Consider the following 115,343-nt stretch of genomic DNA (forward strand, 5'->3'; position numbering starts at 1 on the left):
AAAAATACTTGAATCTTACTAACATCACATGAATAGATAATTAAGACTGATATAGTTATTTTAAGTTGAAACGAAGATAATAATAAAGTATAATTCTATATATTAAAGAAATAAAACCTCTAAGGCTAGACATAACTAGGTTTTGGAGGTTTTGTTATTTGCTTAAATAGCAAAAGGCACAAAAAAGGCACAAAAATATAATAAAAAATATAATAAGAAATTTTATTTGGCACAAATAGCTATAAGTTTCTTAGCAACATCAAACATTTCATCGGTAACATGGGAATAAATACGCATAGTTTGCTCTACGTCATGCCCTAATAGCTTCGCAGTAGTTTTAAAGTCTAAACCGTTAGCTATTAAGTTTGTAGCGTATGTGTGGCGTAATTCGTGTGCTGTGATGTTAAAGTTCTTTTTTAAACTTGCATCTAAACCATTATTAAGACTAGCGGTGTTATTGGTACTAATAATTCTTCTATTAATATTTATTGGTGAATTAGATTTAATTAACTCTAATTCATTTAATATGCTTGGAGAAACAGGAACAGTTCTAAAAGAATTAGTAGATTTTAAAGTTCCGAATCCATATTCACCAGTTTCTTTTAATAATTTCCATTGCTTGTTAACTGATATATAACCCTTATCAAAATCTATATCATTCCAGGTTAGTCCGGAAATTTCCCCCATTCTTAAACCAGCTTTAGAAGCAATTAAAATAGAAATATAATAATTTAAGCTATATGATTCTCTAGACTTATAAAATTGTATAAGCTTTTTAAGTTCTTTAGAATTAAGCGCTTTTTTTTCAGAGTTGGATTTATCTTTAGGAATAGTAACCCCTTTTAATAATGGTAATTTTAAATTATAGTTTATTCCAACCCATTTTATAAAAGAATTAAAAACAGTGTGCGAAATCTTTATAGTTGAAATAGATAGTTTATTCTTAACCATTTCATTTACACATTTTTGAACATCGATAAGACTTAAATCTGTAATTTTATTATTGTCTAATGAAGAATAGTTAGCAAGACGTTGTTTATAAGTATTGTATGTAGCAGGTTCTCTATGCAATTGGATATGGGCTAAATATTCACTCTTTAACTCATATACAGTATATAAATCAAAGTCAGTATTAAATGATTGATTTGATTTTAATTCATCAATAATTTTATCAGCAGCTAATTTTGCTAAAGATTTCTTTTTACCACATTGTTTAGTTTTTTGTTTCCATTTACCATCTTTATCTTTAAATCTAACAATAGTTTGTATCCCGCCATTCTTTTCTCTATAGGTAACACTATATTGAATAAGATCACTCCCTTTAAATTATTAATGTTTCTGATTATCTAAATTACTTAATCTTCTACTAAATGAAATAATGTTATTTTCATTTTCTAAAGTTTTTATATTTAGATTATTAATAGAAATTCTTAAGTTCTTCAATTCATCTTCAACTCTTGTAATAGATTCTGTATTTTGTACATATCCATCAAATAAAGCGTGGATACTAGGTTTAATATCATTTTCTATAACCAAGTTAGTTTTTTTTACTTCGACTTTAACATCTTGAATTTCAGTTTCAAGACTATCTAAACGAGTAGTAACTTTTTCAAAACCTCCTTGCATTTCACTATACATTTTAGTCATTAATTCAAATAAATCTTTTTCCATATAAATCAATCCTTTCTTATTTACTATATTTTATCATTAAATATATCATCAAAATTTTTAAAGTATTCTTCAATATTTAATATATCCTCATAAGTAACAACTTTTGAATTATCTCTTACACTATTAATATTATATTTTCTATGGACATCATAATACATTTTTTCAACTTCTTTATTCTCAAATTTCAAAATTATCACCTCTTACTAATCATTAGTTAATACATTTTTAATATACCCAAGTAAGGCTCAAAATAAATTATATAGTTATCAATTTCACAGCTAAGACCATATTTAGATTTATAATAATTCAAAGCTTCTTCTAAAAAAATCTCTGTAATATTTAAAAATTCAGACATTTCAAACCGATCTCTTGATCCGTGTTCAAAAGCTTTTATTATATCCATAATGCCAACAAGTTCTCTATAGCTCCATTGCCTTGCGATAATTTCTTGTTTAACATTATCAATCTTCTTTTGATTAGTAATATTACCATGTGTTTTATGAAAATGACCTAACTCTTCAGCTAGCACACAATATTTTTCGTTTTGATTTATTCTACTATTAATAATTAACATATTATCTATGCATTTACCACATGCCTTATCAGTGCCGAGGTCTACCTCTAAAACAACGGCTCCTTGATTAGTTGCCACAGCTATTAACGTCTCATATTTTGTCATAAGTTCCCCATCCAGTATATATTTATAATTTCTTCAAGGCCTCAATTATTCTTTCATCCATTAAAGTTTTTTCATCATGTGTTAAAGTATCATCGTGTGCTGCAACTGTTATTGGAGCATCAAAAAGATAAGGTGCAGGTTCTTCAGCTATCATTTTAGATGCACATATTTCATCTTGTGTATATTTAATTATTTCAGTTAGTTCAGAAACTCTTTTAATAGCTTCATCTTTTCCAGTGTCATTTAATTGTTTGAATACATTTATAAGCCTTATTTCTTTTATACAAAGAGAAGTATCTATCGAAATTTGTTCCGTTGATTTTTCCATTTGTACATCTAGTCCCATTAACCAAGGTTCATTTACGTTTAAAGCTTTTGCGATTTTATAAATATTTCTTTGTTTAGGCTCATAAGCACCTGAAAGATAAGTACTTATAGAGGATTTTCCGATTCCGGTCTTTTCTACTAAATCTGATTGTTTCATACCCCTTATGCCTAAAGCTTCTTTTATTCTATCAGCTATAGTTTTCAAATTATCACCACCATTTCTTTAATAATATAACATTAATGTTCAGAAAAAACAACGAAATGAAAAAGGAAAGTTCAGAAAGTGAAATAAAGTGATTGACTAAGAAAAAAAATAGTGATACGATAAGTTCAGAAACACAAACAAGGAGGTGATAAAATTGGCTTTTGATTACAGAAGTTTAAGAGGGAAGATTAAAGAATTATATGGAACACAAGATAAATTTGCGAAGGCTCTAGGGATAGGAAGAGTATCGTTAAGTCAACGATTAAACAATATCTTAGAGTTCTCTCAAGAGGAAATACAAAGATCGTGTGAATTGCTAAAGTTCCCTAAAGATGAAATACCAAAATATTTTTTTAATATGAAAGTTCATAAAGACGAACGAAATAACGTTCATTAAAAATATGAAAGGAGATTATAAGTATGGAAGAATCAGAAGCAAGAAAAATTTTAGAAGAGCAATTTAAATTATTAGCTGAAATTAATAAAGGGTGTGAGCCTGAATTAATAAATAAAAATATAGGATCTATGTTTAGTATTTATAGTTTTTTATATCCTAAAAAATTATTTTAAGAATTTTTAAGTAGTTCTTTATAGATGTTGTTATAAAGAGTTGAAGCAATTTCAGAATCATGTTCGGCGTGTTCTAGTGGTGTAGTTCCGCCATAGTCTGAAAAGTCATATTTAAAATTATCTAATAATTTTAAAGTTAACTCTAATGCAATGTCTTCTTTAGTCATGATATCACCCACTTTCATAATGAGGTGATTCAGGCTCACGGTAATATCTTACTATAGAGATATTACAAAGTATACCAAAAAAAGACAAGAAAGGAGATTAGAAGTATGGAAGATAAAAAAGAAACTGCTACTGAAGTACTAGTTCAAGAGCAGTTAGATGTTAAAGAAAAAATATATAAAATTACAAATCTTATTGAAGGACTATCTCTTTATGAATGGGATAAATTGAAAAATTGCATTGATAGAGAATTTAAAAGTCAAGCAAATAAAACAACGTTCAAAAATGGAGATAGATTCAAAGAAATATTAAATTTAGATATTATTCAGTAACAACTTGTATAAATGATGGATGAATACGATAGTTTTTATTTTGATATGAAACATTAACATAATCATATTTAAACATATCTTGAATTTCTTCATCAATATAAGTTGAAGGCTTACGTTGATGTAATAAACCTTCATCCGTAATATCAACCCAAGTAAATTTGCATAAATACGTTTCATAAAAGCACCTCCTTTGATAGTGAATAATGATATTTTACAACAAGGGAATTGCAAAGTATACCAAGAAATGACAAGAAAGGAGTTGAAGAGAAATGAAAACAGTATTAACTCAAGCAGAGCTGTCAGAGCGTTGGGGAGTAACTATTAAAACGATAACAGAATGGAGAGGTTCAGGAGTTATTCAAACAATCAGGGGTATTCCAAAACCAATGTTTTCATTAGAATATATACAAAATATGGAGGGAGTAACAATAGAAAAATTCTCTCCGCTAGAACGTAAAAGAATGGAAATGGAGTTAGAAAAGCTTAAACACCAAAATGAAGAATTGAAAAAAATATTAGGAAATGTATTAAGTGAAAGTTCGAAAATAATTGGATTTTAAGATTTTTCAGACAAGAATAATGTTATAAATTTACAAGCTTAAAAATACTAAGAAAGGAGCGTAAGAAATGGGTACAAAGATTTGTTTATCAGCAGGTGGAATAAATTTAAGAGATGTCACATTATCGCATAAAAGGTATAAGAGTATAAATGTTATTACTGTTATCATGTATGACCATTGTATAACAATAATAGATTTAGATAAAAAAAGGCTTAAATTTGATAAAATACATTCAATTGAAAAAGAAAATTGGTATGAGATAGTAGGAAAGGATGAATAATTATGTCTAAAATTAATTTTGATAAATTAAGTTATAGAGAGATAGAACAAAGATATATAGATAATAATATTCAAGGGCAGTATAGATTTAGAAATGCCGAAGAAGTAAAAGATGTATTTGGCTGGGATTTTAGAAGCATTAGAGGTATGAAGGAATTATCCGAGGCTGATGAAGAATTAGCAGAAAAATTAATATGTAACTATCTAAATGGTTGGGGATTAGGACAAAGGCATGAGCAAAGGCCAATGAGCATAAAAAAAGAATCTAAGTGGTTCAAAGTTACGTTTAAAGATAATGGATATTCTTATTTATACTTTAATGGATCAATAGGATAATGCTTACCCTTATAAGTTACGATGAAAGGAGATTAGCTATGCATAGTCTAAATATTATTACAAAAGAAAATAAATCTGAAATTAAGTTAGATGAATTTATTATAGAGAATGTAATGTCATATGAGGTTGTAAGCTCAGCTAATGGATTAGCAGAGCTTACACTAAAGTTAAAAGTGGGTAGTGTTAAAACTGAGATTTAATTAATTCAGTAATAACATTAGTAGCAATTTCTTTAACTGTAGTTAAAGATGATGAACCTATGTTTTTAGCAATAGATTTAGTTTTATTCCAATTGGAATCGGAACGAATATCAGCAAGGAATTGATGTCCATATGGAGATAAGTCTAATATAGTACAACTACCATTTAAGTACCAAGATACTTTAGTTATAAGACCAGAGAGTTCGCATTGCTTAATATGATAAAGGATTTCAGAATCAGAATATTTAGTTAATAAGTCATAAGAAGATTCTCCAACATCATAGGACATATATGTTGAAAAATCAGTATTATCCTCAACAGTTAACAAAATATCTCTTATACAATCAAGATTTAATTTCATTAAAAAGCACCTTCTTTCATCAAGATTTTACCATAAATAATAGAAGTGGACAAACTAGCTCCTAGAAGGCTAGATATTTTTTAACCTAAGTTGCGAAAAATGCTGTAAAAAATGAATTACTATATTCAAGATTGAATATAGTGGGAGGATTAATGGTAATGAAAGAATTAATGAAAGAATTAAATAGCAGGGTTACATTAAATAATTTATGTAATCCAGAAATTTTAGAACTTAGTAGAAGATTGGATAAGAAAGTGGTTGAAGAACAAATGAAAATAGTTAAAGAAGTAAATAAAATTTGGGGATAATATTAGACATAGTTAACAAGGTTGTGCCAAGAGTTCAAGAAAGAGAAGAACGTGAGGGTGGAAGTTTAAAAGCTATTATAGAAGAAGAATTACGAAAAGAAGTTGGACAAACTATATCAAAAAAGCGATAAGAAAAATCGCTTATTATTTTTACTTTTTTTAGGTATCGAAAGAGCCTTGGGGTACTTGTAATAGGTATTAACAACTCAAGCATTTATAAATAATAAGAATAAAACTATAGGGAATACAGGAGATGGATAGATATGTTATATAGACAGAAGATATGGAAGCAATCAAAGAAGAATACAACACTAAAAGAAATATTAGAAAATCTAGACATAAAAGTATACCCTATAGATTTAAGAGAAAAGAATAAAAGTAGAAAGAACAAAAAGAAAGAAAGTGCTCCTAAGCAAAAAAACTTAAATGATAAAAGAGCTAGAGAATATTTAAGAAGATTAATAAACTGTAATTTTGATAATTCAGATTTAGTATTACATTTGACATATAGACAGGGTGAAGAACCAAAAGACTATGATGATGCTAAAAAAGATATTGCTAATTTAATAGCTAGAATTAATAGATATAGAAAAAAGATAGGATTAGGAAATTTAAAATATATAGCAGTAATAGAAGGTGGAAATGGAACAGGGAAAAAAATTCATCATCATTTAGTGATAGATGGTCAATTAGATAGAGATACTTTAGAAAAGTTTTGGAAAAAAGGTTATGCGAATTCAGATAGATTACAGGGAAATGAAACTGGATTTGGAGATTTAGCAAATTATATAAGTAAAGACCCTAAAGGCAATAAAAGATGGACCCAATCAGTAGGATTAGCTAAGCCAGAAATAAGTGTTAATGATAATAAGTTTTCAGGAAGAAAAATGTATAACATGCTAACTAATCATCCAAGCAGAGAAGAGTTAGAAAAAATGTATCCAGGATATACTCTAACAAATTATAAGATAGTTTTAAATGAAGAAAACTGTGGAGTGTATATGGATATAAGCATGAGGCGGATTATAAAAAATAAACATTGGAAGAAAGAATAAGTAAATCAAAATATCCACAAGTGTAATTTAAATAAACTACAAAGGGGAGTGGTCCGAATGAAAGAAGAATATATAAAACATTTAACAACAATAGATATAAGTGGGTTATGTTTCAGGGTTCTAATGTTATTAGTTATTGGGAACTATACTCAAAGTGCTATAGCGAATCTATTAAATAAAGATAGGCAAGTAATAAATAAAAAAATTAATGAACTAGAGAAGAGTGGATTAATAGAGCTAGTTAAAATACAAGGGACTAATAAGTTTTATAGAGCAATAGTAGATATTAAAAGATTAAAGGTAAATATACCAGGTCAAATAAAAATGATGTAAAGAGGTGTTAGAATGGTTAATTTAAAAGGCATAAGTACAAAGGAATTAATAGGGGCACTTATGATAAGGGAAGATGTTAGAAGTATGGAAATAAATACAGATGAAGTATATAGAATATCAGCAGTTGGAAATGATGGTGGTAAAGATAGATATATGAAAGGCAGAGGAAAAGTAAAGATTTTAGAAATAAAAAATTATTAGAATATGAATAGGGAGGCTAGTAAGTAAATGAATGAAAAAGAATTTATATTAATGACTTCAAGTAAAGATTATGTTGGTGAATATATAAGGTTTTATAGAGAGAGAGCAGACTTAACTCAGAAGAAATTAGCAAAATTAATTAAAAAGACAGCAAATTCTATTTGTGATTATGAAACGAATAAAAGAGTACCAAGCGAAGAAACATTTATAAAGATTTATGAAGCAATAAATAAAATATATTAATACTTTGAAAATTGGAAAAGATGAAGGTCCAGCTGTAATACTAGAAAAAAATATTTAGGAGGAGTTATGGAAGTTAGAAGAAAAAGGAAAGCAATAGCTACAGATGAAGATATTAAGAAAATGATTGAACTTAGAAAAAAAGGAAGAACTTATGAATTTATAGGAAAAAAAGTAGGATTACATTATACAACGGTACAAAAGTATGTAAAAGATGTATCGTTAGAAAATAGGGAAGTTGGTAAACCTAAATATGGGCTAGTGGTAAAGCTATTAGGAGAAGGAAAAACAATTGGAGAAGCTGCAGATATAGCGAATACATCTAAAGATTATATAAGAAAAATAAATAGGACTAAGGATGTAGAGAAGATCAAGAGGGGAAAAGAGGAAATGAAAAAAGAAAAAACTGATAGACAAAAACAAATAGAAGAGATAAATAAAGAAATAAAAAGGCAAAAAGAAAGTAAAGAAGAGGAATGGCAAGAGCACCTAAAAAGGGAAAAAGAATATTACAAAGAGACATATAGTTATGTGGTAGTTAATAAATAATTTGTTGAAATTACGAATGAAATGAGGTGAGTAGAGTTGTTAAAGTTGAATAGTATTCATTTAGGTGATTGCCTAGAAGTTATGAATGAAATAAAAGATAAATCAATGGATATGATTTTATGTGATTTACCATATGGAACAACAAGATGTAAGTGGGATAGCGTAATAGATTTAAACAGTTTATGGGAGCAATACTATAGAATAATAAAGGATAATGGAGCTATAGTATTATTTGCTCAAACTCCATTTGATAAAGTGCTAGGAGCTAGTAACTTAGATATGCTTAAGTATGAATGGATTTGGGAAAAAACTCAAGCAACAGGGCATTTGAATGCTAAGAAAATGCCAATGAAAGCACATGAAAATATACTAGTTTTCTATAAAAAGCTTCCGGTATATAATCCGCAAAAAACTATTGGACATGCACCAGTAAACACATATACAAAATATATTGCAACTCAAAATAATACAGATATATATGGAGCCTTGTCTAAGGAAATATCAGGTGGAGGAAGTACAGATAGATATCCTAGAAGTGTTCAAATATTTAGTTCTGATAAGCAAAAGGAACATTTTCATTCTACACAGAAACCAGTAAGATTATTAGAATTTTTGATAAAAACATACACCAACGAGGGAGCAATAGTTTTAGATAACTGTATTGGTTCAGGATCTACTGCAGTAGCAGCGATAAATACAAATAGAAACTTTATTGGAATAGAAAAAGATTATGAAATATATAGAACTGCAATAGAAAGAGTTAAATTTAAAGATGTAATTTAGTTCTCAATGATAAAAGAGTAGGAACTGATTATATTGAGTATCAAAAAAATATTAAAAGGAGGGGTCAATATGCCTAAACGATTAGATATAGGAATAGTGGTAGGTGACCAATGCAATCAAGAGGAGATATTAAACTTACTTAATACAGTTAGTAATAGTGGATATTTTGTCATAAGGGCAAAACTTGAAAATGAACTAAATTATAGTGATAGCGAAGGATTTACAAAGGTTAATAGGAATAAAGAGCCTGATGAAACAACTACCCAAATAAGGCTTAAAAATAAAAAAACTGGTAAGTATTTCTTTAAAACACTTACTCAAAAGGAATTAGATATAATTACAAATATGTTCGGAAAAATCCAATGGAGTTAATTCACAATTCTTTAAGTGCTACCGTCACCAATGTCGGTAGCAGAATGGTGAAATAGATGGAGGTAATCTAAATGGTTGATAGGTATATAAATAAAGCTTTGAAAGCAGAGCATATTATAAGTATTCCAATAGAGCGTTTTAAGATAGCGGAATTAGAAGAGCTATCTAATAAGGCTAAAAAGAATAATATAGTAATTACGCTAAAAGCAGAGTATAGCAATATATATCAAGGTGTATTAGTTAATTTAATAAAAAGAGATATTATCAATGATGAATTTATTAAGTGGATGTAGTTCACAATACTTAGAATAAGTGAAGAGGAGGAAGAATTAATGAAGTTTATAAATGCAGGATTAGAAAATAGTATTGATAGTGAAAAAATAGTTGCAATAACAAATTCAACAAGTAGTCCTTCAAAAAGAACTATAAAAAATGCAAGCGAAATGAAATTATTAATAGATCTTACGGCTGGGAAGAAAACTGGTGCAATGGTAATTATGGAAAGTGGACATGTTATTTTATCAATTGTTAAACCCGAAACTTTAAAAAAAAGATGTGGTGAATAGGTTGAAATGGAGAAAATGAGCAAAAAACGTAAAAACTAAATAAAAATGGGATATAATCAAGGTAGAAGTACTCCGATTAAACTGTGATCAAGGGAGATTAGGTTTAAGCGAGGGTGCTTTTTATTTTAAAATATATTATTATAAATACATAAATGAATCGGCAATAATAATAAAACTTCATAGAAATGGCAGATTATAAAATTAAGAAATGTTGGGTTCGTCCACCCTGGCGGTTTGGGTTAACTATAAAGAATTTTAAAAAGTAGAGGTGGAAGAGGATATGAAGTTGAATAATAAAAAGGATAAGATAGAAGAATTATATTTAAATGGATTTAATGCAAGTCAAATAACAAATATTTTAAATTCTAAATTAGAAGATAAGAAAATTAAAAGAGAAACTATTCAAAAACATATTCAGAGAAACCTACTTAATAAGAGAATGCAGCATAATATTAAAGTGTTAGAAAAGAAAGAAGCAATTAAAGCTGTTAACTATGAATCTACAAGATGTATGAGTGATAAATCATTTATAAGTAAAAACAAGTCTATATATAGAACTAAGCCGAATGGAGATATAGTAATAGATAAAGAAGTAGCACCAGTAGTTACTTGGGATACTCCAAAAACTTTGTTAAACCAAAAAGACTTAACACTTAAGAAGGTATTAAATAAAATTTAATATATGCCCTTGGAAGGGATTGCAAGGGAAAACACTCATTGATTATGTGCTATTAATCAATGAGTGTTTTTTAGTATAACAAAAGAAATTAATGATAGAGCTAGGCAGGTGAGGTAATTGGCTGAAGAGAATAAAAAGAAAGTTAGGAAGAGGAGAAAAAGAAAGAAAAAAGAAGAAAATAAAATAAAGAAAAAGAAGGTAGCAGCTAATCCTATACCGGAAAAGCAATATTATAGATTTAAAGATAGATTAATAGAACTAAGTAAGGAAAATAAAGAAAGAAACTTGATGATTTTTCAAATAGGAATAGCGACAGGGTATAGAACTGGGGATATTGTAGATTTAACAGTGGCAGAGATATTAGATGCAATAGAAGATAAACAGTTCATAATACAAGAAAAGAAACAGTTTAAGGCTTGGAAAACTTATCAAAGGAAAAAGAAAGATAGTGATCCCGATAGAAAATGCCCAAAACCTATGGATAAATCAATAGAAGATAATTTAATAGATTTATTAGAAGTTTATATAGAAGATAAAAAAAGAAGTGAATATGCATTTCTATCAAATAAGTGTAAGAATAAACATATATCATCTAAATCATACAGTGAAATATTATCTAAAGTTGGATTAAGCTTAAAATTAGAAAATATAAGCGGGCATAGTATGAGAAAGACATATGCTCACAGGCTATATGATGATAATAGAGATTTAGAATTTGTAAGGAAGAATCTAAACCATAGAAGCATAGTAACTACTCAATTTTACTTAGGGTTAGAAAGTGAAGCTAAAAAAGAAGCTGCAAAGATAGCAAGTAGAAAACTTTAAGGTTTAAGGTGGAATAGGCCAAAATGGCACCCATACCGATTAGAAATAGAAATAGAAAATTACTTCTAATATATACACTTAAAAAAGTATATAAGTAATTCTTATAGTAATAGCCTATTAAGAAAAACCGAATCAAAGCATTGAAACTTAAAGGCTAGAGGTAGTTATTAAGAGAAGTAAAGAATTTGATTAAATTAGAGAAATTGAAAAACAATGCAAAAGAGGGGACATACAACTCAAATACCCTTTATATGTGGTTGAGTTATCAAGGATACAAGGATTTTATCAATTTTGAATGTAGTTAATGAAATCTTGCAAAAAAAGACCGTAATCATAAGTTTGGACTATTGACTATGATTTTGATATGTAGTAAAATAAGGATTCAAAGCGTAATCAAAAATCATAGTCAAAAGGAGAACGACAAAATGGGGAAAATATATGGATATTGTAGAGTATCAACTCGAAAACAATTAGATGGGTATGGGTTAGACGTTCAGGAAAAAGAAATAAGTGAAAAATATGAAAGTGCTGAATTATATCCTGAACAATTTACAGGAGCAACAACAGAAAGACCAATATTTGATGAAGTAGTAAAAAAGTTAAAATATGGAGATACATTAGTAGTAACAAAATTAGATAGGTTAGCAAGAAATACTGTAGAGGGAATTGAAATAGTTCAAGAGCTATTCAAAAAAGGTGTATCAGTTCATGTTCTTAATGTTGGGTTATTAGAAAACACTAGCATGGGAAAGTTTTTCTTAACTACATTGTTTGCAGTTGCAGAAATGGAAAGAAACACTATTTTAGAAAGGACACAAGCTGGAAGAGAAATAGCAAGAACAAAAGCTGGATATAAAGAAGGTAGACCTAAAAAATATACTTTAGAGCAAATGGATCATGCGGTAGGATTATTAGAAAAGAATAGTTATACCCAAGTTGAGAAAATGACACAAATATCAAAAGCAACTTTAGTAAGAGAAATTAGAAATAGAAAAGCTAGTGTTTGACATTAGCTTTTTTATTTTGGGAAAAAAGAGGTGAAGTATAAATGGCAAGAAAAAGAAATCCTAATAGAGATAAGGCATTTGAACTATATAAGAGCAAAGAAGGAGATATAACACCAAAGGCTATAGCAGAAAATTTAAAAGAAAGTGCAGCTAATATAAGAACTTGGAAGAGTCAAGATAAATGGAATGAACAGTTAGGAATAAAAAAAAATGAAAGAGGTGCACCAAAGAATAATAAAAATGCAATTGGAAATAGTGGAGGAGCTCCAGGAGGAAATCTTAATGCCTTTAAACATGGAAACAGAATACCTGAGGAGAGATTTGCATCCAAGAAATTCTTATCAAAGTATTTACCAAGGGTAACAGAAAAAATAATGGATGAAATTGTGGAAAGTGGTATGAGCTCATTGGATATACTGTGGACTAATATACAGATTCAGTTTACAGCAATAATTAGAAGTCAAAAGATTATGCATGTTAAAACTCATAATGATATTAGTAAAGAAGTTAAGAAAAAGAAATCATATGTTGATGCAAAAATGGAGAGTGAAGATATAGAATATGAAATACAATTTGCTTGGGATAAACAAGAGAGGTTCTTAGTAGCTCAATCAAAAAGTGTACAAACATTAATGAATATGATTAGAACCTATGAGGAATTACTTCACAAGAATTGGGATAGTGCAACAGAAGCGCAAAAGCTAAGAGTAGATAAGTTAAAAGGTGAAGTAGATAAGTTAACTAAGAAAGATGATACAGGTCCGATAAAAATAGAGTTTATAAAGGCTAGTAATAATAATGAGTAAAGTAGAGGAGTCAATAACATTTGCACTAAATGATCACTTCTATGATTTTATAGACGAGTGGAATCAGAAGTATTATTTTGTAGTTGGAGGATATGGAAGTTCAAAGAGTTATCACGTTGCAGTTAAAGTTATAAAGAAACTATTAGAAGAAAAAAGAACAGCATTAGTTGTAAGAGAAGTATTTGATACTTTAAGAGATTCATGTTACTCATTACTTGAAGAGGTTGCATTAGCACTAGGATTAGATGAAAGTATAATTAAGTTTACTGAATCACCTATGAGAGTAAGGTTTGCTAATGGGTCAAAGATAATATTTAAAGGTATGGATAAACCAGCTAAGTTAAAGTCATTAAACGGAGTATCTATTGTTTGGATAGAAGAATGTAGTGAAGTTAAGTATGCAGGGTTTAAGGAACTTACAGGAAGACTAAGACATCCAAAGTTAAGTAATCATATTATTTTATCAACTAATCCAGTTAGTAAAAGTAATTGGTGTTATAAACATTTCTTTGAAGATAAGAAAAAGAATATTCATATACTAAACGATGAAGAGCTATATAAAAAAAGGAAAATAGTAAAAGGAAAAACATATTATCATCATTCAGTAGTTGATGATAATTATTTTGTACCTGCTGAATATGTTGAAACATTAGATGAATTAAAACAACATGATCCGGATTTGTGGAGGATAGCTAGAAAAGGAAAATTCGGAATAAATGGATTATTAGTATTCCCACAATTTGAAGTAGCAGCTAAAGAAGATGTTATGAAAGCCATTAAAGATATAAAGAATCCATTACTTAGAAATGGTATGGATTTTGGATTTGTAACTTCTTATAATGCAGTAGTTAGATTAGCAGTGGATCATGATGAAAAAATTCTATATATATATTGGGAATATTATAGTAAGAATAAAACAGATCCAGAGATTGCAAAAGATATTGAAGAGTTTAAGGAAAGTAGAGAATTAATAAAAGCAGATTGTGCAGAACCTAAGGCGATTAAATATTATAAGCAAGAAGGGTTCAGAATGAGAAGTTGTAAAAAATTTGCAGGTTCTAGGTCTATGTACACTAAAAAGGTGAAGAGGTTTAAAAAGATAATATGTTCAGATAGTTGTATAAGTACAATGGAGGAACTAAAAGAGTTAACTTTTAAAATAGATCCTAAAACTGGAGACCCAATAGAAGATGAATTTAATATAGATCCTCATACACTAAGTGCTATTTGGTATGCACTAGATGATTATGAAGTATCAGATATAAAAGGTAGTGGACTTAAAACATTTTAGCAATATTTTGAATAGTGTAATGATTATTAGTTTTGACTATGTTATAAGTGTTGAATTTACTAGGTTAAAATATCGTAATCAAAAACTATAATATATGACTATACAGTGAGGTGTTAAGGTGGGAATTAAAGATATATGGAATAAAGTAAGAAAGGGAGTGAAGTCAGGAATGTTAGCGATACAAGATAATAGCTTAAATGATAGGAAGATAACAACATTAATTAAAGAATTCAATAATTCGGATAAGAAAAGGTGGATGTTGGTAGGGGATAAATATTATAAGGTTGATAATGATATTTTCTCAAGAAAAATAACTAAAAGAGTTAAAGGTGCTGAAATAGAAGAAACATACAAGGCTAATAATAAGCTAGCACATTCTAAATATAAAAATATGGTTGATGAAAAAGTAGCATATTTACTTACTAGGGATTATAGTCTTAAATGTGATGATGAAAATTACTTAAATAATATCAAGGAGATATTAGGAAAGAAATTTCAATATAAAATTACAGGGCTAGGTTATGAATGTAGTAATAAAGGAATAGCATGGCTACAAGCTTATATAGATGAAAAAGGGAAATTTAACACAATGATTATACCAAGTGAGCAATGTATTCCAATATGGAAAGACAATAGTCACATGGAATTAGATAGTATGATTAGAGTATATGAAACAGTTGCTTGGGAGTATGATAGAAGAAAGACTATAACAAATGTTGAGGTATGGACAGAGGATGGAGTAAATTATTATAAGCTAGATAATAATTCTTTAATTCCATATATGGAGAAGAATTATGATAACAATGGGCCAATAGCACATTATAAGAAAGGTGATGAATGGTTTGCCTGGGGAAAGGTCCCGTTCGTACAATTCAAAAATAATAGAATAGAGTTACCAGATATTAAGTTTGTTAAATCTTTGCTTGACGCATATGACTTGAGTAGAAGTGAAGCAGCTAATTATGTAGAAGAGGTTAAGAATTTAATTTATATTCTAAAGGGATACGGTGGAGAAGATATAAATGAGTTCATGAAAAATTTAAATGAAAATAGAGCTATACTAATAGATGATATAGAAGATGGTGGAGTAGATACATTAACTCCACAGATGGATATTACTGCATTAAAGGAACATTATGAACAACTTAAGAGAGATTTGGTAGAAGATGGACAAAGCGTAAATAAAGATTTAGATAAGTTTGGATCATCACCTTCAGGAGTTGCACTTAAGTTTATGTATAGTGGATTAGATTTAAAATGTAATTCATTAGAGGTTGAATTTAAAATGAGTATAGAAAGTCTTTTATATTTTATAAATATATATCTGTCAGAAACTAGTAAAGGCAATTATAAAGATATTGATGTGGAAGTAATATTTAATAGAGATATGCAGATTAATGAAACTGAAGTAATCACTAACTGTAATAACAGTAAAGGAACTATAAGTGATAAAACTATTATAGGGAATCATCCGTGGGTTAAAAACATTGAGGACGAGAAAAAAGCATTAGAAGAACAAACTAAGGCTAATCTACCATTCCAGGATAAAATACCACTAGTAGGTGATGGGGCAAATGAAGAGTAGTGAGTATTGGGAACAAAGAATAGCTAATGGAACTTGGAAAACATATAATGACTTAGAGCAAAAGAATAAAGCATTGTTAGAAATGTACCAGGAAGCTAGTCTTAATATATCAGAGGAATTATATAAGGTTGCAGAGAAATTAAAAACATCAACACCTATGTTAAGTGATATGCATAAGTTTGCAAGACTTACTGATTTACAAAGTAATATGGAGAATGTTATTAGAGAACTTGGGGAATCAGTAGAGAAGTTTGGAAAAGATAATATGCAACAAGGGTTTAGAGAAACTTATTCCAGTGTTATGGTTGAACTAGGTAAAACAGAGTTTGCTAAGGTCCCAAAGAAGGTAATGGAAGAAATGATGGATAGACCATGGCTTGGAAGTAGTTTTTCAGAAAGACTATGGAAGAATACACAAGTGTTAGCTACTAATCTTAATGATATTATTACAAATGGTATTACACAAGGAAAGACAATAACAGAAATGGCTATACAGTTAAATAACAGGATGAATAGTGGATTTAATGTATCTCATAGGCTTATAAGAACTGAAACAATGCATTATTTAAATGAGAGTGCATTTAAAGGATATAAAGATGGTGGATGTGAAGAGGTTGAGGTATGGGCTGCACAAGATGAAAGAACTTGTGAAGTGTGTGGAGCAAAGCATGGGAAAGTATATAAAATAAAAGATAGACCTACATTACCATTACATGCAAATTGCAGATGCACCTATTTACCAGTTGTTGACTTATCTGATAAAAAAGGTGATAATAAGATTAAAGATGCTAAGAACTTTGATGAATTAGAAATTAGCTTGAAAAATATATTAGAAATTAAGATAACTAATGATGTTAAGTCATTAGACTTTGAAGCAGTGAAAGAAACTTGTGTGAGTATGCAGGATGTATTTAATGAATTTCCACAAATTAAGGGGTTTGTAAGTGAGTTATATACTTCTAAAAGTGGGATGATGTCTTGCAGTCCTATTAATACTGCATTGGATATGACTAAAATATCATTTAATCCAGCCTATTATAAAGAACAGAATAAAATCAAAAATATATATTTAAAAGATGTAGCTAGTGGATTCCATCCAAAAGGGACAACATATGAAATAAGTGGAGTTCATGAATTAGGTCATGCTGTAGAAGCATATCTAATTAAAGGCAAAGGTTTAGACTTTGATAGTCAAAAAATAGAGTATTGGAATGGATGCACTATAGCTAAAACTATTGTTTCAGATGCTTGTAAAAATGTTAAGAAGTTACCAGAAGGAAAAGGAATTAAGAATGCAGAATTAAAAAATAATATTTCAGGGTATGCTTTATCGGATGCATCAGAATGTATGGCAGAAGCGTTTTCAGATTACTTTGGTAACGGAGATAAAGCTTCAATATTGAGTAAAGAAATTATTAAAATAGTAAAGGTGATGATGGCATGATAGAAAGACCGATATTTTGGGATTATATAACTACAAATGATGATGGTGAATTAGATGGTATAAGAAAAGATGCTCCAGAAGATATGAAAAAGGCTTATGATAAATATTTAAAAGATAAAGAGGAAAAGAAGAAAGAATTAGTTAAGATTTAAGCACTTGCAATTGTAGGTGCTTTTGTCATACCTGCTAAGGCAGCTATGATGTTGAAATATTAATTTGTTTCGTGTTGAGCAACGCGAAATAGTGGATTTTAATAATAAAGTTTAGTTTTAGTAAACCAAAAGCTATGAATTTATTAAAATCCATAGCTTACAAATGGCTTAAACCCTTACTTTTTCAGTTCGTCGTTAAAAGACTCATTTAGCGAATATATTAAATATAAATGCTTTATGTACGCAAAAAAAGGATATATAATCAGTTTGGAGAATTATATAGTTTGAGAGGTGATATAATGAATGAATTAATTGCTTGGTTTTCAAATAGTTCAATAGGTATTTATATTATAGCTGCTATAGTTAGCGTAATATGTTCATTACTAGTTAACAATAAAAAAGAAAAAGAAAATAGATGGGTCGAAAGTATAGTTTACATAGGTATATTAATTTTAGTAACTATGACTATACGAATTTTTTCCAATGTAATAGTAATTGAAGCTCCAAAAATTTCTGAAGCTAGTTCAATATCTAATATAATTGCAGTGTCTGCAATATTTTTCACTGTATTAGTAGTTACAGTAAACTTATTTCAATTTTTGAAAACTAAAGAAGTAGAGAATTTAATGTCTAAAGTAAAAGACAAGTTAAGTAACTTAAATAACAAAATAGGTATAATTGATACTGATACTTTAAATATAAAAGAAGAATTAAAGGAAATATCTGAAATGAAAAAGGATATGAATGATATAAAAAATTGTTCTTTATTTTATATTAATATGCTAAAAGCAGAAGAGGAATATAGGCTAGGGATAGCTAATAATAATTATAATGATTCCTTAATTATAATATATTACCAAAAATGTCTAACTGTATTAGCAGAAAATAAATTTGGAAAAGTTTTGAATATTGAACAAGAAGATATTAGTAGGGTGTATGTTAAACTAGCGGTGGCATATTATAGGTCTAATAATACAATAAACTTTGAAAAATATATGCTTAAGTCTTTAAATTATAAAGACTTAGACAACGATGAGATAGAGAAAAGAATGTTTTTAGTTGATATATATACGTCACAAGGGAAGTTCGAAGAAGCTTTTAAATATATGCAAGATATAGTAAGTAAATACAATCAATATGGAATAAATAAAATTAATGAAAAAATTAATAGTTACAAGATTGCAACTAATCCTAATATTGCAACGTGCAGTTTAGATAGATTATTGAAAGAAATATATTATAAAGAAAAAGTTCAAACATTACTTTCACAATTTGGGAAAGTATATACTATAGAACATGATTACTTTGATTGGAATTTAAGTAATGGTAAAAAAATCAAAGCTTTAGGTTTTAAAAGTATCGAAAATAAAAGTTGAATTTAGTGTGATATTTCTTAATGTTAGGAGGTAAAATGAATATAATATGCAAAGAATGTAATAAAGAATTTGAACCTAAACAAGATATGTTAAAAGAAAAATATCTAGGAGCAATGATAACAGAAACATATTTTGAATGTCCTAACTGTAATAAGAAATATTTAGTATGTATTAATACTCCAAAGGCAAGAAAGCTTATGTTAGATATTAAGAACTATATAACTCTAGGAGAGAATATAAAAGCTGATAAATTAAGAAAAATTCTAAAAATTGAAATGGATAAATCAAATGGGAAAAGCACTTAGGTAACTAGGTGCTTTTTATTATGCCTTTTTAGTGGTTATTACAGGCGTAAAAGAATAAATGCCACAACTACATTACAAGAGCTACACTTGTAAAAAGCGTAAATGGAGGAATGGAAATGGAAGAGTTATTAAAAGCACAGGGTCTTACAGAAGAGCAAATTAAAGCAGTGATGGCAGGAATGGTAACTAATAAGATTTATACTACTAGTTTAGAAAATGCAGATGAAAGGTATAACAAGCTTAAAGGGCAGAAAGAAGATACAGAAGGGCAACTTAATACGGCTAATACAACTATTACTGATTTGAAGAAGAATAACAAGGACAATGAGATATTACAAGCAACTATAAAAACTCGTGAGGGAACGATAGCAACACTTAAAACTGATAGTGATGCTAAGATAAAGAATCTAACTATTAATACAGCAATAGACAAGGTATTAGCTACAAATAAAGCTAAGCATAGTGATTTACTTGCTAGTAAATTTGATAGAGAAAAGCTTATTGTTGCAGAGGATGGAAAGATCACTGGGTTAGATGAACAATTTAAGGGAATTAAAGAAACTTATAAGGATTTATTTGAGGAAACCATAGCAGGCAAAACACCGGCTAATAATGGAGGAGCACAAGTTAATAACACTTATGAAACTTTAATGAACAATTCAGACACTATGACAGCAGAAGAGGTAGCAGCACAATTTATGGCCATGAAAAAATAATGATGAAAGAAGGAATGTAAAATGACAGTAGCAAATTTTAAGAAAACATTATGGGAAGGTGCTTTACTTGCAAACTTCCACTCAGTATCAATTGCAGATGCAATATCAACTAAACCAGCTAAGATTGATGGAAATAAAATAATATTCAATAGAGTTGGATCAGGATCAGTGAAAGATTATATAGGAACAGTTTCATGGGATGAAATTGACACAACTCCAGTGGAAATGACTTTTGATAAAGAGAAGTATTTTGCATTTAGTTTACATGATGTTGATAGAGTTCAATTAGCAGGAGATGTAATGGCAGCAACTACAGAAGAACATTCAGCAGTTTTAGCAGAAACATATGATAGAGATGTATTATTAACATTAGCAACAGGGGTTAAATCAGTGAATGTATTAGGTTCTAAATCAAATAAATTTAAAGTTTCATCAACTAATGTTTATGACTATATTGTCGACCTTGGAACAATTTTAGGGAAGAATAAGACACCTAAGACAGATAGATTTGTAACAGTAGATTCAGCGATACTAGGATTGTTAGCAAAAGATAGAAGATTTACATCGAATCCTAATGTATTAGTAAATGGTATAGTTGAAGGTCAAGTAATAAATGGTATGCAAGTAATATCTACTGAAGAGAAACCAGTAGATCAAATCATCGCACATCATAAGTCGGCTATAGGCGCTGCAAAACAATTAGATGAAATGGAAGCAATGAGACTTCAAAGTTCTTTTGCAGATGGTATTAGAGGATTATGTAAGTATGGTGCTAAAGTATTAAGAGAAGATGCTATTGCAGTATTACATCATACAGTAGTAGCTACAGGAGATATTGCACCAACAAGAGTAGAAGTAACTAATACTGTAACAACTAAACCAGAACCAGTAGTTGTTACACCTTAAATAGTATAGTAAGAAAGGTGCTCACAATGAGCACTTTTTATATTAGGATGTGATTGTGTGAAAAATATTATATTAGAATCAGTAAGATTAAGACCAGGCTTAAATGAAATGGATGAAAAATTATTATTAGATCTAATAGAAGATGCAATTATAGAAGTTCAAGATTATACAAACACTGAAGAGGGTTCAATACCACCAAAGGGATGTATTAGTATAATAAAAGATATAGTTGTTATTAAAGCTAATAAATTAGGGTCAGAAGCTTTATCAAGTGAAAGTTATAGTGGTGTTAGTCAAAGTTTTCTAGATGATCTACCTAAAGATATTTTAAGAAAGTTAAAAAGGTTTAGAAAATTACCGAGGTGATAGTGTGGGTATAAATTCTGAAATGAAAAAAGTTAAATTACAAGTTAAATATATTGAAGAAAGTCCAAGTGGAGCAGAGAGAAATGAGTGGAAAGATGTTAAAGAAATATTAGTTGCTATATATAAAACTAATGATACTTTAAACACTCAAAGTATTAGATATAATGCTAGTAGTCATACAGGGCTTACATTTAGCAAAGATATTAAGGAAGGTATAAATAGGTTAGTTGAAAATAATGTTGTATATGAGGTTACTAGTGCTAATCCTAAGGGGAGATTAAACTCTTTATTACTAAAGGTGGTTGATACAAATGTCTAATAATCAAGACTTTGTAAGAAGTATAGAAAAGGCAACTCTTAAGATTATACAAGATGTAGCAAGAAATATGAATAAGGCTTGTTTAGTTGTTGAGCGAGATGCAAAAATTGGGTGTCCAATAGATCAAGGGCCACTTAGAGCGAGTATTACGCATAATGTTGACATAACAGCTAATCAAATAGTAGGGACTGTATTTAGTAGTTCTGAAATAGCCCCTTATGTGCACCAAGGGACTGGAATATATGCTATTGGTGGTAATGGTAGAAAGACACCATGGAAATATGAAGTAAAGGTTGGTAAGTATAAAGGGTGGCACATAACAGAAGGGCAAAAACCTCAACCTTTTTTAGATAAAGCAAAATTAAAAAACAAAGATAAAATATCCAGGATATTGGCAGGTGTTTAGATGTTAGAAATAGCAATTAAAAATATATTGAAAGAAATAACAGGCTTAAAGGTTACACCTGTATTTGGTATAGGAAAGCCACCATATATAACATACTCAATAACACCTATCAACGGTGGGGTAATTAAAGAAAGCCAAGTTGAAGTTAAAATTATAGATTATGATTTTGACAATGCTTTAGATCTAAGAGAAAAGATATTAAAAAAATTAGATATGAAAAATAAAGAACCTTCAATAGTGGACCACAACATAGTATTAAGAAGTGGTTTAGCTGGTGGAGGTTCTTTGTATAATGATTCAATTCAGATGTGGGAAGTGTCCTGCATCTTTATTACTAAATGGAGGGATAAAGAATGTCATTAAAAGATGAAATACTTTTAGGTGCTGGAGAAGTATATATGTATGAATTTTCAGCGGAGGCTATACCAGAACATGCTGAGGTTGAAAAAGAAGACCATAACGTTGGGCATTGCTCAGGTGGATTCTCTATTGATTATAAGCCAGAAAAATATGAGGTTAAAAATCAATATGGAAATACAGTTAAGAGTTTTATAACAAAAGAAGAAATAACAACTAAGACTGGTATTTTAAGTTGGGATTTAGAAAGGTTAGCTTTATTATCTACAGCGAAAATTAAAGAAGATACTGAAAAGAAAGTTAGAAAACTTACTTTTGGTGGTGGAGGACCTTTAAAAACTGTTCTTATAAGATTTGTACACACTAAAGAAAGTGGTAAAAAAATAAGATTCACAATGATTGGGCAAGGTGGAAATGGATTTGCTTTAGAATTTGCTGATAAGGAAGTTACAGTAGATGCAGAAATAACAGCTATTGAATATATCAAAAACTTTTTAGCAGAGTTTGAAGAGGAATTAGAAGACGAGGTTAAAGCACCAGTAGAAGTCGCTAAAGCAGTAATATAATTAAAAGTACAATAAGTTGAAAGCTTTAAAACTGCAGAAAAGGAAATAAAAGAGAGCGTGATTAGCACTCTCTCTTTAAATTTAAGGAGGAATTCATGATGATAGATTTAGATAAATATTTAAAACAAAGTGTAGATATAAAAATTAATGGTGAAATAGTAGAGGTATTGCAACCAACTGCAAGGTTAACTAAAGAAATATCAAAACTTGAGCAAAAGGTTACAGAAGAAAATTATTTAGATACAAGGGGTAAAACAGCTCATATTATACTGAATAATAATGCATCTAATAGGATATTTACGATGGAAGAAGTAGATGAAATTCCATTCAAACTACAAGATATAATAATTAAAGAAATAACTAGCCTTGTATATAAGGCTGATAATGACCCAAACTAAAAATCCCTATACCGGATGGAGATATAGGGAGAGCAATAGCCAATAAATATATTACATCGGAAAAATGGGAAGAGGCTTATGTATCATGTACAAGTGAAATAAGAAGAATTTCCATTTATACAGGTATGAATTTTAATGATGTTTTAAACCTTCCATATTCTTTATATTTACTATACAGAAAAGAGAGTTGGGTAGATAGTTGGAATAGGACTGAAGAGGGGCGGGAGTTCCTTAAAACTCTATGGAGATTAAATCAAACTAAAGCAGATCTAAAAGCTATTAGAGAACATCAAAATAAGGGGGTGAAATAATTGGGGTTAAGCGGTATTGCATTAGCTCCTTTAATGGTTGATATAAAGGCAGATGTAGCAGGGTTTAAAAACGATATGTCTAAAGCATCAACTGCTGGTGTTGTAGAAGCTAAAAAGATTAGTAAAGAACTTGCTAATGTAACTAAAGTTGGAGAAAATCTATCTAAAGTTGGAGGGAACCTTACAAAGTTTGTATCAGTACCTATCGCTGGGCTAGGATTAGCGGTGGGCAAAATGGCAGTAGATTTTGAAAGTGACTTTGCTAAAGTTTCAACCTTGTTGGATAGTAGTAAAGGGGATTTTAATACTTATAAGAAAGATATATTAAAAGCAAGTAGTGACAGTAAAGTAGCAGTCGGTGAATTTAGTGATGCTGTATACGAATCTATATCAGCGGGTGTGGATCAATCTAGAGCTGTAGGATTTACTACAGAGGCTATGAAACTTGCTAAAGGTGGGTTTACCACAGGTGCTAAAGCAGTAGATGTTATGACTACTGCAATAAATGGATATAAACTTAAAACAGAGGATGCTACAAGAATAGCAGATTTATTAACCACTACTCAAAACTTAGGAAAAACTACAGTAGATGAATTAGCATCTAGTATGGGTTCGGTTATTCCAATTGCTAGTGCTGCTAATTATGGTATAGAAGAACTAAGCGCAGCTTATGCACTTATGACTAAGAATGGTATAGCTACAAGTGAAGCTGGGACTTATGTGAAATCTATGCTAGGAGAATTAACCACAGCTGGTAGTAAATCAGATAAAGTTTTAAGAGACTTATCAGGAAAGGGATTTGCAGATTTAAAGAAAGAAGGTACCTCTACAACAGAGATATTAGCTAAGTTAACAAAACATGCAGAAGAGAATGGGATGTCTTTGAAAGATATGTTTGGTAGTACAGAAGCTGGTAGTGCTGCAATGGTACTTGCTAGTGGGGCAGGGGCTGAATATGATGAGATGCTAAAGGCTATGGGTATAAGTGCAGGTGCAACACAAGCTGCATTTGAGAAGATTGATGCATCACCAGCAGAACAAATGAAGGGTGCTATAAATAAAATGAAAAATGCTGGAATAGAGCTAGGAATAGCGTTGGTACCAGCATTCACTAAAATAGCAGAGGTAATAAGTGGACTTGCAGAAAAGTTTAGTGGATTATCTTCAGAGCAACAAGAAAACATGCTTAAGTGGGGTGCAATAGCACTTGTAGTAGGACCAGTATTGAAAATGGTTGGTGGAGGAATACAAACTTTTGCAAGTTTTAAATCTATTTTAGGTGGAACAACAAAAGCTTTAGGGTTATTTGAAACAGGCACAGCAGTAGCGGGTGCAGCAACAACTACACTTACAACAACTGCAGGTGCAGCAGCAGGAGCAACAGGGATTGGTGGATTGTTAGTGGAACTTGGAGGTATGGCAGTTGTGGCGGCACCTTTTGTTGCGGGGGCAGTGGTAATTGGTGCGGCTGCATATGGAATTCATAAAACAATGTCTGAGGATGTTATTCCAACAGTGGATCTATTTGCAGATAAAGTAGAGTATACAACTGCTATTGTGGGTAATGGTTATTCCTCTATGGCAACAACAACTCAAGTAGAAACAACTAAAATAAGCGAAGCAACTCAAACGGCTGTACAAGCTTATGTAGATATGGATGATAATGTTACTAAAGCTTTATATAGTCAAAAAATTAACCAAGAAGTGGTAACAACCGAAATGGCAACGAGTATGATAGGTCAATTTAATGCTATGGGTGAAACGATAAAGACTTCCCAAGCAACTAAGTTTACTGAAATGAATACGGATTTAACTAACTTTTTTGTGGAAAATAGTAGTTTAACTGAAATAAGAGAAGCACAGGTTTTAGCAAAAACACAAGAAAGTCACAATGCGCAACAAGCAACAGTTGATGCCTCTATGAAAAGAATAACTGAAATATATACTACAGCTAAAAATGAGAATAGGCAGTTAAAAGAAAGTGAGCTAACTGAAATTGGATCATTACAAGAACAAATGAAAAATAATGCAGTAAGCACATTGAGTCAAACCGAACAGGAAGCCGCAGTAATAAAACAAAGAATGAAAGATTATCAAGGTAGATTAAGTGCAGAAATGGCATCAGAGATGATAACAAAAGCAAATGAGGCAAGAGATGGTGAAATCAGTGCAGCTAATGAGAAATATGATGGCATTGTAAAACAAGCTTCAAGATTAAAAGAAGCAGGATATATTACTGACACTGAATATGATGACATGATAACAAAGGCTAAGGAGACTAAGGAAGAACAAATAACTAAAGCTGGTGAAGCTTGTGAGGGTGTTAGAAAAGAGATTGAAAATGCAACCCCAGGTATATCAAGGGAAGTAGACCTTCAAACAGGAGAAATAAAAAATGGGTATGACAGAGCTTGGGATTCTATAAAGGGATTTTTCGACTGGTTATTTACTAGTAATGCAGAAGCCTCTAGTAATGCAGAGAAGGTGGGGACAGAAGCAGGGAATGGATATGATGGATATCATTATAATGGTTTGAATTATGTTCCGTTTGATGGGTATGTAGCAAGATTGCATAAAGGGGAAAGAGTTCTAACTGCTAATGAGAATAAAGAGGTTAACCAAGGAAGTGGTATTGAAAGTAGTGATGTAAATGTAATTAATAATTTTTATGGAAAGGTAGAAAGTCCATATGAGGTTGCTAAAGCTAGCAAAAAAGCTATGAAAGATTTAAGATTTGCATAGGGGGACTATATGATAATAGATATTATAAATAAAAGAACTAATAAGCAAGTTACATTAGAATCCTATGTATATGAAAGTGGAGTTCTAATAACTAGTTTTTCCCAGGGGAATATACCTGCTACATTTAATAAAGTTAAAGGGGTGAATCAATATGGTTCATCTCTTTTATCATCATCACTAGAAGAAAGAAATATTGAGATACAAGCTATTATCCTTGGGAATGATAGAATGGAAGTTCAATCGTTACAAAGAAATATAGATGATGTATTAAATCCATTGGATGAATTGATTATTAAGTGTACAGATAAAAGTATAAATAAAGAGATAACCGGTAATTTAGATGGGACTCCTATTTATTCTGAAGACTACAAAACTAATAATGATTATAGTCTTTCATTTAAGGCTTCATTCGAGTGTTTCAATCCATTTTGGAGAGATCAGAACGAAACGGCTTATAATATTGAAACTTGGGAAGATGGTGTTGAATTTGAATTAGAGCTTAATTCTTTAGGTATAGAGTTTGCTAGAAGAGGGATAAATGAAATAGAAATTATTAATTATGGAAATATAGAAGCACCACTTGAAATTTTCTTTAAAGGGCCAGCATTAAATCCTACTATTATATTAAAGGATAAGTTTATAAAGATTAATAAGATAATTGCGGATAATGAAACTCTTTATATTAGAACAGCTTTTGGAAATAAAGCAGTAGAAGTTATAAGAGAAGATGGTAGATACCAAGCTTATCATTATATAGATGTAGATAGCAGTTTCTTTGATTTAGATGCAGGAAGAAACTTAATAAGCTATTCAACAGAAGGCGATTATCTACCACAAAGTGTCGTGATTAAATATAAATGCCATTATTTTGGATTATAAAAAGGGAGTGCAGTTATGTCAGAGTTTGGAGGCTTTTTTAATAGCGTAAATGGAGATAGGAAATATAAATCAGAGGATTTTGCAAATTATTTTAAAACATTTATAGGAAATGGGATTAATCCATCTAAAGATTCGTTAAGAGTTATAAAGAAGAGTAATAATCAAGTAGGTATTATGGTAGGAAGTGCTTGCATTAATGGTTATTTATATTTAAATTCAACAGAACTTACAAAGTCTATATCTATTAATGTAACAAGGATAGACAGAGTAGTAATTGGATTAGATATAATTAACAGAACTTTAAGTGTATATGTACTTCAAGGAACGGTATCGGCTCCACCGGTTTTAACTAGAAATAATTCTAAGTATGAATTATCGTTAGCTAAGATAAAAATACAAGGTTCAACTGTAAATATTGAAGATGAGAGAGGTCAAAAAGAAATATGTGGATACATGGATTTCTTAGGGAAAGATGATCTGCAAAATATGTGGGATTTATTTAATTCACAGTGGGCAGAGTACAAGGAATTATGGCAGGATTGGTTTGTAAATATGCAAGGGAAAAGTATTAGAGGAATTTATATACAAAATACGAGACCGGCAGGTAGTAAGGTGGGAGATATATGGATAGAAGTACCTTAAAGATATTAAATAGTGATTTTACATTTTTAGGAGATATAGAAGATTATATCTCTTTTTATTTTGTAAGAAACTTCTTTCAAGCAAAGGAATTTCAACTTGTTGCTCCTATAAAGTACACATATCTTCTAAGTGAAGGCAATTATATTTATTTGAGTAAATATAAATCTATGATAATAGAAGAAATAGAAATTAATGAAGAAAAGGGGCAGATAATAGCAAAAGGTAGAGATATAAAAAGCATATTAGAAAGAAGAGTAACAGTTCCACCTATAGGACTTTCTTATGATGAATTTAAAGGCTCAGCAGAAGAGGTTATAAAGCACTATATACAGGTTAATTGTATAACCCCAGTAGATAAGAATAGAAAAATATCGAATTTAGTAATAGCTCCTAATAAAAATAGAGGTAGAAATGTAAAATGGCAAAGTAGATACAAAAACCTAATTTCAGAAATTGAGGGTATATCAAAAAATGCTGGATTAGGTTGGTTTGTATATTTAGATCAGAAGGAAAAGAAATTTATATTTGATGTTGAAGTTGGGATAAATAGAACTGAAAGTCAAGATGTGAATTCTAGAATTATATTTTCAAGTAACTTCGATAATGTGTCTAAAGCTATTCATAAAAGTAGTTCATTACTATATAAAAATATAGGGTATGTAGGCGGACGTGGAGAAGGTGTTGAACGAGAAATAATAGAAGTAAGAAAAAAGGATGCAAGTGAATTAGATAGAAGAGAGATATTTATAGATGCTAGAGATATAGCAGAAAGTGATAAGTTAGAGGATAGAGGGTTAACTAAGCTAAGTGAGTTAGATTATGTTTTCAATACAGAATCTACAGTTTTAAATAATAATTTAGTATATGAAAAGGATTGGAATTTAGGAGATTTAGTGACTATAAAAAATAACTTTGGAGTTAATAATTTAAGAGTAACGGAAGTTCGGGAAATATATGAAAGCAAGTTAACTATAGAAGTTGTTGTAGGAACTATAGAAGGGTCTGTATTAGAACAAATTAACAGCGATGTTTCGGGTTTATCAAACGAGAATAATACAGTGCAAAAGATATGGAAACCTACTATTTCCTCTAATGGAGAGATAAGCTGGGAAATTAATAATTCTTTACAAAATCCAAGTATTCAAAATATAAAAGGACCAAAAGGTGATATAGGAGCAACGGGATCTCAAGGGTTACAAGGATTAAGAGGAGAAATAGGGTTAACAGGAGTTCAAGGTTCAAAAGGGGACACCGGATTAAAAGGAGCAACTGGAGAAAAGGGAGTTCAAGGAAATCAGGGAATAAAAGGTGTCAATGGCGATAAAGGAGATGTAGGAGCACAAGGGATTCAAGGAGCAGTAGGAAGTACACAAAGTTATATTGTTTTTCATCAACATTTTATAGCTATGGCTGGGCAGACATTGTTTGAATGGAATGATGGATATACTTATCCTCTCAATGTTAATGCTATAGCCATCTATCTAAATGGAGTTAGATTGTCAAATAGAATTATAAATCAATTTAGAGGAAATGGAATTCAGTTTAAAACTCCTTTAACCTTAGGCGATAAAGTTTTTATTGAGGCATTTCAGATGGTTGTAGATTTACAAGGACCTAAGGGAGATATTGGCGCAAATGGAATACCAGGATTAGTTGGTCAACAAGGAATCAAGGGCGATAAAGGGGATATTGGTATTGTCGGGGATCGAGGTATTCAAGGAGCTAAAGGAGATAAGGGAGATATAGGATTAACCGGAACACCAGGTTTAAAAGGTGAGAAAGGAGATAAGGGAGCAACTGGACAGCAAGGTTTAAAAGGAGATACTGGTACTCAGGGACTTAAAGGGGATATCGGAGTTATAGGCGTAACTGGACCACAAGGCTTTAAAGGAGACACTGGAGCAAAAGGGGCAAGTGGGGCAAATGGATTACAAGGGCCTAAAGGTGATACTGGAGTTCAAGGAATAGCAGGAAAAGATGGAGCTGCAGGAATAGCAGGAAAAGATGGTACACAGATAATAACCTCAGCGAGTAGACCTATTGGACAATTAGTGGGTAGGATATGGGTTAAATTAATTTAAAAAAGGAGTGATTAGTATGGCAATTAAAAATGCTATATATCAAGTAGATAATGGCGCAGATTTTGATGAAATACATTTTAAGACAAAAGCCGAGCAGGTATTTTGTAAAGATGGAAAAACAGTTGAAGAATCACTTAGAAGAACTAGACAGGTAAAGGTTATACTTGTTAGTCGAAGTACAAATATAAATGGACTTCAAATTGTAGAATTAGGATTTAGGCCTAAATTTATAAGGATATTAGCTCAGTTGGCAGGAACAAATTTAAAAAATTATACTAGCGATGGGAGCTATGATGGTAAGGATAGTTTATGCTTATTTAAATATGGGAGTGATGCAATCGCACCTACATTTTCTAAAAATCAAATAATTTGTTTGCACAGTGGAAACACCTATAATTTTGCAACTATTTCAAGTGTAAGTGAAACAGGTTTCTCTTTAGAGTGGACAGGTACTGGAACATTGCCTGGTGGAGTAGAAATACAAATGAAAGTAGAAGCTTTTTAAAAAAATGGAGGTTAAAAAATGAAGTATTGTGTAGTTAAAAATACAACTACTATAGTAGATGGTTCTGAAAATAGCGAAAAGGTTATGTATGAAAATGCTGAAAATGCAGGATATGATAATAAAAAAGTTGAAATATTAACTCAAGAAGAGTATGAAACGAGACTAATTAAAATAAAAATACCAATTTCTAGTCCGAGTATAGAGGAAAGAATTGTAGCATTAGAAAACTTATTAATGAAGGTTTTATAAAATGTATAATTTAAAAAAATATGTGGATTATGCGAAAAGAAGATGAGGTTATTTGAAAGGTATAGTTAATAAAAAGCAAATAACACAAGAAGAATTTGAAAGTATAATAGGGTCAGAACAAGTAACTGGATTATTATTGACCGATAATATCAGACATGCTACAATAAAAATGTAATTTTTTTTGGAGGGGGTGTTGAATTGAAAGGTAAAATACGTTATTTTGACGGACTTAGAGGATTAGCTGCATTAGTAGTAGTGATTCAGCATTATATATTAGCATTTTATCCAGCAATATTTTCTAGAAGTGATGAATTAAGACATACTGGGTATGCTTTAGAAACAACTTTAGCAAGTACTCCTTTTAATATATTTTTCAATGGAAACTTCGCAGTATGTATATTTTTTGTTTTGAGTGGATACGTTTTAACAAATAAATTTTTTGTCACAAAGGATTCGGAATACATTACGGCTGGAGCGTGTAAGAGGTATATAAGGTTAATGATTCCAGTTTTGGTTATAGTGTCTATTGCTTATGTTTTTATGAAATTATCTATTTTTAATAATATTGAAGTTTCAAAAATAACACTATCATCAAATTGGTTAGCTACAACTTATGACTTTGAACCAAGCCTAATGGGTATGTTAAAACAAGGAACATATGGAGTTTTTGTAGCATCAGATTTTTCATATAATACAAGTTTGTGGACTATGGGATATGAATTTTTAGGATCGTTTTTGGTGTTTAGCTTAGCAAGTATATTTGGTAAATCTAAAAAAAGGTATATTTTTTATACTATAATCGCAATATACTTCGCGAAAACTTATTACCTTGCATTTATATTAGGTATGATGTTAAGTGATTGTTATAATAGCAATTATGAAATTATGAGGAAGTTAAAGGGACGGGCTACTTGTAGTATATGCTTAGTATTAGGATTGTTTTTAGGATCATATCCGTTAGTACCAACAGATAATACAATTTATAAATATATCAGTATAGAAACTTTTAATCCAGGTGTTTTTTATCGTACATTAGGAGCAGTTTTATTAATGATAGCAATTATGAATTCAAAATTATTGATTTCATTTTTTTCTAGTAAGGTATTGAATTATTTAGGAGAGATATCATTCTCAATGTATCTAATTCACCTAATTATAATATGCTCTTTCTCAGGAACTTTATTTACTAGTGCATTACCGTATTTTGGATATAACAAAGCGTTTATTTTAACATTTGTACTATCTATGATATTAATATTTATAATATCATACTATTATTGTAAGTATATAGATGATACAGCGGTAAAAATATCATCATATGTATATAAAAAAATGTTTTCAAATACTTCAAGTGTGAATGTAATAAATGATAAAGAGATAAATAAGGAAATAGCAATTGACTCAAAGTGAGAATTGGATTAAAAGATAAAAATTATTAAATATAAAAGTAGAGAGAGCAGAGAAATCTGTTCTCTTTTTATGTTGAAAAATAATAAAGAAAGAAGGTATTAAAAATGGAAATGGAATTTTTATTAAAATTAAAAGAACAAATAACACTGGAAACTATCTATTATATATTCACAATTCTTGTGGCTACAGACATAATTACTGGAGTAATTAAGGCTTGGAAAAAAGGTGGCTTTAAGAGTAGATCACTACGGGATGGTATGTTTGGAAGTTTAGCAGAATTAATCTTATTAATTCTTTGCATATTAGCATCTAAACTAGTACCAATAACTAGTTTTATAGTATTTGTGGTACTTTTAGTAATGATATTTAAAGAGCTCTCTAGCATAGTAGAAAACTTAGTAGAGTGCGGGGCTAAATTACCAACATGGCTTACAAAGGGGTTAAAGGTATATACAGATAAATTAGATAATTTAGATATTAAAGAATAGTTAATCTAGGAGCAGTAGAAATACTGTTCTTTTATTTTTTTAAAAAATATGAGGAGGAAAATATTATGATAATAGCAAACAGACAAGGGCATACAAAAGCAAGTCCTGGAGCAAGTGATGTGCTAAATGAAATAATAGAAAATGAACCTTTATTAAAAGAAGTTAATAGGTTATTAATAGAAAAAGGACACAAAATAGTTTCTTGCTATCCTGGTGATGGGATAGGGGGGGAAGAATGGAATATAGGAGTAGCTAAGGCTAATAGTAGTGGTGCATATTTATTCTTTAGTATCCATTTCAACTCTACTAGAGGTGCATATGGCTGTGAAATACTAACATCATCTATGGATAGGACTATTTTACCTTATGCAAACAAAATACTTTCTAATTTGCAAAGTTTAGGTTTTACAAATAGGGGTATAAAGATTAGGGATGATTTGGCTGAAACGGTCGGAATTGATTTTCCTACCATGATCATAGAGGTGTGCTTCATCCACGAAAAGGATGCAGAAATTTATAAAAGAGTTGGAATGAATAGAGTTGCAAGAGCAATAGCAAATGGTATAGATAATTCAATTTCATTAACAGAAAATAATACAAAAATAGAGGAGGAAATTAAAGTGGAAAATATAGTAGTATTCGGAAATGACATAGACAAAAGAGGTGCAGAGTATTTAGCAGATAAATTACAATGTGCTACAATTTCAAAAAATACACCTTATGACTTTTCAAGAATAAAAAATGTATATTGCATAGGCGGAAAGCAAGGAGAATTTACAGGATATTGTACTAAATTCATAAGTGGGGCAAGTAGATACGATACTTGCCAAGCTGTATTAAATTTCATTAAAACAATATAATTCAAGGGCTAGAAAGTAGAGAGAAATCTTTATTTTCTAGCCTTTTTTGTTTTATATGGAATTAACTATCGGTTAAGTCTTCTACTTTTTTGAGTTATATAGTAATATAATGGTACAAGGTAAAAAAAGGGAGGGGTAAAAACATGAATTTATTTTTGGCGAGAGTAGTATTTGTAGTATTTGCAATTTTATTAATAGTGAGTTTTATTTCTATATTTAATAAGAAATTTAGAAATAAAAAGATTTATATAGCTTTACCAATACTATTATTAACACTAATAGTAGCTTATAATATTGATACAAGAATTCCGAATAAAGAATTAAAGGTTGAGTATTCTTCAATTGGTGAATTATTTAAAGATAAAGGGGATTCAATGAAGAGTTGGGTACCAGAAGATTGCAAAGGATTAGTTAAATTATATAGTGAGGGACAAGTATTAAATCCATATGATAGCACTAATTTTGTAGGTGATTATGAAAGTTTTAGCGATGAGTGCAAGGATATAGTTAAAGATGTATATGCATCGGAAAAGAAAAAGCAAGATGAAAGAATTGAAAAATACAAAGAAGAGGAACTTAAAAAGACAGAAGAATTTAATGCACAATATCCTAATGTTACATATGTAGATGTGAAGGATGTTAATCAAGCAATAGAGAAGGCTAAGAATTTAGTAACTTCACAAATTAATAATAATATTCAAATAAAAGATAATTTTAAAATAATAGATGCATCATATAACAAGATGACAATAGAGGTTTTTGACACAGAGTTTACAAATGGTGCTGCTGTTGCAGTTCAAAATATTATATTTACTGCATATCAAGATGCAGGGTTATCAAGAGATAGTAGTTCTCCTAAAGAAATAACTGCAATAATAAAATGCGGAGAAGGAATTAGGGAAGCAAGTTGGGAATTGGGTAAAGCACCAGTAAGAAAAGAATAGGTAGGTTGGGAATGCAATTATACTAATATAAATAAGGTACTATTAAATATAGTAAAAAATGCTAATAAGTAAAAAATACTTATTAGCATTTTTAATTTTAGAAAGTTCTAAAGATGAGCATATTGAATAAAAATATAATATAGAAATAAAAAAAGGAAAATGTAATAGTCTACTGTGCAAATGTGTATAGACAAACTATACTAAAAATAGTTTTTAAAGGCACAAAAAAGGCACAAAAAAATATAATATAGAGTTATAATAAGTATTGTGAAAAATACTTGAATCTTACTAACATCACATGAATAGATAATTAAGACTGATATAGTTATTTTAAGTTGAAACGAAGATAATAATAAAGTATAATTACAATAAAATATTTTAAAGAGGTTTAAAGAGGAGATAATTATTATGGATGAAACAAATGTAGAAATAGAAGAAGAAAGAGTTATAAGAACATTCTTAGATGAAGATGGAAATAAGGTGCAATTTGAAGCAATAGCTGAAATATATTTAGAAAAGCAGGGATATCTTTTATTAGCACCAATGAATGATGAAGAATCAGAAGATGTTTTTGTTTTTAGAATGGATGAAATAGATGGAAAAGAAGAACTAAATATTGTAGAAGATGATAAAGAATTTATAGCTGTAAAAAAAGAATATAAAAAATTATTATATTAAGGGGTGTAAAAATATGAAAAGTACAGAAATATTAAGCATATTAGAAAAAAATGGTTTATCAGAAATTGAAGAATTAAAAAATGAAGAGGATCATGTATTAGTAAAGTTCTATTTTGATTTTGATAATGTAGTTTTAAATGCGGCAAAAGCCTATTCAAATGAAGAAAGTGATTATGAATTTGAAAGTAAAGAATGGTTCTCGGAGTATTTTATACCATATCTTTATGATTATGCAAACGATGAAGTATTAGAAATAGTAGAAGAAATAGTAGAAGAAATAGATATTGAAGGGGAACTTATGGCATTCCAAATAGATAATAAAAATTCTAATTTTGTTCAATTTATGGCATTATTTACAGAAAGAGAGAATACGTTAACAATAGAGGAAGCGGTAAAGGATTTCATTTAATATATATAGTTAAGTTTTGAATTAAAAAATATACTTGAAATATTAATAATATATGCTATAATAAAGTCATACTAAATCCTAGGATGTGCGCTAAGCTTGAGATGTTCAACCTACATTAATTATTCGGGATTTGCGATAGCTTTTAAATATGCCGGGCTTCAGAAATTCGCTTTTTAGCGGCAGAAGATGGCAGACGTAAAGTGAGCTTAACCCACCTGCGAGACGCAGGTATGAATATCTAAGCCACCGGCATTTCGGGAATAGCATATGCATTTAGCACCTCATTTTATATGGGGTGTTTTTTTATATTTTTGAATATAAAAAATAACCTAGGATAAAATAAAACCTTGCAAGTTTTAAATTTCATAAGTTATTTTTAATTATAAACAATTTATTAAATATTAAAATATATCTAAGCAATTTTTTTCAACCTTTTTAAGTCTTTGGATATAGTTAGGCAATTAGGGGTTGATTCATTTTTAATATGGTTAATGTAAAGTATTTTTTGACGTGTATAAACTAGCCTGTCTAAGTTTTGTGAAAGATAAAGTATAAGTCTATTTCGTGGAGAAAAAAATTTTAAAAGAAAATTTAAAAGCTTTTTTCTTATTATTATATCTTTTTCAAGAGAACGGTTAATCATTAATATCACCTCTTTAAATATTACAAAATATTATTGTTTGTAACATAATTATATCAAATAGGATAAAAATGTAAAACAAAACCGTTTTACAAATAGCTACAAAAAAATGCAAATAGTTACAAATGGTATCCTGTAAATAAAAAATAAATAAAAAAGTCCTTGTCGATAAAAAACTAACTTACCACAAATGTTAAATAAAATGGAATTTAAGTAACAAAATGTAAAAAATATAAAATGTCGAATTTTTATAAGTTGATATTAAAGTAAATAGAAGGTAAAATATATACATAGATAATAAATAAACAAAAGGAAAAAAAGGAGAAAATGATATGGATTACAAAGATACTAAAATAGATGATATAATAAAGATGATAAATGAGTTATATAAGAAGTCAAAAGAAGAAGGGTTAAGTGAAGAAGAAAAAGTAGAACAAGAAAACCTAAGAAGAGTATATATAGATAATATTAAGTCGAATTTTAAAGTTCAATTAGATGGAGTTAAGCCAAATAATCCGGTTAAACCATCTTTAAAAAAATAAAACTAATAATTAAAGGGTGATGATGAATGTCAGTTACAGTAGAAAAACTAATAAAAGACTTTGATCTAGAAGTTTTGGGATCAGGAGAAAAAGATAGTATGGTATCAGTAAATGATATTAATAGACCCGGGTTACAATTAGCAGGTTTTTACAACTATTTTTCTCCAGAAAGAATACAAGTTATAGGTAAGGCTGAGTGGAGCTTTTTAGATGATATGCAAATAGAACTAAGAAAAAAAAGAATTAATAAATATTTTAGCTTTAATTTAAAGTGTTTAATAATTACAAGAGGGTTAGAACCCCACGAGGAAGTTATGAAAGCAGCTAAAAAAAATAAAATATGGATATTAAGAAGTAAGCTTGTAACAACTAAATTTATGAGCAAACTTACAATATATCTTGCAGATAAGCTTGCACCAGAAACAAGGTTACACGGAGTATTAGTTGATGTTTATGGAATTGGAATTTTAATAACTGGTGAAAGTGGTATAGGTAAAAGTGAAACGGCTTTAGAACTTATAAAAAGAGGCCATAGACTTATAACGGATGATGCAGTAGATATTAGAGAAATTGATGGGGACTTAATAGGAACATCACCTAAGATAACTATAGGGATGTTAGAGGTTAGAGGAATAGGTATTATAGATGTATCATCGTTGTATGGGTTAAGTTCAATATTGCAATCAAAGGGTGTTACACTAATAATGCATTTTGAGCACTGGAAAGATGATGGAGATTATGATAGATTAGGGCTTGATAAAGAATATCAAGAAATACTAGGTGTTAAAGTTAGAAGATTAAGAATTCCAGTAAGACCAGGTAGGAATATAGCTGTGATAATAGAAGCGGCCGCAGTAAATTACAGATATTCATTAATGTCTGAAGTTACTCCTGTAGATATTATAGAAAGTAGAATGGGAAAACCTGATGAGGAATAAACTAACAAAATGACTAAATAATATTTAAATGTAGGAGGGTTAAATATGAGTGATAAAGATAAGAATGCTTGGTTAAAGTATGATAAGAGTGGAATAGAAGAAATATTTGATTTCTGTAATGGTTATAAAGAGTATACATCAGTATGTAAAACAGAAAGGGAATCAGTATTAACTGCTATAGATATGATTGAAGCTATGGGATATAGGGATTTAGATGAAATAATAGAAAATAGTGAAACTTTAAAACCAGGAGATAAAGTGTACTCAAATAATAAAGATAAAACATTAGTAGCATTTTTAATCGGGAAAAATCCTATTAAAGATGGTATGAGAATAATAGGATCACATGTAGATTCACCAAGATTGGATTTAAAGCAAAATCCATTATATGAAGATGGAGAACTAGCTTTAATGGAAACTCACTATTATGGTGGAATTAAAAAATATCAATGGGTTGCAACTCCTTTATCATTACACGGAGTTGTTATTAAGAAAGATGGAACTAAAATTGATGTTGTAATTGGTGAAGATGATAATGATCCTGTAATTGGAGTTTCAGACCTTTTAGTCCATTTAGCTGGAGAGCAACTACAAAAGAAAGCAAATGAAGTTATTGCAGGGGAAGATTTAAACATATTAGTTGGAAACATACCTGCTGTAGGTGAAGAAAAGGATGCTGTTAAAAAGAACATATTAAATCTTTTAAAAGAAAAGTATGATTTTGAAGAAGCAGATTTTATGTCAGCAGAAATAGAAGTAGTGCCAGCTGGTAAATCAAGAGATTATGGATTAGATAAGAGCATGATTATGGCTTATGGTCAAGATGATAGAGTTTGTGCTTACACATCTATAATGGCATTACTAGAATTAGACCAAGTAGAATATACTTCAGCAGTTTTACTAGTGGATAAAGAAGAAGTAGGAAGCCAAGGGGCAACTGGAATGCATTCAAGATTCTTTGAAAATATAGTAGCTGAACTTATGGATAGAGCAGGGGAATACTCTGAGCTTAATTTAAGACGTGGACTATCAAATTCAAAAATGTTATCAGCGGATGTATCAGTAGCTTATGATCCTAATTATCCAAATGTTTCAGAAAAAAGAAATACAGCATACTTTGGGAGAGGACTGGTATTTAGTAAATATACTGGGTCAAGAGGTAAAAGTGGTTGTAATGATGCCAATCCGGAATTTATGGCATGGCTTAGAGATGTAATGGATAGTGAGAATGTATCTTATCAAACTGCAGAACTTGGAAAAGTAGATCAAGGTGGTGGCGGTACTATAGCTTATATTTTAGCTCAGTACAATATGGAAGTTATAGATTGTGGAGTAGCACTTCATAATATGCATGCACCATGGGAAGTTGCAAGTAAAGTTGATATTTATGAAACAATGAAAGGCTACAGAGCCTTCTTAAAAGCAGAATAAAGTTTTAATAAAGGACATTTAAATGAATAGTAAGTCAGTAGGGTATTATATTTATTTAAATGTAGCTAATACAAAAAGACCCTTCTTTTTCACAGGATTTACATTGTATGAATATAATGTAGTATAAATGAAAAAAGGAGGGTCTTTTTATGAAGAGTTTTGACTGGTCAAGATTTAAAAATTATGGTCTGTGGGTTTCGATTATAGCCTTAATACCACTTTTATTAAATGCATGTGGAGTAGAGGTAGTAGCAGAGCAGTACCAATTAATAACAAACACTATTTTATCAACATTAGTAGCACTTGGGGTTGTAAGTAATCCAACAACATCTACAAAATGGTTTAATGATGATAAAAAAGAAGCGCAATTACCTGAAGAAAATAAATAGTTAAAATATTAGCCTGTAGCGCATTGCTACAGGCTTTAGATATTTTTAAAATACCTTCAGTATTTCTGATTTGTTATTTTGAAAATACTCTTGTATTATTTTTTTTGAATATGACTTAATTATTTAATACTAGTAACCCAATTAAGTAGTTCATCAATGGGAATAATAGGATTAATATATATTTCACCTATTACAGAATGTTTTGGATCATTTAAAACACCATGGCAATCAGAACCACAAGAAGTAAAAAGTTTCTTTGTTTTTACTATTTCTAAAAGATTATTTGTTTGTTCTTCAGTATTTTGGGCATAAAGTGCTTCAATACCATCAAAATCAAATTTTAACATTTCTTCAAGCGGAGTCTTCTTAATATATATAGGATGAGCTAAAAATGCAAAAGCATTAAATCTTTTAAGAATTTCAATTCCTTCTTCAGTCGACATTTTTGTGGAAGCTACATAAGCCCTGCAATCATTTCCTATAATATTATTAAATATGTAAGTTGTATCATAAGGGTAGCCAGCATAAATTATAGCTTTAGCTATGTGAGGTCTAGTAATTGTATCTGTACCTCCAGCTAGAACCTTGTTAATATCTAGAGTTATTTTAAAATATTTTTCTAGTTTTTCAACAATTTTATAGGCACGTTCAATTCTATGTTGCTTAATTTTATCAAGAATTTCTAATAACTCTGGGTTTTTATAATCATCACCTTTAAAAAAACCAAGAATATGAATAGATTCTCCATTGTGCTCAGTAGATAATTCGATTCCAGGAATTAATGTTATGCCAAGTTTTTTTGCCTCTTCGGAAGCTTCGAAAATCCCAGATACAGTATCGTGATCTGTTAGAGCGAGATATTTGACTCCATTTTCAAATCCTTGCTTAACTACATCCTTTGGTGAAAACTTCCCGTCAGAGCTTGTTGAATGGGTATGTAAGTCGTATATACTCATAATTAATAACACTCCTTTAAACTTATAGTTTTTTAAGACTAAAAGCTATGATATAATTTAAACATTATATTTATTTTAACATAAAAGATAAAATGTTTAAAATACTAATGGAGCTAAAAATATAGAAAGTTACTGAGGCTAGGGGGGATACTATGTTATTAATGATAGATAATTATGATTCATTTGTATTTAACTTGGTAAGATACATTGAGGAATTAGGCGAGGAAGTTTTGATATATAGAAATGATAAAATAACAATTGAGGAAATAGAAAAACTTGAAATAGATGGAATAATTATTTCGCCAGGACCAAAATCGCCAAATGAAGCTGGATTAAGTTTAGAAATAATAAATAGATTTAAAGGAAAGATACCAATATTAGGAATTTGTCTTGGACATCAGTGTATAGGACAATATTTCAAAGGGGAAATAGTAAGGGGGATAGAGCCTGTACATGGAAAGATAAGTTATGTAAGTCATAATAATAAGGGGATATTTGAAAATGTTAAAAATCCACTTAGAGTTACAAGATACCATTCTTTAATAGTTAAGAATGAAGATATTCCAAAAGAAATTGAAATTACTTGTAAAACAGAAAATGGTGTAATTATGGGGATTAAACATAAAGAGTATGAGATTTATGGGGTTCAGTTTCATCCTGAAGCAGAGATGACAGAAGAGGGCCATAAAATTTTAAATAATTTTATTCAAATAACTAAGAAAGATTCAAAAAAATAACTAGTCTGATTCTTTCAGTGACCTAAAAACTTTAAGAAAGGAAAACTGTAATATGAATTTCACTATAAAAGAAATAAATACAAGGTTAAATCCACTAGAGGTTTATAATATATTTAAAGAAGAAAAAGATACTATATTTTTAGATAGTTCAAAAGAAGATAAAAGGTTATCAAAATATTCATTTATAGGGGTAAACCCATTTTTGAAATTTTATTCTATGGGAAATAAAAGTTATATAAATAATGAAGCGGTTAATGGAGATCCTTTTAAAGTTTTAGAAGAACTTATAAAAAAATATAAGATTGAAATAGAAAGTGAATTACCCTTAGTGTCAGGTTGCATGGGGTATATAGGTTATGATACTGGCAGAATTCTAGAAAATTTACCGAATATATCAGGGGAAGATTTTCAAATTCCAGATATGAAATTTGTTTTTTATAATAACATTATTATATTTGATATTATTAATAATAAAGTTTTTATAACTGATTTAGGAATAGAAAATATTAGAATTAAAGAAATAGAAGGTAGAATTTTGGATGGAATTAATCTTATAGAAGAAGAAGTGAAAATTAGCAATAATAAATTCTACTCAAACTTCACAAAGGAAGAATATAAAAAGGCAGTTAAAGACTTAAAAGATTATATAGTTAATGGTGATGTTTATATTGCAAATATGACACAAAGATTTTATTGTAATAATAATGAGGATTCTTTTGAAATTTATAAAAAACTAAGAACTATAAATAAAGCACCTTTTTCAGCATTTATGAATTTTGAAGATTTTCAAATTATAAGTTCTTCTCCAGAAAGATTTATACAAGTAAAGGAAGGCTATGTAAGTACAAGACCAATAAAGGGAACAAGACCTAGAGGGCATAATGAAGAAACTGATAATAAGAATAAAGAAGAACTTTTAAATAGTGAAAAAGATAAAGCAGAACTTTTAATGATTGTAGATTTAGAAAGAAATGATTTAAGCAAAGTTTGCAATCCACATTCTGTAAAAGTTACTGAAATCTTTGCTCTAGAAGAATATGCAACAGTATTTCATCTAGTTTCAACAATAGAAGGAATATTAAAGAGAGATGTATCAACAGTTAAGTGCATTAAAGAATGTTTCCCAGGAGGCTCAATAACTGGTACACCTAAAATAAGAGCTATGGAAATAATAGAAGATCTTGAAATGCTTAAAAGAAATATTTATACAGGCTCAATTGGATATTTTGATTTTAGAGGAAATGCAGATTTTAATATAGTTATTAGAACAATAGTTAAAAAGGATAATAGGGCATACTTTGGAGTTGGAGGAGGAATAACCTATGATTCCATTGAAGAAGATGAGTATAATGAAACACTAGACAAGGCTAAAGCATTAATGAGGGTGTTATAATGAGAAATATATATTTCAATGAAGAAAATATAACTTTAGATGAAGGATTACTTTTTGGAAGAGGTGCCTTTGAGACTATTTTAGTTAAAGAAGAACCTATACTTTTTTCGCAGCATATTAAAAGACTTAATAATGCTATTGAAGTTTTGAAAATTGGAGAGAAAATAGAAGAAAAGGAATTGTTAAATAAAATAAAAGAGTATGAAATAAAAGATAAAGCAGTTAAAATTTTAGTAACACAAAGAAATATAATAATATTAGAAAGAGAAATTAATTATAAATGTGAGGATTATAAAAAAGGGTTTAAACTAAAATTGTCTAAAGTAATAAGAAATTCTACTTCATCACTAACTTATATTAAATCAATTAATTATATAGAAAATTTAATGGAAAACCAAAAAGCAAAAGAAGAAGGGTATAATGAAGTTATATTCTTAAACGAAAAAGGATTTGTAACAGAAGGTAGCACATCTAATATATTTATTATTAAAAAAGGAATTATATATACGCCTAAAGTAGAATGTGGACTTTTAAATGGAATTTTAAGAAGTTTTATTATAAATAATTTTATTGTAATAGAAAAAGAAATAACGCTAAAAGAATTGCTTGAAAGTGATGAAATATTTATTACTAATAGTTTAGTTGGAATAATGAAGGTAACTTCAATTAAAGAGAATAGTTACATAGAAAATAATATAACTAAAAAAATTATATCAAAATATAAAGAGTATATAGGGTAGATTTAATAAAATAACTAATCAAATTACGGGATGTTTTATTGAAAATTACTAGAAGAAAACGGAGGATGTAAAAATGGTAGATAAAGAAAAGATTAGACAAGGGGCAAAGTTAATATTAGAAGCAATAGGTGAAGATGTAAACAGAGAAGGGTTACTTGAAACACCAGATAGAATGGCAAGAATGTATGAAGAAATATTTTCAGGAATTGGACAAACGGCAGAAGAGGTTTTATCAAAAACTTTTGAAGTCGAAAATAATGATTTAGTTATAGAAAAAGATATAACGTTTTTCTCTATGTGTGAGCATCATTTAGTGCCTTTTTACGGGAAAGCACATATAGCATATATTCCAAATGGTAGAGTTGCAGGGCTTTCGAAGCTAGCTAGATGTGTTGAAATTTACGGGAAGAAGCCACAACTTCAAGAAAGATTAACAACTGAAATTGCAGATGCTGTTATGAAGTATTTAGATGCAGAAGGTGTTATGGTTATTATTGAAGCAGAGCATATGTGTATGACAATGAGAGGTGTTAAAAAGCCAGGAACAAAAACTGTAACAACTACATATAAAGGTGTGTTTAAAGAAAATGCAGATCTAAGACGTGAAGTAATTTCTTTAATTAAATAGGTGACACTTTGGAAAGAGTAAATAAAATTTTGTATAATAAGAAATATAAAGACCTTTTAAATAAACTTAATGAAATTGAAAAAGAAAGAGTTTTTTGCAAACATAATATGGAACATTTCTTAGATGTAGCAAGAATAGCTTATATAAAAGTTTTAGAGGAAGGTTTAAATTATAATAAAGAAGTGATATATGCTATAGCTTTATTACATGATATGGGAAGAGTTCTTCAATATGAAAATGGAACTCCTCATGAGATGGGATCTATAACTATAGCAAAAGATATTTTAGACGAAATAGATTTTTCTTTGGAAGAAAAGGAATTGATAATAGAATCTATTAAAGACCACAGGGGAGAAGGGTCTTCGCAACTTTCGAAAATAATATCTAAAAGTGATAAACTTTCAAGAAAATGTTTTATATGTGATTCACAAAAAGATTGTTATTGGGATAAAAGCAAAAAAAACATGGAGATTATAATTTAGGGAGATGAGTAGTTATTTATTTGGAGATAATTAAAAAAGAGTAGCATATTAATTAGTTATTTTAAAGAATTAAGTGACTAGTAAAATAGAGTCTTAGGAGGAAATATGAAAATAGGAAATAAGGAATTTAAAATAGGGGAAAGAACTTTTGTAATGGGAATTTTAAATGTAACTCCAGATTCATTTTCTGATGGAGGGGAATTTAATGAAATAGAATTAGCTGTAAATAGAGCTAAAAAAATGGTAGAAGAAGGCGTTGATATTATTGATATTGGTGGTGAATCTACAAGGCCAAATGCAGCATTTGTATCAGAAGAAGAGGAAATAAGACGAGTTGTTCCAATAATTAAAGCTATAAAAGAAGCTATGGATATAACTATTTCAATAGATACATATAAAAGCAAAACAGCAGAGGCTGCGATAAAAGCTGGAGCAGATATAATAAATGATGTATGGGGATTTAAAAAAGATAATAATATGGCGTGCATTGCAAATAAATACAAAGTTCCTTGTATATTAATGCATAACAGAATTAATAAGCCTTATAAAGATTTAATGAAAGATGTTATTTCAGACTTAGAAGAAAGTATAAAAATAGCCTTAGATGCAGGGGTGAAAAGAGAAAACATAATGTTAGATCCAGGTATAGGTTTCGTAAAAACCCATGAAGAAAACCTAATTGTTATGAATAATCTAGAAACTATTGTGAAAATGGGGTATCCTGTGCTACTAGGTACTTCAAGAAAATCTATGATTGGGCTCGCTTTAAATTTACCAGCAAATGAAAGGGTTGAAGGAACAGTTGCTACAACTGTAATGGGGATAATTAAGGGTTGTGATTTTATAAGAGTGCATGATGTTTTAGAAAATAAAAGAGCTTGTATAATGACAGATACAATATTAAGAGCAAAGTAGGGAGAAAGAGTTATGGATAAATTATATTTAGAAAATATAGAGATTTTTGCTTATCATGGAGTATTTCAAGAAGAAAAAACATTAGGGCAAAAATTTATAATAAGTTTAGAATTAACATTAGATATGAGAGAAGCTGCCATCACTGGAGATCTAACTAAATCAGTTCATTATGGAGAGCTTTGTCATAAAATAGAAGAAGAATTTAAAAAAGAAAGCTATGATTTAATAGAAACAGCAGTAGAAAAAATAGCTGAATATATACTTTTCAATTATGATATGGTTAAATGCGCTAAAGTGATGTTAAAGAAGCCTTGGGCACCAATAGGAAGACATTTAGATTATGCAGCAGTAGAAATTGAAAGAGCTTGGCATAAATGTTATATTTCAATAGGAAGCAACATTGGTGATAAAAATAGAAATATAGAAGAATCCATTAACAGAATTAGAAATATAAAAGAAATAAGAGTTTCAAAAGTTTCAACATTAATAGAAACAGCACCCTGGGGAATTGAAGATCAAGATGAATTTGTAAATGGAGCTATAGAGATATCAACAACACTATCACCTAAGGAACTTATGAGAACACTACTTAAAATAGAAGCGGAAATGAAAAGAGAAAGACTTTTAAGATGGGGACCTAGAATAATAGATTTAGATGTGGTTCTTTATGATGATTTAATTTCTAGTGATGAAGAAATAATATTACCTCATCCAAGAATGGAAGAAAGAATTTTTGTGCTTGAACCATTAAATGAAATAGCACCATACATGTTGCACCCAATAAAAAATAAAAGAGTATTTGAACTTTTAAGTGAACTTAAAGGTTAATAGTTATAAGGCAGAGGAACTTAGAAAAAATATAAATTGATAAAAATAAAAATAAATAGAGAGAAGTTGGTTACGTTAGGTGACTCAATTTTCAATAGCAATTTAATGCTAGAGGATAACTGAGGTACATAATTAGATCAAAGTCTCTCTATTTTTATTTGGATTTTTAACCCTCATAGCCTTGTGATATTTTAGTTATAAATTCGCAAAATTTATAAATGTTATAATAATCAGGAACATCTTCCATAGAAATTGTATCCTCTGGGAAGGTTCCATCCCATGGATATACAGATAGCTCTTTTTCATTATAGGCATTTATAACATATTTAGAATCTTTAAATTCAATTATTAATTTATATCGAGGCTCTAACTTAGAATCTATTTCAATATTGAAATTTGGGTCTTTCAAATTTTCTATAAATTCAAGAACAATACTATGCTCACGGGTGTTTACATTAAAATATTTATATACATTCATATCAAATATTTTTAATGTATAGGGTTCATCTTTAGATAATTTACTATAAATTTCCCCAGTATAAAAATGAGTATTTGGTTTGGTTTTTAGTGATATGTACTCAGGGTTTTGAGTTACTGTGCATCCAGGTATAATACAAATAATCATTAAAATTAAAATCAATTTTAAGTATCTCATAATAATCCTCCAATTATAAAAAAGTTCTTTATTAATTTATTCTAAGTAATATTTTTTTAGAACAAATTAAGAAATTAAGAATAAAATGTAATTATCAAGTGAATCTTAGTTTGCGGTGGAGTTTACTAAAGAATAATATATCCCTCTAGCTAAATATTAGAAGGATTTATAACTTGGAGTATAAATAATTTTTCTTGGAGGGGAACTTTTGAAGTTTGGAGTTGACGTAAACAACGAATACATGTGCAAAAGAGTGTTAGAAAAAATAAAAGACAGTGGTAATATAATTGTAGATTTAACAGTGGAAAAGTGGCAAAACAAAGGTCAGGAAGTATTTAAAAAAGTATTACTTGCAAATATCACTAATATTGGCTTTTATATTGGAATAGAATATAATAAAAATCATGAAGAATGTAAAATATTTTATAGCGATAATGAATACTCTAAAACTTGTAGCTTTAAAGTAAAGGAAAGTTTAAGTGGTGAAATTCAAAATATAACTTGCGAGGATGGGACTTATTTATATTTAATAAAGAATATGAATTCACCAGGAGTTTATATAAAAATTCCTTTAAAAGAAAATGATGAAGACAATATTAAAATAGTAGACAATATTATAAAACAAATAATAGATGATCTTAGCAAATAACTCCCTAAAATTATTAGGGAGTTATTTTTGATTTAGGGATATAAAAATAGACTAGCACATTGATTATTTACTTTTTGAAGTTTCAATATATAAGGAATCATAAAATAAATAAAAAATAAGTTATCTATCAATGTAATAATTTTATGATTTATTAAATAAAGATAATATAAGTTAGCAATTTAAGGAGTTCAAAAAATGCATATTATAGCAACGATAGGCCCTAAATCTATGGAGAGACATGTATTGAAAGAATTTATAGAAAGTGGCGCAGACATATTTAGATTAAATTGTTCTCATTTTAATGAGGATGAATTTAATAAGATAGTTAATTATGCAAGGGATATTAATAAAGATATAAATATAGTAGCAGATTTATGTGGGAAAAAAATTAGAATTTCAGAGGATCTTACTAAGGTTTATAAAATATTTGATGGAGAATATGTTTATTTTTGTGGAGAGGACTTTTATAGCATAATAGAAACAGAAAGTATGAATGATATGAAATTAATTCCGTTAACAGTAAAGGCAGAATCATTAATAAATAGTGATATAAAGAATATATCACTTAAAGATAATACAATGAATTTTGAAATAATAGAAAAGAAACAAGGTGTAATAAAAGCAAAAGTGATTAGTGGAGGTGTTATTCGAGGGGGAAAAGGATGTAATATTCCAGAACTAGATAAAAGTGATGTGTTCTTAACAAATAAAGATAAAGCTGATATAGATTGGGCTTTAAGTAAAGGTATAGATATTATTTGTCAATCATATGTGGATGATAAAAGTGATATTGATATAGTAAATAAATATATAAAGTCTAAGATTGGTAAGAGTAATAAATATAAAAAACCTAAAATATGGGCTAAGGTAGAAACTCAATTAGGAATGGAAAATTTAAATTCTATATCAAATAGAGTAGATGGAATAGTTATAGGTCGAGGTGATTTAGTGCCTGAATGTGGAATGCTAAATTCTATAGAATTACAAAATGAGGCTATAACTGATTTGGTGCATAAGGGGTCGCCGGTTATTATTGCAACTCATTTGTTAAATAGCATGAAAAATGGAGATAGACCAACACTGCCTGAAATAGAAAGTATCTATACATTTGTAAAATCAGGAGTTTCAGGGTTTATGCTAGCAGGAGAAACATCTATAGGAAGAACTCCAACAAAGACTATAAAATTTTTAAAGGAAGTGATTAGTAGGTATGAAAAAATAGAAGGGGAATAGCATAGAAAAAAATAATTAGTGTTACTATAAAGAAATATTCTAATAATACGATAGTATATGTATACCAAAAAGGATAAAGGGGAGAAAAATATGTATACTGTTTTACACGTAGAACAAAGTGAATTCTTCTTAAGAATAGGAAAAAATATAATCGAAGAAAAAAATTATAGATATATAGCTACTAATGATATTAATGAAGCTAGTAGTATATTAAGAAATAATAAAGTGGACCTTGTAATAACATGCTTATATCCAGAGGGTGGAAATATAGAAAATTTTATAAAAGAGGTAAATAGTAAATATGAAGTACCTATATTTGTAGTTACAAGTAATAATATAGATGCTCAAAAGAAAGATTTAATTAATTTAGGAGTAACTGAATATATTCTTAAAAATGATTTTGAAGATGAGATAGGAAAACATATAAATTATGTGTTTCAATATGATCAATATATGAATGACCTAAGAGAAGTAAAAATAGCTGTAGTAGAAGACAGTATGTTTGAAAGAGAAAGACAAAAAGAAATATTTGATAAACATGAGATTGAAAATGTAGATTTTTACGAATCTGGTAGAGAACTTGTAAATAGTGGGAGAGTATATAATATATATTTAATTGATATTATATTGAAAGATGAATTTGGAAAAGATCTAATAAGAAATTTAAGAATTAATAATATAGAAGCAATAATATTAGCAGTAACAGCACTAGATAATTCTAAGACATTAGCTAGTATTTTAGATGTTGGAGCAAATGATATTATAAGCAAGCCTATTAATGAAAATTTATTTATAGCAAAATTAAAATCAAACATTAGAGTATATACTTTAAATAAGAAAATACAGATGATGTTAGAGAAGTAGAACTATAATACAAATTATTATAATTTTTGTGACATAACTGACACAAAGTTAAGGTATTATATGATTGTTGAGAAATTTTACATTACAATCCTTCTTTTTAATATTATATAAAAGACATCTTCAAATTAGAAGATGTCTTTTTTATTTTCTTTAAGCTTTCTTAATGTATAAAAAAATACATGGGTATCATATTAGACGTAATCATAATTAGTGACTTAAATAATTGATATGATGATTATGGAGCGCTATAGGAAACGATATAGAGTCTTTCTAATATTATAGAATTAATCGAAAAGCAAATAAAAGCGAAAATTATTTTATAATATTTAAAATAATTATAAAAACGTTAAAAAAAAATACAAAGTAATGAAAAGAAGTATAATAACAAAAAGAAAAATAAAAAATATTATAAAACAACTTGCAATATGTCGAATAATAGTTTAATATAGTAATTGTAAGAAGTACATAGGTGTTAAACAGAGCACAGTTACAACTTGCAAGTTAGTAATAACTAACAATTAGTTTAGATAGAACCCCAAATAACTTTTGAAAATACATATTCCCCATAAGTATTTTCACACTCATACCCTTTTTTTTAACAGAGCGTACTTGGTACGCTCTGTTTTGTTATAAAGAAAAATAAATTATTTATATAATCTAATTAATAACAAATACTTAGTTAATAAGGATATAATTTAAGAAATTTAAAAAATGAAAAGTAAAGATGCAATTTATGAACAAAATAGACTAGTATATATATATAGTGATTTTTTGAAAAAAATATTATATATATTGATAAATGTATATGTAATGAAAATAAAATTGTTTAAATTAAAGAATAAACTTGAATATATATAGATGGTATTGTATATTTAATTAAAACACCTTTATCAAAGGAGGGAAAGTTACTATGAAATATGAAGATAATGCAAAAATATTTAAAGCTTTAAGTGATACAAATAGACTTCAAATAGTTCAATTATTATCTTGCGAAGAAAAATGTGGTTGTGAATTGTTAGAAAGCTTTAAGTTTACACAGCCAACATTATCTCATCACATGAAGGTTTTAATTGAAAGTGGCTTAGTGAACACTAGAAAAGAAGGTACTTGGAATCACTATAGCTTAAATAATATAAATGCAAATAGATTAGTATTATTTTTGATGAATATAGTAACTAATTAATTATGGAAAAAATAGATTTAACTAAAGGAAAGGTTTTAAAAGTTTTAACTGCATTGGCATTACCTATAATTGGAAGTTCAATTTTGCAATTTACTTATAATTTAGTAGATATGCTATGGGTTGGAAGACTTGGGAGTAATGCTGTTGCAAGCATTGGTTCATCAAGTTTTTTTATAGGGCTTGGTTATTCAATTAGTGCATTAGTGGTTACTGGAACAGGTATAAAAGTAGCTCATGCAATTGGAAAAAAGAATGAGGATGAGATAAAAGCATATATAAATGCAGGGTTAATTTTAAATACAGTAATAGCATTAATTTATGCCTTATCACTTATTCTTATTGGAAAGAATCTTATAGGAATTTTAAATTTAGATAATGCAATTGTAGAGAAGGATGCGTATTTATATTTGGCTGTTAGTGGACCTATGATGTTTTTTTCGTTTTTTAATATTTTATATATAAGAATATTGAATAGTTTTGGAAATAATAAAAGTGCTTTAAAAATAAGCGCAATTGGAATAATAATAAACATAATATTAGATCCTATATTTATTTATGGATTTAAATGGGGAGTTATTGGAGCTGCAGTTACAACTTTAATTTCTAATTTGTTTATGTTTATAATGTTTCATCTTAAATTTAATAATATGTTTAAAATTAATCTAAAAGATGGAATAGATTATAATAAAATTAAAGAAATTGCCAGGTTAGGATTACCAATGTCTTTTCAAAGGGTATTATTTACTTTAGTAAATATAGCGTTAGCAAGATTAATAGCAAAATTTGGAGCCGAAGCAATTGCAGCACAAAAAATAGGTTTGCAAATAGAATCAGTAGTTTATATGGTCATTGGTGGATTAAATGGAGCAATATCAAGCTTTGTAGGCCAAAATTTTGGGGCTAAAAAATATAAAAGAATTAATGAAGGATACAATACAGCCTTAGTTATTGGTATTATATATGCTTCAATTACAACTGTAATATTCATATTTACTCCAGAATTATTAGTTAAAATATTTATAAGAGAGGAATCTACAATAGTAATGGCTAGCAACTATTTAAGAATAATTGGAGTTTCTCAAATATTTTGCACAATAGAAATGATTTCAAATGGAATGTTTACGGGGCTTGGCATGCCAAAAATACCAGCAATTATAAGTATTGTATTCACATTGATTAGGATACCTTTAGCATTAGTTTTAACAAGGTATTTAGGCATAAGTGGAATATGGTGGAGTATATCAATTTCGAGCATATGTAAAGGAGTTTTAGTTTATTTAATTTATAAACTAAAAATTTGGAAGGATGATGAAAATGTTACATGTTCTTAAGACATTTAGAGAAAATAAAGAAATATTAAAAGGGACTTTTGGAGTAGAACGTGAAGGTTTAAGAGTAGATTTATGTGGAAACTTATCAGAGACTAAACATCCTAAACTATTTGGAGAGAAACTTTCTAATCCTTATATAACAACAGATTTTTCGGAAAGTCAGGTAGAGCTTATAACTCCTACTTTTAATAGTTTAGAGGAAGTTTATGATTTTTTAAATTCTCTTTATAATATTACAGCATTAGAGCTTGAAGATGAATATCTTTGGCCTCAATCAATGCCTTGTAATATACCAGATGATGAAAATATACCAATTGCAGATTTTTCAGGGGAAAAGGAAGGGGAAAAAGCCAGAGATTATAGAGAGAAACTTCACAAAAAATATGGTGGGAAAAAGCAATTAATATCAGGTATTCATTATAACTTTTCCTTTAATGAAAAAATAATAAGACATTTATATGACAGCGAAAATACTAATGAAAGTTATAAAGCGTTTAGAGATAATATTTATTTAAAGGTAGTAAGAAACTATCTTAGATATAGGTGGTTTCTTATTTATATTTTAGGTGGAACTGCTGTTATTCATGAAAGTTATGCAAAAGAATGTGTGAAAAAGTTACAAGAAATTTCAACAGGAAGCTTTACAAGTGAAGGTGCTTTATCCTATAGAAATAGTGAGTGTGGTTATAGAAATCATATAGATCTATTTCCAAACTACAGTACTGTTAATGAATATGTAAATAGTATAAAAACCTTTGTTAATGATGATGTAATAGAAAGTCATAAGGAGCTTTATAGCCAAATAAGATTAAAAGCTAGGGATAATAATGATTTTTTAAATTCCTTATCAAAAGATGGTATAGATTATTTAGAAATTAGAAGTACAGATATAAATCCTTTTGACAAGGCTGGCATAAGCCTTGAAGATTTAAAATTTATAAATATATTTACTATATTCTTATTAACAGAAGAAGAGAATAATTATAGCCCGTGGCAAGAAGAAGCACTATATAATCAAAATATCATAGCGAGATTTGGTCAGCAAAATGTAATGCTTAGAAATAATGGAGATCAAATTCTTAAAGAAAAATGGGCATTAAATATATTAAATAAAATTGAAGAAATAAATAAGGAATTAAACCTAGATCATGAAAATATTATTGGAAATGTTAAAGCTAGAGTTTTAGATCCAAGGTTAACATATGCTTATAGGATTTCTGAAATGGTTAAAGAAAATGGATATATAAATGGTCATTTAGAATTAGCTAAAAAGTATAAAAAGGAAGCTTATAAAGATAGGTTCAAATTATATGGCTATGAGGATTTGGAACTTTCTACACAAATTTTAATGAAGGAAGCTATTAAAAGAGGGATAAAGGTTGAGTTAATAGATAGAAGTGAAAATTTCATTTCTCTTTCTGCTAATAATAAAGTAGAGTATGTGAAAGAGGCAACAAAAACATCAAAGGATAACTATGTTAGTGTTTTAATGATGGAGAATAAAGTTGTTACAAAAAAAATTCTGAAAGAAAATAATATAAATGTACCTAGGGGAGAGGAGTATACTTCTTTTGAAGAAGGAAGAAGAAATGCTAGAGAATTTTCAGGTAAACCAATAGTTATTAAACCAAAATCAACAAATTTTGGAATCGGAATAAGTATTTTTTCAAAAGGAGCAGATGAAGAGGATATAATAGATGCTTTGAAAATAGCTTTTAAATATGATAATACAGTTTTAGTGGAAGAATTTATTAAGGGAAAAGAATATAGGTTTTTAGTTATAGGGGATGAAGTTGTTGGGATACTTCATAGAGTTCCAGCTAATGTACTGGGAAATGGAAAAAACACTATAGAAGAATTAGTTAAAATTAAAAATCAAAGCGTTCTTAGAGGAAAGGGTTATAAAACGCCATTAGAAAAAATAGATTTAGATGAAAATGCAAAACTTTTCTTAAAGCAAAAAGGTTTAAAATTCAATTATATTCCTAAGTTAAATGAAGTTGTATATTTAAGAGAAAACTCAAATATAAGCACTGGTGGAGATAGTATTGATTATACAGATGAAATACCTAAAAGGTTTTTTGATATTGCAATAGAAGCTGCAAAAGCCTTAAAAGTAAATATTTGTGGAGTTGATATGATTATTGAAGACTATAAAGAGGAAAATTCAAATTATGGAATAATTGAATTGAATTTTAATCCTGCAATACATATTCATTCTTATCCATACAAGGGAAAAGAACGAAATGTAGCAGAAGCTTTGCTAAAGGTATTGGAATTAATAAAGTAAATAAGATTTTTAAAAAAGGTACTTAGCAAAAATGCTAAGTACCTTTTTTACTGAAGTAATATAATGGAGAAAATACAACAATACTGATCTATTAGTTATTTACAGATACATTAATAAGGTGTGAGATAGTAAACTCATATTTTATTAATGTTGAAATTATTTTTTGAAAATATCTAAAATATAAGATTTAAATTCTTCGAAGGTTCCCTGAGCAATAGATGCACCTTTATTAATCTTTTGGCTGTTGAAGTTGTATTCCGCAGAACCATAATTTAATCTTGGGCTTAAAATAGTAATACTAGAATCTGTGATTCTATAGATTCCACTAGATTCCACAACTTCTTTGCAGAGCTCTATAAAACTTACACAAGTTTCAATATTTCCATTTGATGCTATGGTTAAAATAAAGTGGAAGAAATCAAATCCACCTCGAAGTCCTATCATTTCACCTTTGGAAAGGTAAAATACTTTTCCGGTAGTATAGAAATACTTCATTGGTCCGAAAGTGATAGTCTTATAATCATTGTTAATTTCTAACCCGTTGTCTTTATATCCTAGAATGCTTTTTTCAATACTTTCCCAACTTTTTGTTTCAGAAGTTGCAGAGGTAGTTGCAATTATTTGTTTGAATTGATAAACTGCATTGTCAAAATCTGTTCCTGTTTTTATAATTGATTCATTTAAGGTTAAATTGAATTCGCCATTTTCATATGTTAAAGCTATTTTATTATTCATATTAATCTCCTTTCACACTGATATAATAATAATTATTATATCATAATAAATTTTATTTATATAGTGAATATTGATTTGCTTTTATAATATTGAATAGTTATTTATTTTACGGTTCATTATATAAAAATGAATAAATAATCTATATAGAGGAACAATAATAACAAAAATAAATTATGTAAATATTATACAATGGAGGGATTTTAAAGCTATGTTAATTACAAAATGAAAAATAATATTTATGTAGAGACAGGAGATGGAGATCATGGTGAAATTTATAAAAGATTCTAGTTATAAAAATATACGAAAGAAATTTATTTTGCTTTATAGTTTAAACATATTCGATATTATATTTACATTGCTACTATTACAAACAGGCTTATTTAGGGAATTTAATGGGATTATGGCACAAGTGGTTGAAAACCCGATACTTTCTTTAGGTTTAAAGGTAGTATTGGTTGGAGCTTTCGTATTTATAATATGTAAACGAATGGTAAGTGCTACAGAAAAGCAGTTAAGGACATCTAATGTAATTATAAGTGGAGCAGTAGCTGTTTATGGAATAATAAATTTACTACATATCTCATATACCTTTATATACCTAAGTATATAAAGGTATAAAGAATATAGAAATAAATATTTAAACATAATTATATAGGGTTGTTAATGGATTGTGTTTTAGGATATACTTAGAGTGTATAAAATAAGGTGGATATTTAAAGCTTTATATTTATTAGGTAGAAGAGAAATTTTAATATATAAGAAACGAAGGAGAATTTAAAATGGATTTAAAGAAGGCATTAAATAGCGTAGGGAAAGGTAGTTTTATAAAATTTTATTATGAATATAAAGCATATGCAGATGCACCCAGTGAAGCGAAAAAACAAGAACTTGGAAAGAAACTATTAGAAAAGAATCCAAATGCTAAAGCAATAGAAGGGCAGTTTATTAGAATAGATTATGCAACTAGCATATTTAATAATAAAATGGAAAAAGAAGCTTTGACTCAAATTCTAGAATCAAATGTTTCAGATATAATTAAGGAAAGAACTAGAGAATTAAGAGGTAGAATATAAAAAAAATATATATTAGGTATAGTTGAAAAAAGATAAGAAAACTCACTTGTTATTTATTTGGATATGCCTTACATAAAATACGAGCAGATAACTCAAAATCATTGTAGTTATCTGCTTCTATTAAGTTAAAATTTATTTGCTTTGAAATTGAATAGTAAGATCTATTTTATAAGCCAGTACCTTGACCATGTCCAGCACCGCCATTACCTTTATGTTCTCCATTGCCAGCTTTTCCGTTAGAACCGAAACCGGCCCCCATACCTTTACCGATTTTTGATGTGCCTGTTCCGTCACATGTAGCTTGTTTCTCAATAATAGCAGCAATTATTTCATCTGCCTTATCTTGTGTGATTGTGCCAGCGGCTACCTGTGCGTTTAGTTTATCCTTTTTCATTTCAAGCTTTTCAGCTTTGAATTCTTCAAGTTTACCTGCCTCTTTTGCAATTGCACCATAATTCTTTCCTGTTTCTGATTTTTCAGCAGTAACGCTCTCGACTGTTTTTCCTGTAATTCCTGCAACTGCCTCAGCTGGAGTTTTGTAGTTTGAAGCCGCAAATGCGGTTACAGATGTTGTACCTATTGTAAATAGAATTGTTCCTAATGCTATAGCTTTTTTTAAATTTGTCATTTTAAATGACCTCCTTAATAATTTAATTTGATTTTGTTTTTTAGAATTTATTTTCTGGTATATTTATATAATAGCTTATGGTTATGGCGAAACTGTGTTTTAAGTTTTATGTTTTTATGACATTTTAGAATTGGAAAAACATAAATTTATCACATAAAAAAAGGTTATTTCATTTCAAATACAAAATGAAATAACCTGCTATATCACATCTGGAATATAAACATTGCACCATGGCCCTCATCACTTTGTGCAGTTAATTTTATCTTGTGTCTATCAGCTATTTGTTTTGCTATTGCAAGCCCAAGACCTGTACCTGTTTTATTTTGCTCTGAGCGAGATTTATAAAATCTATCAAAAATATAAGGCAAATCCTCATCGGGAATACCTATACCAAAGTCGCGAATAGAGATGGTTTTATTTTTAAAGAGAACTTCGACAGTAGCATTTTCAGGTGAAAACTTAATAGCATTATCAAGCACAATCATAAGCATTTGACGAAGCCTACCATAATCACCATTTATAATACAGCTTTCATTATCTTTATATACATTAATTTTTATGCCTTTGTTGTCTTTAATATGGGATGCACTTCTTATAGCATCATCTATGACATCGCAGATAGAAATTTCTTGCTTATCAATAACAAAGTCTGGATTTTGTAGCTTTGATAGATCAAGTAAATCACCTACAAGTCTCTGCAGAAATAGCGTTTCCTTTAGCATTTGATTATGATAGTTCTCTATTTGTATTGGATCGGTAACTATTTTTTCAACTAGTGCTTCAAGTGAACCTCTCATAACAGTAATTGGAGTTCTAAGCTCGTGAGATATATTAGATACAAAATCCTTTCGCATTTGTTCTAATCCTTCACTTTGGCGACTTGCCATGTCTAAACGGTTAGCTAAAATGTCCATTGTATCAGAAAGCTCTCCAATTTCATCATTTTGATTTATATTATTTTTTGCTGTATAGTCACCACTTGCAAGTTGCAATGCAGTGTTTTTCATTTTTCTAAGGGGTTTTGTAAAAGTAATAGAAAATCCGATAGATAATAAAAAGGCAAGGGTTAGGGAAACTAAAATACTAATTGATAGTACTGTAAATCCTTGAGATACAGCTGCATTTATACCATTCACAGGAGAATGAAGTAACACAACACCAATTATCTTATTGTTGCTATTTTTAATTGGGGTACCAACTGTTAATGTAAGCTCAGACAAAATATTACTAAACTCTTCGCTAAAAGCAGTCCGGTCTGAAAAAACCTCTTTAATAAGAGTATCTGCATTTTCTGGGAGATCAGAATAATTATATTTATTACTAATCATACCTTTTTTTGTGCCACCTGTAATAAGATTTAAGTCCTCATCCACAATCCAAACATCAGTTCCAGCAATGTCACCTATAAACCTCATATAGGCACCATAACCACCCATACTATTTCCTTTATCCATATATCCAGAGAGGGTGGTTGCTATAGATGTTGCACGAGTAGCTAATTCGTTCTTGTGTATTGCTATTGTATGATTTTTAAATAAAACCATAAAAATACTACCAATTATTATTGAAAAAACAAGTAGTGCAATTGCAAAATAACTACTTAATTTCAGTGCTATCTTATTCTTAAACATCTGATAATACCTCTAGTTTGTAGCCAACTCCCCATATTGTTTTTATATCCCAAGTTTTATGTTCAAATTCATCTAGCTTTGCACGAAGTCTTTTAATATGACTATCTACAGTTCGATTATCACCTAAATAATCATATCCCCATAGGCTACTTAGTAAATTATCACGTGAAAAAACTTTGTTTTTGTTTGTGGCAAGTGTCCATAAAATCTCAATTTCCTTTTTGGTTAAAGAAATATCTATATTATTAATTGATATGATGTAATCAGCAAGATTTATTTTTAAATTATCAAACTCAAAAGTTTGTAATGGTTTTTCATCATCACGGCTAATTCTACGTAAAATAGCCCTTACTCTTGCCATAACCTCACTAGGAGAAAATGGCTTTACAATATAATCATCAGCACCAATATCAAGACCCATAATTTTTTCGAAATCCTCACCTCTTGCAGTTACCATAATCACAGGAACGTTGGAGATTTTACGAATATCTCTACAAACATCAAAACCGTCTTTTTTTGGCATCATAACATCAAGTAAAACTACGTCAGGCTTTTCTTCTATAAATTTGGTGATAGCCTCTAAACCATCAAGAGCTATTATGGGGGCATATCCCTGACTTTTTGAATATTCTTCTAAAATAGATGTGATCTGTTTATTATCATCAGCTATTAGTATTTTTATCATAGTGGCACCTCCTTTTTGGAACTATTGTACCATGAATTTATGGCGAATTTATGTTTTAAGATGAATTTTTTTGAATCAATTTTAAATGGTCAAAAAAGTATGGAATATGTCGATTTAAAGTTAATATACTCGAAATATTTTTAAAAAATAGTGAATTGCAATTTACATAAGAGTAATAATATAATAGAATTAAATAAATCAATTGAAGTTTATGGTAATAATGATGGGGGTTGAGAAATTGAAAAAGAAATTATATTTGAAAGATGTTATTGATATAAATGCTTTTCAAAAAATACAAGATGATATATCAAATGCTACAGAAATGTCTATAATAACTGTTAACTATAAAGGTAAGCCTGAGACTAGGCATAGTAACTGTAGTGAGTTTTGTAAGATTATGAGGGCAAGTGATTTATATTCTAAGTTATGCGAAAGATGTGATTCACGTGGTGGGTTAGAAGCAGATAGACTAAAAAAGCCTTATATATATATATGTCATAAAGGTTTAATAGATTTTGCTACTCCTATTATTGTTGATGGACAGTATTTAGGTTCAGTAATGGCAGGTCAGGTATTGATGAGCAATGATACTATAGATTTAGAGAATATAGTACATGTGAAAAATGATTTTGATGATTTGGAAAAAAGTGAAAAGGAAAAATTATCAAATGCTTATAGCAAATTACCAGTAGTTAGTTTTGAAAAAATACAGTCAGTAGCACAAATGATGTTTCATATAAGCAATTATATTGTAGAAGAAGCTGTAGCTAAAATGGTTCAAATGGAACTTGATGAAAAAAAAGTAAAAATTGCAGAAGCACAGAAAGCACAGGCAGAACTAGAGAAAGAATATAAATCTTCTCAATTAAAAGCTTTGCAGTCACAGATAAATCCACATTTTCTATTTAATGTGTTGAATAGTATTTCATCACTTGCTATATTTGAGGAAGCTCCAAAAACCCAAGAGGTTATATATGATTTATCTAACATGTTAAGATACACTTTGAAAAGAGCTGATAAAATAGTTTCTTTAGAGGAGGAATTTGATTATATAACTTCATATTTAAATCTTCAAAAAGTCAGATTTTCAGATAGATTAAACTATGAGATTAACATAGATACCCAGTTTAAAAATATAAAAATACCCTTTATGGTTCTTCAAAATTTTGTGGAAAACTCTGTTATACACGGAATTGAGACTAAAGAAGAGGGCGGGTATATAAAGATTTATGTAGAGGATGAAGTTGAATCTGTAATAATATATATTGAAGATAACGGAATAGGTATAAATAAAGATCAACTTAATGAAATGCAAAAAGAGCTGCAGATAAAAAATGATAATAATTTAGATAAAATAGGTATAAATAATGCTAATAAAAGGATGGCTTATTATTATGGAGATAAATATAAAATAGATATAACTAGTAAAATAAGAGTTGGGACTTTAGTTAAAATAACTATTTTGAAATAAGGGTAGGTAGGAGTTGTGTAAATGTTTAAGATAATGATTGTAGATGATGAGATTTTGGAGAGGCAAGCTTTGAAAATGATTATAAATAATTCTGAATGTGGAAAAGTTGTAGCTGAAGCCTGTAATGGGAGGGAAGCTATAGAATTAGATAGAAAATTTAATCCGGATATTATAATTATGGATGTTAAAATGCCAGGAATAGATGGAATGAAAGCATCGGAAATAATAAAAGAACAAAATTCAAATAAAATTATAATAATGATTACAGCTTATGATGATTTTGAATTAGTACATAAAGCACTGGTCCTTGGAGTAGATGATTATATACTAAAACCAATAAAACCAAGTGAATTAATGAATGTTTTAAACAAATTCTTTGTTAATTTTAAAATTAACAAAGAATTTTGCGCAGAAAAACTAGTTAATGATGGTAAAGAAATACCTATTAAAGCAGCTATAGAATATATACATGATAATTTAACGGGAAATATAACTTTAGAGAAAACGGCTTCAATTTGTAATTTAAGTCCTTGTTATTTTAGTAAAGTCTTTAAGAAAGAAGTTGGAGTTACTTTTGTTTCATATGTTAATGATATTAAAATAAATAAGGCGAAAGAAATGTTGGAAAATAAGGATATACCAGTGCTTAACGTAGCTTTAGATTTGGGATTTGAGGATTGTGGATATTTTATAAGAGTATTTAAAAAATCTCAAGGAGTTACACCAAAGAAGTATAGGGAAGCATACAGAGAAGAAAATAGAGAAATATAAAGTGTAATAAGTTACTTTATTGACAATTTTCAGTTAATTGTTAATAAAAGTAGCTTATTTTTATGCTATAAATAGAAATAAAATAGGAGTTTTTTAATAATCAAACAAGAAAGTTCGATTATATTGATATAAAATAAACAATATAATGCAAGAACAACACAAGAATTTGTAATGGAATTTAGAAGGATCTATATTATAATTTAGATATTGATAAAAACATAACAAAAGTAAAAATATTTTTCAAAAGTTATGTAGAAAGTTATATTTAAAGTTATATTGAAAGGGAGGAAAAGTACGTGAAATCAAAAAGATTTGAAGCTTTAGCAAAACGTCCTGTAAATCAAGATGGGCTTATTGGAGAATGGCCAGAAGAGGGTTTAATCGCAATGAACAGTCCAAATGACCCTAAGCCTTCAATAAAAATTGAAAATGGAATAATAGTGGAGTTAGATAATAAAAAAAGAGACGAATTTGATATGATAGATACATTCATAGCTAATTATGCAATTAATATAGAAAAGGCAGAAGAGGCTATGAAGTTAGATTCAGTAGAAATAGCAAAAAAACTTGTAGATATAAATGTTAGTCGTGATGAAATAGTTGATATAACAACAGCTATAACACCAGCTAAAATAGTTGAGGTTGTATCACATATGAATGTTGTTGAAATGATGATGTCAATGCAAAAGGTGAGAGCTAGAAAAACACCTTCTAATCAATGTCATGTTACAAATTTAAAGGATAATCCAGTTCAAATTGCTGCAGATGCAGCAGAAGCTGGAATAAGAGGTTTCTCAGAACAAGAAACTACAGTGGCTATAGTTAGATATGCACCATTTAATGCATTAGCATTATTAGTAGGTTCACAAGTAGGTCGTGGAGGTATATTAACTCAATGTTCAGTTGAGGAGGCTACAGAACTTGACCTTGGTATGAGAGGACTTACAAGTTATGCAGAAACAGTTTCAGTATATGGAACAGAAGCCGTATTTACAGATGGAGATGATACTCCATGGTCAAAAGGGTTCTTAGCATCAGCTTATGCCTCAAGAGGTCTTAAAATGAGATTTACTTCAGGTACAGGTTCAGAAGCGTTAATGGGATATTCAGAAGGCAAGTCAATGCTTTACCTAGAAGCTAGATGCATATATATAACTAAAGGAGCTGGAGTTCAAGGACTTCAAAATGGCGCAGTTAGTTGTATAGGAATGACTGGAGCTGTTCCATCAGGAATAAGAGCAGTATTAGCAGAAAACTTAATAGCAGCAATGCTTGATATAGAAGTTGCATCAGGAAATGACCAAACATTCTCACATTCAGATATAAGAAGAACAGCAAGAACATTAATGCAAATGTTACCAGGAACAGATTTTATATTCTCAGGATATAGTGCAGTTCCAAATTACGATAACATGTTTGCAGGTTCAAACTTTGATGCAGAAGATTTTGATGATTATAACATTCTTCAAAGAGATTTAATGGTAGATGGTGGATTAAGACCAGTATCAGAAGAAGAAACAGTAGCAATTAGAAATAAGGCTGCAAAATCAATACAAGCAGTATTCAAAGCGCTTGGGTTACCAACTATAACTGATGAAGAAGTTGAAGCTGCAACTTACGCTCATGGAAGTAAAGATATGCCAGAAAGAAATATAGTTGAAGATTTAAAGGCAGCAGAAGAAATGCTTAAAAACAAAGTAACTGGATTAGATATAGTTAAAGCATTAAGCGTTAATGGATTTGATGATGTCGCAAATAACGTATTAAACATGCTTAAGCAAAGAGTAACTGGAGATTATCTGCAAACATCAGCTATATTAGATGATGAATTTAATGTAATAAGTGCAGTTAATGATAAAAATGATTATATGGGACCTGGAACAGGTTACAGAATGAGTGAAGAAAGATGGGAAGAAATAAAGAACATTCCTAATGTAATAAAACCAGAAGATATAAATTAAGGTCGGAGGTGAGCTATATGGAAAACACACCAAATCAATATGCTATAAAAGAGCTTGAGCTTACAGAGGTAGGCGAAGCAAAAATTGGAACAAAATCAGATGAAGTTGTTATAGGGTTAGCACCAGCTTTCCTTAAATTTCAAAATAAAACATTAGTAGGGTTATCACACAGTAAGATATTAACAGAGATAATAGCAGGAATAGAAGAAGAAGGTTTAAGTGCTCGTGTTGTTAGAGTAGTAAGAACATCAGATGTTTCATTTATATCAAATGATGCAGCGAAATTAAGTGGATCTGGAATAGGCATAGGGATTCAATCAAAAGGAACAACGGTTATTCACCAAAAGGATTTACTTCCTTTAAATAACTTAGAATTATTTCCCCAAGCACCACTTATAACACTAGATACTTATAGATTAATTGGAAAGAATGCAGCAAAATATGCTAAAAGAGAATCGCCAACACCGGTTCCAACAAAGAACGACCAAATGGTTAGACCTAAGTTTATGGCAATAGCTGCTTTATTCCACATAAAAGAAACTAAGCACGTAGTAGCTTATGCAAAACCTATAGAAATCGAAGTTAAATTTTAATTTATAAAGGAGAGTAATTTTTATGGAAAAAATAAAGATGAGTCCACAAGATTATCCATTAGCTACAAAAAGCCCTCAACATATAAAGACACCAACAGGGAAAAAGCTAGAAGATATAACTTTAGAAAATGTATTAAATGGAGAAATTAAGCCAGAAGATGTTAGAATATCACCTGAAACTTTAGAGATGCAAGCAGAGATTGCTGAAGGTATGAATAGAGATGCTATAGCTAGAAACTTTAGACGTGCTGCAGAACTTATAAATGTTCCAGATGATAGAATTCTTGAAATATATAATGCATTAAGACCATATCGTTCAACTAGAGAAGAACTTTTGTTAATAGCAAAAGAATTTGAAGAAGTTTACAACGCGAAAGTTAACGCAGATTTCATAAGAGAAGCTGTTGAGGTTTATGGAAAGAGAGAAAAATTAAGAAAAGAGTAGTTTAGATTTTAAGCTGTCTTAGGGAGGAAAACAAATGAAGATAATTGCAGGTGTAGACATTGGTAATGCTACAACGGAAGTAGCACTGGCAAAGGTTGAAAATGAAAAAATAGAGTTTCTTTCAAGTGGCATAGTTAAAACAACAGGAATAAAGGGCACGGAAGAAAACATAGAAGGAATATTTTCCTCTTTAAAACAGGCTTTAAATAAGGTAGATTTAAAATTGGAAGATTTAAACTTAGTAAGAATAAATGAAGCAGCGCCGGTTATAGGTGATGTTGCTATGGAAACTATTACTGAGACAATAATAACAGAATCTACAATGATTGGACATAATCCATCTACTCCAGGTGGCGTAGGTACTGGTATAGGAAAGACTATCTACATAGAAGATTTAGATAACTTAGATGTAGATAACCTTGAAGAAAATCAGTTTATTCCTTTAATTTTAAGTAGAGTTAGCTTCCTAGAGGCTGTAGCTAGAATTAATGCTGCAACTCAAAGAGGAATAAATATAACATCAGCAATAGTTCAAAGAGATGATGGGGTTTTAATTAATAATAGGTTAGAAAAGAAAATACCTATAGTTGATGAAGTAACCCTTTTAGAAAAAGTTCCAGTAGGAATGAGAGCAGCAGTAGAAGTTGCAGCCCAAGGTGATGTTGTTGAAACTTTATCAAATCCATATGGAATAGCAACAGTTTTTAATTTAACATCAGAAGAGACAAAAATGATAGTACCAATATCTAGAGCTTTAATAGGAAATAGATCTGCGGTGGTAATTAAAACTCCTAAAGGTGATGTTCAGGAGAAAAAAATACCAGTAGGTAAAATATATATAAACGGTTTGAAAAGAAAAGAAGTTGTAGATGTAGAATATGGTGCAGAAAAAATAATGGACGGTATTAATTTATGCGCTCCAATTGAAGATGTTAAGGGCGAAGCTGGCACTAATGCAGGTGGGATGTTAGAGAGAGTAAGACAAGTTATGGCAAATCTTACAAAACAAAAAATATCTGATATAACAATTCAAGATCTATTAGCAGTTGATACATCGATACCTCAAAAGGTAAAAGGTGGCGTTGCTGCAGAATTCTCAATGGAAAATGCAGTGGGAATAGCAGCAATGGTAAAAACTGATAAGCTTCAAATGCAGATGATAGCAGATAAATTAGAAATGCAATTAAATGTTCCAGTTGAAGTTGGTGGAGTCGAAGCTGATATGGCTATAAGAGGGGCATTAACAACACCGGGAAGTAGTACACCCCTTGCAATTTTAGATATGGGAGCTGGATCTACGGATGCATCTATAATAAATAAGCAAAGAGAAATTTCTTCAATTCATTTGGCAGGAGCAGGTAACATGGTAACTATGCTTATAAGGTCAGAACTAGGGTTAGAAGATTTTAATTTAGCTGAGGATATTAAAAAATATCCACTTGCAAAGGTAGAAAGCTTATTTCATATAAGACATGAAGATGGCAGTGTAGAATTTTTCGAAAAACAATTGGAGCCATCAGTATTTGCTAAGATTGTAATTATAAAAGATGGAATGCTTATTCCAATAGATGGACAAAATTCCTTGGAAAAAATCAGGAATATAAGAAGGGCTGCTAAGAAGAAGGTATTTGTAACTAACTGTCTAAGAGCATTAACAAGAGTATCACCTACAGGAAACATAAGAGATATTGAATTTGTTGTTTTAGTAGGAGGATCTTCCCTAGATTTCGAAGTCCCTCAATTAGTAACAGATGCTCTTGCTCAATATAGAGTAGTTGCAGGACGAGGAAACATAAGAAGCACAGAAGGGCCAAGAAATGCAGTAGCTACAGGTCTTGTACTAGCTTTAAATGGAAATGGAGTAGATAAGTAATGATAATGAGAAATTTAAAATACGACATGCCAAGTATATGTTTGTATTATTCTTCAAAATTAGAAGACTTAACTAGGATGAATGAAATTTTATGGGGAATAGAAGAAGAAGGAATACCTTGCCAGGTATTCTGCAAAGAAGATTCTCTAAGATCAGAAGAACTAAGTCATGTGGCTTCTCAAAATTCAAGACTATCAGTTGGAATTGGTATTGATGAAAATGTAAAAGTAACATTAACCTTAAATAAGCTAAACAAAGATGAACCATTGTTTGCGGCTAGTTTAGATGATGAAGAAAAAGTTCTAAGAGCTTTAGGTGCTAATGCAGGACGATTAGTCAAAGGAATTGCTTTTAAATAAAGTATAAGGAGTAGTTATATTATGAAAATTTACACTAAAACAGGTGATAAAGGAACTACTGCTTTATATGGAGGCAGTAGAGTAGACAAAGATAGTTTAAGAGTTGAGGCTTATGGAACTATAGATGAAGTTAATTCATTTATTGGTTTAGCTTATGTTGAAATTGAAGATAATGAAGAGAGAAAAGCACTTGAAGAAATACAAAGAAATTTATATATAGTAGGTGCACAGCTTGCTAGTGATGAAAAGGGAATTGAAAAATTAAAAGAAGTAATAACAGATGAAGATATAGAAAAATTGGAAGTTTTAATAGATAAATATATGGAGCTTGCAGGTCCTTTTAAAGGATTTGTTACCCCAGGAAAAAATAAACCATCTGCATTATTACATGTAGCAAGAACTGTTGCCAGAAGAGCTGAAAGAAGAATTGCTACTCTTTCTAAAGAAGAGGTTGTAGGTAATCAAGTTAAAATGTATATAAATCGTTTATCTGACTTTTTATACGCTATTGCAAGATATGAGGAAGAAAAAAATATTTAGGGGGATAAAATTATGAAGAAGTTAAATGAAATAAAACAATTAAGTTTAGAAATAGTTAAGGAAATGGCTAAAGCAGCTGAAAAAAAAGCAGCTAGCATAAATGTACCAGTAATTTTTGCAGCAGTAGATGCTGGAGCAAACTTAATGTTAATGCATAGAATGGAAGATGCTTTCATAACAAGCGTTGATATAGCAATAAACAAAGCTTATACAGCAGCATGTTTAAAGCAAGGAAGCCATGAAATAGCGGGATGCGTTCAACCAGGACAAAGCCTTTATGGGCTTCAACTTACAAATAATTGCAGAATAGTTCCATTTGGTGGAGGGCTACCAATAATAATTGATGGTCAAGTTGTAGGAGCAGTTGGAGTAAGTGGTGGAACTGTAGAAGAAGATATGAGCATAGCTCAAGCAGCAGTAGATGCTTTTAATAGGTAATAATTTAGATTTACATATTAGAAATTAAACAAATAAACAAAAAATAGGAGGAATTAACAATGAGAATGTATGATTATTTAGTACCAAGTGTTAACTTTATGGGCGCTGGATGCGTAAAATTAGTTGGAGAAAGATGTGAAATATTAGGTGGTAAAAAAGCTCTAATAGTAACAGATAAATTTTTAAGAAGTATGGAAGGCGGAGCAGTTGAATTAACTGTTAAGTCATTAACAGAATCAGGAATAGAAGTTGCATATTATGATGGAGTAGAACCAAATCCAAAAGATACTAATGTTGCTGATGGATTAAAAGTATACCAAACTGAAAATTGTGACATGATAGTTACAGTTGGAGGAGGGAGCTCACATGATTGTGGTAAAGGTATTGGTATTGCAGCAACTCATGAAGGAGATCTTTATGAATATGCTGGAATAGAAACTTTAACAGTTGCACTTCCACCAATAGTTGCAGTTAATACTACAGCTGGAACAGCAAGTGAAATTACAAGACATTGTGTTATAACTAACACTAAAACAAAAGTTAAATATGTTATAGTTAGCTGGAGAAACTTACCTTTAGTTTCATTCAACGATCCAATGTTAATGGTTAAAAAACCTGCTGGTTTAACAGCTGCTACAGGAATGGATGCTTTAACTCACGCTATTGAAGCATATGTATCAATAGATGCAAACCCTGTAACAGATGCCGCTGCTATTCAAGCTATAAAATTAATATCAAATAACTTAAGACAAGCTGTTGCTTTTGGTGAAAACTTAGTAGCAAGAGAAAATATGGCATATGGTTCATTCTTAGCAGGTATGGCATTCAACAATGCTAACTTAGGATATGTTCATGCTATGGCTCACCAATTAGGTGGATTATACGATATGCCTCATGGAGTAGCTAATGCTATGCTTCTTCCACATGTTGAGAGATATAACTTAATATCAAACCCTGCTAAATTTGCTGATATAGCTGAGTTCATGGGAGAAAACATAGCTGGGTTATCAGTTATGGAAGCTGCTGAAAAATCTATTGAGGCTATGTTTAAACTTTCAAAAGAAATCGGAATTCCTTCAAGCTTAAAAGAAATGGGAATTAAAGAAGAAGATTTCGCATACATGGCTAAAATGGCATTAAAAGATGGAAATTCTTTCAGTAATCCAAGAAAAGGAAATGAAAAAGAAATAATGCAAATATTCAAAGCTGCGTTCTAATATTAGGACTAGTTGGATAAATTAACATATTATAAAATATAGGAACTCCTTTGTTTTAAAGGGGTTCCTTACTTGAAACTAGGTATCTGAAAAAAATAATAAACTAGGGTGAAAAATAAACGTTGCACTTTGATTTATTATTTTTTCAGGTGCCTTATAAAATGAAGGATGGTAAAGACTTATGAGTATGACAACGATTTTAGCAGAATTATTTGGAACTTTAATATTAGTACTATTAGGCGATGCAGTAGTTGCAAACGTAATACTTAACAAAACTAAAGGGAATAGCTCAGGTTGGATAGTTATTGCATCAGGATGGGCATTTGCTGTAGCAGTTCCAGTTTACATGTTTGGAAGCGTTAGTGGAGCACACTTTAACCCAGCAGTTACATTGGCGCTTGCAGTTGTTGGAAAATTTCCATGGGCAAATGTACCAATGTATTTAGTAGCTCAATTTGTTGGAGCATTTTTAGGAGCCGGACTAGTTCTTATTTCTTATTATAATCATTTTGAAGAAACAGAAGACAAAGCTACAAAACTAGGTGTGTTTTGTACATCTCCAGAAATAAGGAATCCAAAATTCAATTTTGCAACTGAATTTATAGGGACTTTTATATTTGTTTTTGCAATGCTAGGAATAACTGCACATCCTTTTGTTGAGGGGGTTCAACCCTTCGTAATAGGTGTATTAGTATGGGCTATAGGATTATCTTTAGGTGGGCCTACAGGTTATGCTATTAACCCCGCAAGAGACCTTGGACCAAGACTTATGCATTATTTATTACCTGTACCAAATAAGGGTGGTTCAGATTGGGGTTACGCATGGATACCAGTAGTAGCGCCAATACTTGGAGCAATATTAGGGGCTTTACTATATGTAAGTATATTTTAATATTAGAAATTGTAGAATAAATAATAAGTCAAAGCGCCTTAGTCTTGTTTGTACTAGATAAGGATAATGACTTATTATCTATAATTAAGGAACAAGGTTTGGGAAGCTAGAAATAGTTATTCAAGCCTTGTTTTTTTTGATGTATTAATTTAAATGACTATTCTGGAAAATTTGAGGACAGTTATAATTGATACCATGTAAATGAAGGGAAATTTGAAAAAAGATAAATAACATTATATAAAGATATTGATAAAAAATAAAAAGCACTGATATTACAACTTGTATAAGTTAATAATATCAGTGCTTCTTATTTTGTTTGGTGCCGGCAGTGGGAATTGAACCCACACGGTTTCCCGCATGATTTTGAGTCATGTGCGTCTGCCAGTTCCGCCATGTCGGCATAACATGTTCCTGTGAATATATAATAACATATTTTAAGATTAATTTCAAGTGATAAAAAAATATCAATATAAAAGTAAAAAAAACATAATAAATTGTTGTTACAGTAGAAAAGTTCTGATATTATAAGAGTAGGGGCAATTTAACCCAGTGGGTTTAAATTTGGCCCAGTTATAATGTCTACATATCAAACTTTTAGTAGTTAAAGTAGACAAGCTTATAACTATTTCATAATTAGGGAGGATCAGTTTATGATGTATTCAAGAGAAGTTGAAGAAATGTGTGTTGTAGCTAAGGGACCTAACCATGGTTCAGCACCTATTCCTGTAGAAGGAAGATGGGTTCAATCTAAAGAAGTAACAGATATTTCAGGATTAACTCATGGTGTGGGTTGGTGTGCGCCACAACAAGGAGCATGTAAGCTTACTTTAAATGTTAAGGACGGAATAATAGAAGAGGCGTTAATAGAAACTATTGGATGTTCAGGAATGACTCATTCAGCAGCTATGGCTTCAGAAATATTACCAGGAAAAACTATACTAGAAGCATTAAACACAGATTTAGTTTGTGATGCAATAAACACAGCTATGAGAGAGTTATTCCTACAAATAGTATACGGAAGAACTCAAACTGCTTTCTCAGAAGATGGATTACCAATAGGAGCTGGACTTGAAGATTTAGGTAAAGGCCTAAGATCACAAGTTGGTACTATGTACGGAACAGTTGCTAAGGGACCAAGATACTTAGAAATGGCTGAAGGATATATTACAGAAACAGCTTTAGATGCTGATGGAGAAATCATTGGTTATAAATTTGTTCACTTAGGTAAGATGATGGAATTCGTTGCTAAGGGAATGGAAGCTAATGAAGCTTTAGTAAAGGCTACTGGCCAATACGGAAGATTCGATGAAGCAGTTAGAGTTATAGATCCAAGACACAACTAATATATTATAAGGAGGACTAGAAACATGGCATTATTTGAAAGTTATGAAAGAAGAATCAACCAAATCACTCCAGTATTACAACAATACGGAATGGAAACATTAGAAGATGCAAAGGCTGTATGTGACGAAAAGGGTATCGACGTTTACGAAATCGTTAAGTCAACTCAACCAATCGCATTTGAAAACGCTATGTGGGCTTACACTTTAGGTGCTGCTATTGCTATTAAGAAAGGTTGCGTAAAAGCTGCTGATGCTGCTGCTGCACTTGGAGAAGGATTACAAGCTTTCTGTATCCCAGGTTCAGTTGCTGATGATAGATTAGTAGGTATTGGACATGGTAACTTAGGAGCTATGCTTTTAAGAGAAGAAACTGAATGTTTCGCATTCTTAGCTGGTCACGAATCATTCGCGGCTGCTGAAGGTGCTATAAAAATAGCTGAAAAAGCTAATAAAGTAAGAAAATCTCCATTAAGAGTTATATTAAATGGTCTTGGAAAAGATGCTGCATTTATAATCTCAAGAATTAATGGATTCACTTATGTTGAAACTAAGTTTGATTACAACACTGGACATTTAAACATAGTAAGAGAAAAAGCTTACTCAAACGGACCAAGAGGAGCAGTTAAATGCTACGGATCTGACGACGTTAGAGAAGGTGTTGCTATAATGCATCATGAGGGCGTTGACGTATCAATCACTGGTAACTCAACAAACCCAACAAGATTCCAACATCCAGTTGCTGGAACTTACAAAAAAGAAATGGTTAATCTAGGAAAGAAATACTTCTCAGTTGCATCAGGTGGTGGAACAGGAAGAACTCTTCACCCAGATAACATGGGTTCAGGCCCTGCTTCATACGGTATGACAGATACAATGGGAAGAATGCATTCAGATGCACAATTCGCAGGATCATCATCAGTTCCAGCTCACGTTGAAATGATGGGTCTTATCGGAATGGGAAATAACCCAATGGTTGGTGCTACAGTTGCTGTTGCAGTTGCTATTGAAGAAGCTTGTAAATAATAATAAGTTAATTGTTACTTACAAATAAAGTTTTGAACTTTATAAAATAGTTTCGAAAGAACAATGCTCTGCATATGACTTTAACCGGTTATATGCAGGGCTTTCTTGTGTGTTAAAAGCGATGGAAGATAGCTGGAATAAGGATTGAGAGGTAGTGCTAAAGCACAGAATTAAAGGCGATATTTTTTCGAAACTTTTTTATGATTCCCCCTAATCGGTAACTCTGAAACCAACGGTTTCCCTGTGGATAACTCGGCAAAAACACCATATTATTTTTTCGATATTTTTTTATCACTGGAATTTAGAAAAGTGGGATTAGGCGTGTGGTGGTGGGAGGTTGATGGGGTGTGGTTTTTTGGAAACTTTTTTATGAGGGAACAATTGCTGTTACTTACAAATAAAGTTCCAAACTTTATAAAATAGTTTCGAAAGAATTATAATAATGTTTCGAAAAAACAAGGCTCTGTATATGACTTTAACCGGTTATGTGCAGGGCTTTTTATGATTAACCTATTCCTTAACTCTCAAACCAACGGTTTCTCCTGTAGATAACTCGGATAAAGGGTGGATTTCCTTAGGGGACTTTATTATGATACAAAGATTGGAAAGTGGTGAGAGTAGTGATGATCTTTATCACCAATCATAGATAGGAACGGAATAAATTGGGCTATCAAAGAACTGAATGGTAAGGGGATTAGGATGGGTTTTTATACGGTTTATCAGTATGCAGGATTTGTGGGAAACTAAGGATAAGGGAATTAGGAAGATGGTTGAGGAAATGATTAAACAACGAAAAAAAATATGAGTTAATATTATATTTAATAAAATTTTTATTAAATATAATATTAATGTAAAATGTGAAATTTAATGGTATTATTAATATGACAAAATTTAGTATCAAAGGGGGAATTATGTTGAAAATTAATAAATTATTTATTAAAGATTCAGCAATTCAAAATAAGGCAAGTGACGCTTTTTCGTATAAAGACTATGTAAATAATCTAAAAATGATTATTGAACATAATGAAGCACCATTTAACATTGCTATTATTGGAAAATGGGGTGTAGGAAAAAGTTCGATAATTAATATGTTAAAAGAAGAACTAAGTGGCAAATCAGAGTTTAAAATTCAAGAGATTAATGCTTGGAAATATGAAAATACTTCACTTAAAAAGGCTTTTTTAAAGGAATTATATAGAAATCTTAATGGCAAAGATGATATAGTTAAAGATTTTAAAGAAATGTTTAATACAAGTATTGATATAAAAGAAAAAGAAGAAACAACACGAGAGTTTATAAGTAAGAATGCAATTAAAACTTTTGTGTTCTTAGGATATTTTTTAATAGTAAGTATAATTTTATATGTAATGTTAATGTGTTTTGATTTAGTTAGTCTGTGGATTTCTTGCAATAATAATTTCGATGAAACATGGAGACAATACATAAATATTAATAATAAAATAAATGTATATGAAACAATTAAAACATTTAAAGATAAAATGTTTATACCTTTATTAGTGGTGGGTATAGGGCAAGTTTCTAAATTTATAAGTGCATATAAATCAAAAAAAATAGTGAAATATGAAATTACTTCTCCTATTGAAAGTACAGATGAATATGAAGATAAGTTTAACGAAACATTAGATAAGTATAACAAGCGTAACTCTAATTTTAAAAAATTAGTTATTGTCATAGATGATTTAGATAGACTGAGTGCTAAGAAGATAGTTGACGCACTTGATGCTATCAAAGCTTTTGTAGAAAGAAGAGAATGTATTTTTATTGTGCCATTTGATGATACTATATTAAGAGAAGCTATAAATTCTAAAAAGCTTAATGGTAGCAATTCATTTGATGGTGATTCATATTTAGATAAATTATTTCAATTTAAAATTATATTACCACCATTAATTGATATGGATATGCAGGAATATGCTTATAAACTTTGTAAAAATGAAATACCTGAAATATTCAAGGCATGTCCAAGCTTCAAAGGTATATTAGAGGAAGTTTTAATTCATCCATATGTTAATACGCCAAGACAAATAAAAAAGATAATAAATACTTTCGTGAGTAATTTACTAATTGCAAAAAGTAGAGAGAATAAAAAATTAGAGGAGGGGCTTATTACAGGGAAGACTGGATTAAAAGTATTAGCTAAAATATCAGTATTACAGACAGACTTTCCAGAGTTCTATAATTTTTTATTGAAGGATAGAGGGATAATGCAAAATGTCCTGGATACGTATTATTCTAATAAAGGCATAATTGAAAGTGATGAATTAGAAAACTATGGTATGCACAATAATGAATCTTTTAAAGCATTAGCAAGTTTTCTTATGAAAACAGAGTATATTAATGCGGATAATTTGGCCCCGTTTATTTATTTAGGTCAGGATTCATTAGGATTAAGTGCTGGTGATGAAAAACAAAGGTCAATAAGAAAAGATTTATTAAGTGGTAATGAGATGGATATAATTACTTACTCAATTAATAATAAGCTATCTTTAGTAGATAGTAATATTGTCATTCAAGGTATTAAAGAATCAAAAACCGTTGAGTTTCAACAAGCTTTAAAGGTGGCATTGCAATTATCAAAGTATATATCAGAGGAAGTAATTATGGAGTTTTCTAATTTGGTATCAAATAGGCTCAAATTAATTAATGAATACGGTATTGAATTTAGATACTGGCAAGTAGATTATGATAACTATTTAGCAATATATGAAAAAGCAACAGAAAAACAAGGGATAGAAAAGACATTGCTAACTGTATTAAGTAATGTATTAAGCAAAAATGATAATTGGAAACGAAAAAATGGAGAAGAGTATAATGAACAGTTATTTAACAAATTAATACAAGAGATATTAGAAAAAAGTTTAGAGAAAAATACAATACTAAGTGAAGAGGTAAGGGTGTATATTAAGGGATTCATTAATAACAAAGAATATCCGGTTAGTTATGTTATTAATATTTATAATAAGCATAGAGATTTAATTAAGGCGTATTTTAGCGATAATTTTTATAAAAAGTTATGTGAATACATAGCTTCTGCAGAAGATATTAATGATAGGGGAAGTGCTGACATGGCACTACAAGAAATTGCAGTTACAATTAGAGAAGAAGATATTGAAAAATTTTCGGCTCCATTACCAATGATTATATGCAATGAATCATACGCTATACAGGTGTGCGAATTACTTTTACCAGTAGCCGGAGATATTTCAAATAAAAATGGAACATACCTTGTAAATGAATTTATATCTTTAACATATTCAGGAAGAATAATGAAAGCTATAGCAAATATAATAATAGATTTAAATTGGAATATTGCAGATGTTGACAATAATAATTTAAATAATTTTATTATTAGATGCTTTGAATTAGAACACTTTGCAGAAGGAGAAAAATTACTAAATAATAAAATAGACTCAAGTAATTACAGATTAATAGATAAAGTTATAAATACTATAAGTGACAACTGTTTTGTTGATAGTAGTTATGATAATGTGTTAAATAACATTATGAATAATTTAACTGTTGAGCAATTGAAACACATTACTGATAAAATTCAAGCTAACTTAGCTATTGTAGGTGGTCCAGTAAATAGTGATTTATTTAACAGAAGTATAATAATAATTAAATTTTTATTGGAAAATAAATTAAGTCATAAATTACTCTCTGAAATAGTGGGAAATTCAATGGATTATTATAGTGCTAATTATAATTATCCACAAAGTTATCCGCAATGGGCAGAGTCATTTACAGAAGTAATAGGGTCAGTAAGAGATATTATCTCTATTCCAAAGTTAGAGGAATATGTAATGTTCTTAACAACATATGTAGTTTCGTATAATCCGAACATAATGATTAAAGGATTATATTATCTTGGACAAAAGACTCCTTTAAAATATGATAAGGAATCAATAAATAAAGTAATAGTGAATGCAAATACTTTTGAAACTAAGGTTATGGCGATTGATTATTTGAGAAATATGAAAAGAAGTATTAATAAAGAAAATGATAATTTAAAGGATTATTCAAATTTCCTTATTCAAAATATAGATTTAGATACCAATAATATATTGGATGATTTCAACAATATATTTGAATCAATAGATAATGATACTGTTTTTGAAATTGCTAAATATTTAAAGGATAAAGATACTTATAATAGAAGTTTTGCATTAAGTGTGATTGATAAATTTATAATTAAAGGCAATAAAGGATGTTGTATAAGGGAGTTGTTATTATTGGAGAATGATAATAATTCAATAATTTTCATAAAAGACTGGATAGAGTTCAAGAACACAGATAACTACGAAGAATTATTAATAAGTTTAATTAATAGAATTTCGGATGAAGATACAATTTTATATTTATTTAATTTACTTAAGTTAGTTAGTTATTATAAGGAGAGGTTTGATAAAAAATTAATTGCAAATATTATAAATCATATTTGGACCCAATTCGGGGATAATGAGATAATTAAAGTATCACAAATATTAGTAAATGAGTTTAGTGGCTTTAAGTTTAGTAATGGTAAAAGTGTATTAAATGAAAATATTGTAGAGGTATTTAAAAAATCTAATAACGAGGCTAAGAAAAGCGTATTGGAAATAGTAAAGCTTTTTGACTTTGCTAAGACGTTTAAGGACGCTCTTAAAACAACTGGTTTTTCTGAGGATGAAAGGGCGTTAATAAAAGAAATATTAAAATTTAGGTAAGCATTTCAATAGATGTGATTAGATTATTGCTACTATGTCACATTCAAAAAAAGTCCTGACAACATTAAAATAAAGTTTTGATTAAAAAGCTAATCGGCTCTCATACCTGATTAGCTTTTTATCTTCAATTATAAGCTCCAAATCCAAGATGAAAAGTCAGAAGAGAGGCTAGACCAAAACACACGAAAGAGATAGATTTAAGAAAAGATGTAAAGTAAGATAAATCAATGGTCAGTAAGATTTAAGGATGGAGTTATGATCCTATAATTAGAAAGCTGATAGGATATAAGAGTGTATGGGAAAATAGAATATTGATGGGAGTTCTGTGTGAAATAATGGGTAATAAAAATAGGAGAAAGAAATTAGGGTAAAGTATTAATGGAAAATGAATGGTGGCAGTGGATAAAAATGAACGAGTATTTTTAATTGGGACATACAAGGAAGAATATTTGTAATAATAAATAAATTTTAATATATATATAATTAAATTAACCAATGAAGTTAATTTAGTGTTAGTGCTGATTTTCCCATGCCTCTCTTTTAGTATAAGTTATGATATAATAAAGTTATTAGCAATATGGTGGATGTTATGAGGTTAGGTAATATGATGTAATAATAAAAATTAGAAGATTTACTTAAAAATATTATAATATATCTCAAAAATGGTAAGAAGATATTAGAGGTGTTAGTACGAAATTTTACATGGTAGATAATGAGAGATATGTAAGTGGGTGAATAAAATATGATTTTATATCATGCAACTAGTAAAGAAAATAAAGAGAAGATTTTAGAAGAATGGTTTAAAACATCTAAGGGCAGATGGAAAGAGAACCAATGGATTGGGAGATATTTTATAGATAATGTATTTGGAGAAGGAGTATACTTTGCTACTACAGAAAAAAATACCATAGATGATGGAGAAATAGTTATAAAATGTGAATTGAATAATGAATATATAGTAAAAAAATTTATTATCTCAAATGATGGAAATTCTTATAAGAAAATAGATGATATTAAATATACTAGCAAAAAGAATTGTTATAAAGCTATCAGTATTCATTTTAAAGATGGTAACTATACAGAAGTTGTAGTATATGAACCAAGTATAATAGAAATAGTAAGAGAGTAGTGGGAAATAGATGTCTAAAAATTCCTAGAATTATTTCAATTGAATAGAGACTATTAAATTATTAAAACATAATATTGCCAAAGAATATATTGATTTCCATGATAATTATATTCATAATAGAAAAGCGAAATCTTTTAATTATGAATATAATAGTGAAGTAGATTATGGAAGTAGAGTAATATTAATTAAAAATGATACTAAAGAAGACCTTGTTATTCTAGTTACAGAAGATAGGGAAGAATTGAGTTATATTGAGTTTAAATTATTAAATCGTAAGGTCGGAGAAAAAGTAATTATTAATAATGAAACATATTTTATTTTAAAATCAACTTAGAAAATTACAATTAAAGTGCAATTAAATTTAATTAGAGGTGAAACATATCTAGAATTAATTAAGATAGAAAAAATAATATATAAGGTGCAAAATGAATTTACAATACATTTTACACCAATAAACATATGTATTTAAGTACTTGTTGCAACTTTAGAATTCATATAGTATTCACTATAAAAGATTAATAATAACTTATATAGATAGAGTTAAATAATTTGAGTACAAAAATAAATTTTTTGTAATATAATACAATATATAGCAAACTGACTTTGTTTTAAATTTATAAATGCAAATTTTATTACAATAAAATACTACAATTAAGTACAACAATTTGTTAGGTTAAGTGTTGATGGTAAAGGAGTTAATAAAATAATATGAGGATTAAACTATGTAATGTAGATTTATTAAGGGAATATTTAAGTATATTGGCTATTATAGGCATACCATTTGGATTTTTTAGTAATTTATTAATTATAAATGATAATAATAGAAAGATATGGATTGGTTCCTTTATCATTATTATGATTATTTTGTATCTAATAGTATTTTATAAGGCGAATAAGATTTCAAAATTAAAATTTAATATAAATAATAATAGAATTAAAATATATTATGGTGATATTTTTAAAGAAAATGGATTGAAGGTTATTCCTTTCAATGAGTATTTTGATACACACGTTGATAATAATATAATAGCTAAAAATTCGTTAAATGGTAAATTCATCATAGAAAATAAATTAGATACAAGTATTTTAGATAATGAAATAGAGAGTAAGCTTAATTCAGAAAAATATGAATTAGTTAATAGAAATGTGGGAAAGAAGAAAAAGTATGAAATAGGAAATACTATTGAAGTTAATGGTGAATATGCACTAACAGCTTTTACAAAATTTGATGAGTATAATAGAGCATATTTAACTAAAGTAGATTATGTATCGTTTTTATTAAGGTTTTGGAAAAATATAGATAAAATCTACAATCAAAGAAATATTGTTATACCATTAATAGGCTCAGGAATATCAAGAGTTGAAGGTAATATGAAATTACAAGATTATTTAGAACAAATTTTAAATTCAATTAAACTATCAGGAATATCGATTCCTCACGATTGTGAAATTAAAATAGTTTTACATGAATCTGTGAGAAGTTATATTAATTTGTATAAAATAAAAACATTGTATAAAGGAGAGAGTTAGATGAGTTATAGGAATGGAGTATATGTAGCATTTAATGGATGTGGAACTGCAGTTCCAACAAAATCAGATATTGCTCATTATGATATGTTGAAAGTATGGAAAGCTAATGATGATATAGATTTTACATTTGTAGATAGTCATGAAAAAACAAAGTCTGTAAGGGATACCAGCGATAGAGAAAAAACGTTATATCCAAGACTACAAGAACGTTTTAGAAGTTCAAAAGTATTATTTTTGATTGTAACTGAAAATACAAAAAATAGTAGTTAGGTAGTTGAATTTGAAATTGAACAAGCTGTAAAAACTTATAAAATACCAATAATACTATGTTATACGGGTGAGGAAGTAATTAAAAAAACAGAAAAAAAACATAAAGATTTACTTCCGAAAATTTTAAGAAATAGAATGGAAGAAGGTAAGGTTAAGACTTTATTTATACCATTTAAATTGAAAGCAATAAAAAAAGCTATTGAAGATTTTAATGTACATACGCAAGAAAAGTATGAATATTCAGAATATATATGTGATACTAAAGAATCTTGGAACTAAAATTAAATTTTAAGGAGTATACTATGGAAAAAAGTCTAGATAGGGATTTTGTGTGGGAATATGATTATGGGAACAGAGGACAAGTAGTTGAATCATTGAAGATATTATTAGAAACTCAAAACTCAAGTTCATTACAAATGGTAACAATATATGTTAATAATGTGCCATATTGTTTAGAGTTTTATATTGTTATTAGTTATATGAATCCTAAAGATGGTGATATTAATTTCATGAAAGAAGTTATGACAAAAGCAGGGGCTATATATAGACCTAATATAACCAATATAAATTTAATAAGCGAATTTGGAAATAGAAGATTTAATAGTATAAATATAAATGCTGCGAATCAAGTAGATGGAATATTTGAACAGATGTTTGTCTATCCAGAGAAGGGGATACTTCAAAAAAAAGGATACCCAATAAGACCAATGATCGGTAAAGCATCAGTTTTTCTTAGTCATTCTTCAGAAAATAAAGATTATATTGAGGAATTAATTCCATATTTGAACGCCAGTAATTTGCCAGTTTGGTATTCAGAATTTTGTATTGATTATGGTGATTCAATAGTTAATGAAGTACAGAAAGGAATAAATTCATCCGCAACAGTAGTTTTTCTTATTACAAAAGAATTTTTAGAATCAAACTGGTGTAAAACTGAAATGGAAACATTTTTAACTAGATTAGCGTATAAAGATGATATTCTTATAATTTCATTAATAGATTCTAACATTGATGAAAAAAATATTCCTATATTTATTTCAAATAAGAAGTATTTAAGAATTAAATCCCCATATGATTATAAAAGCATTGCAAATAAAATTATGCCTACAATAAAAAATAAGTATTATAATTAAATAAGAAAAATTTTGCAATACTATGTTCCTTTATAACAAAGTTCTGAACATATATCTAATGTGAGGCCATTTAAAGCCAAGCGTTAGTATTGATAAGTTAGCCCTGTACTTAGGAATTTACCTAGGTATGGAGCTATTTTTATACCCGAAAACACCTAGGAAAGAATCGATTAAATCCACTTAACCCAAGTAAACTCAATTGTTAGAGGTAGGTATAAAATGCACACTATAGTGAACTATACACCCGTAAGTGGACACGAAACTAAAAAGTAGTGTAGATTAAATTAAGGGGGTTTTATTATGGGCAAAAAAAATAATGTTTATTCTATTGAATTTAAGATTAATGTAATTGAGACATATAATAATGGGGATGAGGGTGGCGTAAAAGCCCTTTCCAAAAAACTTGGTTTTAGGTCCCATAACATGTTAACTCAATGGTTAAAAAAGTACAATGAATTTGGAATAGCTGGACTTGAGGATAAAAGAGGTAAAACAGAGGTCGCCCAAAAAAATATTATGACTCTCCTGAAGAAGAAATATTAAAATTAAAAGCTGAAAATCAATATCTTAAAAGTCTCCTTGAAATAAATCAAGATAACGTAAAAAAAAGTAAATATAAAGTGAGTAAGAAACTGAGCAGTAGGGAAGCCTTAACTTTGCTTCTTCAAGTTGCTGAAATAAGCAGATTTGGATATTATCGATGGTTAAATAAGGGCATGATTGTATCAGAAAAATCAAAAAGATGATGAACAAGTTATTAAATGCATTGAAAAGCTCTATTTAGACACTATGCTAGATATGGCGTAGAGAGGGTTACACCCGAGCTTTTAGCTGACTATGGTCTTAATGTCAATCATAAGAAGGTTTACCGTTTGATGTCACAGAATGGTTATTTGGCTGTAATTAAGATAAAAAAGAGATATAAGAAACCTGGAGATCCACATTCTAAGAAAAATGTATTGGTTAGAAATTTTAGTGCAAGTTGTCCCTTTGACAAGATGGTAACTGATGTTACTGAGTATAAAATAGATGGGAAGAAGATATTATATCAGCAGTGAAGGACCTCTACACTGGAATGTTAGAATGATTTGCAATTAAAAACCATAAAACTAGGGAACTTAATCGAGAGTCTTTTAAAAACATCTTGAATAAATCCTTACCAGAAGGTACTATTATCTATTCGGATCAAGGAACTCTCTATAATAATGTTATGTTTCAGAATGAACTTAAAGATAAAAACTTCATCAAGAGCATGTCCAGGAAAGGAACCCCTATTGATAATGCTCCCATGGAAAGTTTTTTTTAATCTTATAAGAGCGAAGTGTTGTACAATCCTAACATTGGTATAGTAAGCAAAGCCGACATTATAAGATAAACATGGAAATATTATAATTACTACAATAATATAAAAATTCAGAAAAGATTAGGATATCTAACGCCTGCTGAATTCAAAAAGCATGAACTTGTCAGACTTAAAAAAGAGAAATAGTAATACAGAAATTATATTGCTATTTCGCTACAATTCATTTATTTGTCTGCTTTTTCGGGTATAGTTCACCTATCTCTCCTCTTTAAATTGGGACTAGTTCTTTAAGTATAGTAATGTCTTTTATTAGAATTATTTTATTTTCAAATATTTCAATTATATTTTGGCTTTGGAAATAAGATAATTTTCGACTGACAGTTTCCCTAGTTACTCCTATGAAATTTGCCATGTCCTCACGGGTTAAGGGAAGCGTAATCTCAATTCCTATATCTGTTTTAATACCAAAGGTACTAGAAAGATTTATAAGAAGTGAAGCAAGTCTCACGTCAACGTCTTTAGTTGTAAGTGTTTGAACTAAATTTTCCAGTGAGGCTATTCTGTCATGAGCATATTCTAAAATTTTTATGCTGATTTCAGGATTGGTTTTAATAAGTATATCAAAATCATCTTTATGTATAATACACATATTTGTGGATTCAAGAGCCGTTGCATTAAATTTAAAGATATCATTTTTTAGTAAGTTTAAATCACCTAAAAACTCTCCCTCTTTTAAGATATAAAGGATTTGCTCTTTACCATCTTTAGTATATGTATAAATTTTAATACTTCCATTGTTTATAATAAACAATTTATCAAATAGTTCTCTTTCAGAAAATATAATATCGCCTTTTTCAAAGGATTTCTTTGTAATTAAATTTATTACTTTATTAAGGTCATTATCTGGAAGAGACGCAAATAAAGAAATCCTCTTAGCGCAATATTTATGATTACAAGGACAGCAATTATTGCATAAGTTCATATTACACCTCCATAATTTTGTATAATAAAATTATACAATAATTATCGTGTGTTTTAAATCACATACTATAAGTTAAATATAATTATAATTAAAGTATAGATTAAAACAAAGTATTAATATTATTATAAATATTAATAAACACAGGAGGATAAATAATATGGCTAATATAGAGAATTTAGAAAGGCAACATGTAGAAATAAAGGATTTATTTTTAAAAATCAAGCAAGGTATTAACTCAAACGACATAAAAGTAAATTTAGATGTCTTAGTAAGAAATATAAATACACTTGCAGGTAAATTAAATATCCACATGAATTCAGAGGATAAATTTTTATATCCAACATTAATTGAAAGTAAAGATCAACAATTAAAAGAAATTGCTAAACAATACAGTGAGGAAATGGGTCATATTCATGTACAATTTAATAACTATAAAAATAAATTTAATACAAGGAGTAAAATTTTAAGTGATACAGACGAATTTTTAAAAGGAAGTAAGGAGATAATAAAATTATTGGAAAATCGAATTTCTAAAGAAGATATGTATTTATATCCTAAAATGAAATCTGTGTAATAGATAGATGAGATTATAGCTCATTAATACATAAAGTGTTTAATAAAGTAAAAATAAAAAGTTATAAGGAGTGGTTATTATGATTAATAATTTTAATATATCAGATAAAATAGGAGATATTGTTACTATTTTTCCAGGAGCAAGCAATTTATTCTTAGAGTATAGGATAGATTTTTGTTGTGGAGGAAATAGACCATTAACGGAAGCTATAAAAGAACAAAATATCGATGAAAATAAAATATTGACTTTGTTAAATCAGAAATATAAAGAATTTCAAGAGAAAAATGAAGAATTTACAGATTGGGCAAAGGAAAAACCAAGTAAGCTTATAGATTATATTGTAGGTACACACCATGCATATTTAAAAGAAGAACTACCTAAAATAAGTGAACTTATATTTAAAATATTAAAAGTACATGGTAAAAATCATGAAGAACTTTTTAAGATTCATAAACTATTTAACACTTTAAGAACAGAACTTGAGGCACATTTAATAAAAGAAGAAGAATTGATATTTCCAATTATAAAAGAATATGAAGTAGAAAAAAATAACCACAATAAACAAAAGGTGTTAAATCTTTTAAATGAGTTAGAAAAAGAACATACTGGGGCAGGAGATATAATTAAAGAACTAAGGGAAATAACACAGCATTATACTGCACCAAAGGGTGCTTGTAAAACTTTTGAATTAACCTATAAAAAATTAATGGAGTTGCAAGAAGATATATTTCAGCATATCCATCTTGAAAATAATATCTTATTCAAAAATATATAATAGTAGTGACATTTAAGATTAGTTATACAGTTACTTAGGGTGGAAAAGTAGAATGGGAACTAAGAACTCCTATTTAGTTAGAGATGGAAAAACTGTATTTATAGATACAGTAGGGCTAACATTTGCATATAAATAAGTTGATTTAAAACAGGAATACTTTCGGTTAAGTATTTCTGTTTTTCTTAGAATATACAGAATAAGGAGTACAGGATGGATAGATATAAAGATAACAGGGAGTTTTTAAAAGCAAATTTTCAAGTGTTAGATAAAATTCAAACGGATAGTCAGAGGGGCCTGCCATTCCCTCTATTTAAGAATTATATTGTTTAAATCTATTTACATAGGTATAATATTACTATAGAAAAAAGAAAAATAATTGATTTTAACATTAGGAGGAAAAATTATGATTAAATTTGAAGGAGACTTTGAAATTCTTGAAAAAGCAATGGTTATTCAAATAGTAAATGAAATAGGGGAAATAGATGAGGATATTGCTGTTGTAAATGATGTGCAATATATGTTTTCAAAAGAAGGAAAAGATATTGTGGTAAAGAAGATAAATAAAATATTATAGAAAATAAAGTTCTAAACATAAATGTAATATAAGACTTTAAAAAGTCTTTTTAAAGTCAAGCATTGCTTATTAGTAAGGTAGTCTCGTACTTAGGAAATAACCTAGGTACAAGGCTTTTTTTTATTTCACTAATAAATTATCTTTATCAGATAAATATTTTAATAAAAAAGAAAAAATCAAGCCGATATAAAATTATAATAATGTGATATAATAATTTAAAAGGAAATACGATTACATTAAATAAAATAGTTAATTAGGAGGAGAAGATTAAAATGATAAATTTCAATTTTGAAAACTATACAAAACTTATATTTGGTAAGGATAAAGAATTAACTGTTGGACAAGAGGTTAAGAAATTTTCAAACAAAATACTTATGCATTATGGTGGAGGAAGTATAAAAAATAGTGGGCTATATGAAAAAATAGTTGCTTCTTTAAAGGAAGCTAATGTAGAATTTATTGAGCTTTCAGGGGTTAAACCTAACCCTAGGTTATCATTAGTAAGAGAAGGAATTGAACTGGTAAGAGAAAATAAAATAGATTTTATTTTAGCAGTAGGTGGCGGAAGTGTAATAGATTCTGCAAAGGCTATATCTCTTGGAGCAAATTATGATGGAGATGTATGGGACTTATTTGAAAAAGGAAAAAACTTTGAAGGTTCATGTGTACCTTTAGGTGTAGTTTTAACTATACCAGCAGCTGGAAGTGAAACAAGTGGTGGAACTGTTATAACTAATGAAGATGGTGGATATAAAAGATCAACAGGACATAGAACTATGAGACCACAATTTGCAATAATGAACCCTGAATTAACATATACATTACCAGATTATCAAACAGCTTGTGGAGCTTGTGATATGTTTGCTCATATTTTAGAAAGATATTTTACAAATGTAGAAAATGTAGGCTTAACAGATAGACTTTGTGAAGGCGCTATGAAAAATATAATTGAAAATGCTAAGAAGGTATTAGAAAATGGAAATGATTATGCAGCAAGAGCTGAAATAATGTTATCGGGAACTATTGCTCATAATGATTCTTTAAGTATGGGTAGAATTGGAGATTGGGCAAGCCATGATATAGAACATGAGTTAAGTGGAATATATGATATAGCTCATGGTGCAGGCCTTGCTATAATATTCCCAGCTTGGATGAAATATGTTTATAAGCATGATATAAATAGATTTGCTCAATTTGCAAATAGAGTTTTTGATGTGGAAATAGATCTAAAAGATTTAGAAGGAACTGCATTAAAAGGAATAGAAGCTTTAAAGAATTTCTTTAAAGAAATAGGCTTACCAGTTACTTTAGAAGATGCTAATATTTCAGATGATAGATTAGAAGAAATGGCAGAAAAAAGAACTGAAAATGGTACAGTTGGAAACTTCGTTAAGTTAAACAAAGAAGATGTACTTAATATTTATAAAATAGCTATTAAATAATAAGGATACAGTACTATGAAACCCACCACAATACAGAAATGTATTGTGGTGGGTTTTTGTGGTTAAAATAAAATAAGAAACTTTTAAAAAATGACTCTAATCACATTTTTTTAATATCTTTAAAAGTATAATAAAATCATAAGTTAAAAGAGAATAAATAATAAAAAGTATTTAAAATAAATTTATAAAGCTATAGTGCTTATAAATTTTGATTATTAAGGAGGAAATTATAATATGTTTAATTATATAAAAGATGAAAATAGAGGTTTTAAAAATTTAATGAATGGAGAGTGGATTGATGGTATAAGCTCTAACCTTATAGATGTAAATTCACCACTAGATAATTCATTATTAGGTAGAGTTCCAGCTATGACAAAAGAAGATGTAGATTTAGTAATGAAAACTGCTAAAGACGCTCAAAAGAAGTGGAATAGCGTAACAATAAGTAAAAGAGCGGAAATATTATATAAGTCAGCAGAGCTTTTATTAGAAAATATAGATGAATTAGCAGAAGTTATGATGATGGAAATTGCGAAAGATAGGAAAAGTTGTAAATCAGAAATATCAAGAACAGCAGATTTTATAAAGTTTACAGCGGATACTGCTAAGAACTTAACTGGTGAAAGTATTCCGGGGGATAGCTTCCCAGGGTTTAAGAATAATAAAATATCAATTGTAAAAAGAGAACCAATAGGAGTTGTACTTGCTATATCTCCATTTAACTATCCTATAAATTTAGCGGCTTCTAAAATAGCACCAGCATTAATGGCAGGAAACTCAGTTGTGCTAAAACCTTCAACACAAGGAAGTTTAAGTGGATTACACTTAGCAAGAATTTTTCAACAAGCAGGAGTTCCAAGTGGGGTATTAAATACAATTACAGGAAGAAGTAGTGAAATTGGAGATTATATTACTACTCATAAAGGAATAAATTTTATAAACTTTACAGGTAGTACAGAAGTAGGAAAAAGAATTTCTAAAATTACTAGTATGGTGCCACTTTTAATGGAGTTAGGTGGTAAGGATGCGGCTATAGTTTTAGAGGATGCTGATTTAGAATTAACTGCAAATAATATTATAGCTGGGGCATATTCATATTCAGGACAAAGATGTACAGCTGTAAAGAGAGTTTTAGTAGTAGATAAATTGGCAGATGAATTAGTAAAGAAATTAAAAGAAAAAATAGAGAAGATTACTGTAGGAAATCCATTAGAGGCGGATGCAGATGTTGTACCACTTATTAGCTCTAAAGCAGCAGATTTTGTTTGTGAGTTAATAGAAGATGCAAGAGAAAAGGGAGCAGATTTAGTTATAGGAGGAAATAGAGAAGGTAACTTAATTTACCCAACACTTTTTGATAATGTAACTACAGATATGAGACTTGCATGGGAAGAACCTTTTGGACCAGTACTTCCAATTATAAGAGTTAAGGATATGGATGAAGCTATAGAAATAGCTAATAGATCAGAATATGGACTTCAAAGTTCAATATTTACAGAAAATATTGATAATGCATTTTATGTAGCAGATAAATTAGAGGTGGGAACAGTTCAAGTAAATAATAAAACTGAAAGAGGTCCAGATCATTTTCCATTCTTAGGAGTAAAATCATCAGGTATGGGAACTCAAGGAATAAGATATTCAATTGAATCTATGTCTAGACCTAAGGCTACTGTAATAAATTTAAGAGAAAGATAAATATTATAGCTTAAATGAATAGAAGATGAAGAACTCCCTTGCAGAGGATGTATAGTTATAAACTACTAATACATACTTTTATAAGGGGGTATTTTTATTTGTAATAAAATAATTTAAAATGAAAGAATTTTATTAGGAGAGCTAAATATCATTGAAATCATAAATAATGAGTTGTATTATTGAATGAAGAATATTAGTATTAAATATTAATACAGATTAATTTAAGGTATTTAAAAAAAGTGGACTAGTAAATTGGTCTATTATTTTTTGGCAAGAACCTAAAGTTGTGAAGATTCTAATTTAAGGAGGAAGATATTTTGGAAAATAATTATTGTGGTGAAAGATGTTCAACTAGATTATATGCTCAAGAAATACCAATATTTGATTCGCTTTCCTCTGATGAACTAAATAGAGTAGTAGAGATAAGTCAAGATATGTGTCTAAAAAAAGGAGAAACTTTATTTTTAGAAGGAGATTTAGTTTCTAAACTTTTTATAATAAGTGATGGTATAGTGAAAATAACTAAAAATACACGAGAAGGTAAAGAACAAATAATTAATGTATTAACGGTTGGAGACTTTTTTGGAGAAAGTAATATATTAGGTAATACAATTGAAAGTAATGTATCTGCAATAACTGTTAAAGATACTCAACTATGTACTATTTCCCGAAAAGATTTAGAAGGTATTTTATATGATAACCCATCAATATGTTTAAAACTTCTAGCTGAATTAAGTAAAAGGTTAGTAGAAGTAGAAAATCTAACTAAAAGTTTATCTAGTAATGATCCAGAAGCAAGAATTGGTTGTATGCTTTTAGAATTTGCAGATAAATATGGAAAAGGAAGCAATGGCAAAATAGAAATAGATTTACCGCTAAATAGAGAAGGAATGGCTAATTATTGTGGTATAGCAAGAGAAACATTAAGTAGAAAGCTAACATATTTAGAGAGAGAAGGAATATTAGAGATTATCGGAACAAAGAAGATTGTAATTAAAAATGTAGAATCATTAGAATTATTAATGATATAAGGGAGCTGTTTTAAATGGATAATTATAATTTTATAAATGACTTGTTTAATAAAATAAATGAAGAAAATAAAAATATATCACCAGCTAATATTATGTTAATTGGAAAAACTGGTGTTGGTAAAAGTACATTGATAAATAATATATTTAGGGAAAACTTAGCTGAAACTGGGATAGGGAAACCAGTTACAAAACATTTGAAGAAAATCACTAAGGAAGGAGTTCCTATAAACTTATATGATAGCAGGGGATTAGAATTAAACCCTCTAGTTCAGAAAAGTGTAAGGGATGATATTAATGCAGAAATAGATAGAATACATAAAAGTCGTGATATTAATTCTGAAAATCTAATACATATTGTATGGTACTGTATTAATGCAGCTTCAAATAGAATAGAGGAATTTGAAATTGAATGGATAAAGGAGTTATCCGGGAAAATACCAGTAATTATAGTATTAACTCAAAATTTTAGTGATAATGCAAAGGAATTAGAAAAATATATTGATAATATGAATTTAAATATAAGAGGCATACAAAGAATATTAGCTGAACCTATAAAATTTGGAACTATAGAATTACCAAGGAATGGACTAGAAGAGCTAGTAGAAAAGACTTATCAGGTTTTGCCACAAGGAATAAGACGAGCTTTTAATAATGCCCAGAAGGTAGATTTAAAAAAGAAAGTAGACGAAGCTACAAAATGGGCATTAGGATATATAGGTACTTCATTTGGTATAGGATTTTCACCTATTCCATTTTCAGATTCTGCTATATTAATTCCAGGACAGGTTGGAATGTTAGCACATATAACTACGATTTTTGGTGTTAAAGTGGATAAAGATTTGCTTGTAGCAGTATCATCAGGTGTTGGAGGAATTGCAGGGGCAACCATAGCGGGTAAGACTTTAGTTGCAAATATAATAAAGTTTATACCAGGAGCGGGTACAATAATTGGGGGAGTAATAAGTGGCGGTACAGCAAGTGTATTGACTACTGCATTGGCATTTTCATATATAGAAGTTATGAAAAGAGTAGCAGGAAATCAATATGAAGGCAAAGTGACAAAAAATGAAGAGATATCAGAAATGATGTATAATGAATTGAAAAAACATTTCAAAAATAGAAAATAAGACAGTAATAGTTTGATAGATATAAAATATTAAATTTGGAATAATACTATTTATTACAGTTTTTATTGAAATTGTATACAAATTTAGAGGGTGAATTTCAATCACCCTCTAATTTTGGGTATACTCTAATATCGAACAATGTAAGATTTCATCTGTTGAAATTAATGATGCAAATATTTCAGCATGGGCAACAACAATAACCGTTGAATAATTCGAATATTTTATTAATACTGAATTGATTCTTTTTTTTAGATTTTCTTTTGTTTCCCATGGTTTTACCTCTCCTTGTGGATATACTCCATTATGTAGCAGATAATCATGCCAAAGTTCAATTAATTGTCCTTTTGAATCATAATCAAATGTCAAATCTGATTGCCATTCTCGTAAGTCAAATTCTACAGATAGATCAATTCCAGTATTCTTTGATATAATTAATGCGGTTTGTAGTGCACGAGTATAAGGTGAACAAATTATAATATCCGATCCACAAATTCGTATATCTTTAGCTGCTCTATTGGCTTGGTTAATACCATTCTGAGTTAATGGTATTAAATCAATAGCTTGGCCTTTCAAATTATGCTTCTCTACAATATCCCAATCCTGTTCTCCATGCCTAATGAAGTAAAACTGTGTCAAGTTTAAAAACTCCTTTCATCGTATATTCTTTAGTCATTTGGGAATTGCATCCATTTCTTAATGACAACAATTAATTAGCTAATTGTTGTCATATTATATATAAATTATAACATTATTTTCAACAAAATCGATATTAATATACAAATATCATACTAAGCAATAATATAATCTAATAACTAAAATGAATCTAAGGTATGGTGTTATGAAAAGTTAAAGTAGGTATTATGAAAATAAATAGGGTATATTTTCATAATAAGAAGAGGGTATTATGAAAACAAGAAAGTAAATAATATAGCTTAATAATATATTTAAAAATATAGTTAAGAATATATTATGTATAGTAGGGTAATATTATTAGAAATAAAAACACAAATATTAATATTGATATTAATAAAAAAATATAATATTTTTCAAAAAGTTGTATTACTGCATATATTATAGTGAGAAGTTAAAATTATAAAAAAATGTAGGAGTGGATTTTATGAAAGCATCAGCATCAAAAGGTATTTGGATTCCAGAGGAATTATGGCAAAACGAAGATTTAACAGTTATGGAAAAGTTATTTGTAGTTAAAATAAATGCATTAGATGGAGAAGATGGCTGTTATGCTAGTAATAATTATTTTAGTGAGTATTTTAAATTAAGTAAATCTAGATGTTCAGTAATAATTAAAAGTTTGAAAGATAAGGGATACATAGTTATAAAATATTTTTATGAAGAAGGTAAAAAACTTATAGAACGTAGAGTTATAAAAATTAAAAAGGCTGTAAGTAAATTATTTAAAGAGGTTAAGGACAAGAGATTAAACATGCATGTTGAAAATGAAAGTGCTAAAGTGTCAGAGGCTGTAGGAGAATTAGAAGATGGTTATTTCGAAAATATTAAAAGTAAGAAAGAGAAAATGGACGTGTATAAAAATATAATGGATTATTTAAATATGAAGTGTAAAACAAATTATAAATATACAAATGAGGAAACACAGAATTTAATAAATGCTAGAATTAAAGAAGGGAATACTTTAGAGGATTTTATAAAGGTAATTGATAATAAATATAAACAGTGGGAAGATAGTGATATGAGGAGGTACCTAAGACCAGTAACTCTATTTTCAGAGAAGTTTGAAAGGTATTTAAATGAGGAAATAATAGAGAAAAAGAGTTTTGTCAGTGTGCTTAAAAATAAAAGTGGACAAGTTTATGATAATAATTTTAAACATAAAGAAAGTTATAAAGATTATGAAGAAGAAGGATGGGAAGGGGATGAACCTTTTTAGTTAGGTAGAGAACTGGTAATAATATTTAGTCGTTGATATAATTAATTTATATTTATTTAATAGATATATGAATAACAATATAGTAAACTTAAACAGTACAAAGTAAAATTGTGTTATTATTGAATAATTGGCATTAAGGCATTGTAAAATAAATTTTGGCCATAATAAATTGTATGGAGGAAAATTATGTTTTTAGATAAAGAAATAAAAGAAAAAATAGTAGAGTTTATAAAAACTGAGTTTAATGTAAAGTTCATATATTTATTTGGATCTTTTGCAAGAGGTGAAGGTAGGCTTGATAGTGACATAGATTTGGCTATTTATGGAGAAGAAATATTTGATCCATATGAATTATTTACAAAGGCAAATGAATTGGGATTTGTTGTGAAAAGAGATGTTCAATTAATAGATTTAAGAGATGTTAGTACAGTTTTTGGAGCACAAATAGTAGGAAATAATGAAGTTCTATTTTGTAATGATGAAAATTTTAGATTAGGATATAATATTAGGGCGTTTAAAGATTATGTTAAATTAAATGAAGAAAGACAAGTTGTAATAGATGCTATTAAAAGGGATGGAAGAATAAATGGTTAATGATGTTTTATATAATAAGATAAGTATAATTGAAAATTGTTTAATTAGAATAAAAGAAGTATATGATAATAATCCGAAAAATTTAGATGACTATACTAAGCAAGACTCTATAATTCTAAATATTCAAAGGGCTGTGGAAGCGTGTATTGATATATCTATGCACATAGTTTCTAAACAAAAACTTGGAATACCGCAAAGTAGTAGGGATGCATTCGAGGTTATGAACCATAATGGACTATTAAGCAACGAGTTGCTAAAAAATATTAAAGGTATGATAGGGTTTAGAAATATTGCAGTTCATAACTATCAAAAGTTAAATCTAGATATAATACAAAAGGTTATAGAAAATCATCTAGTAGATTTTGAAAAATTTATCACAGAGGTAAATAGATTTATATAAGGCATTTTCAAAATATTAAAAGGTACTGAATTTATTGGAGATGATAAATAGAAATGGGTTTATAAAATATATTAAATAAATCAAAAAATAGCTATAGCTTTTAAGTAAGTTATAGTTTTTTTGTTTGTATAAGAGATTAAAGAAAAAGATTATATGGATATATTTTAAAAAGAAGGAATTTAATATATAAATATGTAAAATAATGCGATATTATGATATAATTACAAAGTTGGGAGGATATTAAAAAAATGATTTGGATTTAAAAAATAATATATAAGGAGATAATAAAATGGATGAATTTACAAAGGTTAAAGCTAGAAAAATAGCGTTAATTGCTCATGATAATATGAAGTTAGATTTAATTAATTGGGCTTATAAAAATAAATGTATATTAGAAAATCATACTTTATGTGGTACTGAGAGTACTGCTATATTGCTTGAAGAGAAAATCGGGTTAGATGTAAAGAAATATGAAAGCGGAATGATGGGGGGGGATCAACAAATTAGTACATGTATAGTTAATGGAGAGGTTGATTTTATGATTTACTTTTGGGATCCATTAACATCACAGCCTCATGATTCGGATATAAAAGCACTACTTAGAATAGCTGTTTTATATAATATACCAGTAGCTATGAATAAATCTTCAGCAGATTGTATATTAAATTCTAATATTATTAAGGCATACTAGAAGTTTTCAAGGAGGTATTAAATGGAGTGGTTAAACACACATGTAATTTACGTAACAATAATATTGATCAATATAATAATAATATTATATTTGTTAATAGATAGAAAATCTATAGATGATCAAAAAGAAATCCTTAAAACTATAATAAATTCTTCACCAGATATTATTGGGTATAAGGATTCAAAAGGCAAATGGGTTGAAGTTAATAAAACTTTGGAAGATATTATTAATGCAAAAGAGCCTATTATAGGAAAGACTGATTTAGATTTAATGAAACTTATCCCAGATAAAGAAGATGAATTTTGTGTATGTTATGAGACAGATAAAAAAATTTGGGAAAATGGAAATATTAAAATAGTAGAGGAAATTTTTAAACTTAGGGATGGAACATATCAAACTTTTGATGTTATAAAGGTACCTTTATATAATATAGATGGAAGCAGAAAAGGAATAGGGGTAATAGGTAGAGATATAACATATAAGAAAAAATCAGAAGAAAATAAAAGAATTTTAAATGAGTTACAACACTATAATGAAATAAGAACAGAGTTTTTTGCAAATTTATCTCATGAACTAAGAACACCACTTACGTTAATTGTATCTGCTCTTAAATTAGTAGAAATATCAAATAATGATTACAATGAATTATCTAAAAATAAAATTAATAAATATATAAAAACAATAAGACAAAATAGTTTTAGGCTAATAAGGTTAATAAATAATTTAATTGATATAACTAAATCTGAAGATGGATATCTAGAGTTGCAGGTATGCGACCATAATATAGTAAGCATAGTAGAAGATATTACGCTATCAATTAAGGATTTTGCAGAAGAAAAAGAAATTAGCCTTATTTTTGATACTAATATAGAAGAAAAATACACTCTTTGTGATAATGATAAAATAGAGAGAATAATATTAAATTTAATGTCTAATGCAATTAAATTTACACCAAAGGGTGGAGAAATTAAGGTTGAAATTGTAGGGAAAAATAGTGGAATACAAATATCGGTAACAGATACAGGGATAGGAATTCCCTTGGAAAATCAAAAGGATGTATTTGAGAGATTTGTACAAGTTGACAAGTCTTTATCAAGAAGTAATGAAGGTAGTGGAATAGGATTGTCCCTTGTCAAATCTTTTGTAGAAATGCATAATGGGAAAATAATAATAGATAGTAGTTATATAGAAGGTACAAGGTTTGTAATAGACTTACCTTGCAACATTATTTGTGAGGAAGTAGAAAAAAAGTGCTTTAAATCAGAAGATTCTAGAATACAAATAATAAATATAGAATTCTCAGATGTATATTCATGAAAAAGTCATAAAATAAACTTCGAAAGAAATAAAAAAATCATAGTTATATAAGACTATGAATTTTTTTACTTTAATTATTTGGAAAAATTAACAATTTATCAATAAATACCGTTAAAAAATAACAAATGTATAAACTTATACAAAAATTACCTCTAATAAGAAAATACATATGTATAAAATAGGAATAATGATGTATAATAGTAAAATAATAGCTTTATATTATAAATGTAAAAAAAGGCAATAAGAGGGGGACGAATTTATGAAGAAAAAATTAATTTCAATACTAACTGTAGCATTAAGCTGTATGTTAGTACTTGGAGGCTGTGGTGGAAAGGGCAAAACCACAGAAACACCAAAAGACACTGGAAAATCTGGACCGGTTGAGGGCTATGTTAAGGCAGCCGATCCATCTAAAAATGTATCTCTTGCAAAAGATAGAAAGGATACTTTAGTAATTGGTATTGATGTACTAGATGGTGTGTTTAATCCACTTTATTCAGATTCAGCATATGATTCTTATATTATGGAAAGTATATTTACAGGTATGTTAGCAATTGATGAAAACGGATTGCCAACGGAAGCTTTAGCAGAAAGTTATAAAATATCAGAAGATGGGAAAACTTATTCGTTTAAATTAAGAGATGGGTTAAAGTTTGAGGATGGAACTCCTTTAACAACAGAAGATGTTGCGTTTACTTTTACAGCAGCCTGTGATAAAGAATATGATGGACCACAAGATTTCATAAATACAACAAAAATAAAAGGAGCTAAGGCTTATAAAGAAGGCACAGCTTCTACTATAGAAGGTATAAAAGTTATAGATCAAAAAAATATAGAATTTATAGTAGATGAAGCAAATGCTGATGCTATATTTGATTTTAAAACTGAAATACTTTCAAAAGCATATTATGGTAAAGAATATAAACAAGGAAATCTTAATTATATTAAGGGATTACATGCAAAACCTTTAGGCTGTGGAGCTTATAAATTTGTTGAAAATAAACCAGGTCAAGAAGTTGATTTAGTAGCTAATGAAAATTATTATTTAGGAAAAGCTAAAATTACTAACTTAATTTATAAAGTAACTTCAGAAACTACTAGAATTCAAATGTTACAAACTGGTGATATTGATATGGATATGGTTACTGTTAATGAAGATAATGTTGCTCAATTGCAAGGTGCTGGGTTCTTAGATCTTTGTATATTCCCAACTAATGGATATGGATATATTGGTTTAGATGTTAAAAATGAAAAATTTACTGATCCTAAAGTTAGGCAAGCTCTAACATATGGCTTAAATAGAGCAGAAGTTGTTGAAGCTGTTTATCCTGGTGGATATGCAGATGTTATAAATGAACCACAATCAACAAAATCATGGGCATATAGTAAAGGTAAAAATGATTATGCATATGATAAAGAAAAAGCTAGTAAGTTATTAGATGAAGCTGGTTGGAAAGTTGGATCTGATGGAATAAGAGAAAAGGATGGAAAGAAATTTGAAATTAAATTTACAGCTAGTACACCGAATGCTGTAAATGATGCTCTTATACCAGTTGCACAAGCTAACTACAAAGAACTTGGAATTAAATTTGAAGCAGAGCAAATGGATGGGGCTGCATTAAGAGAACAAGTGAAAAGTGGGAAATCAGAAATGTTCTTCATGGCTTGGGGCCTAACTCCACAAATAGATAATACAGGAATACTTGGAACAAGTGGAGCTCAAAATTACACTGGATATTCAAATTCTAAGCTTGATGAATTGTTCGTAAAGGGATTAAAAGAAACAGATATGGAAAAAAGAAAAGCTATATATGCAGAGGTTTATCAATTAATAAATGAAGATCTTCCGTATATATTCATGTATCAAAGAAGAGATATGTGGGCTGTTAATTCAAGAGTTAAAGGATTTGAAAATCAAATAACTCCGTATAAAAAGTTCACACAAAGTCTTTACAAGTTAACATTAGAATAATTTTAAAATTAATATGCTCAGCCTTAAGGCTGGGCATATTAAATAAAGGGAGGACAAAAGAATGTTTACCTATATTGGAAGAAGACTTCTTCAAATGATCCCTGTTTTACTTGGGGTTTCTATTATTATATTTGTTGTAATTTCTCTTGCGCCGGGGGATTATGTTGATGGTAAGGCGGGGTCAAATATGACTGAAGCTAAAAAAATAGAACTTAGAGAAAGTATGGGACTGGATAAGCCTGTACCACAACGATATATTAGTTGGCTTACAAAATCTTTTTCGGGAGATTTTGGATATTCATTAAAATTCCAACAACCAGTTATAAAGGTTATAGATACTTATGTTTGGAATTCATTTATATTAGCAATATCCGCATTTATAGCAAGTATAATAATAGCAGTGCCAATAGGAATAGTATCAGCTACAAAACAATATTCATTTGTTGATGGTTTTTTCACGGTTATAGCACTTATAGGAATATCTTTGCCAGCATTTTTCTTAGCACTTATGCTAATAAAAGTATTAGCCTTTGATTTACCTATATTCCCAGTTGGGGGAATGACAAAAACAGGTAGTTCGACTGTTGGAATTAAACATTTCTTTGATGTTATATATCATATGTTATTACCATTTATAGTTTTGACAGTAGTACAAGTTGGCTCTTTAATGAGATATACGAGAACAAGTATGCTTGAGGTTATAAGACAAGATTATATAAGAACAGCGAGGGCAAAGGGGTTAAAGGAATCTGTAGTAATTTATAAACATGCTTTAAGAAATGCTTTAATACCTATAGTTACAATACTTGGACTTTCACTTCCAGGGTTATTTGGTGGAGCAATGATTACAGAAACTATTTTTGCTTGGCCTGGAATTGGAAAAGTTGCTTTTGATTGCTTAAATGCTAGAGATTATCCATTTTTAATGGCTTTTAACATGCTTATGGCCATGCTTACCTTAGCGGGAAGTTTAATTGCAGATATTTCTTATGCTTTAGTTGATCCAAGAATAAGACTGAAGTAAGGGGGATATAAACATGGATATGAAAAAGAAAAAAAATAATGAAGTTGAAAAAATTAAAGTTGAGAAGGTACATTCTCCAGAAATGTTAGTTTTAATGAGAGTTAAAAAAAATAAACTAGCTATGGTTGGTTTTGGAATATTAATAATTATGATTTTATTTTGTGTTATTGGGCCAATATTTACACCTTATGAACAAGAAACAATGAGTTTTGCTATAAAAAAACAACCACCAAGCTTTGCGCATTGGTTTGGTACAGATCTTATAGGTAGAGATATTTTAACAAGGCTTATGTATGCAGGTAGAGTATCTTTATTAGTTGGGTTTGTAGCTGTAATTATTGAAATAGCTATAGGTGGAATACTAGGAGCGATTGCTGGGTATTATGGTGGAATTGTAGATAGCATAATAATGAGAATTGTTGACATATTTTTATGTATACCATTTTTACCAATACTTATTGTATTAGGAGCGACTTTATCTAATTTAGATGTAGATCCTGATAAAAGAATATTTTTTGTTATGTTTATTATAGGTATATTGTCTTGGCCAACAATAGCGAGATTAGTAAGAGGTCAAATATTATCACTTAGAGAACAGGAATTTATGCAAGCGGCAGAAGCTCTTGGGTTAACAGATTCTAGAAAAATATTCAAACATTTATTACCAAATGTTATACCTTCTATTATAGTTTCAGCAACACTTGGTATTGGTGGAGCAATAATGACTGAATCTGCATTAAGTTATCTTGGAATGGGAGTTGCACCTCCAAATGCTTCTTGGGGAAACATGATACAATCAGTAAATAATTTTGCTGATTTAATGGAAAGACCTTGGCTTTGGGTACCACCAGGTATTTGTATTTTCTTAACAGTTATGGCGATTAATCTGTTAGGTGATGGGCTAAGAGATGCTCTTGATCCAAAACTAAAGAAGTAGGGGGTTATAACATGAGTGATTTAATAGAATTTAAAAACTTAAAAACATATTTCTACACTGAAGGTGGCACAGTTAAAGCTGTGAATGATGTAAGTTTTAAAATAAAAAAAGGTGAAGTTGTATGTGTAGTTGGAGAATCTGGATGTGGGAAAAGTGTTACTGCAATGAGTCTTATGAGACTTGTAGCTTCTCCAGGGGAAATAGTAGAGGGTGAAATATTATATGAAAATAAAAATCTTTTAACTTTGTCAGATTCGGAAATGAGAGCAATTAGAGGAAATGATATCTCTATGATATTCCAAGAACCTATGACATCTTTAAATCCAGTTTTCACAGTAGGAAAACAAATTATGGAATCTATAATAGTGCATCAAAAATTAAAGAAAAAAGAAGCAAGAAAAGCAGCAATAGATATGATTTCATTAGTAGGAATAGCGGATGCAGAAACTATTGTAGATAGATATCCACATGAACTTAGTGGAGGAATGAAACAAAGAATAATGATAGCTATGGCATTATCTTGCAAGCCTAAAGTGTTAATAGCAGATGAGCCAACTACTGCATTAGATGTTACTATTCAAGCACAAATATTAGATCTTATGAGAGATATAAAAGAAAAGTTTAATACTTCAATAATGTTTATAACTCATGATCTTGGAGTTGTTGCAGAAATGGCAGATTATGTTGTTGTTATGTATGCAGGTAAGGTAATTGAAGAGGGACCGGTGAATGTTATTTTCAAAAATCCAATGCATCCATATACTATAGGGTTATTAAAATCTAAACCAATACTAAATAAAGTTCAAGAAAAATTATACTCAATACAAGGACAAGTACCTAGTCCTATTAATATGCCAGATAATTGCTACTTTAATGAAAGATGTGAATTTTGTTTTGATAAGTGCAAAAGTAGTATGCCAACATTGAAATTAGTAGAAGAGAATCACAAGGTTTCTTGTTTTAAATATAAGGAGGGGAAATAGTTAATGAGCGAAACTATATTAAAAGTAGAAGGACTTAAAAAATATTTTCCTATAAAGGGAGGAATTTTTCAAAGAACAATAGGAAATGTAAAGGCTGTTGATGGAGTATCTTTTGAAATTAACAAAGGAGAAACTTTAGGTATTGTTGGTGAATCTGGTTGTGGAAAAAGCACAACTGGAAGAACAATTTTAAGGCTGCTTGAAAAAACAGAGGGAAGCGTAATATATAAAGGTAGAGATCTTGATGAATTAAGTAAAAAAGAATTAAGACATTTAAGAACTGATATGCAGATAGTCTTTCAAGATCCATATTCATCACTTAACCCAAGGCTTACACTTGGAGAAAGTATTGGAGAAGCTGCAATACATCATGGTTTAGTTTCAAAAGGCGAATCACGGGATTTAGTTCTTGAAACTATGAGAATTTGTGGGTTATCAGATTATCAAATAGATAGATATCCTCATGAATTTTCAGGTGGACAAAGACAAAGAATTGGTATCGCAAGAGCACTTATTTTAAATCCAGGTTTTGTAGTGGCAGATGAACCTGTATCTGCGCTGGATGTATCTATACAAGCTCAAATAATAAATCTTTTATCTGATTTGCAGCAAAAAAAAGAACTTACTTATTTGTTTATATCACATGATTTAGGTGTAGTTGAACATTTAAGCACTAAGGTTGGAGTAATGTATTTAGGTTCTATGGTTGAACTAGCACCTAAAGGAGAAATATATAAAAATCCACTTCATCCTTATACTCAAGCATTGTTTTCAGCAATACCGGTACCAGATCCAACTTTTAAAAAGAGTAGAATTATATTAACAGGGGATATTCCAAGCCCTTCAAATCCTCCAAATGGATGTAAATTCCATACTAGATGCTCTTATGCAAAGGAAATTTGCAAAGAAGAGATTCCAGAATATAAATGTGTAGGTAGTGACCATTTTGTTGCTTGCCATTTAGTATAAAACATAGTTATCACAAAAGAATAACAAGTCAAGATGTTGTTTAATTTATACCTTGATTTGTTATTTATTTTACAAAGGTATTTAGATAATGTGATACATTGTACATAATTAAGGGAGAGGATATAATTGTTTAGGTTTGATGATAAAAAAGAAGAACTAAAAACAAGGCAAAGGGAATTAATGAGAAATGTTAAAATGGGTGAAAAACCTAAATTTAAAGATTTGTTATCTATAATGATTGCTCAGTACGTAATTATTTTACCGGTAGCGTTTATAGGAATTATAATATTCTTTTTAGTGATAAAAGGTATATTATATTTTTGGGGATCATAAGAAATAAAAAATAAAAGTAAAAAATATATTGCTTTATGTAAATAGAATGATATAATTAGGAAATAAGATAGTTGAGCAAAGGCGTTCAATAGTAACCTTTAATGGGTTCTGTTGCACGCCTTTTTACTATAAAATTTTAAGGGGGATTTATATTATGGCTAAGTATTCAAAGGAAGATATTATAAAATTAGTTGAGGAAAATGGAATTAAGTTTATTAGGCTTCAATTTACAGATATTTTTGGGGCATTAAAAAACATTGCAATAACAGATAAACAATTAGGAAAGGCATTGGATAATCAGTGTATGTTTGATGGATCTTCAATTGAAGGTTTTGCTAGAATTGAAGAATCAGACATGTATCTAAGACCAGATTTAAATAGCTTTGTAATTTTTCCATGGAGACCACAACAAGGAAAAGTTGCAAGATTAATATGTGATGTATATAGACCAGATGGAACTCCATTTGAAGGTGATCCAAGATATATATTGAAAAAAGCTTTAATAGAAGCAGAAAAATTAGGTTATACTATGAATGTAGGACCAGAATGTGAATTCTTCTTATTTAATACTGATGAAAATGGAGAACCAACAACTATAACAAATGATAATGCTGGATATTTTGATTTAAATCCAATAGATTTAGGAGAAAATGCAAGAAGAGATATGTCTCTTATTTTAGAGGAAATGGGATTTGAAATAGAAGCATCTCATCATGAAGTAGCACCAGGACAAAATGAAATAGATTTTAAATATGGGGATGCATTAACTACTGCAGACAATATAATGACTTTCAAATTAGTTGTTAAGACAGTAGCGCAAAGACATGGGTTACATGCAACATTTATGCCTAAACCTGTATTTGGAATAAACGGATCTGGTATGCATATAAATGTTTCATTAAACAAGGATGGGAAAAATGCTTTTGTTGATGTGGATGATGTAAATGGACTAAGTAAAATTGCTTATAATTTCATAGCTGGAATGATGAATAATATAAAAGGTATGTCAGCTATTACAAATCCATTAGTTAATTCATACAAGAGATTAGTACCTGGATATGAGGCACCTGTTTATATAGCTTGGTCTGGAAAAAATAGAAGTCCACTAGTTAGAGTGCCTGCTTCAAGAGGAGCTGGAACTAGAGTGGAACTAAGATGTCCAGATCCTAGTGCAAATCCTTATTTAGTATTAGCTTGTTTATTATCAGCAGGGCTAGAAGCTATAAAAAATAATTCAGTTCCACCAGCTAGTGTTGAAAAAAATATATTTGAAATGACTGAAGCAGAAAGAGAAGTAGATGGAATTGAAAGTTTGCCAGGAACTTTAGAAGAAGCAATTGCATATATGAGAGATAACAAGCTTGTACGTGAAACTTTAGGAGCGCATACTTTTGATAAATATGTAGACGCTAAACAGTCAGAATGGGATGATTATAAAACTAGAGTTCATGAGTGGGAAGTAGAAAAATATTTAAAACAATATTAAGTTTGATTGGATGGGGTTTATATGAGGGCTAATCAAGTTGTGATGGTAGCATTAAATAATTTAGAAAAAGCAGAAAAAATTAGAGATATGCTATGTACCGAAGGCTATGAGGTTGTAGCGGTATGTACATCAGGAAGTGAGTTAATAAGAAGAGCATTAATATATGATCAGTGTTTAATCTTAATAGGCTATAACTTAGTAGATATGAATATAAATGAAGTATATAATGCTTTATCAGAAACCTGTAGCTTCCTTGCACTTGTAAATGAACCATATAAATCTTTCGTACAAGAAAGTACAGATATGTTCTGTATAAGTAATCCAATAAACAAAGTAGTGCTTGGAAATGCAATAGATATGATATTTCAAGGTCAAAAGAAATTGCATAAACTTAAGGAAAAAGTTGAAAGTTTAGAATGTAAAATTGAGGAAAGAAAGAATATAGAAAAAGCAAAAGGAATCCTCATGGAGACAATGGGGTTATCGGAAAATGAAGCCTTTAAATATATTCAAAAAACCAGTATGATGACTGGTCGTAAAATGGATGAAGTAGCTAAGGAAATAATATAACATTAGTTATGATATAATATGAATTAAGATCAATAATACATGTTATTATTGATCTTAATTTATCTTAGGTATCTTCAAAAAAAATAAATAGTCAATATTAATAGGATATTTTTTTAGATATCCTATATTTTTAAAATACCCAAATAGGGAAGGGGGATATTATATGAAAAATAATGGGTTATATAACAGTTCTTTTGAGCATGATGCTTGCGGAATTGGAGCAATAGCAAATATTAAAGGAATAAAATCACATAAAGTAATAGAGGATTGTTTAAACATACTAGAAAATTTAGAACATAGAGGTGGTATGGGTGCCGAGGATAATATAGGAGATGGTGCAGGAATATTGTTTCAGATACCACATAGATTTTTTAAGGAAGAGGGACAGAAACTTGGTATAATTATTCCAGGTGAAGGAGAATATGCTGTTGGTATGTTCTTTTTATCTACTAAAAAAATAATTAGAGATGAGAGTAAAACCTTAGTTGAGGCTATTGTAAGAGAAGAAGGACTAGAATTATTAGCTTGGAGAAAAGTTCCTATAGACAAAAATAATTTAGGACAGGGTGCTATAGATGTTATGCCTTATTTCCTTCAACCAATTATAGGAAAACCAAGTAACGTTAATAAAGGTATTGATTTTGAAAGAAAATTATACTTGTTAAGAAGAAGAATAGAAAAGGCAGTAGATAAAAATTCTTATTTAAATAAGGATACTTTCTATATTGCATCTCTTTCCTCAAAAACTATAGTTTATAAAGGAATGCTATTATCTACTCAACTTAGGAGTTTTTATATAGATTTAAAAAGTGCTAAATTAGAATCAGCTATCGCTCTTGTGCATTCAAGATATAGTACAAATACTTTCCCAAGCTGGGAAAGAGCACATCCTAATAGATATATGATTCATAATGGAGAAATTAATACCTTAAGAGGTAATGTAAATAGAGTTTATTCAAGAGAAGCCGGGCTTGTTTCTGAAGTTTTAGGAGATGACCTTCAAAAAGTACTTCCAATTATAAATAAAGAAGGTTCAGATTCTGCAATTTTAGATAATACTTTAGAGTTTTTAACTATGAATGGTAGAGACTTAACTAGAGCAGTAATGATGTTGGTTCCAGAACCTTGGGTTAAATCTAAGTCAATGAAACCATCAAGAAAAGCATTTTATGAATATAATGCAACATTAATGGAACCTTGGGATGGACCATCTGCAATAGTATTTACTGACGGTGAAAAATTAGGCGCAGTACTGGATAGAAACGGGCTTAGACCAGCTAGATATTACGTTACAGAAGATGGACATTTGATTTTAGCATCAGAAGTTGGAGCTTTAGATATAAGAAATGAAGAAATAAAATATAAGGGAAGATTAACTCCAGGTAAAATGTTAATTGTTGATACTAAGACAGGTGAGTTAATTGATGATGAGGAATTAAAAGAAAAGTATGAGTCAGAAAATCCTTATAGTGAGTGGCTAGAAGATGGACTTGTAACTTTGGATAAACTTCCTTGTAATGAAGGTGAAGTATTATCATTAAATAAGGAAAATAGAAGTAGACTTGAAAGAGTATTTGGATATGGTTATGAAGATTTAAAAAACAATATATTGAAAATGGCAGAATCAGCAGAAGAGCCTTTAGTGGCGATGGGTATAGATTCTCCAATTGCAATTTTATCTAAAGATAGTCAACCTCTATTTAACTATTTTAAACAATTATTTGCACAAGTAACTAATCCACCAATAGATGCAATAAGAGAAGAAATAGTTACAGCTACAAATGTTTATTTAGGAACAGAAGGAAATATATTAAATGATTCAAAAACTAATTGTAATCAAATTAGATTGGACAATCCAATTATTTCTGATGAAGAATTAGCTAAAATAAAGGGAATAAAAAGAGATGGGTTTAAAGTTAAGGTATTAAAAACATTATTTAATAAAAATAATGGAAAAGATTCTTTAGAAAATTCATTAGAGAAATTATTTATTGAGGCAGATAAAGCCTATGAAGAAGGCTTTAATATATTTATTTTAAGTGATAGGGAAGTAGATGAAGAAAATTTACCAATTCCATCACTATTAGCCCTTGCAGGGTTACATCATCATTTAGTTAAAAAAGGTATGAGAACTAGAGTAGCAATTATAGTAGAAAGTGGAGAACCAAGAGAAATTCATCATTTTGCTACATTGCTAGGATATGGAGCCTGTGCAATTAATCCATATTTAGCATACTCAGCTATAGAGGAATTAATAGAAGTAGAATTATTAGATTTAGATTATAAACAGGGAGTTTATAATTTTAACAAAGCTATATTAAAGGGAATTGTTAAGATATTATCTAAAATGGGTATATCTACAGTTCAATCTTATCAAGGAGCTCAAATGTTTGAAGCTTTAGGAATAAGCACAGAGGTAATAGATAAATACTTTACTAATACTATTACCAGAATTGGAGGAATAGGTTTAAGTGAAATTCAAGATGAATGCTTGAAAAATCATAAAGAAGCCTTTAATAAGCATATTGTTAATTATGACTTTAGTTTAGATTCTCTTGGAACAGATAAAGTTAGAAGTGGAAAAGAAGAACATCTATATAATCCTTTAGTAATTCATAAGTTACAAGAAGCTACAAAAAATGGAGATTATAAGTTGTTTAAGGAATATACTGCTCTTTTAAATAGGGAAGAGAGTCATTTAAACTTAAGAGGGCTTATGGAATTCAACTATACTGATTATGCAGTTTCTTTAGATGAGGTTGAATCGGTTGAATCTATTGTTAAAAGATTTAAAACTGGAGCTATGTCTTATGGATCAATTTCAAAAGAGGCTCATGAAGCATTAGCAATAGCTATGAATAGAATTGGTGGAAAATCTAACACTGGTGAAGGTGGAGAAGATGCTCTTAGATGGATTGCTGATGAAAATGGTGATTTAAGAAGATCATCAATAAAACAAATAGCATCAGGTAGATTTGGAGTAACTTCAGAATATCTAGTTAATGCAGATGAACTTCAAATAAAAGTTGCTCAAGGGGCAAAACCAGGAGAAGGTGGGCAATTGCCTGCAAGTAAGGTATATCCATGGATTGCTAAAACAAGGAAATCAACGGCAGGGGTTGGGCTTATATCACCACCACCACATCATGATATTTATTCAATTGAAGATTTAGCGCAATTAATTTATGATCTTAAAAATGCTAATTTAAAGGCAAGAGTGTCTGTTAAACTAGTTTCAGAAACTGGAGTTGGAACAATTGCAGCGGGAGTTGCTAAGGGTGGAGCTGATGTAATTGTAATATCCGGGTATGATGGAGGAACAGGTGCAGCACCAAGAACTTCTGTTAAACATGCAGGAATTCCATGGGAAATTGGCCTTGCAGAAGCTCAACAAACATTAATTATGAATGGGCTAAGGGAAAGGGTTGTACTTGAAACAGATGGTAAACTTATGTCTGGACGGGATGTGGCTATAGCTACATTACTTGGAGCAGAGGAGTTTGCATTTGCAACAGCACCTTTAGTTGCATTAGGTTGTGTAATGATGAGAGTTTGTAATTTAGATACTTGTCCTGTAGGAATAGCTACTCAAAATTCAGAACTTAGAAAAAGATTTAAAGGGAAACCAGAATATGTTGTGAATTTCATGTACTTCGTTGCTGAAGAACTTAGAGAATACATGGCGAAACTTGGATTTAGGAATCTAGATGAAATGGTAGGTAGAATAGATAAACTGAAACAAAAGGAAGATTTATCAGGAAGCAAAATAAGCAAGGTTAATTTAAGTTCAATTTTTAATGAATCACAATTTGAAGGTAGTAAAGGCTTAAGGTTTAATAAAGAGAAAAAATATAATCATAAATTAGATGAAGTTATAGATAGTACTCTTTTCTTATCTAAAGCTAAAACTGCTTTAGATTCTGGAGAAAAAGTGAAGTTTGAAATAGATATAACAAATACAAATAGAACTCTTGGAACAATATTAGGCTCTGAAATAACAAGAATATATAAATCGAATGGTTTAGCAGAAGACACTATTAGAATTAAATGTAATGGTGCAGGTGGTCAAAGCTTTGGGGCGTTTATACCAAGTGGATTAACTCTGCAGGTTGAAGGTGATTCAAATGATTACTTAGGTAAAGGCCTATCAGGTGGAAAAATTATAGTTTATGTTCCAAGTAACTGTAACTTAGTTGCAGAGGAGAATATAATTATAGGAAATGTAGCTCTTTATGGAGCAACTTCAGGAAAAATATTGATAAATGGTATTGCAGGAGAAAGATTTGCTGTAAGAAACTCTGGAGCTATAGCTGTAGTTGAAGGGCTTGGAGATCATGGCCTTGAATATATGACTGGTGGAAAAATTGTTGTACTTGGAGAAGTTGGAGTAAACTTTGCAGCAGGTATGAGTGGTGGAATAGCTTATGTACTTGATGAATTTGATACATTTAAAAATAAGGTAAATGAAGAAATGGTATTTGTAGAAACATTAGAAGAAGATGACGTTAAGAGTCTTAAATGTTTAATTGAAGAGCATGTTAATGAAACAAAATCAGCAAAGGGAACTAGAATATTAGAAAACTTTGATGAGGTAGTACTAAGATTTAAGAAGGTTATTCCTAAAGATTATAAACGTATGATTAAAATACTTGAGCAAAAGCAAAAAGAAGGGTTAGAAGGCGACGTAGCATTACTTGCAGCATTTGTTGAAAAAACTAAAACTAATAAATAAGGAGGCGTTAATTCATGGGTAAAACAACAGGTTTTCTAGAGTTTGAAAGAAGAGAGGGTGAAAGCGAAAAACCTTTAGATAGATTAAAGCATTGGAATGAGTTTAATAGCCTTCTTTCAAAAGGTGAACAAGAAAATCAAGGGGCAAGATGTATGGATTGTGGAGTTCCATTTTGCCAATCAGGAATTATGATTAATGGAATGGCATCGGGATGTCCTATAAATAATTTAATTCCAGAATGGAATGATTTAATATATAGAGGTAAATGGAAACTCGCTTTAAGCAGATTACTTAAGACAAATAATTTTCCAGAGTTTACAGGTAGGGTTTGTCCTGCACCTTGTGAATCTGCCTGCACAGTAGGTATTAATGCCCCTTCGGTTACCATAAAAGAAAATGAGAAATCTATTATAGATAGAGGATTTGAAGAAGGATTAATAAAGGCAAATCCTCCAACTAATAGAACTGGGAAAAAAGTTGCGGTAATAGGATCGGGACCTTCAGGCCTTGCAGCAGCAGATAGTTTAAATAAAAATGGACATTTGGTAACTGTTTTTGAAAGAGATGATAGAATTGGTGGATTGTTAATGTATGGAATACCAAATATGAAACTTGATAAAAGAGTTATAGATAGAAGAGTTAACTTATTAAAAGAAGAAGGTATAGAATTTGCTATAAATACAAATGTAGGGAAGAACTATCCAGTAAGAAAAGTATTAACTGATTATGATGCAGTGGTTTTAGCTACAGGTTCTTCAAAACCAAGGGATTTAAAAGAAGAGGGAAGAGAAATAAAAGGAATCTATTATGCAGTAGATTTCTTAAAGGCTAATACTAAAAGCTTACTTGATTCAAATTTTCAAGATAAAAAATATATAGATGTAAAGGATAAAAAAGTAATTATAATTGGTGGTGGAGACACAGGTACAGATTGTGTTGCAACATCTCTAAGACATGGGGCTACATCAATAATGCAATTAGAAATAATGGATGAAATGCCAAATGAAAGAGCTTTAAATAACCCTTGGCCACAATGGGCAAGAATTTCTAAAACTGATTATGGACAAAAAGAATTTATTGAGTTAAATGGTGAAGATCCTAGAAAATACTGCAAAAGTGTAAAGAAATTTATAGGAGACTCAGAAGGGAATTTAAAGGCTGTAGTAACAGTGAATATGGAATGGAGAAGTGATGATACAGGTAGATTTACTTGCACAGAGGTAGAAGGATCGGAAAAAACAGTAGAAGCCGATATTGTATTACTAGCAATGGGATTTATAGGGACAGAAGATTATATAAAAGATGCTTTTGAAGTTCATTTAGATAATAGAGGAAATATTATTGGTGAATATGGTGATTTTAGAACTAATAGAGAAAAAATATTTACAGCTGGAGATGCAAGGCGTGGTCAATCATTAGTAGTTTGGGCAATTAATGAAGGTCGTGCAGTTGCAGATGTTGTTAATAATTATCTTGAAGAGAATAAGGAAGTGCCAAATAAATAATTAAAGGATTATAAAACAAAAAAAGTGGTGAAAGCCACTTTTTATTTCTAAAATAGTAAATCAGTAGTATAGATATAAGAAAAATGGTAAATTGAAAAGGCGAATGTTAATTTCAAATTTTTATAAAATTTCAGCTATGTAAAGGTTATTGCATAAGTTAAATGAAAAAAAATAAACAAATATTCGCTTTTGGGGTTGGAATTTATCTTTAAATGTTGTAATATAGTTCATGGAATTATAATTAAGGTATCTTAAAAAATGCCTAAAACAGGAAAGAGGTAAATAAATGAAAAAATCAGATAAGGCTAATAAAATTTTAGATAATTATTTTGGGTTAACAAAGAATGGCACAAATGTGAAAACAGAAATGCTTGCAGGGCTAACTACATTTATGACAATGGCATATATACTAATAGTTAACCCAGCGATATTATCAGCTGCTAGAATGGATAGTGGAGCGGTATTTACAGCAACAGCTATTTCAGCAGTAATTTCAACTCTTATAATGGGATTATATGCAAAATTACCATTTGCACAAGCTCCAGGAATGGGATTAAATGCATTTTTTGCATTTACCATAGTAGTTACAATGGGATATTCTTTTAAATTTGCATTAACAGCAGTATTTTTAGAGGGTATTATATTTATTTTATTAACTCTATTTAATATTCGTGAAGCAATTGTTGATTCAATCCCTTCAAATATTAAAAAAGCAATATCAGTTGGTATTGGTTTATTAATTGCTCTTATAGGGCTTGAAGGAGCAGGTGTAGTAGTACAAGGCAGTGGAACTCTATTAACCCTTGGAGATATAACTAAAGGGCCTGCGTTACTTGCTATAGTTGGTATAATAATTACTGGAATATTAATGGCTATGAATGTTAAAGGTGCATTATTCTTTGGAATGATAGCAACAGCAATTATTGGAATGCCAATGGGAATTACTCCTATGCCACAAAGACTTATGAGTATGCCACCATCAATAGATTCAGTATTTATGAAATTTGAATGGAATAATATTTTCTCTCTAGATATGCTTGTAGTATTATTTACATTACTATTTATGGATATGTTTGATACTATAGGAACTTTAGTTGGAGTTACTACAAAAGCAAAAATGCTTGATGAAAATGGGAAAGTTCCAAACATTAAAAAAGCATTACTTTCAGATGCAATTGGAACAACTGTTGGAGCATGTCTTGGCACAAGCACAGTAAGTACTTTTGTAGAAAGTGCAGCAGGAGTTGCAGAAGGTGGAAGAACAGGGTTAACAGCAGTTTCTACAGCTATAATGTTTGCACTTGCATTATTCTTTGCTCCAGTGTTTGGTATTATAACACCAGCAGTAACAGCTTCAGCCTTGGTTTTGGTTGGGTTATTTATGTTAGAACCAATTAAAGAAATAGATCTTACAGATTGGACAGAAGCGCTTCCAGCATTTTTAACAATAATAATGATGCCGCTGTCATATAGTATTTCAGATGGTATTGTATTTGGAGTTGTATCGTATATATTATTAAAATTATTTACTGGGAAAAGAAAAGACATAAGTATTACTACGGTAATACTAGGGCTTGTATTTATACTTAAATTTATTATTTAGATATTTATTAGAAATTAATAATAATAAAAAATAAAGGAATATATCGAAATTGATTTTAATATATCCAGAAATGAAAAGTGGATTCTTAGGAATCCACTTTTTGCGTATACTTTATTCCTTGGGGTGATATATGCTTTTTCTATTTAACGTGATAAAGCGGTAAATGTGAATATAATAACAATTTTCGGGACAATATAGCAATATGGTAGAGGTAAGTTAAAAAAAATTAATAATTAATAAAAAAAAAATAAAATAATTAAAAAAATGATAAATAAAGAATAGTCTGACAAAAATGGAAGTTGTCGAAAGGTAAAAAAATTGGTAAAATAAGAATAGAAATAATTTTATATTTATTTACGTAAAAGTAGACTATTAGGAGGAATTATATATGGATGATCAAGCAAAAAAAATTAGGTGGTACAACCTCGCCTTAATGGCCTTCGTATCAGTTTGGGGATTTGGTAATGTTGTTAACAACTTTGCAAATCAAGGGTTAACTGTAATTGTATCATGGGTATTAATTATTGCATTATATTTTGTTCCTTATGCATTAATGGTTGGTGAACTTGGATCAACTTTTAAAGATAGTAATGGTGGAGTAAGCTCATGGATAAGAGAAACTATGGGGCCTACACTTGCTTACTTTGCAGGATGGACTTATTGGGTAGTACATGTACCGTATTTAGCACAAAAACCTCAATCGGTTTTAATAGGAATAGGTTGGATTTTCAATCAAAATGGAAATTTAGTAAATGACATGAAACCACTTACAGCTCAGATGATAGCATTAGCTATATTCTTAGGATTCTTATGGATAGCTTCAAGAGGAGTAACTTCACTTAAGAAAATAGGAACAGTTGCAGGAATATCAGTATTTGTTATGTCTATGTTATACATTGTTTTAATGGTAACAGCTCCAGCAATAAGAGGAATAACTCCAGCAACAACTGATATTACATTTAAAACTATAATGCCAGAGTTTAACTTTGCATATTTTACAACACTTTCAATGCTAGTGTTTGCAGTTGGAGGATGTGAAAAAATTTCTCCTTATGTAAACAGTATGAATAAACCAAGTAAAGAATTCCCAAAGGGAATGATAGTTTTAGCAATAATGGTTGCGATTTCAGCATTACTTGGATCAGTAGCAATGGGAATGATGTTTGATGCAAACAATATACCAAAAGATTTAATGATGAATGGTCAATATTATGCATTCCAAACACTTGGAGAATATTATGGAGTAGGAAACTTCTTCTTAGTAATTTATGCATTATCTAACGTATTAGCTCAAGTTTCAGCATTAGTATTTTCAATAGATGCGCCTCTAAAGATTTTACTTGGAGATGCAGATAAAAACTTTATACCAGATGGATTAACTAAAGTAAATAAACATGGCGCTCATATTAATGGATATTTAATGACAGCAGTACTTGTTGGTATATTAATAATAGTTCCAGCACTTGGAATTGGTGATATGAATTCACTATTTAAGTGGTTATTAAAACTTAATTCAGTGGTAATGCCATTAAGATATCTTTGGGTGTTCTTAGCATTTGTAATGGTTAAGAAAGCCTCAGATAAATTCCACTCAGATTATAAATTCCTAAAGAATGATAAACTAGCGTTAGGAGTTGGAGTCTGGTGTTTCATATTTACAGCATTTGCTTGTATTATGGGTATGTTCCCAACTGGAATAGAAACATTTACTAAGGAATGGTGGTTCCAAATAACACTTAATGTTGGAACACCATTTGTATTAGTAGGACTTGGACTTATATTACCACAAATTGCAAAGGGTAATAAACAAGCTTAAGGCATCTTTTTGAAGATACCTAACATAATAAAAGAACTGTTTTTCTTAGGAAGAGCAGTTCTTTTATTATAAAATAACAAAGTTTAACCAAAGTTATTAATAAACTCTTAATAAAATATAGTTTATCACTTATTGCATTTTAAAAAATAATGTTGTATAATTGGGGAATAGAAACAAAGGTTCTTAAAACAATAAAATTAAAAAAATGAGTATAGGATGGGAGATTGACTATGAATAATACATTTAAAACAATTATATATATGATATTAGGATTTATGGTAGTGTCGTTAGTTGCAAGCTTATTTTTAAGCGCTTTACCTTGGATGTTATTAATAGGAGCAATACTTTTCGTGTATTTTAAAATTAAAGGGTATTTTATTCAAAAGAAAAGAGGATATTCAAGTAATAGCCATCAAAAAACATATGATTCAAATGATAAATCACAATATTCAACTGGAAATGTACAGGATGAAGATGAAATTTCAGATGTTATAGATGTTGATTATAAGGATGTAGAATAAAATATAACAATAAGACATTTGCATTTTAGAAGCAAATGTCTTATTTGCTTTTCTATATTAAATATTAAAAACTTAATTTTTTTTAAGAAGCTTAAAAATTCAGAATAACAATGTTTTTGAAGATAACTAATGTAATAAATCAATTTAAATGATGAGGTGATAATAATTATGAATTTTAGAAAATTAAAAATATTTTATGAAACTGCTTTATGTTTAAATATGACTAAGGTTGCTAGAGATATGTATATAAGTCAACCATCTATAAGCCAAAGTATTCATGAATTAGAAAATGAAGTTGGAGTAAAACTATTTGATAGAATAGGGAAAAAGTTATTTTTAACAGGTGAAGGAGAGTTGTTTTTAAATTATACAAGAAGAATACTTAATCTTTATGATGAAGGAATGAAAACATTAAATGATTATGCACATAATTCTAAAGGTAGAATTACAATAGGGGCTAGTACAACTATTGGAATTTATATTTTGCCAGATATTATAAAATCTTTTTCAGAGAAATATAAGGATATAGAAATATCTATAATAATAGAGAACACTACTAATATTAAAAACTTAATATTACAGAATAAAGTAGATTTTGCATATGTAGAAGGTGAAGTAAAATCAAGAGAAATAAATATAGAAAAAATTTGGGAAGATGAATTAGTATTTATCTGTGGAAATGATCATAAATGGAAAAATATTAACGTAATTAAAGCTGATGACTTAAGTGGTGAAAAGCTAATTATGAGGGAATATGGCAGTGGTAGCAGAGAAATAATAGAAAATTATTTGAAAAGCAAAGAAATTAATTATGATATATTTTTAGAACTTGGAAATACAGAAGCTATAAAGAAGACTGTAGAAGCTAACTTAGGAATAGGGTGTGTTTCTGAGAAATGTATAGAAGAAAAACTTAGATATGGGGATTTAAATTGTTTTAGGATAGAGGGGAGAAAAATAAAAAGAGAATTGCTCCTTATAACTCATAAGGATAAGTTTATTTCAAATAATATGAAAGAATTTATTGAATTTTCAAAATATAACTAATAAGGTACTTCAAAAAATAATAGCTCAGAATAATGAGCTATTATTTTTTATACATATAATTAAAAACCTATTGAACATATAAAAAAATGATATTTTACCTTTTAGCAATAAACAAATATAATTAAGTAAGAAAGTGAAAAAGTTCCTTTAGAGATTATATAAGATTTTAATAAAAGTAAAGAGAATACATATGGACGGTGATTATATGCAAACAAAAATACAAAAGATAGCTCCAGGATTATTTATTTGTTTAATAATTGGAATTATATCAGAAATATTAGGAAATCAGTTTTCGACTATTGGAGCAGCTACCTTTGCAATATTTATTGGAATATTAGCTGGA

Annotated in this window: 132 protein-coding genes, 1 tRNA gene and 1 pseudogene (1 of these 134 running past the window's edge); 118 read left to right on the forward strand and 16 right to left on the reverse strand. The window is 29.3% G+C overall.

Features of this window, described 5'->3' with window-relative positions; genetic code table 11:
• Positions 1-222: 222 nt before the first annotated feature.
• The 5 genes from BLS77_RS01565 to BLS77_RS01580 are packed head-to-tail and all read right to left on the reverse strand — an operon-like array spanning position 223 to position 2,882.
• A complete protein-coding gene (locus BLS77_RS01565) occupies positions 223-1,308 on the reverse strand; it encodes a tyrosine-type recombinase/integrase (RefSeq protein WP_341423411.1) in 1,086 nt (361 codons plus the stop codon).
• 21 nt (positions 1,309-1,329) lie between these two features.
• Positions 1,330-1,671 (reverse strand): hypothetical protein, encoded by a 342-nt coding sequence (locus tag BLS77_RS01570; RefSeq protein ID WP_089965141.1) that lies wholly within the window; start codon positions 1,669-1,671, stop codon positions 1,330-1,332.
• Positions 1,672-1,694: 23 nt separating this feature from the next.
• Positions 1,695-1,859: a hypothetical protein gene (locus BLS77_RS19655; RefSeq protein WP_175490731.1), complete on the reverse strand. Its 165-nt coding sequence runs from the start codon at positions 1,857-1,859 to the stop codon at positions 1,695-1,697.
• A gap of 26 nt (positions 1,860-1,885) precedes the next feature.
• Positions 1,886-2,350: an ImmA/IrrE family metallo-endopeptidase gene (locus tag BLS77_RS01575; protein ID WP_089965143.1), complete on the reverse strand. Its 465-nt coding sequence runs from the start codon at positions 2,348-2,350 to the stop codon at positions 1,886-1,888.
• A 22-nt stretch (positions 2,351-2,372) separates the two neighbouring features.
• Positions 2,373-2,882 carry a helix-turn-helix domain-containing protein gene (locus BLS77_RS01580; protein ID WP_089965145.1) on the reverse strand — a complete coding sequence of 170 codons (510 nt, stop codon included), beginning with the start codon at positions 2,880-2,882 and terminating at the stop codon, positions 2,373-2,375.
• Positions 2,883-3,036: 154 nt separating this feature from the next.
• Here BLS77_RS01580 and BLS77_RS01585 point away from each other — a divergent pair, with 154 nt between their 5' ends.
• Both BLS77_RS01585 and BLS77_RS19660 read left to right on the forward strand, forming a co-directional pair.
• Positions 3,037-3,279 carry a DUF739 family protein gene (locus BLS77_RS01585; protein WP_089965147.1) on the forward strand — a complete coding sequence of 81 codons (243 nt, stop codon included), beginning with the start codon at positions 3,037-3,039 and terminating at the stop codon, positions 3,277-3,279.
• 23 nt (positions 3,280-3,302) lie between these two features.
• A complete protein-coding gene (locus BLS77_RS19660) occupies positions 3,303-3,452 on the forward strand; it encodes a hypothetical protein (protein ID WP_175490732.1) in 150 nt (49 codons plus the stop codon).
• Here BLS77_RS19660 and BLS77_RS19665 read toward each other — a convergent pair.
• Positions 3,449-3,619, reverse strand: a complete 171-nt coding sequence (locus tag BLS77_RS19665; RefSeq protein ID WP_175490733.1) for a hypothetical protein — start codon at positions 3,617-3,619, stop codon at positions 3,449-3,451. The genes BLS77_RS19660 and BLS77_RS19665 overlap by 4 nt on opposite strands.
• Positions 3,620-3,724: 105 nt before the next feature.
• Here BLS77_RS19665 and BLS77_RS01590 point away from each other — a divergent pair, with 105 nt between their 5' ends.
• From BLS77_RS01590 to BLS77_RS19670, 5 genes are all read left to right on the forward strand, one after another.
• Positions 3,725-3,949: a hypothetical protein gene (locus BLS77_RS01590; protein WP_089965148.1), complete on the forward strand. Its 225-nt coding sequence runs from the start codon at positions 3,725-3,727 to the stop codon at positions 3,947-3,949.
• Positions 3,950-4,218: 269 nt separating this feature from the next.
• A complete protein-coding gene (locus tag BLS77_RS01600; RefSeq protein WP_089965151.1) occupies positions 4,219-4,509 on the forward strand; it encodes a histidine kinase in 291 nt (96 codons plus the stop codon).
• Between the two features lie 67 nt (positions 4,510-4,576).
• Positions 4,577-4,789, forward strand: coding sequence for a hypothetical protein (locus BLS77_RS01605; protein WP_089965153.1), 213 nt, complete (start codon positions 4,577-4,579; stop codon positions 4,787-4,789).
• A 2-nt stretch (positions 4,790-4,791) separates the two neighbouring features.
• Positions 4,792-5,124, forward strand: a complete 333-nt coding sequence (locus BLS77_RS01610; protein ID WP_089965155.1) for a hypothetical protein — start codon at positions 4,792-4,794, stop codon at positions 5,122-5,124.
• A gap of 38 nt (positions 5,125-5,162) precedes the next feature.
• On the forward strand, positions 5,163-5,324 hold the full coding sequence (locus BLS77_RS19670) for a hypothetical protein (RefSeq protein WP_175490734.1): 162 nt from the start codon (positions 5,163-5,165) through the stop codon (positions 5,322-5,324).
• Here BLS77_RS19670 and BLS77_RS01615 read toward each other — a convergent pair.
• Positions 5,308-5,685: a DUF2513 domain-containing protein gene (locus BLS77_RS01615; protein WP_089965156.1), complete on the reverse strand. Its 378-nt coding sequence runs from the start codon at positions 5,683-5,685 to the stop codon at positions 5,308-5,310. The genes BLS77_RS19670 and BLS77_RS01615 overlap by 17 nt on opposite strands.
• A 158-nt stretch (positions 5,686-5,843) precedes the next feature.
• Between BLS77_RS01615 and BLS77_RS19430 the strand changes: the two genes are divergently transcribed.
• The 47 genes from BLS77_RS19430 to BLS77_RS01835 all read left to right on the forward strand — a co-directional run bounded on the left by BLS77_RS19430 (position 5,844) and on the right by BLS77_RS01835 (position 39,734).
• Positions 5,844-5,993 (forward strand): Spo0E family sporulation regulatory protein-aspartic acid phosphatase, encoded by a 150-nt coding sequence (locus BLS77_RS19430; protein WP_175490735.1) that lies wholly within the window; start codon positions 5,844-5,846, stop codon positions 5,991-5,993.
• Positions 5,984-6,124: a hypothetical protein gene (locus BLS77_RS19675; protein ID WP_175490736.1), complete on the forward strand. Its 141-nt coding sequence runs from the start codon at positions 5,984-5,986 to the stop codon at positions 6,122-6,124. Before BLS77_RS19430 ends, BLS77_RS19675 begins: the two co-directional genes overlap by 10 nt.
• Positions 6,125-6,256: 132 nt before the next feature.
• The gene (locus tag BLS77_RS01620; protein ID WP_089965157.1) at positions 6,257-7,048 is read left to right on the forward strand and encodes a rolling circle replication-associated protein; all 792 of its coding nucleotides are present in this window, start codon (positions 6,257-6,259) and stop codon (positions 7,046-7,048) included.
• Positions 7,049-7,105: 57 nt separating this feature from the next.
• A complete protein-coding gene (locus BLS77_RS01625) occupies positions 7,106-7,381 on the forward strand; it encodes a MarR family transcriptional regulator (protein WP_089965159.1) in 276 nt (91 codons plus the stop codon).
• A 12-nt stretch (positions 7,382-7,393) separates the two neighbouring features.
• Positions 7,394-7,582 (forward strand): hypothetical protein, encoded by a 189-nt coding sequence (locus tag BLS77_RS01630; protein ID WP_089965160.1) that lies wholly within the window; start codon positions 7,394-7,396, stop codon positions 7,580-7,582.
• Positions 7,583-7,609: 27 nt separating this feature from the next.
• Positions 7,610-7,825 carry a helix-turn-helix domain-containing protein gene (locus BLS77_RS01635; RefSeq protein WP_089965162.1) on the forward strand — a complete coding sequence of 72 codons (216 nt, stop codon included), beginning with the start codon at positions 7,610-7,612 and terminating at the stop codon, positions 7,823-7,825.
• 66 nt (positions 7,826-7,891) lie between these two features.
• Entirely contained in the window at positions 7,892-8,371 is a 480-nt protein-coding gene (locus BLS77_RS01640) for a hypothetical protein (protein ID WP_089965164.1), read from the forward strand.
• A gap of 36 nt (positions 8,372-8,407) precedes the next feature.
• Entirely contained in the window at positions 8,408-9,154 is a 747-nt protein-coding gene (locus tag BLS77_RS01645) for a DNA-methyltransferase (protein ID WP_253199613.1), read from the forward strand.
• A gap of 69 nt (positions 9,155-9,223) precedes the next feature.
• Positions 9,224-9,526, forward strand: coding sequence for a hypothetical protein (locus BLS77_RS01650; RefSeq protein WP_089965165.1), 303 nt, complete (start codon positions 9,224-9,226; stop codon positions 9,524-9,526).
• A 71-nt stretch (positions 9,527-9,597) separates the two neighbouring features.
• The gene (locus BLS77_RS01655) at positions 9,598-9,819 is read left to right on the forward strand and encodes a hypothetical protein (RefSeq protein WP_089965167.1); all 222 of its coding nucleotides are present in this window, start codon (positions 9,598-9,600) and stop codon (positions 9,817-9,819) included.
• 39 nt (positions 9,820-9,858) lie between these two features.
• On the forward strand, positions 9,859-10,092 hold the full coding sequence (locus tag BLS77_RS01660; protein WP_089965168.1) for a DUF370 domain-containing protein: 234 nt from the start codon (positions 9,859-9,861) through the stop codon (positions 10,090-10,092).
• Positions 10,093-10,372: 280 nt separating this feature from the next.
• Positions 10,373-10,771 carry a hypothetical protein gene (locus BLS77_RS01665; RefSeq protein WP_089965170.1) on the forward strand — a complete coding sequence of 133 codons (399 nt, stop codon included), beginning with the start codon at positions 10,373-10,375 and terminating at the stop codon, positions 10,769-10,771.
• A 117-nt stretch (positions 10,772-10,888) separates the two neighbouring features.
• Positions 10,889-11,596 carry a tyrosine-type recombinase/integrase gene (locus tag BLS77_RS01670; RefSeq protein WP_242873910.1) on the forward strand — a complete coding sequence of 236 codons (708 nt, stop codon included), beginning with the start codon at positions 10,889-10,891 and terminating at the stop codon, positions 11,594-11,596.
• A 425-nt stretch (positions 11,597-12,021) separates the two neighbouring features.
• Entirely contained in the window at positions 12,022-12,603 is a 582-nt protein-coding gene (locus BLS77_RS01675; protein ID WP_089965171.1) for a recombinase family protein, read from the forward strand.
• Positions 12,604-12,644: 41 nt separating this feature from the next.
• Positions 12,645-13,409 carry a phage terminase small subunit gene (gene terS / locus BLS77_RS01680; protein ID WP_089965173.1) on the forward strand — a complete coding sequence of 255 codons (765 nt, stop codon included), beginning with the start codon at positions 12,645-12,647 and terminating at the stop codon, positions 13,407-13,409.
• Complete coding sequence (locus tag BLS77_RS01685; RefSeq protein ID WP_089965174.1) at positions 13,402-14,700, forward strand: PBSX family phage terminase large subunit; 1,299 nt, start codon at positions 13,402-13,404, stop codon at positions 14,698-14,700. Before terS ends, BLS77_RS01685 begins: the two co-directional genes overlap by 8 nt.
• Positions 14,701-14,818: 118 nt before the next feature.
• Positions 14,819-16,285, forward strand: a complete 1,467-nt coding sequence (locus tag BLS77_RS01690; RefSeq protein ID WP_242873911.1) for a phage portal protein — start codon at positions 14,819-14,821, stop codon at positions 16,283-16,285.
• Positions 16,275-17,729 carry a minor capsid protein gene (locus BLS77_RS01695; RefSeq protein ID WP_089965176.1) on the forward strand — a complete coding sequence of 485 codons (1,455 nt, stop codon included), beginning with the start codon at positions 16,275-16,277 and terminating at the stop codon, positions 17,727-17,729. The genes BLS77_RS01690 and BLS77_RS01695 overlap by 11 nt, the downstream gene beginning before the upstream one ends.
• Positions 17,726-17,881, forward strand: coding sequence for a hypothetical protein (locus BLS77_RS19680; RefSeq protein WP_175490737.1), 156 nt, complete (start codon positions 17,726-17,728; stop codon positions 17,879-17,881). Before BLS77_RS01695 ends, BLS77_RS19680 begins: the two co-directional genes overlap by 4 nt.
• A gap of 299 nt (positions 17,882-18,180) precedes the next feature.
• Positions 18,181-19,257, forward strand: coding sequence for a tetratricopeptide repeat protein (locus BLS77_RS01700; protein ID WP_089965178.1), 1,077 nt, complete (start codon positions 18,181-18,183; stop codon positions 19,255-19,257).
• A gap of 35 nt (positions 19,258-19,292) precedes the next feature.
• Positions 19,293-19,562 (forward strand): hypothetical protein, encoded by a 270-nt coding sequence (locus BLS77_RS01705; protein ID WP_089965179.1) that lies wholly within the window; start codon positions 19,293-19,295, stop codon positions 19,560-19,562.
• A gap of 116 nt (positions 19,563-19,678) precedes the next feature.
• Positions 19,679-20,278 carry a phage scaffolding protein gene (locus BLS77_RS01710; RefSeq protein WP_242873912.1) on the forward strand — a complete coding sequence of 200 codons (600 nt, stop codon included), beginning with the start codon at positions 19,679-19,681 and terminating at the stop codon, positions 20,276-20,278.
• Positions 20,279-20,299: 21 nt separating this feature from the next.
• Positions 20,300-21,184, forward strand: a complete 885-nt coding sequence (locus BLS77_RS01715) for a phage capsid protein (protein ID WP_242873913.1) — start codon at positions 20,300-20,302, stop codon at positions 21,182-21,184.
• Positions 21,185-21,241: 57 nt separating this feature from the next.
• A complete protein-coding gene (locus BLS77_RS01720) occupies positions 21,242-21,550 on the forward strand; it encodes a phage head-tail connector protein (RefSeq protein WP_089965182.1) in 309 nt (102 codons plus the stop codon).
• Between the two features lie 22 nt (positions 21,551-21,572).
• Entirely contained in the window at positions 21,573-21,869 is a 297-nt protein-coding gene (locus BLS77_RS01725; RefSeq protein WP_089966494.1) for a hypothetical protein, read from the forward strand.
• Positions 21,862-22,275, forward strand: a complete 414-nt coding sequence (locus BLS77_RS01730) for an HK97 gp10 family phage protein (RefSeq protein ID WP_089965184.1) — start codon at positions 21,862-21,864, stop codon at positions 22,273-22,275. The genes BLS77_RS01725 and BLS77_RS01730 overlap by 8 nt, the downstream gene beginning before the upstream one ends.
• On the forward strand, positions 22,276-22,638 hold the full coding sequence (locus BLS77_RS01735) for a hypothetical protein (protein WP_089965186.1): 363 nt from the start codon (positions 22,276-22,278) through the stop codon (positions 22,636-22,638).
• On the forward strand, positions 22,629-23,198 hold the full coding sequence (locus tag BLS77_RS01740) for a hypothetical protein (protein ID WP_089965187.1): 570 nt from the start codon (positions 22,629-22,631) through the stop codon (positions 23,196-23,198). The genes BLS77_RS01735 and BLS77_RS01740 overlap by 10 nt, the downstream gene beginning before the upstream one ends.
• A 98-nt stretch (positions 23,199-23,296) precedes the next feature.
• Positions 23,297-23,596 (forward strand): hypothetical protein, encoded by a 300-nt coding sequence (locus tag BLS77_RS01745; RefSeq protein ID WP_089965189.1) that lies wholly within the window; start codon positions 23,297-23,299, stop codon positions 23,594-23,596.
• Positions 23,597-23,721: 125 nt separating this feature from the next.
• Positions 23,722-23,907 carry a hypothetical protein gene (locus tag BLS77_RS20195; RefSeq protein ID WP_207720392.1) on the forward strand — a complete coding sequence of 62 codons (186 nt, stop codon included), beginning with the start codon at positions 23,722-23,724 and terminating at the stop codon, positions 23,905-23,907.
• Positions 23,908-26,649, forward strand: coding sequence for a phage tail tape measure protein (locus BLS77_RS01755; RefSeq protein WP_089965192.1), 2,742 nt, complete (start codon positions 23,908-23,910; stop codon positions 26,647-26,649). It abuts the gene before it with no gap.
• Between the two features lie 9 nt (positions 26,650-26,658).
• Complete coding sequence (locus BLS77_RS01760) at positions 26,659-27,528, forward strand: phage distal tail protein (RefSeq protein WP_089965194.1); 870 nt, start codon at positions 26,659-26,661, stop codon at positions 27,526-27,528.
• A gap of 15 nt (positions 27,529-27,543) precedes the next feature.
• Positions 27,544-28,170 carry a hypothetical protein gene (locus BLS77_RS01765; RefSeq protein WP_089965196.1) on the forward strand — a complete coding sequence of 209 codons (627 nt, stop codon included), beginning with the start codon at positions 27,544-27,546 and terminating at the stop codon, positions 28,168-28,170.
• A complete protein-coding gene (locus tag BLS77_RS01770) occupies positions 28,152-30,251 on the forward strand; it encodes a Gp37-like protein (RefSeq protein ID WP_089965198.1) in 2,100 nt (699 codons plus the stop codon). Before BLS77_RS01765 ends, BLS77_RS01770 begins: the two co-directional genes overlap by 19 nt.
• Positions 30,252-30,267: 16 nt before the next feature.
• Positions 30,268-30,756: a hypothetical protein gene (locus BLS77_RS01775; protein ID WP_089965200.1), complete on the forward strand. Its 489-nt coding sequence runs from the start codon at positions 30,268-30,270 to the stop codon at positions 30,754-30,756.
• 18 nt (positions 30,757-30,774) lie between these two features.
• Entirely contained in the window at positions 30,775-31,005 is a 231-nt protein-coding gene (locus BLS77_RS01780; protein WP_089965202.1) for a hypothetical protein, read from the forward strand.
• 52 nt (positions 31,006-31,057) lie between these two features.
• A complete protein-coding gene (locus tag BLS77_RS20480; RefSeq protein ID WP_278336632.1) occupies positions 31,058-31,180 on the forward strand; it encodes a hypothetical protein in 123 nt (40 codons plus the stop codon).
• A gap of 23 nt (positions 31,181-31,203) precedes the next feature.
• Positions 31,204-32,415 carry an acyltransferase family protein gene (locus tag BLS77_RS01785; RefSeq protein ID WP_175490738.1) on the forward strand — a complete coding sequence of 404 codons (1,212 nt, stop codon included), beginning with the start codon at positions 31,204-31,206 and terminating at the stop codon, positions 32,413-32,415.
• 104 nt (positions 32,416-32,519) lie between these two features.
• Positions 32,520-32,903: a phage holin family protein gene (locus tag BLS77_RS01790; RefSeq protein ID WP_089965205.1), complete on the forward strand. Its 384-nt coding sequence runs from the start codon at positions 32,520-32,522 to the stop codon at positions 32,901-32,903.
• A 65-nt stretch (positions 32,904-32,968) separates the two neighbouring features.
• Positions 32,969-33,763: an N-acetylmuramoyl-L-alanine amidase gene (locus tag BLS77_RS01795; RefSeq protein ID WP_089965207.1), complete on the forward strand. Its 795-nt coding sequence runs from the start codon at positions 32,969-32,971 to the stop codon at positions 33,761-33,763.
• A 143-nt stretch (positions 33,764-33,906) separates the two neighbouring features.
• Positions 33,907-34,707: a hypothetical protein gene (locus BLS77_RS01800; protein ID WP_089965209.1), complete on the forward strand. Its 801-nt coding sequence runs from the start codon at positions 33,907-33,909 to the stop codon at positions 34,705-34,707.
• A 408-nt stretch (positions 34,708-35,115) separates the two neighbouring features.
• Positions 35,116-35,385, forward strand: a complete 270-nt coding sequence (locus BLS77_RS01805; protein WP_089965211.1) for a DUF1292 domain-containing protein — start codon at positions 35,116-35,118, stop codon at positions 35,383-35,385.
• Between the two features lie 13 nt (positions 35,386-35,398).
• The gene (locus tag BLS77_RS01810; protein WP_089965213.1) at positions 35,399-35,794 is read left to right on the forward strand and encodes a hypothetical protein; all 396 of its coding nucleotides are present in this window, start codon (positions 35,399-35,401) and stop codon (positions 35,792-35,794) included.
• A 972-nt stretch (positions 35,795-36,766) separates the two neighbouring features.
• Positions 36,767-36,976: a DUF896 domain-containing protein gene (locus BLS77_RS01820; protein ID WP_089965217.1), complete on the forward strand. Its 210-nt coding sequence runs from the start codon at positions 36,767-36,769 to the stop codon at positions 36,974-36,976.
• 26 nt (positions 36,977-37,002) lie between these two features.
• On the forward strand, positions 37,003-37,914 hold the full coding sequence (gene hprK, locus BLS77_RS01825) for an HPr(Ser) kinase/phosphatase (protein WP_089965219.1): 912 nt from the start codon (positions 37,003-37,005) through the stop codon (positions 37,912-37,914).
• A 45-nt stretch (positions 37,915-37,959) separates the two neighbouring features.
• Positions 37,960-39,345: an aminopeptidase gene (locus tag BLS77_RS01830; protein WP_089965221.1), complete on the forward strand. Its 1,386-nt coding sequence runs from the start codon at positions 37,960-37,962 to the stop codon at positions 39,343-39,345.
• Positions 39,346-39,494: 149 nt separating this feature from the next.
• Positions 39,495-39,734 (forward strand): phage holin family protein, encoded by a 240-nt coding sequence (locus BLS77_RS01835; protein ID WP_089965222.1) that lies wholly within the window; start codon positions 39,495-39,497, stop codon positions 39,732-39,734.
• 119 nt (positions 39,735-39,853) lie between these two features.
• Here the strand turns inward: BLS77_RS01835 and BLS77_RS01840 are convergent, their stop codons facing one another.
• Positions 39,854-40,690, reverse strand: coding sequence for a PHP domain-containing protein (locus BLS77_RS01840; RefSeq protein ID WP_089965224.1), 837 nt, complete (start codon positions 40,688-40,690; stop codon positions 39,854-39,856).
• A 152-nt stretch (positions 40,691-40,842) separates the two neighbouring features.
• Between BLS77_RS01840 and BLS77_RS01845 the strand changes: the two genes are divergently transcribed.
• The 7 genes from BLS77_RS01845 (at position 40,843) to folK (ending at position 46,413) form a co-directional block, all read left to right on the forward strand.
• A complete protein-coding gene (locus BLS77_RS01845) occupies positions 40,843-41,427 on the forward strand; it encodes an anthranilate synthase component II (protein WP_089965226.1) in 585 nt (194 codons plus the stop codon).
• 52 nt (positions 41,428-41,479) lie between these two features.
• Positions 41,480-42,820 (forward strand): aminodeoxychorismate synthase component I, encoded by a 1,341-nt coding sequence (gene pabB, locus BLS77_RS01850; RefSeq protein WP_089965227.1) that lies wholly within the window; start codon positions 41,480-41,482, stop codon positions 42,818-42,820.
• The gene (locus tag BLS77_RS01855; protein WP_089965229.1) at positions 42,820-43,560 is read left to right on the forward strand and encodes an aminotransferase class IV; all 741 of its coding nucleotides are present in this window, start codon (positions 42,820-42,822) and stop codon (positions 43,558-43,560) included. Before pabB ends, BLS77_RS01855 begins: the two co-directional genes overlap by 1 nt.
• A 73-nt stretch (positions 43,561-43,633) precedes the next feature.
• On the forward strand, positions 43,634-44,188 hold the full coding sequence (folE, locus tag BLS77_RS01860) for a GTP cyclohydrolase I FolE (protein WP_089965230.1): 555 nt from the start codon (positions 43,634-43,636) through the stop codon (positions 44,186-44,188).
• 8 nt (positions 44,189-44,196) lie between these two features.
• Positions 44,197-44,670 carry an HD domain-containing protein gene (locus BLS77_RS01865; RefSeq protein ID WP_089965232.1) on the forward strand — a complete coding sequence of 158 codons (474 nt, stop codon included), beginning with the start codon at positions 44,197-44,199 and terminating at the stop codon, positions 44,668-44,670.
• A 105-nt stretch (positions 44,671-44,775) separates the two neighbouring features.
• Positions 44,776-45,585 carry a dihydropteroate synthase gene (gene folP, locus BLS77_RS01870; protein WP_089965235.1) on the forward strand — a complete coding sequence of 270 codons (810 nt, stop codon included), beginning with the start codon at positions 44,776-44,778 and terminating at the stop codon, positions 45,583-45,585.
• A 12-nt stretch (positions 45,586-45,597) separates the two neighbouring features.
• Complete coding sequence (gene folK, locus BLS77_RS01875) at positions 45,598-46,413, forward strand: 2-amino-4-hydroxy-6-hydroxymethyldihydropteridine diphosphokinase (RefSeq protein WP_089965237.1); 816 nt, start codon at positions 45,598-45,600, stop codon at positions 46,411-46,413.
• Positions 46,414-46,579: 166 nt separating this feature from the next.
• Here folK and BLS77_RS01880 read toward each other — a convergent pair whose 3' ends face one another.
• Positions 46,580-47,068, reverse strand: coding sequence for a DUF4883 family protein (locus BLS77_RS01880; RefSeq protein WP_089965238.1), 489 nt, complete (start codon positions 47,066-47,068; stop codon positions 46,580-46,582).
• A gap of 208 nt (positions 47,069-47,276) precedes the next feature.
• Between BLS77_RS01880 and BLS77_RS01885 the strand changes: the two genes are divergently transcribed.
• The 6 genes from BLS77_RS01885 to gshAB all read left to right on the forward strand — a co-directional run bounded on the left by BLS77_RS01885 (position 47,277) and on the right by gshAB (position 54,618).
• A complete protein-coding gene (locus BLS77_RS01885; protein WP_089965240.1) occupies positions 47,277-47,717 on the forward strand; it encodes a hypothetical protein in 441 nt (146 codons plus the stop codon).
• A gap of 195 nt (positions 47,718-47,912) precedes the next feature.
• Entirely contained in the window at positions 47,913-48,950 is a 1,038-nt protein-coding gene (locus BLS77_RS01890) for a pyruvate kinase (RefSeq protein ID WP_089965242.1), read from the forward strand.
• Between the two features lie 90 nt (positions 48,951-49,040).
• Complete coding sequence (locus BLS77_RS01895) at positions 49,041-49,814, forward strand: response regulator (RefSeq protein ID WP_089965243.1); 774 nt, start codon at positions 49,041-49,043, stop codon at positions 49,812-49,814.
• Positions 49,815-50,724: 910 nt separating this feature from the next.
• Entirely contained in the window at positions 50,725-50,997 is a 273-nt protein-coding gene (locus BLS77_RS01900) for an ArsR/SmtB family transcription factor (protein ID WP_089965245.1), read from the forward strand.
• A gap of 2 nt (positions 50,998-50,999) precedes the next feature.
• Positions 51,000-52,328: an MATE family efflux transporter gene (locus BLS77_RS01905; RefSeq protein ID WP_089965247.1), complete on the forward strand. Its 1,329-nt coding sequence runs from the start codon at positions 51,000-51,002 to the stop codon at positions 52,326-52,328.
• Positions 52,312-54,618: a bifunctional glutamate--cysteine ligase GshA/glutathione synthetase GshB gene (gshAB, locus tag BLS77_RS01910; RefSeq protein ID WP_089965248.1), complete on the forward strand. Its 2,307-nt coding sequence runs from the start codon at positions 52,312-52,314 to the stop codon at positions 54,616-54,618. The genes BLS77_RS01905 and gshAB overlap by 17 nt, the downstream gene beginning before the upstream one ends.
• A 156-nt stretch (positions 54,619-54,774) precedes the next feature.
• Here gshAB and BLS77_RS01915 read toward each other — a convergent pair whose 3' ends face one another.
• Positions 54,775-55,353 carry a hypothetical protein gene (locus BLS77_RS01915; protein WP_089965250.1) on the reverse strand — a complete coding sequence of 193 codons (579 nt, stop codon included), beginning with the start codon at positions 55,351-55,353 and terminating at the stop codon, positions 54,775-54,777.
• Between the two features lie 262 nt (positions 55,354-55,615).
• Between BLS77_RS01915 and BLS77_RS01920 the strand changes: the two genes are divergently transcribed.
• Positions 55,616-55,963: a DUF5658 family protein gene (locus BLS77_RS01920; RefSeq protein WP_089965252.1), complete on the forward strand. Its 348-nt coding sequence runs from the start codon at positions 55,616-55,618 to the stop codon at positions 55,961-55,963.
• Positions 55,964-56,132: 169 nt separating this feature from the next.
• Entirely contained in the window at positions 56,133-56,426 is a 294-nt protein-coding gene (locus BLS77_RS01925; protein WP_089965254.1) for a hypothetical protein, read from the forward strand.
• A 166-nt stretch (positions 56,427-56,592) separates the two neighbouring features.
• Here the strand turns inward: BLS77_RS01925 and BLS77_RS01930 are convergent, their stop codons facing one another.
• The 3 genes from BLS77_RS01930 to BLS77_RS01940 form a co-directional block, all read right to left on the reverse strand.
• Positions 56,593-57,054, reverse strand: a complete 462-nt coding sequence (locus BLS77_RS01930; RefSeq protein ID WP_089965255.1) for a hypothetical protein — start codon at positions 57,052-57,054, stop codon at positions 56,593-56,595.
• Positions 57,055-57,257: 203 nt separating this feature from the next.
• Positions 57,258-58,685, reverse strand: a complete 1,428-nt coding sequence (locus BLS77_RS01935; RefSeq protein ID WP_089965257.1) for a sensor histidine kinase — start codon at positions 58,683-58,685, stop codon at positions 57,258-57,260.
• Positions 58,678-59,370, reverse strand: a complete 693-nt coding sequence (locus tag BLS77_RS01940; protein WP_089965258.1) for a response regulator transcription factor — start codon at positions 59,368-59,370, stop codon at positions 58,678-58,680. Before BLS77_RS01940 ends, BLS77_RS01935 begins: the two co-directional genes overlap by 8 nt.
• A 238-nt stretch (positions 59,371-59,608) precedes the next feature.
• On the opposite strand from BLS77_RS01940, the gene BLS77_RS01945 reads away from it, so the two are divergent.
• The 11 genes from BLS77_RS01945 to BLS77_RS01995 all read left to right on the forward strand — a co-directional run bounded on the left by BLS77_RS01945 (position 59,609) and on the right by BLS77_RS01995 (position 69,930).
• Positions 59,609-60,841 (forward strand): sensor histidine kinase, encoded by a 1,233-nt coding sequence (locus BLS77_RS01945; protein ID WP_089965260.1) that lies wholly within the window; start codon positions 59,609-59,611, stop codon positions 60,839-60,841.
• Between the two features lie 21 nt (positions 60,842-60,862).
• The gene (locus BLS77_RS01950; protein WP_089965262.1) at positions 60,863-61,612 is read left to right on the forward strand and encodes a response regulator transcription factor; all 750 of its coding nucleotides are present in this window, start codon (positions 60,863-60,865) and stop codon (positions 61,610-61,612) included.
• Between the two features lie 296 nt (positions 61,613-61,908).
• Positions 61,909-63,573, forward strand: coding sequence for a propanediol/glycerol family dehydratase large subunit (locus BLS77_RS01955; protein ID WP_089965263.1), 1,665 nt, complete (start codon positions 61,909-61,911; stop codon positions 63,571-63,573).
• Between the two features lie 8 nt (positions 63,574-63,581).
• Entirely contained in the window at positions 63,582-64,166 is a 585-nt protein-coding gene (locus BLS77_RS01960) for a propanediol/glycerol family dehydratase medium subunit (RefSeq protein ID WP_341423394.1), read from the forward strand.
• 22 nt (positions 64,167-64,188) lie between these two features.
• On the forward strand, positions 64,189-64,611 hold the full coding sequence (locus BLS77_RS01965) for a diol dehydratase small subunit (protein ID WP_089965267.1): 423 nt from the start codon (positions 64,189-64,191) through the stop codon (positions 64,609-64,611).
• Positions 64,612-64,645: 34 nt separating this feature from the next.
• Complete coding sequence (locus BLS77_RS01970; RefSeq protein WP_089965269.1) at positions 64,646-66,484, forward strand: diol dehydratase reactivase subunit alpha; 1,839 nt, start codon at positions 64,646-64,648, stop codon at positions 66,482-66,484.
• Positions 66,484-66,843 (forward strand): glycerol dehydratase reactivase beta/small subunit family protein, encoded by a 360-nt coding sequence (locus BLS77_RS01975; protein ID WP_089965270.1) that lies wholly within the window; start codon positions 66,484-66,486, stop codon positions 66,841-66,843. Before BLS77_RS01970 ends, BLS77_RS01975 begins: the two co-directional genes overlap by 1 nt.
• Before the next feature lie 21 nt (positions 66,844-66,864).
• A complete protein-coding gene (locus BLS77_RS01980) occupies positions 66,865-67,383 on the forward strand; it encodes a cob(I)yrinic acid a,c-diamide adenosyltransferase (RefSeq protein WP_089965272.1) in 519 nt (172 codons plus the stop codon).
• A gap of 12 nt (positions 67,384-67,395) precedes the next feature.
• Positions 67,396-67,821 carry a GlcG/HbpS family heme-binding protein gene (locus BLS77_RS01985; protein WP_089965273.1) on the forward strand — a complete coding sequence of 142 codons (426 nt, stop codon included), beginning with the start codon at positions 67,396-67,398 and terminating at the stop codon, positions 67,819-67,821.
• A 59-nt stretch (positions 67,822-67,880) separates the two neighbouring features.
• On the forward strand, positions 67,881-69,038 hold the full coding sequence (locus BLS77_RS01990; protein ID WP_089965274.1) for an iron-containing alcohol dehydrogenase: 1,158 nt from the start codon (positions 67,881-67,883) through the stop codon (positions 69,036-69,038).
• A 187-nt stretch (positions 69,039-69,225) separates the two neighbouring features.
• On the forward strand, positions 69,226-69,930 hold the full coding sequence (locus BLS77_RS01995) for an MIP/aquaporin family protein (protein ID WP_167867512.1): 705 nt from the start codon (positions 69,226-69,228) through the stop codon (positions 69,928-69,930).
• A 317-nt stretch (positions 69,931-70,247) separates the two neighbouring features.
• Here BLS77_RS01995 and BLS77_RS02000 read toward each other — a convergent pair.
• A tRNA-Leu gene (locus tag BLS77_RS02000) sits at positions 70,248-70,330 on the reverse strand.
• Positions 70,331-70,580: 250 nt separating this feature from the next.
• Here BLS77_RS02000 and BLS77_RS02005 point away from each other — a divergent pair.
• The 11 genes and pseudogenes from BLS77_RS02005 to BLS77_RS02045 all read left to right on the forward strand — a co-directional run.
• Positions 70,581-71,273 carry an iron-sulfur cluster assembly scaffold protein gene (locus BLS77_RS02005; RefSeq protein WP_089965278.1) on the forward strand — a complete coding sequence of 231 codons (693 nt, stop codon included), beginning with the start codon at positions 70,581-70,583 and terminating at the stop codon, positions 71,271-71,273.
• A gap of 24 nt (positions 71,274-71,297) precedes the next feature.
• Positions 71,298-72,296: a GGGtGRT protein gene (locus BLS77_RS02010; protein WP_089965279.1), complete on the forward strand. Its 999-nt coding sequence runs from the start codon at positions 71,298-71,300 to the stop codon at positions 72,294-72,296.
• Between the two features lie 911 nt (positions 72,297-73,207).
• Positions 73,208-77,023, forward strand: a complete 3,816-nt coding sequence (locus BLS77_RS02015) for a KAP family P-loop NTPase fold protein (RefSeq protein ID WP_175490739.1) — start codon at positions 73,208-73,210, stop codon at positions 77,021-77,023.
• Between the two features lie 742 nt (positions 77,024-77,765).
• Positions 77,766-78,152 carry a hypothetical protein gene (locus BLS77_RS02020; protein ID WP_089965283.1) on the forward strand — a complete coding sequence of 129 codons (387 nt, stop codon included), beginning with the start codon at positions 77,766-77,768 and terminating at the stop codon, positions 78,150-78,152.
• A gap of 708 nt (positions 78,153-78,860) precedes the next feature.
• Entirely contained in the window at positions 78,861-79,682 is an 822-nt protein-coding gene (locus BLS77_RS02025) for a macro domain-containing protein (protein WP_089965284.1), read from the forward strand.
• The gene (locus BLS77_RS02030; protein WP_089965286.1) at positions 79,683-79,952 is read left to right on the forward strand and encodes a TIR domain-containing protein; all 270 of its coding nucleotides are present in this window, start codon (positions 79,683-79,685) and stop codon (positions 79,950-79,952) included. It begins immediately after the preceding gene.
• A gap of 135 nt (positions 79,953-80,087) precedes the next feature.
• Positions 80,088-80,231: a hypothetical protein gene (locus tag BLS77_RS19685; protein WP_175490740.1), complete on the forward strand. Its 144-nt coding sequence runs from the start codon at positions 80,088-80,090 to the stop codon at positions 80,229-80,231.
• Between the two features lie 23 nt (positions 80,232-80,254).
• Entirely contained in the window at positions 80,255-81,085 is an 831-nt protein-coding gene (locus BLS77_RS02035; protein ID WP_089965288.1) for a toll/interleukin-1 receptor domain-containing protein, read from the forward strand.
• Between the two features lie 300 nt (positions 81,086-81,385).
• Positions 81,386-81,628: a helix-turn-helix domain-containing protein gene (locus BLS77_RS02040; RefSeq protein WP_089965290.1), complete on the forward strand. Its 243-nt coding sequence runs from the start codon at positions 81,386-81,388 to the stop codon at positions 81,626-81,628.
• 77 nt (positions 81,629-81,705) lie between these two features.
• Complete coding sequence (locus BLS77_RS20485) at positions 81,706-81,831, forward strand: hypothetical protein (RefSeq protein ID WP_278336633.1); 126 nt, start codon at positions 81,706-81,708, stop codon at positions 81,829-81,831.
• Positions 81,832-81,879: 48 nt separating this feature from the next.
• Positions 81,880-82,143, forward strand: a pseudogene (locus BLS77_RS02045) (IS3 family transposase); the annotation flags it as partial.
• 513 nt (positions 82,144-82,656) lie between these two features.
• On the opposite strand, the gene BLS77_RS02050 reads toward BLS77_RS02045, so the two are convergent.
• The gene (locus tag BLS77_RS02050) at positions 82,657-83,370 is read right to left on the reverse strand and encodes a Crp/Fnr family transcriptional regulator (RefSeq protein WP_089965293.1); all 714 of its coding nucleotides are present in this window, start codon (positions 83,368-83,370) and stop codon (positions 82,657-82,659) included.
• Between the two features lie 157 nt (positions 83,371-83,527).
• On the opposite strand from BLS77_RS02050, the gene BLS77_RS02055 reads away from it, so the two are divergent.
• The 7 genes from BLS77_RS02055 to BLS77_RS02080 all read left to right on the forward strand — a co-directional run bounded on the left by BLS77_RS02055 (position 83,528) and on the right by BLS77_RS02080 (position 90,591).
• The gene (locus BLS77_RS02055) at positions 83,528-83,944 is read left to right on the forward strand and encodes a hemerythrin domain-containing protein (protein WP_089965294.1); all 417 of its coding nucleotides are present in this window, start codon (positions 83,528-83,530) and stop codon (positions 83,942-83,944) included.
• Positions 83,945-84,023: 79 nt separating this feature from the next.
• Complete coding sequence (ric, locus tag BLS77_RS02060) at positions 84,024-84,719, forward strand: iron-sulfur cluster repair di-iron protein (protein WP_089965296.1); 696 nt, start codon at positions 84,024-84,026, stop codon at positions 84,717-84,719.
• A gap of 403 nt (positions 84,720-85,122) precedes the next feature.
• The gene (locus BLS77_RS19690; RefSeq protein WP_175490741.1) at positions 85,123-85,293 is read left to right on the forward strand and encodes a hypothetical protein; all 171 of its coding nucleotides are present in this window, start codon (positions 85,123-85,125) and stop codon (positions 85,291-85,293) included.
• A gap of 272 nt (positions 85,294-85,565) precedes the next feature.
• Positions 85,566-86,735, forward strand: a complete 1,170-nt coding sequence (locus BLS77_RS02065) for an iron-containing alcohol dehydrogenase (protein WP_089965297.1) — start codon at positions 85,566-85,568, stop codon at positions 86,733-86,735.
• A 234-nt stretch (positions 86,736-86,969) separates the two neighbouring features.
• The gene (locus tag BLS77_RS02070) at positions 86,970-88,433 is read left to right on the forward strand and encodes an NADP-dependent glyceraldehyde-3-phosphate dehydrogenase (protein WP_089965299.1); all 1,464 of its coding nucleotides are present in this window, start codon (positions 86,970-86,972) and stop codon (positions 88,431-88,433) included.
• A 317-nt stretch (positions 88,434-88,750) separates the two neighbouring features.
• Complete coding sequence (locus tag BLS77_RS02075) at positions 88,751-89,464, forward strand: Crp/Fnr family transcriptional regulator (RefSeq protein WP_089965300.1); 714 nt, start codon at positions 88,751-88,753, stop codon at positions 89,462-89,464.
• A gap of 14 nt (positions 89,465-89,478) precedes the next feature.
• On the forward strand, positions 89,479-90,591 hold the full coding sequence (locus BLS77_RS02080; RefSeq protein ID WP_089965302.1) for a GTPase: 1,113 nt from the start codon (positions 89,479-89,481) through the stop codon (positions 90,589-90,591).
• A gap of 108 nt (positions 90,592-90,699) precedes the next feature.
• Here the strand turns inward: BLS77_RS02080 and BLS77_RS02085 are convergent, their stop codons facing one another.
• Entirely contained in the window at positions 90,700-91,227 is a 528-nt protein-coding gene (locus tag BLS77_RS02085; RefSeq protein ID WP_089965303.1) for a histidine phosphatase family protein, read from the reverse strand.
• 481 nt (positions 91,228-91,708) lie between these two features.
• Here BLS77_RS02085 and BLS77_RS02090 point away from each other — a divergent pair, with 481 nt between their 5' ends.
• The 20 genes from BLS77_RS02090 to BLS77_RS02185 form a co-directional block, all read left to right on the forward strand.
• The gene (locus BLS77_RS02090) at positions 91,709-92,500 is read left to right on the forward strand and encodes a conserved phage C-terminal domain-containing protein (protein ID WP_089965305.1); all 792 of its coding nucleotides are present in this window, start codon (positions 91,709-91,711) and stop codon (positions 92,498-92,500) included.
• Between the two features lie 186 nt (positions 92,501-92,686).
• A complete protein-coding gene (mntA, locus tag BLS77_RS02095) occupies positions 92,687-93,094 on the forward strand; it encodes a type VII toxin-antitoxin system MntA family adenylyltransferase antitoxin (RefSeq protein WP_089965306.1) in 408 nt (135 codons plus the stop codon).
• On the forward strand, positions 93,087-93,494 hold the full coding sequence (gene hepT, locus BLS77_RS02100) for a type VII toxin-antitoxin system HepT family RNase toxin (protein ID WP_089965308.1): 408 nt from the start codon (positions 93,087-93,089) through the stop codon (positions 93,492-93,494). The genes mntA and hepT overlap by 8 nt, the downstream gene beginning before the upstream one ends.
• 289 nt (positions 93,495-93,783) lie before the next feature.
• Positions 93,784-94,185 (forward strand): methylglyoxal synthase, encoded by a 402-nt coding sequence (locus BLS77_RS02105; RefSeq protein WP_089965309.1) that lies wholly within the window; start codon positions 93,784-93,786, stop codon positions 94,183-94,185.
• A gap of 21 nt (positions 94,186-94,206) precedes the next feature.
• Complete coding sequence (locus BLS77_RS02110; RefSeq protein ID WP_089965311.1) at positions 94,207-95,502, forward strand: sensor histidine kinase; 1,296 nt, start codon at positions 94,207-94,209, stop codon at positions 95,500-95,502.
• A gap of 259 nt (positions 95,503-95,761) precedes the next feature.
• A complete protein-coding gene (locus tag BLS77_RS02115) occupies positions 95,762-97,474 on the forward strand; it encodes an ABC transporter substrate-binding protein (RefSeq protein ID WP_089965313.1) in 1,713 nt (570 codons plus the stop codon).
• Between the two features lie 61 nt (positions 97,475-97,535).
• A complete protein-coding gene (locus BLS77_RS02120; RefSeq protein WP_089965314.1) occupies positions 97,536-98,498 on the forward strand; it encodes an ABC transporter permease in 963 nt (320 codons plus the stop codon).
• A gap of 19 nt (positions 98,499-98,517) precedes the next feature.
• Positions 98,518-99,435, forward strand: coding sequence for an oligopeptide ABC transporter permease (gene opp4C / locus BLS77_RS02125; protein WP_089966496.1), 918 nt, complete (start codon positions 98,518-98,520; stop codon positions 99,433-99,435).
• Between the two features lie 11 nt (positions 99,436-99,446).
• Positions 99,447-100,418 (forward strand): ABC transporter ATP-binding protein, encoded by a 972-nt coding sequence (locus BLS77_RS02130; RefSeq protein ID WP_089965316.1) that lies wholly within the window; start codon positions 99,447-99,449, stop codon positions 100,416-100,418.
• A 3-nt stretch (positions 100,419-100,421) separates the two neighbouring features.
• The gene (locus tag BLS77_RS02135; RefSeq protein ID WP_089965318.1) at positions 100,422-101,387 is read left to right on the forward strand and encodes an ABC transporter ATP-binding protein; all 966 of its coding nucleotides are present in this window, start codon (positions 100,422-100,424) and stop codon (positions 101,385-101,387) included.
• 126 nt (positions 101,388-101,513) lie between these two features.
• Positions 101,514-101,720 (forward strand): hypothetical protein, encoded by a 207-nt coding sequence (locus BLS77_RS02140; RefSeq protein WP_089965320.1) that lies wholly within the window; start codon positions 101,514-101,516, stop codon positions 101,718-101,720.
• A gap of 154 nt (positions 101,721-101,874) precedes the next feature.
• Positions 101,875-103,206, forward strand: a complete 1,332-nt coding sequence (gene glnA / locus BLS77_RS02145) for a type I glutamate--ammonia ligase (RefSeq protein WP_089965322.1) — start codon at positions 101,875-101,877, stop codon at positions 103,204-103,206.
• A gap of 21 nt (positions 103,207-103,227) precedes the next feature.
• Positions 103,228-103,776, forward strand: a complete 549-nt coding sequence (locus tag BLS77_RS02150; protein WP_089965323.1) for an ANTAR domain-containing response regulator — start codon at positions 103,228-103,230, stop codon at positions 103,774-103,776.
• 163 nt (positions 103,777-103,939) lie between these two features.
• On the forward strand, positions 103,940-108,508 hold the full coding sequence (gene gltB / locus BLS77_RS02155; RefSeq protein WP_089965325.1) for a glutamate synthase large subunit: 4,569 nt from the start codon (positions 103,940-103,942) through the stop codon (positions 108,506-108,508).
• A 14-nt stretch (positions 108,509-108,522) separates the two neighbouring features.
• Positions 108,523-110,013 (forward strand): glutamate synthase subunit beta, encoded by a 1,491-nt coding sequence (locus tag BLS77_RS02160; RefSeq protein ID WP_089965328.1) that lies wholly within the window; start codon positions 108,523-108,525, stop codon positions 110,011-110,013.
• A gap of 367 nt (positions 110,014-110,380) precedes the next feature.
• Complete coding sequence (locus BLS77_RS02165) at positions 110,381-111,616, forward strand: NCS2 family permease (protein WP_423231021.1); 1,236 nt, start codon at positions 110,381-110,383, stop codon at positions 111,614-111,616.
• A gap of 388 nt (positions 111,617-112,004) precedes the next feature.
• Positions 112,005-113,432 carry an amino acid permease gene (locus BLS77_RS02170; RefSeq protein WP_089965333.1) on the forward strand — a complete coding sequence of 476 codons (1,428 nt, stop codon included), beginning with the start codon at positions 112,005-112,007 and terminating at the stop codon, positions 113,430-113,432.
• A 230-nt stretch (positions 113,433-113,662) separates the two neighbouring features.
• A complete protein-coding gene (locus tag BLS77_RS02175; RefSeq protein ID WP_089965336.1) occupies positions 113,663-113,953 on the forward strand; it encodes a DUF3329 domain-containing protein in 291 nt (96 codons plus the stop codon).
• A 168-nt stretch (positions 113,954-114,121) separates the two neighbouring features.
• Complete coding sequence (locus BLS77_RS02180; protein WP_089965339.1) at positions 114,122-115,000, forward strand: LysR family transcriptional regulator; 879 nt, start codon at positions 114,122-114,124, stop codon at positions 114,998-115,000.
• A gap of 205 nt (positions 115,001-115,205) precedes the next feature.
• Positions 115,206-115,343 carry the 5' end (the start) of a YeiH family protein gene (locus tag BLS77_RS02185; RefSeq protein ID WP_089966498.1) on the forward strand. 873 nt of this gene lie beyond the right edge of the window, so 138 of the gene's 1,011 nt are visible here — the first part of the coding sequence; it begins with the start codon at positions 115,206-115,208; its stop codon lies beyond the right edge, outside the window.

Source organism: Clostridium gasigenes (assembly GCF_900104115.1).
Classification (GTDB): Bacteria; Bacillota; Clostridia; order Clostridiales; family Clostridiaceae; genus Clostridium; species Clostridium gasigenes.

Excerpts from the sequence above, each read along its gene's own strand:
- pabB (WP_089965227.1), top strand. The coding sequence starts at position 41,480 with ATGAATTTCACTATAAAAGAAATAAATACAAGGTTAAATCCACTAGAG.
- BLS77_RS01740 (WP_089965187.1), top strand. The coding sequence starts at position 22,629 with ATGTCATTAAAAGATGAAATACTTTTAGGTGCTGGAGAAGTATATATG.
- folE (WP_089965230.1), top strand. The coding sequence starts at position 43,634 with ATGGTAGATAAAGAAAAGATTAGACAAGGGGCAAAGTTAATATTAGAA.
- BLS77_RS02070 (WP_089965299.1), top strand. The coding sequence starts at position 86,970 with ATGTTTAATTATATAAAAGATGAAAATAGAGGTTTTAAAAATTTAATG.
- BLS77_RS01675 (WP_089965171.1), top strand. The coding sequence starts at position 12,022 with ATGGGGAAAATATATGGATATTGTAGAGTATCAACTCGAAAACAATTA.
- BLS77_RS01950 (WP_089965262.1), top strand. The coding sequence starts at position 60,863 with ATGTTTAAGATAATGATTGTAGATGATGAGATTTTGGAGAGGCAAGCT.
- BLS77_RS02110 (WP_089965311.1), top strand. The coding sequence starts at position 94,207 with ATGGAGTGGTTAAACACACATGTAATTTACGTAACAATAATATTGATC.
- BLS77_RS02105 (WP_089965309.1), top strand. The coding sequence starts at position 93,784 with ATGGATGAATTTACAAAGGTTAAAGCTAGAAAAATAGCGTTAATTGCT.
- terS (WP_089965173.1), top strand. The coding sequence starts at position 12,645 with ATGGCAAGAAAAAGAAATCCTAATAGAGATAAGGCATTTGAACTATAT.
- BLS77_RS19430 (WP_175490735.1), top strand. The coding sequence starts at position 5,844 with ATGAAAGAATTAATGAAAGAATTAAATAGCAGGGTTACATTAAATAAT.
- BLS77_RS01630 (WP_089965160.1), top strand. The coding sequence starts at position 7,394 with ATGGTTAATTTAAAAGGCATAAGTACAAAGGAATTAATAGGGGCACTT.
- BLS77_RS02055 (WP_089965294.1), top strand. The coding sequence starts at position 83,528 with ATGGCTAATATAGAGAATTTAGAAAGGCAACATGTAGAAATAAAGGAT.
- BLS77_RS01775 (WP_089965200.1), top strand. The coding sequence starts at position 30,268 with ATGGCAATTAAAAATGCTATATATCAAGTAGATAATGGCGCAGATTTT.
- BLS77_RS01650 (WP_089965165.1), top strand. The coding sequence starts at position 9,224 with ATGCCTAAACGATTAGATATAGGAATAGTGGTAGGTGACCAATGCAAT.
- glnA (WP_089965322.1), top strand. The coding sequence starts at position 101,875 with ATGGCTAAGTATTCAAAGGAAGATATTATAAAATTAGTTGAGGAAAAT.
- BLS77_RS01665 (WP_089965170.1), top strand. The coding sequence starts at position 10,373 with ATGAAGTTGAATAATAAAAAGGATAAGATAGAAGAATTATATTTAAAT.
- BLS77_RS01810 (WP_089965213.1), top strand. The coding sequence starts at position 35,399 with ATGAAAAGTACAGAAATATTAAGCATATTAGAAAAAAATGGTTTATCA.
- BLS77_RS01995 (WP_167867512.1), top strand. The coding sequence starts at position 69,226 with ATGACAACGATTTTAGCAGAATTATTTGGAACTTTAATATTAGTACTA.
- BLS77_RS01770 (WP_089965198.1), top strand. The coding sequence starts at position 28,152 with ATGGATAGAAGTACCTTAAAGATATTAAATAGTGATTTTACATTTTTA.
- BLS77_RS19690 (WP_175490741.1), top strand. The coding sequence starts at position 85,123 with ATGATTAAATTTGAAGGAGACTTTGAAATTCTTGAAAAAGCAATGGTT.
- BLS77_RS02015 (WP_175490739.1), top strand. The coding sequence starts at position 73,208 with ATGTTGAAAATTAATAAATTATTTATTAAAGATTCAGCAATTCAAAAT.
- BLS77_RS01820 (WP_089965217.1), top strand. The coding sequence starts at position 36,767 with ATGGATTACAAAGATACTAAAATAGATGATATAATAAAGATGATAAAT.
- BLS77_RS01615 (WP_089965156.1), bottom strand. The coding sequence starts at position 5,685 with ATGAAATTAAATCTTGATTGTATAAGAGATATTTTGTTAACTGTTGAG.
- BLS77_RS02080 (WP_089965302.1), top strand. The coding sequence starts at position 89,479 with ATGGATAATTATAATTTTATAAATGACTTGTTTAATAAAATAAATGAA.
- BLS77_RS01890 (WP_089965242.1), top strand. The coding sequence starts at position 47,913 with ATGCATATTATAGCAACGATAGGCCCTAAATCTATGGAGAGACATGTA.
- BLS77_RS02115 (WP_089965313.1), top strand. The coding sequence starts at position 95,762 with ATGAAGAAAAAATTAATTTCAATACTAACTGTAGCATTAAGCTGTATG.
- BLS77_RS01830 (WP_089965221.1), top strand. The coding sequence starts at position 37,960 with ATGAGTGATAAAGATAAGAATGCTTGGTTAAAGTATGATAAGAGTGGA.
- BLS77_RS01765 (WP_089965196.1), top strand. The coding sequence starts at position 27,544 with ATGTCAGAGTTTGGAGGCTTTTTTAATAGCGTAAATGGAGATAGGAAA.
- BLS77_RS01655 (WP_089965167.1), top strand. The coding sequence starts at position 9,598 with ATGGTTGATAGGTATATAAATAAAGCTTTGAAAGCAGAGCATATTATA.
- BLS77_RS01695 (WP_089965176.1), top strand. The coding sequence starts at position 16,275 with ATGAAGAGTAGTGAGTATTGGGAACAAAGAATAGCTAATGGAACTTGG.
- BLS77_RS01920 (WP_089965252.1), top strand. The coding sequence starts at position 55,616 with ATGGTGAAATTTATAAAAGATTCTAGTTATAAAAATATACGAAAGAAA.
- BLS77_RS01700 (WP_089965178.1), top strand. The coding sequence starts at position 18,181 with ATGAATGAATTAATTGCTTGGTTTTCAAATAGTTCAATAGGTATTTAT.
- BLS77_RS02175 (WP_089965336.1), top strand. The coding sequence starts at position 113,663 with ATGAATAATACATTTAAAACAATTATATATATGATATTAGGATTTATG.
- BLS77_RS02005 (WP_089965278.1), top strand. The coding sequence starts at position 70,581 with ATGATGTATTCAAGAGAAGTTGAAGAAATGTGTGTTGTAGCTAAGGGA.
- BLS77_RS02030 (WP_089965286.1), top strand. The coding sequence starts at position 79,683 with ATGAGTTATAGGAATGGAGTATATGTAGCATTTAATGGATGTGGAACT.
- BLS77_RS01685 (WP_089965174.1), top strand. The coding sequence starts at position 13,402 with ATGAGTAAAGTAGAGGAGTCAATAACATTTGCACTAAATGATCACTTC.
- BLS77_RS01705 (WP_089965179.1), top strand. The coding sequence starts at position 19,293 with ATGAATATAATATGCAAAGAATGTAATAAAGAATTTGAACCTAAACAA.
- BLS77_RS02065 (WP_089965297.1), top strand. The coding sequence starts at position 85,566 with ATGATAAATTTCAATTTTGAAAACTATACAAAACTTATATTTGGTAAG.
- BLS77_RS01975 (WP_089965270.1), top strand. The coding sequence starts at position 66,484 with ATGATAATGAGAAATTTAAAATACGACATGCCAAGTATATGTTTGTAT.
- BLS77_RS01780 (WP_089965202.1), top strand. The coding sequence starts at position 30,775 with ATGAAGTATTGTGTAGTTAAAAATACAACTACTATAGTAGATGGTTCT.
- BLS77_RS01610 (WP_089965155.1), top strand. The coding sequence starts at position 4,792 with ATGTCTAAAATTAATTTTGATAAATTAAGTTATAGAGAGATAGAACAA.
- BLS77_RS02160 (WP_089965328.1), top strand. The coding sequence starts at position 108,523 with ATGGGTAAAACAACAGGTTTTCTAGAGTTTGAAAGAAGAGAGGGTGAA.
- BLS77_RS01895 (WP_089965243.1), top strand. The coding sequence starts at position 49,041 with ATGTATACTGTTTTACACGTAGAACAAAGTGAATTCTTCTTAAGAATA.
- BLS77_RS01840 (WP_089965224.1), bottom strand. The coding sequence starts at position 40,690 with ATGAGTATATACGACTTACATACCCATTCAACAAGCTCTGACGGGAAG.
- BLS77_RS01795 (WP_089965207.1), top strand. The coding sequence starts at position 32,969 with ATGATAATAGCAAACAGACAAGGGCATACAAAAGCAAGTCCTGGAGCA.
- BLS77_RS19680 (WP_175490737.1), top strand. The coding sequence starts at position 17,726 with ATGATAGAAAGACCGATATTTTGGGATTATATAACTACAAATGATGAT.
- BLS77_RS19670 (WP_175490734.1), top strand. The coding sequence starts at position 5,163 with ATGCATAGTCTAAATATTATTACAAAAGAAAATAAATCTGAAATTAAG.
- BLS77_RS02170 (WP_089965333.1), top strand. The coding sequence starts at position 112,005 with ATGGATGATCAAGCAAAAAAAATTAGGTGGTACAACCTCGCCTTAATG.
- BLS77_RS01635 (WP_089965162.1), top strand. The coding sequence starts at position 7,610 with ATGAATGAAAAAGAATTTATATTAATGACTTCAAGTAAAGATTATGTT.
- BLS77_RS01730 (WP_089965184.1), top strand. The coding sequence starts at position 21,862 with ATGTCTAATAATCAAGACTTTGTAAGAAGTATAGAAAAGGCAACTCTT.
- BLS77_RS01660 (WP_089965168.1), top strand. The coding sequence starts at position 9,859 with ATGAAGTTTATAAATGCAGGATTAGAAAATAGTATTGATAGTGAAAAA.
- BLS77_RS02180 (WP_089965339.1), top strand. The coding sequence starts at position 114,122 with ATGAATTTTAGAAAATTAAAAATATTTTATGAAACTGCTTTATGTTTA.
- BLS77_RS02135 (WP_089965318.1), top strand. The coding sequence starts at position 100,422 with ATGAGCGAAACTATATTAAAAGTAGAAGGACTTAAAAAATATTTTCCT.
- BLS77_RS02010 (WP_089965279.1), top strand. The coding sequence starts at position 71,298 with ATGGCATTATTTGAAAGTTATGAAAGAAGAATCAACCAAATCACTCCA.
- BLS77_RS01855 (WP_089965229.1), top strand. The coding sequence starts at position 42,820 with ATGAGAAATATATATTTCAATGAAGAAAATATAACTTTAGATGAAGGA.
- BLS77_RS01935 (WP_089965257.1), bottom strand. The coding sequence starts at position 58,685 with ATGTTTAAGAATAAGATAGCACTGAAATTAAGTAGTTATTTTGCAATT.
- BLS77_RS02165 (WP_423231021.1), top strand. The coding sequence starts at position 110,381 with ATGCTTGCAGGGCTAACTACATTTATGACAATGGCATATATACTAATA.
- BLS77_RS01715 (WP_242873913.1), top strand. The coding sequence starts at position 20,300 with ATGACAGTAGCAAATTTTAAGAAAACATTATGGGAAGGTGCTTTACTT.
- BLS77_RS02050 (WP_089965293.1), bottom strand. The coding sequence starts at position 83,370 with ATGAACTTATGCAATAATTGCTGTCCTTGTAATCATAAATATTGCGCT.
- BLS77_RS02120 (WP_089965314.1), top strand. The coding sequence starts at position 97,536 with ATGTTTACCTATATTGGAAGAAGACTTCTTCAAATGATCCCTGTTTTA.
- BLS77_RS01985 (WP_089965273.1), top strand. The coding sequence starts at position 67,396 with ATGAAGAAGTTAAATGAAATAAAACAATTAAGTTTAGAAATAGTTAAG.
- BLS77_RS20195 (WP_207720392.1), top strand. The coding sequence starts at position 23,722 with ATGAATTTTAATGATGTTTTAAACCTTCCATATTCTTTATATTTACTA.
- BLS77_RS01845 (WP_089965226.1), top strand. The coding sequence starts at position 40,843 with ATGTTATTAATGATAGATAATTATGATTCATTTGTATTTAACTTGGTA.
- BLS77_RS19660 (WP_175490732.1), top strand. The coding sequence starts at position 3,303 with ATGGAAGAATCAGAAGCAAGAAAAATTTTAGAAGAGCAATTTAAATTA.
- mntA (WP_089965306.1), top strand. The coding sequence starts at position 92,687 with ATGTTTTTAGATAAAGAAATAAAAGAAAAAATAGTAGAGTTTATAAAA.
- BLS77_RS01735 (WP_089965186.1), top strand. The coding sequence starts at position 22,276 with ATGTTAGAAATAGCAATTAAAAATATATTGAAAGAAATAACAGGCTTA.
- BLS77_RS02130 (WP_089965316.1), top strand. The coding sequence starts at position 99,447 with ATGAGTGATTTAATAGAATTTAAAAACTTAAAAACATATTTCTACACT.
- BLS77_RS01980 (WP_089965272.1), top strand. The coding sequence starts at position 66,865 with ATGAAAATTTACACTAAAACAGGTGATAAAGGAACTACTGCTTTATAT.
- BLS77_RS01970 (WP_089965269.1), top strand. The coding sequence starts at position 64,646 with ATGAAGATAATTGCAGGTGTAGACATTGGTAATGCTACAACGGAAGTA.
- BLS77_RS01600 (WP_089965151.1), top strand. The coding sequence starts at position 4,219 with ATGAAAACAGTATTAACTCAAGCAGAGCTGTCAGAGCGTTGGGGAGTA.
- BLS77_RS01805 (WP_089965211.1), top strand. The coding sequence starts at position 35,116 with ATGGATGAAACAAATGTAGAAATAGAAGAAGAAAGAGTTATAAGAACA.
- BLS77_RS01620 (WP_089965157.1), top strand. The coding sequence starts at position 6,257 with ATGTTATATAGACAGAAGATATGGAAGCAATCAAAGAAGAATACAACA.
- BLS77_RS01930 (WP_089965255.1), bottom strand. The coding sequence starts at position 57,054 with ATGACAAATTTAAAAAAAGCTATAGCATTAGGAACAATTCTATTTACA.
- BLS77_RS02020 (WP_089965283.1), top strand. The coding sequence starts at position 77,766 with ATGATTTTATATCATGCAACTAGTAAAGAAAATAAAGAGAAGATTTTA.
- folP (WP_089965235.1), top strand. The coding sequence starts at position 44,776 with ATGAAAATAGGAAATAAGGAATTTAAAATAGGGGAAAGAACTTTTGTA.
- ric (WP_089965296.1), top strand. The coding sequence starts at position 84,024 with ATGATTAATAATTTTAATATATCAGATAAAATAGGAGATATTGTTACT.
- opp4C (WP_089966496.1), top strand. The coding sequence starts at position 98,518 with ATGAAAAAGAAAAAAAATAATGAAGTTGAAAAAATTAAAGTTGAGAAG.
- BLS77_RS19685 (WP_175490740.1), top strand. The coding sequence starts at position 80,088 with ATGGAAGAAGGTAAGGTTAAGACTTTATTTATACCATTTAAATTGAAA.
- BLS77_RS01625 (WP_089965159.1), top strand. The coding sequence starts at position 7,106 with ATGAAAGAAGAATATATAAAACATTTAACAACAATAGATATAAGTGGG.
- BLS77_RS01640 (WP_089965164.1), top strand. The coding sequence starts at position 7,892 with ATGGAAGTTAGAAGAAAAAGGAAAGCAATAGCTACAGATGAAGATATT.
- BLS77_RS01710 (WP_242873912.1), top strand. The coding sequence starts at position 19,679 with ATGGAAGAGTTATTAAAAGCACAGGGTCTTACAGAAGAGCAAATTAAA.
- BLS77_RS01800 (WP_089965209.1), top strand. The coding sequence starts at position 33,907 with ATGAATTTATTTTTGGCGAGAGTAGTATTTGTAGTATTTGCAATTTTA.
- BLS77_RS01940 (WP_089965258.1), bottom strand. The coding sequence starts at position 59,370 with ATGATAAAAATACTAATAGCTGATGATAATAAACAGATCACATCTATT.
- BLS77_RS01590 (WP_089965148.1), top strand. The coding sequence starts at position 3,725 with ATGGAAGATAAAAAAGAAACTGCTACTGAAGTACTAGTTCAAGAGCAG.
- BLS77_RS02040 (WP_089965290.1), top strand. The coding sequence starts at position 81,386 with ATGGGCAAAAAAAATAATGTTTATTCTATTGAATTTAAGATTAATGTA.
- BLS77_RS01990 (WP_089965274.1), top strand. The coding sequence starts at position 67,881 with ATGAGAATGTATGATTATTTAGTACCAAGTGTTAACTTTATGGGCGCT.
- hprK (WP_089965219.1), top strand. The coding sequence starts at position 37,003 with ATGTCAGTTACAGTAGAAAAACTAATAAAAGACTTTGATCTAGAAGTT.
- BLS77_RS02035 (WP_089965288.1), top strand. The coding sequence starts at position 80,255 with ATGGAAAAAAGTCTAGATAGGGATTTTGTGTGGGAATATGATTATGGG.
- gltB (WP_089965325.1), top strand. The coding sequence starts at position 103,940 with ATGAAAAATAATGGGTTATATAACAGTTCTTTTGAGCATGATGCTTGC.
- BLS77_RS01835 (WP_089965222.1), top strand. The coding sequence starts at position 39,495 with ATGAAGAGTTTTGACTGGTCAAGATTTAAAAATTATGGTCTGTGGGTT.
- BLS77_RS01570 (WP_089965141.1), bottom strand. The coding sequence starts at position 1,671 with ATGGAAAAAGATTTATTTGAATTAATGACTAAAATGTATAGTGAAATG.
- BLS77_RS01790 (WP_089965205.1), top strand. The coding sequence starts at position 32,520 with ATGGAAATGGAATTTTTATTAAAATTAAAAGAACAAATAACACTGGAA.
- BLS77_RS01925 (WP_089965254.1), top strand. The coding sequence starts at position 56,133 with ATGGATTTAAAGAAGGCATTAAATAGCGTAGGGAAAGGTAGTTTTATA.
- gshAB (WP_089965248.1), top strand. The coding sequence starts at position 52,312 with ATGTTACATGTTCTTAAGACATTTAGAGAAAATAAAGAAATATTAAAA.
- BLS77_RS02090 (WP_089965305.1), top strand. The coding sequence starts at position 91,709 with ATGAAAGCATCAGCATCAAAAGGTATTTGGATTCCAGAGGAATTATGG.
- BLS77_RS01880 (WP_089965238.1), bottom strand. The coding sequence starts at position 47,068 with ATGAGATACTTAAAATTGATTTTAATTTTAATGATTATTTGTATTATA.
- hepT (WP_089965308.1), top strand. The coding sequence starts at position 93,087 with ATGGTTAATGATGTTTTATATAATAAGATAAGTATAATTGAAAATTGT.
- BLS77_RS01745 (WP_089965189.1), top strand. The coding sequence starts at position 23,297 with ATGATAGATTTAGATAAATATTTAAAACAAAGTGTAGATATAAAAATT.
- BLS77_RS01900 (WP_089965245.1), top strand. The coding sequence starts at position 50,725 with ATGAAATATGAAGATAATGCAAAAATATTTAAAGCTTTAAGTGATACA.
- BLS77_RS01915 (WP_089965250.1), bottom strand. The coding sequence starts at position 55,353 with ATGAATAATAAAATAGCTTTAACATATGAAAATGGCGAATTCAATTTA.
- BLS77_RS01965 (WP_089965267.1), top strand. The coding sequence starts at position 64,189 with ATGGAAAAAATAAAGATGAGTCCACAAGATTATCCATTAGCTACAAAA.
- BLS77_RS01575 (WP_089965143.1), bottom strand. The coding sequence starts at position 2,350 with ATGACAAAATATGAGACGTTAATAGCTGTGGCAACTAATCAAGGAGCC.
- BLS77_RS01905 (WP_089965247.1), top strand. The coding sequence starts at position 51,000 with ATGGAAAAAATAGATTTAACTAAAGGAAAGGTTTTAAAAGTTTTAACT.
- BLS77_RS01760 (WP_089965194.1), top strand. The coding sequence starts at position 26,659 with ATGATAATAGATATTATAAATAAAAGAACTAATAAGCAAGTTACATTA.
- BLS77_RS02025 (WP_089965284.1), top strand. The coding sequence starts at position 78,861 with ATGAGGATTAAACTATGTAATGTAGATTTATTAAGGGAATATTTAAGT.
- BLS77_RS19665 (WP_175490733.1), bottom strand. The coding sequence starts at position 3,619 with ATGACTAAAGAAGACATTGCATTAGAGTTAACTTTAAAATTATTAGAT.
- BLS77_RS02150 (WP_089965323.1), top strand. The coding sequence starts at position 103,228 with ATGAGGGCTAATCAAGTTGTGATGGTAGCATTAAATAATTTAGAAAAA.
- folK (WP_089965237.1), top strand. The coding sequence starts at position 45,598 with ATGGATAAATTATATTTAGAAAATATAGAGATTTTTGCTTATCATGGA.
- BLS77_RS01605 (WP_089965153.1), top strand. The coding sequence starts at position 4,577 with ATGGGTACAAAGATTTGTTTATCAGCAGGTGGAATAAATTTAAGAGAT.
- BLS77_RS01725 (WP_089966494.1), top strand. The coding sequence starts at position 21,573 with ATGAAAAAAGTTAAATTACAAGTTAAATATATTGAAGAAAGTCCAAGT.